Origin of the sequence: Curtobacterium pomorum, assembly GCF_044497295.1 — a bacterium.
Classification (GTDB): domain Bacteria; phylum Actinomycetota; class Actinomycetes; order Actinomycetales; family Microbacteriaceae; genus Curtobacterium.
Genome location: NZ_CP172409.1, coordinates 114,539 through 224,169, shown reverse-complemented (window position 1 = coordinate 224,169; position 109,631 = coordinate 114,539). Strand labels below are relative to the sequence as shown.

At 69.5% G+C, this 109,631-nt stretch carries 119 protein-coding genes and 4 tRNA genes (2 of these 123 running past the window's edge); 55 read left to right on the top strand and 68 right to left on the bottom strand.

Features of this window, described 5'->3' with window-relative positions:
- From ACGH48_RS01120 to fumC, 4 genes are all read right to left on the bottom strand, one after another.
- On the bottom strand, nt 1–522 hold the 5' portion of the coding sequence (locus tag ACGH48_RS01120; RefSeq protein WP_396289872.1) for a PIN domain-containing protein. It extends 849 nt beyond the left edge of the window; 522 of the gene's 1,371 nt are visible here — the first part of the coding sequence; its start codon is at nt 520–522; the stop codon falls past the left edge of the window.
- Between the two features lie 147 nt (nt 523–669).
- Nucleotides 670–1,347, bottom strand: coding sequence for a YoaK family protein (locus tag ACGH48_RS01115; protein ID WP_396289871.1), 678 nt, complete (start codon nt 1,345–1,347; stop codon nt 670–672).
- On the bottom strand, nt 1,344–2,600 hold the full coding sequence (locus ACGH48_RS01110) for a threonine/serine exporter ThrE family protein (protein WP_396289870.1): 1,257 nt from the start codon (nt 2,598–2,600) through the stop codon (nt 1,344–1,346). Before ACGH48_RS01110 ends, ACGH48_RS01115 begins: the two co-directional genes overlap by 4 nt.
- 1 nt (nt 2,601) lies before the next feature.
- Complete coding sequence (fumC, locus tag ACGH48_RS01105; protein ID WP_396289869.1) at nt 2,602–4,056, bottom strand: class II fumarate hydratase; 1,455 nt, start codon at nt 4,054–4,056, stop codon at nt 2,602–2,604.
- 266 nt (nt 4,057–4,322) lie between these two features.
- Here fumC and ACGH48_RS01100 point away from each other — a divergent pair, with 266 nt between their 5' ends.
- From ACGH48_RS01100 to ACGH48_RS01090, 3 genes are all read left to right on the top strand, one after another.
- Nucleotides 4,323–4,694 carry a UBP-type zinc finger domain-containing protein gene (locus ACGH48_RS01100; protein WP_396289868.1) on the top strand — a complete coding sequence of 124 codons (372 nt, stop codon included), beginning with the start codon at nt 4,323–4,325 and terminating at the stop codon, nt 4,692–4,694.
- Nucleotides 4,687–5,940 carry an NAD(P)/FAD-dependent oxidoreductase gene (locus ACGH48_RS01095; protein WP_396289867.1) on the top strand — a complete coding sequence of 418 codons (1,254 nt, stop codon included), beginning with the start codon at nt 4,687–4,689 and terminating at the stop codon, nt 5,938–5,940. Before ACGH48_RS01100 ends, ACGH48_RS01095 begins: the two co-directional genes overlap by 8 nt.
- A 162-nt stretch (nt 5,941–6,102) precedes the next feature.
- Entirely contained in the window at nt 6,103–9,174 is a 3,072-nt protein-coding gene (locus ACGH48_RS01090) for a helix-turn-helix transcriptional regulator (protein ID WP_396289866.1), read from the top strand.
- Nucleotides 9,175–9,242: 68 nt separating this feature from the next.
- On the opposite strand, the gene ACGH48_RS01085 is transcribed toward ACGH48_RS01090, so the two are convergent.
- From ACGH48_RS01085 to ACGH48_RS01050, 8 genes are all read right to left on the bottom strand, one after another.
- On the bottom strand, nt 9,243–10,268 hold the full coding sequence (locus ACGH48_RS01085; protein ID WP_396289865.1) for a cupin domain-containing protein: 1,026 nt from the start codon (nt 10,266–10,268) through the stop codon (nt 9,243–9,245).
- 102 nt (nt 10,269–10,370) lie between these two features.
- The gene (locus ACGH48_RS01080) at nt 10,371–10,703 is read right to left on the bottom strand and encodes a hypothetical protein (protein WP_071293469.1); all 333 of its coding nucleotides are present in this window, start codon (nt 10,701–10,703) and stop codon (nt 10,371–10,373) included.
- Nucleotides 10,700–11,083, bottom strand: a complete 384-nt coding sequence (locus tag ACGH48_RS01075; RefSeq protein ID WP_396289863.1) for a nuclear transport factor 2 family protein — start codon at nt 11,081–11,083, stop codon at nt 10,700–10,702. Before ACGH48_RS01075 ends, ACGH48_RS01080 begins: the two co-directional genes overlap by 4 nt.
- A gap of 514 nt (nt 11,084–11,597) precedes the next feature.
- Entirely contained in the window at nt 11,598–12,467 is an 870-nt protein-coding gene (locus ACGH48_RS01070) for an alpha/beta fold hydrolase (protein ID WP_396289862.1), read from the bottom strand.
- Nucleotides 12,464–13,633, bottom strand: a complete 1,170-nt coding sequence (locus ACGH48_RS01065) for a helix-turn-helix domain-containing protein (protein WP_396289861.1) — start codon at nt 13,631–13,633, stop codon at nt 12,464–12,466. Before ACGH48_RS01065 ends, ACGH48_RS01070 begins: the two co-directional genes overlap by 4 nt.
- Before the next feature lie 130 nt (nt 13,634–13,763).
- Nucleotides 13,764–14,303 carry a hypothetical protein gene (locus ACGH48_RS01060; protein ID WP_396289860.1) on the bottom strand — a complete coding sequence of 180 codons (540 nt, stop codon included), beginning with the start codon at nt 14,301–14,303 and terminating at the stop codon, nt 13,764–13,766.
- 76 nt (nt 14,304–14,379) lie between these two features.
- Nucleotides 14,380–14,769 (bottom strand): nuclear transport factor 2 family protein, encoded by a 390-nt coding sequence (locus ACGH48_RS01055; RefSeq protein WP_071293464.1) that lies wholly within the window; start codon nt 14,767–14,769, stop codon nt 14,380–14,382.
- 154 nt (nt 14,770–14,923) lie between these two features.
- Nucleotides 14,924–15,598 (bottom strand): acetate uptake transporter, encoded by a 675-nt coding sequence (locus ACGH48_RS01050; protein ID WP_396289859.1) that lies wholly within the window; start codon nt 15,596–15,598, stop codon nt 14,924–14,926.
- Between the two features lie 373 nt (nt 15,599–15,971).
- Between ACGH48_RS01050 and ACGH48_RS01045 the strand changes: the two genes are divergently transcribed.
- A complete protein-coding gene (locus ACGH48_RS01045) occupies nt 15,972–16,352 on the top strand; it encodes a nuclear transport factor 2 family protein (RefSeq protein ID WP_396289858.1) in 381 nt (126 codons plus the stop codon).
- A 99-nt stretch (nt 16,353–16,451) separates the two neighbouring features.
- On the opposite strand, the gene ACGH48_RS01040 is transcribed toward ACGH48_RS01045, so the two are convergent.
- The 3 genes from ACGH48_RS01040 to ACGH48_RS01030 form a co-directional block, all read right to left on the bottom strand.
- Nucleotides 16,452–17,639 carry an NAD-dependent formate dehydrogenase gene (locus tag ACGH48_RS01040; protein ID WP_396289857.1) on the bottom strand — a complete coding sequence of 396 codons (1,188 nt, stop codon included), beginning with the start codon at nt 17,637–17,639 and terminating at the stop codon, nt 16,452–16,454.
- 116 nt (nt 17,640–17,755) lie between these two features.
- Nucleotides 17,756–19,249 (bottom strand): LuxR C-terminal-related transcriptional regulator, encoded by a 1,494-nt coding sequence (locus ACGH48_RS01035; protein ID WP_396289856.1) that lies wholly within the window; start codon nt 19,247–19,249, stop codon nt 17,756–17,758.
- Nucleotides 19,250–19,448: 199 nt separating this feature from the next.
- Nucleotides 19,449–20,300, bottom strand: a complete 852-nt coding sequence (locus ACGH48_RS01030) for a helix-turn-helix transcriptional regulator (protein ID WP_396289855.1) — start codon at nt 20,298–20,300, stop codon at nt 19,449–19,451.
- Between the two features lie 543 nt (nt 20,301–20,843).
- Here ACGH48_RS01030 and ACGH48_RS01025 point away from each other — a divergent pair.
- From ACGH48_RS01025 to ACGH48_RS01000, 6 genes are all read left to right on the top strand, one after another.
- Nucleotides 20,844–21,404 (top strand): hypothetical protein, encoded by a 561-nt coding sequence (locus tag ACGH48_RS01025; protein WP_071293458.1) that lies wholly within the window; start codon nt 20,844–20,846, stop codon nt 21,402–21,404.
- A gap of 23 nt (nt 21,405–21,427) precedes the next feature.
- On the top strand, nt 21,428–21,583 hold the full coding sequence (locus ACGH48_RS01020; RefSeq protein WP_071293457.1) for a zinc transporter permease: 156 nt from the start codon (nt 21,428–21,430) through the stop codon (nt 21,581–21,583).
- 78 nt (nt 21,584–21,661) lie between these two features.
- The gene (locus ACGH48_RS01015) at nt 21,662–22,657 is read left to right on the top strand and encodes an NAD(P)H-quinone oxidoreductase (RefSeq protein ID WP_396289853.1); all 996 of its coding nucleotides are present in this window, start codon (nt 21,662–21,664) and stop codon (nt 22,655–22,657) included.
- Nucleotides 22,658–22,682: 25 nt separating this feature from the next.
- Entirely contained in the window at nt 22,683–24,341 is a 1,659-nt protein-coding gene (locus tag ACGH48_RS01010) for an MFS transporter (protein ID WP_396289852.1), read from the top strand.
- An 11-nt stretch (nt 24,342–24,352) separates the two neighbouring features.
- Entirely contained in the window at nt 24,353–24,802 is a 450-nt protein-coding gene (locus ACGH48_RS01005) for a lipocalin-like domain-containing protein (RefSeq protein ID WP_396289850.1), read from the top strand.
- Nucleotides 24,803–24,974: 172 nt separating this feature from the next.
- On the top strand, nt 24,975–26,084 hold the full coding sequence (locus ACGH48_RS01000) for a helix-turn-helix domain-containing protein (protein ID WP_396289849.1): 1,110 nt from the start codon (nt 24,975–24,977) through the stop codon (nt 26,082–26,084).
- Between the two features lie 89 nt (nt 26,085–26,173).
- Here ACGH48_RS01000 and ACGH48_RS00995 read toward each other — a convergent pair whose 3' ends face one another.
- Nucleotides 26,174–27,301 carry a hypothetical protein gene (locus tag ACGH48_RS00995; RefSeq protein ID WP_396289848.1) on the bottom strand — a complete coding sequence of 376 codons (1,128 nt, stop codon included), beginning with the start codon at nt 27,299–27,301 and terminating at the stop codon, nt 26,174–26,176.
- A gap of 144 nt (nt 27,302–27,445) precedes the next feature.
- Between ACGH48_RS00995 and ACGH48_RS00990 the strand changes: the two genes are divergently transcribed.
- Nucleotides 27,446–27,967 carry a YbhB/YbcL family Raf kinase inhibitor-like protein gene (locus ACGH48_RS00990; protein ID WP_396289846.1) on the top strand — a complete coding sequence of 174 codons (522 nt, stop codon included), beginning with the start codon at nt 27,446–27,448 and terminating at the stop codon, nt 27,965–27,967.
- A 72-nt stretch (nt 27,968–28,039) separates the two neighbouring features.
- Here the strand turns inward: ACGH48_RS00990 and ACGH48_RS00985 are convergent, their stop codons facing one another.
- Both ACGH48_RS00985 and ACGH48_RS00980 read right to left on the bottom strand, forming a co-directional pair.
- Entirely contained in the window at nt 28,040–28,645 is a 606-nt protein-coding gene (locus ACGH48_RS00985) for a flavin reductase family protein (RefSeq protein ID WP_396289845.1), read from the bottom strand.
- 127 nt (nt 28,646–28,772) lie between these two features.
- The gene (locus ACGH48_RS00980; RefSeq protein WP_396289843.1) at nt 28,773–29,393 is read right to left on the bottom strand and encodes an NAD(P)H-dependent oxidoreductase; all 621 of its coding nucleotides are present in this window, start codon (nt 29,391–29,393) and stop codon (nt 28,773–28,775) included.
- Nucleotides 29,394–29,604: 211 nt separating this feature from the next.
- On the opposite strand from ACGH48_RS00980, the gene ACGH48_RS00975 reads away from it, so the two are divergent.
- Nucleotides 29,605–29,811 carry a hypothetical protein gene (locus ACGH48_RS00975; RefSeq protein ID WP_396289842.1) on the top strand — a complete coding sequence of 69 codons (207 nt, stop codon included), beginning with the start codon at nt 29,605–29,607 and terminating at the stop codon, nt 29,809–29,811.
- Nucleotides 29,808–30,008, top strand: a complete 201-nt coding sequence (locus ACGH48_RS00970; RefSeq protein WP_396289841.1) for a hypothetical protein — start codon at nt 29,808–29,810, stop codon at nt 30,006–30,008. Before ACGH48_RS00975 ends, ACGH48_RS00970 begins: the two co-directional genes overlap by 4 nt.
- Here the strand turns inward: ACGH48_RS00970 and ACGH48_RS00965 are convergent.
- On the bottom strand, nt 30,005–30,895 hold the full coding sequence (locus ACGH48_RS00965) for a LysR family transcriptional regulator (protein ID WP_396289840.1): 891 nt from the start codon (nt 30,893–30,895) through the stop codon (nt 30,005–30,007). The genes ACGH48_RS00970 and ACGH48_RS00965 overlap by 4 nt on opposite strands.
- A gap of 90 nt (nt 30,896–30,985) precedes the next feature.
- Here ACGH48_RS00965 and ACGH48_RS00960 point away from each other — a divergent pair, with 90 nt between their 5' ends.
- The 4 genes from ACGH48_RS00960 (at nt 30,986) to ACGH48_RS00945 (ending at nt 34,606) form a co-directional block, all read left to right on the top strand.
- On the top strand, nt 30,986–32,173 hold the full coding sequence (locus tag ACGH48_RS00960) for an MFS transporter (RefSeq protein ID WP_396289839.1): 1,188 nt from the start codon (nt 30,986–30,988) through the stop codon (nt 32,171–32,173).
- A 61-nt stretch (nt 32,174–32,234) separates the two neighbouring features.
- Nucleotides 32,235–33,470, top strand: coding sequence for an MFS transporter (locus tag ACGH48_RS00955; protein WP_396289838.1), 1,236 nt, complete (start codon nt 32,235–32,237; stop codon nt 33,468–33,470).
- Between the two features lie 67 nt (nt 33,471–33,537).
- Entirely contained in the window at nt 33,538–33,939 is a 402-nt protein-coding gene (locus ACGH48_RS00950; protein WP_396289837.1) for an Lsr2 family protein, read from the top strand.
- A gap of 250 nt (nt 33,940–34,189) precedes the next feature.
- Nucleotides 34,190–34,606, top strand: coding sequence for a hypothetical protein (locus tag ACGH48_RS00945; RefSeq protein WP_396289836.1), 417 nt, complete (start codon nt 34,190–34,192; stop codon nt 34,604–34,606).
- Between the two features lie 290 nt (nt 34,607–34,896).
- On the opposite strand, the gene ACGH48_RS00940 is transcribed toward ACGH48_RS00945, so the two are convergent.
- Nucleotides 34,897–34,986 (bottom strand) — tRNA-Ser (locus ACGH48_RS00940).
- 143 nt (nt 34,987–35,129) lie between these two features.
- Here ACGH48_RS00940 and ACGH48_RS00935 point away from each other — a divergent pair.
- Together ACGH48_RS00935 and radA are read left to right on the top strand one after the other, a co-directional pair.
- Nucleotides 35,130–36,095 (top strand): SGNH/GDSL hydrolase family protein, encoded by a 966-nt coding sequence (locus ACGH48_RS00935; protein WP_185040703.1) that lies wholly within the window; start codon nt 35,130–35,132, stop codon nt 36,093–36,095.
- 10 nt (nt 36,096–36,105) lie between these two features.
- Complete coding sequence (gene radA, locus ACGH48_RS00930; protein WP_185021261.1) at nt 36,106–37,467, top strand: DNA repair protein RadA; 1,362 nt, start codon at nt 36,106–36,108, stop codon at nt 37,465–37,467.
- Between the two features lie 4 nt (nt 37,468–37,471).
- Here radA and ACGH48_RS00925 read toward each other — a convergent pair whose 3' ends face one another.
- A complete protein-coding gene (locus tag ACGH48_RS00925; protein WP_123311003.1) occupies nt 37,472–37,855 on the bottom strand; it encodes an SseB family protein in 384 nt (127 codons plus the stop codon).
- A 281-nt stretch (nt 37,856–38,136) separates the two neighbouring features.
- On the opposite strand from ACGH48_RS00925, the gene ACGH48_RS00920 reads away from it, so the two are divergent.
- Entirely contained in the window at nt 38,137–38,346 is a 210-nt protein-coding gene (locus ACGH48_RS00920; RefSeq protein ID WP_017887662.1) for a cold-shock protein, read from the top strand.
- A 104-nt stretch (nt 38,347–38,450) separates the two neighbouring features.
- Here ACGH48_RS00920 and ACGH48_RS00915 read toward each other — a convergent pair whose 3' ends face one another.
- The gene (locus tag ACGH48_RS00915) at nt 38,451–39,107 is read right to left on the bottom strand and encodes a hypothetical protein (RefSeq protein ID WP_396289835.1); all 657 of its coding nucleotides are present in this window, start codon (nt 39,105–39,107) and stop codon (nt 38,451–38,453) included.
- 64 nt (nt 39,108–39,171) lie between these two features.
- Nucleotides 39,172–39,714: an amino-acid N-acetyltransferase gene (locus tag ACGH48_RS00910; protein WP_181437672.1), complete on the bottom strand. Its 543-nt coding sequence runs from the start codon at nt 39,712–39,714 to the stop codon at nt 39,172–39,174.
- A gap of 122 nt (nt 39,715–39,836) precedes the next feature.
- Here ACGH48_RS00910 and ACGH48_RS00905 point away from each other — a divergent pair, with 122 nt between their 5' ends.
- The 5 genes from ACGH48_RS00905 to ACGH48_RS00885 all read left to right on the top strand — a co-directional run bounded on the left by ACGH48_RS00905 (nt 39,837) and on the right by ACGH48_RS00885 (nt 43,372).
- Nucleotides 39,837–40,289 carry an SRPBCC family protein gene (locus tag ACGH48_RS00905; protein ID WP_123311007.1) on the top strand — a complete coding sequence of 151 codons (453 nt, stop codon included), beginning with the start codon at nt 39,837–39,839 and terminating at the stop codon, nt 40,287–40,289.
- A 212-nt stretch (nt 40,290–40,501) separates the two neighbouring features.
- Nucleotides 40,502–40,945: a hypothetical protein gene (locus tag ACGH48_RS00900; protein WP_123311009.1), complete on the top strand. Its 444-nt coding sequence runs from the start codon at nt 40,502–40,504 to the stop codon at nt 40,943–40,945.
- On the top strand, nt 40,942–41,400 hold the full coding sequence (locus ACGH48_RS00895; RefSeq protein WP_396289834.1) for a hypothetical protein: 459 nt from the start codon (nt 40,942–40,944) through the stop codon (nt 41,398–41,400). Before ACGH48_RS00900 ends, ACGH48_RS00895 begins: the two co-directional genes overlap by 4 nt.
- The gene (locus ACGH48_RS00890) at nt 41,397–42,347 is read left to right on the top strand and encodes a hypothetical protein (RefSeq protein ID WP_396289833.1); all 951 of its coding nucleotides are present in this window, start codon (nt 41,397–41,399) and stop codon (nt 42,345–42,347) included. Before ACGH48_RS00895 ends, ACGH48_RS00890 begins: the two co-directional genes overlap by 4 nt.
- Nucleotides 42,344–43,372 carry a hypothetical protein gene (locus ACGH48_RS00885; protein ID WP_396289832.1) on the top strand — a complete coding sequence of 343 codons (1,029 nt, stop codon included), beginning with the start codon at nt 42,344–42,346 and terminating at the stop codon, nt 43,370–43,372. Before ACGH48_RS00890 ends, ACGH48_RS00885 begins: the two co-directional genes overlap by 4 nt.
- A gap of 255 nt (nt 43,373–43,627) precedes the next feature.
- On the opposite strand, the gene ACGH48_RS00880 is transcribed toward ACGH48_RS00885, so the two are convergent.
- The gene (locus ACGH48_RS00880) at nt 43,628–46,150 is read right to left on the bottom strand and encodes an ATP-dependent Clp protease ATP-binding subunit (protein ID WP_123311017.1); all 2,523 of its coding nucleotides are present in this window, start codon (nt 46,148–46,150) and stop codon (nt 43,628–43,630) included.
- Between the two features lie 155 nt (nt 46,151–46,305).
- Nucleotides 46,306–46,782 carry a Clp protease N-terminal domain-containing protein gene (locus ACGH48_RS00875; RefSeq protein WP_340197114.1) on the bottom strand — a complete coding sequence of 159 codons (477 nt, stop codon included), beginning with the start codon at nt 46,780–46,782 and terminating at the stop codon, nt 46,306–46,308.
- A 70-nt stretch (nt 46,783–46,852) separates the two neighbouring features.
- Here ACGH48_RS00875 and ACGH48_RS00870 point away from each other — a divergent pair, with 70 nt between their 5' ends.
- Complete coding sequence (locus ACGH48_RS00870; RefSeq protein WP_123311021.1) at nt 46,853–47,785, top strand: NAD(+)/NADH kinase; 933 nt, start codon at nt 46,853–46,855, stop codon at nt 47,783–47,785.
- Between the two features lie 149 nt (nt 47,786–47,934).
- On the opposite strand, the gene ACGH48_RS00865 is transcribed toward ACGH48_RS00870, so the two are convergent.
- From ACGH48_RS00865 to tilS, 14 genes are all read right to left on the bottom strand, one after another.
- On the bottom strand, nt 47,935–48,993 hold the full coding sequence (locus ACGH48_RS00865) for a sigma-70 family RNA polymerase sigma factor (protein ID WP_123311023.1): 1,059 nt from the start codon (nt 48,991–48,993) through the stop codon (nt 47,935–47,937).
- A 367-nt stretch (nt 48,994–49,360) separates the two neighbouring features.
- On the bottom strand, nt 49,361–49,492 hold the full coding sequence (locus tag ACGH48_RS00860) for a hypothetical protein (protein ID WP_258373406.1): 132 nt from the start codon (nt 49,490–49,492) through the stop codon (nt 49,361–49,363).
- A 132-nt stretch (nt 49,493–49,624) separates the two neighbouring features.
- Nucleotides 49,625–49,828, bottom strand: coding sequence for a hypothetical protein (locus tag ACGH48_RS00855; protein WP_111086942.1), 204 nt, complete (start codon nt 49,826–49,828; stop codon nt 49,625–49,627).
- A 44-nt stretch (nt 49,829–49,872) separates the two neighbouring features.
- Complete coding sequence (gene lysS, locus ACGH48_RS00850) at nt 49,873–51,399, bottom strand: lysine--tRNA ligase (RefSeq protein ID WP_123311025.1); 1,527 nt, start codon at nt 51,397–51,399, stop codon at nt 49,873–49,875.
- 71 nt (nt 51,400–51,470) lie between these two features.
- On the bottom strand, nt 51,471–52,163 hold the full coding sequence (locus ACGH48_RS00845) for a Rossmann-like and DUF2520 domain-containing protein (protein WP_222659121.1): 693 nt from the start codon (nt 52,161–52,163) through the stop codon (nt 51,471–51,473).
- Nucleotides 52,160–53,917, bottom strand: a complete 1,758-nt coding sequence (locus tag ACGH48_RS00840; protein WP_396289830.1) for a PH domain-containing protein — start codon at nt 53,915–53,917, stop codon at nt 52,160–52,162. The genes ACGH48_RS00845 and ACGH48_RS00840 overlap by 4 nt, the downstream gene beginning before the upstream one ends.
- A 9-nt stretch (nt 53,918–53,926) precedes the next feature.
- Complete coding sequence (locus ACGH48_RS00835; RefSeq protein WP_111086938.1) at nt 53,927–54,448, bottom strand: PH domain-containing protein; 522 nt, start codon at nt 54,446–54,448, stop codon at nt 53,927–53,929.
- Nucleotides 54,449–54,475: 27 nt separating this feature from the next.
- Nucleotides 54,476–54,964, bottom strand: a complete 489-nt coding sequence (locus ACGH48_RS00830; protein ID WP_123311031.1) for a DUF3180 domain-containing protein — start codon at nt 54,962–54,964, stop codon at nt 54,476–54,478.
- Nucleotides 54,961–55,536, bottom strand: a complete 576-nt coding sequence (folK, locus tag ACGH48_RS00825; protein WP_123311033.1) for a 2-amino-4-hydroxy-6-hydroxymethyldihydropteridine diphosphokinase — start codon at nt 55,534–55,536, stop codon at nt 54,961–54,963. The genes ACGH48_RS00830 and folK overlap by 4 nt, the downstream gene beginning before the upstream one ends.
- Nucleotides 55,533–55,922, bottom strand: coding sequence for a dihydroneopterin aldolase (gene folB, locus ACGH48_RS00820; protein ID WP_222659116.1), 390 nt, complete (start codon nt 55,920–55,922; stop codon nt 55,533–55,535). The genes folK and folB overlap by 4 nt, the downstream gene beginning before the upstream one ends.
- Nucleotides 55,919–56,785, bottom strand: coding sequence for a dihydropteroate synthase (gene folP / locus ACGH48_RS00815; RefSeq protein WP_396289829.1), 867 nt, complete (start codon nt 56,783–56,785; stop codon nt 55,919–55,921). Before folP ends, folB begins: the two co-directional genes overlap by 4 nt.
- A 9-nt stretch (nt 56,786–56,794) precedes the next feature.
- Nucleotides 56,795–58,783, bottom strand: coding sequence for an ATP-dependent zinc metalloprotease FtsH (ftsH, locus tag ACGH48_RS00810; protein ID WP_123311037.1), 1,989 nt, complete (start codon nt 58,781–58,783; stop codon nt 56,795–56,797).
- A 135-nt stretch (nt 58,784–58,918) separates the two neighbouring features.
- Nucleotides 58,919–59,470 carry a hypoxanthine phosphoribosyltransferase gene (hpt, locus tag ACGH48_RS00805; protein ID WP_111086933.1) on the bottom strand — a complete coding sequence of 184 codons (552 nt, stop codon included), beginning with the start codon at nt 59,468–59,470 and terminating at the stop codon, nt 58,919–58,921.
- A 9-nt stretch (nt 59,471–59,479) separates the two neighbouring features.
- On the bottom strand, nt 59,480–60,499 hold the full coding sequence (gene tilS / locus ACGH48_RS00800; RefSeq protein WP_396289828.1) for a tRNA lysidine(34) synthetase TilS: 1,020 nt from the start codon (nt 60,497–60,499) through the stop codon (nt 59,480–59,482).
- 64 nt (nt 60,500–60,563) lie between these two features.
- Between tilS and ACGH48_RS00795 the strand changes: the two genes are divergently transcribed.
- Nucleotides 60,564–61,055 (top strand): inorganic diphosphatase, encoded by a 492-nt coding sequence (locus ACGH48_RS00795; protein ID WP_111086931.1) that lies wholly within the window; start codon nt 60,564–60,566, stop codon nt 61,053–61,055.
- Between the two features lie 169 nt (nt 61,056–61,224).
- Here the strand turns inward: ACGH48_RS00795 and ACGH48_RS00790 are convergent, their stop codons facing one another.
- Together ACGH48_RS00790 and ACGH48_RS00785 are read right to left on the bottom strand one after the other, a co-directional pair.
- A complete protein-coding gene (locus ACGH48_RS00790) occupies nt 61,225–62,697 on the bottom strand; it encodes an NlpC/P60 family protein (RefSeq protein ID WP_396289827.1) in 1,473 nt (490 codons plus the stop codon).
- A 33-nt stretch (nt 62,698–62,730) separates the two neighbouring features.
- A complete protein-coding gene (locus tag ACGH48_RS00785) occupies nt 62,731–64,008 on the bottom strand; it encodes a peptidoglycan DD-metalloendopeptidase family protein (protein WP_396289826.1) in 1,278 nt (425 codons plus the stop codon).
- Between the two features lie 258 nt (nt 64,009–64,266).
- On the opposite strand from ACGH48_RS00785, the gene ACGH48_RS00780 reads away from it, so the two are divergent.
- The 3 genes from ACGH48_RS00780 to ACGH48_RS00770 all read left to right on the top strand — a co-directional run bounded on the left by ACGH48_RS00780 (nt 64,267) and on the right by ACGH48_RS00770 (nt 64,543).
- Nucleotides 64,267–64,339: transfer RNA gene (locus tag ACGH48_RS00780), tRNA-Glu, on the top strand.
- Between the two features lie 53 nt (nt 64,340–64,392).
- Nucleotides 64,393–64,469, top strand: a tRNA-Asp gene (locus ACGH48_RS00775).
- Between the two features lies 1 nt (nt 64,470).
- A tRNA-Phe gene (locus tag ACGH48_RS00770) sits at nt 64,471–64,543 on the top strand.
- Between the two features lie 68 nt (nt 64,544–64,611).
- On the opposite strand, the gene ACGH48_RS00765 is transcribed toward ACGH48_RS00770, so the two are convergent.
- Nucleotides 64,612–65,622: an aldo/keto reductase family protein gene (locus ACGH48_RS00765; protein WP_396289825.1), complete on the bottom strand. Its 1,011-nt coding sequence runs from the start codon at nt 65,620–65,622 to the stop codon at nt 64,612–64,614.
- Nucleotides 65,623–65,740: 118 nt separating this feature from the next.
- Here ACGH48_RS00765 and ACGH48_RS00760 point away from each other — a divergent pair, with 118 nt between their 5' ends.
- Nucleotides 65,741–66,487, top strand: a complete 747-nt coding sequence (locus ACGH48_RS00760) for a hypothetical protein (protein WP_396289824.1) — start codon at nt 65,741–65,743, stop codon at nt 66,485–66,487.
- Nucleotides 66,488–66,530: 43 nt separating this feature from the next.
- Nucleotides 66,531–67,523: an NAD-dependent epimerase/dehydratase family protein gene (locus ACGH48_RS00755; protein WP_396289823.1), complete on the top strand. Its 993-nt coding sequence runs from the start codon at nt 66,531–66,533 to the stop codon at nt 67,521–67,523.
- A gap of 85 nt (nt 67,524–67,608) precedes the next feature.
- Here the strand turns inward: ACGH48_RS00755 and rocD are convergent, their stop codons facing one another.
- Nucleotides 67,609–68,838, bottom strand: a complete 1,230-nt coding sequence (gene rocD, locus ACGH48_RS00750; RefSeq protein WP_396289822.1) for an ornithine--oxo-acid transaminase — start codon at nt 68,836–68,838, stop codon at nt 67,609–67,611.
- Nucleotides 68,838–69,740 (bottom strand): dimethylargininase, encoded by a 903-nt coding sequence (gene ddaH, locus ACGH48_RS00745; protein ID WP_123311049.1) that lies wholly within the window; start codon nt 69,738–69,740, stop codon nt 68,838–68,840. Before ddaH ends, rocD begins: the two co-directional genes overlap by 1 nt.
- Nucleotides 69,741–69,986: 246 nt before the next feature.
- Between ddaH and ACGH48_RS00740 the strand changes: the two genes are divergently transcribed.
- From ACGH48_RS00740 to ACGH48_RS00725, 4 genes are read left to right on the top strand one after another with little or no spacing between them, the layout of a single operon-like run.
- A complete protein-coding gene (locus ACGH48_RS00740; protein WP_111083794.1) occupies nt 69,987–70,424 on the top strand; it encodes an Lrp/AsnC family transcriptional regulator in 438 nt (145 codons plus the stop codon).
- Nucleotides 70,425–70,434: 10 nt separating this feature from the next.
- Nucleotides 70,435–70,809, top strand: coding sequence for a hypothetical protein (locus ACGH48_RS00735; protein WP_123311051.1), 375 nt, complete (start codon nt 70,435–70,437; stop codon nt 70,807–70,809).
- A 22-nt stretch (nt 70,810–70,831) separates the two neighbouring features.
- Nucleotides 70,832–71,665 (top strand): nitroreductase family protein, encoded by an 834-nt coding sequence (locus ACGH48_RS00730; RefSeq protein ID WP_396289821.1) that lies wholly within the window; start codon nt 70,832–70,834, stop codon nt 71,663–71,665.
- Nucleotides 71,662–72,435 carry a YqjF family protein gene (locus ACGH48_RS00725; RefSeq protein ID WP_396289819.1) on the top strand — a complete coding sequence of 258 codons (774 nt, stop codon included), beginning with the start codon at nt 71,662–71,664 and terminating at the stop codon, nt 72,433–72,435. Before ACGH48_RS00730 ends, ACGH48_RS00725 begins: the two co-directional genes overlap by 4 nt.
- Nucleotides 72,436–72,447: 12 nt before the next feature.
- Here the strand turns inward: ACGH48_RS00725 and ACGH48_RS00720 are convergent, their stop codons facing one another.
- On the bottom strand, nt 72,448–73,068 hold the full coding sequence (locus ACGH48_RS00720; RefSeq protein WP_396289818.1) for a hypothetical protein: 621 nt from the start codon (nt 73,066–73,068) through the stop codon (nt 72,448–72,450).
- A gap of 99 nt (nt 73,069–73,167) precedes the next feature.
- On the opposite strand from ACGH48_RS00720, the gene ACGH48_RS00715 reads away from it, so the two are divergent.
- The 4 genes from ACGH48_RS00715 to ACGH48_RS00700 are packed head-to-tail and all read left to right on the top strand — an operon-like array spanning nt 73,168 to nt 75,279.
- On the top strand, nt 73,168–74,163 hold the full coding sequence (locus ACGH48_RS00715; RefSeq protein ID WP_396289817.1) for an SDR family oxidoreductase: 996 nt from the start codon (nt 73,168–73,170) through the stop codon (nt 74,161–74,163).
- Entirely contained in the window at nt 74,160–74,495 is a 336-nt protein-coding gene (locus ACGH48_RS00710) for a hypothetical protein (RefSeq protein ID WP_396289816.1), read from the top strand. Before ACGH48_RS00715 ends, ACGH48_RS00710 begins: the two co-directional genes overlap by 4 nt.
- A gap of 33 nt (nt 74,496–74,528) precedes the next feature.
- Nucleotides 74,529–75,071, top strand: coding sequence for a dihydrofolate reductase family protein (locus ACGH48_RS00705; RefSeq protein ID WP_396289815.1), 543 nt, complete (start codon nt 74,529–74,531; stop codon nt 75,069–75,071).
- Between the two features lie 10 nt (nt 75,072–75,081).
- Entirely contained in the window at nt 75,082–75,279 is a 198-nt protein-coding gene (locus ACGH48_RS00700) for a hypothetical protein (RefSeq protein WP_123311065.1), read from the top strand.
- Nucleotides 75,280–75,294: 15 nt separating this feature from the next.
- On the opposite strand, the gene ACGH48_RS00695 is transcribed toward ACGH48_RS00700, so the two are convergent.
- Both ACGH48_RS00695 and ACGH48_RS00690 read right to left on the bottom strand, forming a co-directional pair.
- Entirely contained in the window at nt 75,295–78,867 is a 3,573-nt protein-coding gene (locus ACGH48_RS00695) for a bifunctional proline dehydrogenase/L-glutamate gamma-semialdehyde dehydrogenase (protein WP_396289814.1), read from the bottom strand.
- 79 nt (nt 78,868–78,946) lie between these two features.
- Nucleotides 78,947–79,207: a DUF4190 domain-containing protein gene (locus tag ACGH48_RS00690; protein WP_185021264.1), complete on the bottom strand. Its 261-nt coding sequence runs from the start codon at nt 79,205–79,207 to the stop codon at nt 78,947–78,949.
- A 152-nt stretch (nt 79,208–79,359) separates the two neighbouring features.
- Between ACGH48_RS00690 and ACGH48_RS00685 the strand changes: the two genes are divergently transcribed.
- A complete protein-coding gene (locus ACGH48_RS00685; protein ID WP_123311071.1) occupies nt 79,360–79,836 on the top strand; it encodes a MarR family winged helix-turn-helix transcriptional regulator in 477 nt (158 codons plus the stop codon).
- A gap of 199 nt (nt 79,837–80,035) precedes the next feature.
- On the opposite strand, the gene ACGH48_RS00680 is transcribed toward ACGH48_RS00685, so the two are convergent.
- Genes ACGH48_RS00680 through ACGH48_RS00670 form a run of 3 tightly spaced genes read right to left on the bottom strand, consistent with a single transcriptional unit; the run spans nt 80,036 to nt 81,941 of the window.
- Entirely contained in the window at nt 80,036–80,743 is a 708-nt protein-coding gene (locus ACGH48_RS00680; RefSeq protein ID WP_396289813.1) for an anti-sigma factor family protein, read from the bottom strand.
- Nucleotides 80,740–81,255, bottom strand: coding sequence for a sigma-70 family RNA polymerase sigma factor (locus ACGH48_RS00675; RefSeq protein ID WP_123311076.1), 516 nt, complete (start codon nt 81,253–81,255; stop codon nt 80,740–80,742). Before ACGH48_RS00675 ends, ACGH48_RS00680 begins: the two co-directional genes overlap by 4 nt.
- Nucleotides 81,252–81,941, bottom strand: a complete 690-nt coding sequence (locus ACGH48_RS00670) for a YceI family protein (RefSeq protein WP_396289812.1) — start codon at nt 81,939–81,941, stop codon at nt 81,252–81,254. The genes ACGH48_RS00675 and ACGH48_RS00670 overlap by 4 nt, the downstream gene beginning before the upstream one ends.
- A 119-nt stretch (nt 81,942–82,060) precedes the next feature.
- Between ACGH48_RS00670 and ACGH48_RS00665 the strand changes: the two genes are divergently transcribed.
- Complete coding sequence (locus tag ACGH48_RS00665) at nt 82,061–83,074, top strand: TerC family protein (RefSeq protein WP_396289811.1); 1,014 nt, start codon at nt 82,061–82,063, stop codon at nt 83,072–83,074.
- A 71-nt stretch (nt 83,075–83,145) separates the two neighbouring features.
- Nucleotides 83,146–84,003 (top strand): NAD-dependent epimerase/dehydratase family protein, encoded by an 858-nt coding sequence (locus ACGH48_RS00660; RefSeq protein ID WP_396289810.1) that lies wholly within the window; start codon nt 83,146–83,148, stop codon nt 84,001–84,003.
- Nucleotides 84,004–84,014: 11 nt separating this feature from the next.
- Here the strand turns inward: ACGH48_RS00660 and ACGH48_RS00655 are convergent, their stop codons facing one another.
- Nucleotides 84,015–84,977, bottom strand: a complete 963-nt coding sequence (locus tag ACGH48_RS00655; protein ID WP_396289808.1) for a DNA-3-methyladenine glycosylase family protein — start codon at nt 84,975–84,977, stop codon at nt 84,015–84,017.
- Between the two features lie 87 nt (nt 84,978–85,064).
- On the opposite strand from ACGH48_RS00655, the gene ACGH48_RS00650 reads away from it, so the two are divergent.
- The 5 genes from ACGH48_RS00650 to ACGH48_RS00630 all read left to right on the top strand — a co-directional run bounded on the left by ACGH48_RS00650 (nt 85,065) and on the right by ACGH48_RS00630 (nt 89,531).
- A complete protein-coding gene (locus ACGH48_RS00650) occupies nt 85,065–86,093 on the top strand; it encodes a 6-phosphofructokinase (RefSeq protein WP_340196689.1) in 1,029 nt (342 codons plus the stop codon).
- 146 nt (nt 86,094–86,239) lie between these two features.
- Nucleotides 86,240–87,217: an MDR family oxidoreductase gene (locus tag ACGH48_RS00645; RefSeq protein ID WP_396289807.1), complete on the top strand. Its 978-nt coding sequence runs from the start codon at nt 86,240–86,242 to the stop codon at nt 87,215–87,217.
- 85 nt (nt 87,218–87,302) lie between these two features.
- Nucleotides 87,303–87,971 (top strand): GntR family transcriptional regulator, encoded by a 669-nt coding sequence (locus tag ACGH48_RS00640; protein ID WP_396289806.1) that lies wholly within the window; start codon nt 87,303–87,305, stop codon nt 87,969–87,971.
- Nucleotides 87,972–87,988: 17 nt separating this feature from the next.
- On the top strand, nt 87,989–88,774 hold the full coding sequence (locus ACGH48_RS00635) for an ABC transporter ATP-binding protein (protein WP_396289805.1): 786 nt from the start codon (nt 87,989–87,991) through the stop codon (nt 88,772–88,774).
- A 166-nt stretch (nt 88,775–88,940) separates the two neighbouring features.
- Nucleotides 88,941–89,531, top strand: a complete 591-nt coding sequence (locus tag ACGH48_RS00630) for a hypothetical protein (protein ID WP_396289803.1) — start codon at nt 88,941–88,943, stop codon at nt 89,529–89,531.
- A 226-nt stretch (nt 89,532–89,757) separates the two neighbouring features.
- Here the strand turns inward: ACGH48_RS00630 and ACGH48_RS00625 are convergent, their stop codons facing one another.
- The 12 genes from ACGH48_RS00625 to hemE all read right to left on the bottom strand — a co-directional run bounded on the left by ACGH48_RS00625 (nt 89,758) and on the right by hemE (nt 99,897).
- Nucleotides 89,758–90,222 carry a DIP1984 family protein gene (locus tag ACGH48_RS00625; protein WP_123311092.1) on the bottom strand — a complete coding sequence of 155 codons (465 nt, stop codon included), beginning with the start codon at nt 90,220–90,222 and terminating at the stop codon, nt 89,758–89,760.
- An 8-nt stretch (nt 90,223–90,230) separates the two neighbouring features.
- The gene (gene hemL, locus ACGH48_RS00620) at nt 90,231–91,556 is read right to left on the bottom strand and encodes a glutamate-1-semialdehyde 2,1-aminomutase (RefSeq protein ID WP_123311094.1); all 1,326 of its coding nucleotides are present in this window, start codon (nt 91,554–91,556) and stop codon (nt 90,231–90,233) included.
- A complete protein-coding gene (gene hemB, locus ACGH48_RS00615; RefSeq protein WP_396289801.1) occupies nt 91,553–92,608 on the bottom strand; it encodes a porphobilinogen synthase in 1,056 nt (351 codons plus the stop codon). Before hemB ends, hemL begins: the two co-directional genes overlap by 4 nt.
- Complete coding sequence (locus ACGH48_RS00610) at nt 92,605–93,321, bottom strand: uroporphyrinogen-III synthase (RefSeq protein ID WP_340196716.1); 717 nt, start codon at nt 93,319–93,321, stop codon at nt 92,605–92,607. Before ACGH48_RS00610 ends, hemB begins: the two co-directional genes overlap by 4 nt.
- Before the next feature lie 35 nt (nt 93,322–93,356).
- A complete protein-coding gene (gene hemC, locus ACGH48_RS00605) occupies nt 93,357–94,316 on the bottom strand; it encodes a hydroxymethylbilane synthase (protein ID WP_222659088.1) in 960 nt (319 codons plus the stop codon).
- Nucleotides 94,313–95,548 carry a ferrochelatase gene (locus tag ACGH48_RS00600; protein WP_340196682.1) on the bottom strand — a complete coding sequence of 412 codons (1,236 nt, stop codon included), beginning with the start codon at nt 95,546–95,548 and terminating at the stop codon, nt 94,313–94,315. The genes hemC and ACGH48_RS00600 overlap by 4 nt, the downstream gene beginning before the upstream one ends.
- Nucleotides 95,545–96,288, bottom strand: a complete 744-nt coding sequence (gene hemQ / locus ACGH48_RS00595) for a hydrogen peroxide-dependent heme synthase (protein WP_340196681.1) — start codon at nt 96,286–96,288, stop codon at nt 95,545–95,547. The genes ACGH48_RS00600 and hemQ overlap by 4 nt, the downstream gene beginning before the upstream one ends.
- 68 nt (nt 96,289–96,356) lie before the next feature.
- Nucleotides 96,357–96,587 carry a DUF3618 domain-containing protein gene (locus ACGH48_RS00590; RefSeq protein WP_111083767.1) on the bottom strand — a complete coding sequence of 77 codons (231 nt, stop codon included), beginning with the start codon at nt 96,585–96,587 and terminating at the stop codon, nt 96,357–96,359.
- 32 nt (nt 96,588–96,619) lie between these two features.
- A complete protein-coding gene (locus ACGH48_RS00585; protein WP_396289798.1) occupies nt 96,620–97,075 on the bottom strand; it encodes a phage holin family protein in 456 nt (151 codons plus the stop codon).
- Nucleotides 97,072–97,326: a hypothetical protein gene (locus tag ACGH48_RS00580; protein ID WP_017887727.1), complete on the bottom strand. Its 255-nt coding sequence runs from the start codon at nt 97,324–97,326 to the stop codon at nt 97,072–97,074. The genes ACGH48_RS00585 and ACGH48_RS00580 overlap by 4 nt, the downstream gene beginning before the upstream one ends.
- Nucleotides 97,327–97,426: 100 nt before the next feature.
- A complete protein-coding gene (locus tag ACGH48_RS00575; RefSeq protein WP_396289797.1) occupies nt 97,427–98,767 on the bottom strand; it encodes a protoporphyrinogen/coproporphyrinogen oxidase in 1,341 nt (446 codons plus the stop codon).
- Nucleotides 98,764–99,897, bottom strand: coding sequence for a uroporphyrinogen decarboxylase (gene hemE, locus ACGH48_RS00570; RefSeq protein WP_396289796.1), 1,134 nt, complete (start codon nt 99,895–99,897; stop codon nt 98,764–98,766). Before hemE ends, ACGH48_RS00575 begins: the two co-directional genes overlap by 4 nt.
- A gap of 38 nt (nt 99,898–99,935) precedes the next feature.
- Between hemE and ACGH48_RS00565 the strand changes: the two genes are divergently transcribed.
- Nucleotides 99,936–101,258, top strand: a complete 1,323-nt coding sequence (locus ACGH48_RS00565) for a glutamyl-tRNA reductase (protein ID WP_123311109.1) — start codon at nt 99,936–99,938, stop codon at nt 101,256–101,258.
- Nucleotides 101,255–101,692 carry an NUDIX domain-containing protein gene (locus tag ACGH48_RS00560; protein WP_396291146.1) on the top strand — a complete coding sequence of 146 codons (438 nt, stop codon included), beginning with the start codon at nt 101,255–101,257 and terminating at the stop codon, nt 101,690–101,692. The genes ACGH48_RS00565 and ACGH48_RS00560 overlap by 4 nt, the downstream gene beginning before the upstream one ends.
- A gap of 3 nt (nt 101,693–101,695) precedes the next feature.
- On the opposite strand, the gene ACGH48_RS00555 is transcribed toward ACGH48_RS00560, so the two are convergent.
- Nucleotides 101,696–101,971 (bottom strand): hypothetical protein, encoded by a 276-nt coding sequence (locus ACGH48_RS00555; protein WP_396289795.1) that lies wholly within the window; start codon nt 101,969–101,971, stop codon nt 101,696–101,698.
- Between the two features lie 99 nt (nt 101,972–102,070).
- Here ACGH48_RS00555 and ACGH48_RS00550 point away from each other — a divergent pair, with 99 nt between their 5' ends.
- Nucleotides 102,071–102,754: a DUF4232 domain-containing protein gene (locus ACGH48_RS00550; protein ID WP_396289794.1), complete on the top strand. Its 684-nt coding sequence runs from the start codon at nt 102,071–102,073 to the stop codon at nt 102,752–102,754.
- Between the two features lie 33 nt (nt 102,755–102,787).
- Nucleotides 102,788–103,207: a GNAT family N-acetyltransferase gene (locus tag ACGH48_RS00545; protein ID WP_396289793.1), complete on the top strand. Its 420-nt coding sequence runs from the start codon at nt 102,788–102,790 to the stop codon at nt 103,205–103,207.
- A 42-nt stretch (nt 103,208–103,249) separates the two neighbouring features.
- Here the strand turns inward: ACGH48_RS00545 and ACGH48_RS00540 are convergent, their stop codons facing one another.
- Nucleotides 103,250–104,188 carry a serine hydrolase gene (locus tag ACGH48_RS00540; RefSeq protein ID WP_396289792.1) on the bottom strand — a complete coding sequence of 313 codons (939 nt, stop codon included), beginning with the start codon at nt 104,186–104,188 and terminating at the stop codon, nt 103,250–103,252.
- Complete coding sequence (locus ACGH48_RS00535) at nt 104,188–106,152, bottom strand: M13 family metallopeptidase (RefSeq protein WP_396289791.1); 1,965 nt, start codon at nt 106,150–106,152, stop codon at nt 104,188–104,190. The genes ACGH48_RS00540 and ACGH48_RS00535 overlap by 1 nt, the downstream gene beginning before the upstream one ends.
- Nucleotides 106,153–106,233: 81 nt before the next feature.
- Between ACGH48_RS00535 and ACGH48_RS00530 the strand changes: the two genes are divergently transcribed.
- The 3 genes from ACGH48_RS00530 (at nt 106,234) to ACGH48_RS00520 (ending at nt 108,988) form a co-directional block, all read left to right on the top strand.
- Complete coding sequence (locus ACGH48_RS00530) at nt 106,234–107,571, top strand: uracil-xanthine permease family protein (protein WP_123311121.1); 1,338 nt, start codon at nt 106,234–106,236, stop codon at nt 107,569–107,571.
- A gap of 180 nt (nt 107,572–107,751) precedes the next feature.
- Entirely contained in the window at nt 107,752–108,153 is a 402-nt protein-coding gene (locus ACGH48_RS00525; RefSeq protein WP_396289790.1) for a hypothetical protein, read from the top strand.
- A 22-nt stretch (nt 108,154–108,175) separates the two neighbouring features.
- Nucleotides 108,176–108,988: an isocitrate lyase/phosphoenolpyruvate mutase family protein gene (locus tag ACGH48_RS00520; protein WP_396289789.1), complete on the top strand. Its 813-nt coding sequence runs from the start codon at nt 108,176–108,178 to the stop codon at nt 108,986–108,988.
- Nucleotides 108,989–109,146: 158 nt separating this feature from the next.
- On the opposite strand, the gene ACGH48_RS00515 is transcribed toward ACGH48_RS00520, so the two are convergent.
- Nucleotides 109,147–109,404, bottom strand: a complete 258-nt coding sequence (locus ACGH48_RS00515; protein ID WP_396289788.1) for a BRCT domain-containing protein — start codon at nt 109,402–109,404, stop codon at nt 109,147–109,149.
- A 92-nt stretch (nt 109,405–109,496) separates the two neighbouring features.
- Nucleotides 109,497–109,631: the end of a hypothetical protein gene (locus tag ACGH48_RS00510; protein WP_396289787.1), read on the bottom strand. The gene runs 273 nt beyond the window's last position; only the last 135 of its 408 coding nucleotides appear in the window; its start codon lies off the right edge, out of view — the gene reads right to left on this strand; its stop codon occupies nt 109,497–109,499.

The window sequence follows — 109,631 nt, the reverse complement described above, 5'->3', positions numbered from 1 at the left end:
CTTCGCATACTTACTTGGAACCGAGATGTCGGCGAGACCCTCCACGAGCGTGAAGGTAGCTCCTTGGACGAGCAGTGGTTCGTGTTCGGCCAGGAGGTGCGGGTGTAAGCTTCCGCGCTCCCAGTAGGCCTTCCTGTCCTTGGAGAGCAGCACGACGTGCTCCCCCGGGTTCTCCCGCAACAGCTCGAGCACTGTGTACCAGTGCAGCGTGTCGCGGTATCCATTGCCGTTGTCGTCGAATGGGCGTTGGCGGTTGGCCGCTCGCCAGGCAAGTTCTTCGTGAGCCACCACAGGTGCAGGCCGAATAGTGAAGCCGGCGTCCGTGAGGACGCGATGGGCATCGTACGACGCTGCCCATCGATCGATCTGCTCATTGGCTGCTACGTACGCGGCATCGACTGCGTCGCTGATGCCTGCCGGCATCCGGTGGTAGCCCTGCCGCTTCGGGCGGATAGGTTTCGTCTCGGCGCGTTTTGCACGTACACGTGCGGTGAGCTCATCGGCGACGACGTGCGGAATCACGACGGTAAGCGGGAGTTTCGGAGTTGACGTCGTAGCCGGAACCACATCGCACTCGCCCTGGCACGGTTGGGCACGCTAGGAGACGGCGCTCATGTCGTTGCTGCAGGTCCCGCGAGTACAAGCACTCCGCAGGCGCCGTGAGTCGTCTTACCGCGTGGTCAAGGTCTTGGACTTTCGCGCCAGCAAGATCACCCCGGCAGATGCGAGCAGCGGCAGGCTCCAGGCCCAGGCCGCCAGCACGGTGGCGGCGAGTGCTCCGACGATGCAGCCGATGATGAAGCCGGCGAGAAGCGGCCACGCTCGTTGCACGGCGGCTCGTCCGGAGGGGGCTCCGGTGAGGACGTCAGCGACAGCCATCGCGAAGGAGGTGAGGTTTCCGGTCATCACCGCGGTGGATGGGGATGGGTGCCGGACAGTGTGGAGGTACACGTTCTGCACGGCCATAGCCGCGGTCGCGGTCAGGGCGACTGCGATCGCGACTGGTCCGTCTTGCCCGCCTTGTGTACCGCCGATGATCGAGATGAGCGTGGTTGCCGCGAGAAGTAACGCCTGTCCGCTGAGCAGCGTCGGGGCACCGCGCGGCACTCCGCGTTTTTGTACCCAGACGTGGGCGAGCAACGCGATGAGGAAGAACGTTGGCACGGCGAGGAGCGCTGCTGGCCGGACGGGGACGGGTGCGACGGAGTGCGCGGCGATGACGACGATGTTCCCGGTGACGTGCGCGGTGAAGATGCCGTGGAGCAGGAGCCAGCCGGTGACGTCGACCATGCCGGCGACGAACGCGAGTCCGAGGACGGTCCAGTCGAAACTCGTTCCGTTCTTCATGCGTTGACGACGGCTCGACGTCGAGCGAGCTCGAGGATGCGCATGGGGACAAGGAGTCCGACCATCATGCCGACGATGATCGCGCTGGCGGTCGTGGCATCGCTGGCGACTCCGAGGAGATGTGTGGTGTCAGCAGTCGCTGGTTCCTGCAGCAGCGTGAACAAGCCGTTGATGGTGCGGAAGATGTACACCCCGGGGACGAGGGCGACGACGCTGGCGAATCCGACTGCGGCGAACGGCAAGCCTCGTCGTCGGCTGATTGGTACGAGGATGATGCTGACGAGGATGCAGGCGACGAGCGCTCCGACGGCGATGCTCTGATGTCCCGGCCCCATGACTAGCCATCGGGCTGCGTGGGCGAGCATCCCGACGACGACTGGCCAGAGGAACAGTCGTGCCGGTGCGGAGAAGTACACGCAGAAGGATGCTGCTGCGATGCCGGCTGCGGGCACGTCAGCCCAGACGGGGACGGCGACGCTTGCTGGTTCGAGCGGCAAGGTGACACCGCAGAGCGCAAGTCCGACGCTGACGCCCACACCAATGCAGCCGAGTGTCGCGGCTGCGAAGACGAGTCGGGCGGTGCCGAGCGGGACGCGGAGGCGAGCGATGTCGATGAGGCCGTTGAGGATATGTGGCCCGGGGACGAGGATCATCGCGGGGCACACGGCGACGAGTCGGAGCGGGGTGCTGAGGTCGAGTTGCACGGCGATCCCGCCGACGAGCCCCGCGACGAGGGCAGCGACGAACGCTTGTGCAAGCGGGCCGACGTTGATGCGGCCGAGAAGCCGGCGGACGAGCCCGCCGAGTGCGCAGCTGACGGCAATGACGATGAGCCCTGGCAGCGTCTGAGCGCCGAAGATCACCGCAAGCGATGTGCCGCCGGTGATGCAGGCGACGATGAACAGCCACAGCGGCGCCGGCGGCAGGGCGGGTGCTTTGCTGAGGTGCTGGTTGAGGTTACTGACGCTGTGGCCGTCGCGGCGGTACGCGTTGACCGCGAGCAGCACCGCTTCGACGCGGCGCATGTTGATGGCAGCAGGAACCGCTGGGAGGAAGTGTTTCTGGCTTTTGGCGCGGACGGTGACCCCCGCCCAGGAGAGGTCGACCGTCGCCGCCGGGTCGGTCGGACGCAGCAACGACGTAGCGGTCTCGACGGTGTCCGCCGATTCCTGACCGTTGCTGTGCAGGATCGCTGCGGCCCGTGTCGCCGTCTCGGCGACGTCCACCGGGGCGGCGACGGTCGAACGCTTCATCTCACGCGCCTCCGATGCCGCTGCCGACCATGTCGAGGGGTCGGACGATCTTGTCGAACTGCTCCGCGGTGACCTTCCCCGACTTCAGTGCGGCGTCGCGGAGCGACGTGCCGTCAGCGATTGCGGCTTCGGCGATGTGGGCGGCGTTCTGGTAACCGATGACGGGGCTGAGCGCGGTGACGAGCATCACGCTGTCACCGACGTACTGCTCGATCTTCTTCCGGTTCAGGTCGGTCCCGTCGACGGAGAAGGTGCGGAACTTGTCGCAGCCGTCGGCGAGGATCCGGGCGGAGTGGAGGAAGTTGTTGATGATGACGGGACGCATCGCGTTCAGTTCGAAGTTGCCCTGTGAACCGGCGAATGCGACGGCGGTGTCATCACCGATGACCTGGATGGCGATCATCACCATCGCTTCGCACTGGGTGGGGTTCACCTTCCCCGGCATGATCGACGAGCCCGGTTCGTTTGCGGGGAGGATGAGCTCTGCGAACCCGGTGCGGGGGCCGGATGCGAGCCAGCGCATGTCGTTCGCGATCTTCATCAGCGCGACGGCGACACCGCGAAGGGCGGCGTGGGCCTGCACCATCGCGTCGAGGGAGCCCTGCGCGGTGAACTTGTTCGGCGCGGTGACGAACGGCTTCCCGGTGAGCTTCTGGATCTCGGCGGCGACGTCCTTTCCGAAGTTCGGCGGTGCGTTCAGCCCGGTTCCGACGGCGGTTCCGCCGACCGCGAGTTCGAGGAGCCCCTCACGGCTGAACTCAACAGCCTTCAACGCGTTGCGGAGCTGACCGGCCCAGCCGGACCATTCCTGCCCGACAGTCAGCGGGACGGCGTCCTCGAGGTGAGTGCGCCCAATCTTGACGACGTCCATCCACTCGGCAGCTTTGTGTTCGATGGAGTCGGCGACGGCGGTGACGGCCGGGATGAGGTGGTTATCGAGCTCGAGCAGCGCGGCGATGTGCATCGCGGTCGGGAACGTGTCGTTGCTCGACTGCCCCATGTTCACGTCGTCGTTCGGCCCGACGGGCTGCTGGGAGCCGAGCCCCCCGCCGAGCAGCTGGATGCTGCGGTTGGAGAGCACCTCGTTGATGTTCATGTTGCTCTGCGTCCCGGAGCCGGTCTGCCACACGAACAGCGGGAACTCGGCGTCGAGGTTGCCGGCGATCGTCTCGTCCGCGGCCTGCGTGATCGCCGCGGCCTTCCAGTCCGGCAGTCGGCCTGCGGACTGGTTGACCAGTGCGCAGGCCTTCTTCACGTACCCGTACGCCCGGTACACCTCGATGGGCATGTGGTCGTTGCCGATGGAGAAGTGCTGCAGTGAACGCTGCGTCTGCGCGCCCCAGTAGTGCTCCGCAGGCACGTCGACGTTGCCCATGCTGTCGAACTCGGTTCGACTCCCGGTGGCGTCGATTCCGATGGGAACTTGGGTGAGGGTGTGCGTGCTGTCCGTGGTCATCGTGTGTCCTCTTCTGCTCGACGGAAACTGCGGTCGGGGACCATCTCAACGACCGCCCCTTCAGGGGTCATAGCGTCGAATTACTTGGTCCAGCCCAACGCCGCGAGCCGCAGGATTCAGCGGCGAAGGCTCCGACGGTTCCCCCAAACAGTCGGAGCCTTCGCCCATCCCCACCCGAGTCAGTTGACGCAGGCGAGCGCGCCAGCCCACCGCGATCATCAAGTTGCTGTTGCAGCAACAGTGATCGTTCGAGGAAGGACCCCGGGATGCCCGAAGGAATCGACGAGCCAGGGACCATCAATCCCGACGTCCCGCCGTCCGGCAAGGGATGCGTGGAGTGCGACGAGTCAGATTCGTGGTGGCTGCATCTGCGCCGCTGTGCCTCGTGCGGGCATGTCGGATGCTGCGACGACTCCTTGAACAAGCACGCCACGAAGCATGCCGCGACGACCGGCCATCCGATCATTCAGACTTTCGAGCCCGGCGAGGACTGGGCATGGGACTACCGCACGAACACCTTCGTCGACATCCCTCCGCTCGCCGCTCCGACCAGCCATCCGTCACATCAATCGGTTCCCGGTCCAAGGTCGCGGGTGCCGTGGAACTGGCAGGAGCAGCTGGCGGCCACCGATGGCTGATCAGGTCGCCCTCGTCCAGGTGTACGGATCCTACGGATCCCGTGAGGCGTGGGAAGTCCGTGACTTCCTCAGCCGCAGTGTCGTCCACTTCGACTGGCATGAGCTCCGGTCGGACATGGATGCCCTACGTGCCACCGGCGAGCTGCTCTCCTCACCACGGCTCCCGGTGGTTGTGCTCCCGGACCACACGCGCCTCTACGCGCCGTCGTTGCAGCAGATCGCTGACCATCTCGGCTGGGTGAACGCACCCCGACTGCAACGGTATGACCTGTCGATCTTCGGCGCCGGACCCGCCGGGCTATCCGCCGCCGTCTACGCCGCGTCGGAGGGGCTCAGCGTGGTTCTCGTGGAACGGGAAGCCGTCGGCGGGCAAGCCGGCTCCAGCAGCCTCATCGAGAACTACCTCGGGTTCCCGGACGGCCTGCCCGGCGCGATGCTCGCGGAACGCGCCCGGCAGCAGGCAGCGAAGTTCGGTGCGGAGCTCCTCCTCATGCGCCGCGGCGTCCTCGGGGTGTTCACCGACGATGGCATCACCGCAACGCTCGAGGACGGCACCCGGATCAACGCGCACACGAACATCTGCGCCACCGGGATCGGCTGGCGACGGCTCAACGTTCCAGGCGAGGACGCGCTCCTCGGCTGCGGCGTTTACTACGGTGCTGGCACCAGTGAAGCCCCGAACTGTTTCGGTGAACGTGTCGTCATCATCGGCGGCGGCAACTCCGCCGGCCAAGCCGTCATAAACCTCGCCGGGTACGCATCGAACGTCACGATGCTGGTCCGCGGCCCGTCCCTCCCCGCAACGCTGTCCACCTACCTTGCCGACCGAGTACAAGCGCAACCGAACGTCACCATCCGCTACAACACGACCGTCACCGAGTTCCACGGTGACGACATCCTCGACGCCGTCACCGTAAACGACGGCGCCACGGAAACCACGCTGCCGGCGCAGCGGGCGTTCGTCTGCATCGGAGGGGAACCGGACACCGACTGGGCTGCGGACACCGTCCTGCAACGCGATGACGTCGGCTACCTCCGAACAGGACCCGACCTCATCGCCGAGCAGCTCCGTACGGTGTGGCCGTTAGACCGTGCTCCGTACCACTTGGAGACCAGCATCCCTGGCTCGTTCGCCGCGGGCGATGTCCGCCACCGGTCCGTGAAACGCGTCGCCACCGCGGTCGGTGAGGGTGCGATGGCGGTCACGTTCGCGCACCGGTTCCTGCAGGAGAAGTACGGCGCTTGAGCGCCGCAACGAACTTCGGACGACCGGAACCGAAAACGGTGCAGCGGCGAACCCGAAGAGAAGGAGAGACGCTCTTCCGGCATTCATCACGCACGTGATCTCGCTACAGCACCTTCGCGGACCACGCTTCCTCGCGGATAGTCGTCGCAGCTGACGACCGCCATGCAGCGAGGGGGACCCTCACTGGGTCCCCTCCAGGCCGGCCAAGCGTTGCGTTTCCCGGCCCGCTGGGCCTTACTATCCAATCCTGATGAGGAGACTGCGAGATCGAACCCGACCGATGTCGCCTTCGATGATCTGGAGGCGGCGCCCCGCGCCGCCCACTTCGCAGATTGCCTCCGTAGGTGCGGGACGGCGCTGACTATGTCGGGAACACAGCCGCTCTACACCCGAGCCGACTGGGCACCGCAGGAGCATAACGACCGTGCTCGCCTTGCTGGCGCTGGTGCGAAAGCGGCCTTCACCCCACTTCGTGGCCGTGAGGAAACCATGGCCGTTCTCACCGATGCATTTGAGGGGGCGTCGGTGTCGGGAACTCCTCGAATGGTGATCGTTCGAGCCTCGCCCGGGATGGGGAAGACACGGCTGCTCCGCGAGACCCTTTCCCACGCGGACCGCCTCGGCTGGCGGACCCTTACTGTCACCCCGGATGTCGACTCCGAACACTTGCCATTGGGCGCGCTCACTGACGCCGCGCTCACCGCACAGCCGCCGATGCTGAGACTGTCGGACCTCGCTCCCATCCTGAGCGGACGAGACCCGCAGTACTGGGTGACGCGGATGCTCGTCGACGCGTTGGACACCGCGGCTGCGGAACGGGGAGTCCTCGTCGCCGTCGACGATCTGCAATGGCTCGACGCGGGATCTTTGAGCGCGTTGGCTGCGTTGGTTCGCGGACTGACGGACCTACCGATCCTCTGGCTTCTCGCGTCACGTCCCGGTCTGACCCGACCGGAGCAGCGTCGGCTGGTCGATCTCGACGAGGTGGAGCAAGTTGTCGTCGATCTGGCGCCGCTATCCGACGATGCAGTGCAGCAGATCACGATGGATGTCGTCGGCCGTGCCGCCGGCCCGCAGCTTGAAGTTGCGTTGCAACGAACGGAACGCATCCCGCTGCTCATTGTCGAACTGCTCCGAGGACTCCGCGACGAGCAGATGTTGACCCGCCGGGGTCAGTACCTCGACCTTGCTGCCGACGTGGTTCCCGACCGGTACGGCAACAGTGCCCGAAGCCGTATCGGACGTCTGAACCCGACTGCGAAACGCGTCGCGCAAGCCGGCAGCTTGTTCGGTAGGCGGTTCGCTCTTCGGGCCGCGCTCGAAGTGCACCCGGTCCCTGCGGAGGAACTCGGCCCGGCAGTCGAGGAACTCATCCGCGACGAGATCGTCTCCGATGACGGAACGTACCTGTCGTTCACCCATGACACGCTTCGGGAGGCTGCGGAAGCGTCGTTCCCTGCATCTGTACTGAAACGGTCACTGCACGCCGCGGTACGTATCCGCCTGCAGGCGGGTGAACCGGTCTCGGCGGTTGCCTCTTCCGTCATCGAAGCCGCATCTCCCGGTGACCGCGACGCGATCGTCATGCTCCGAGAAGCCGCCGAGGAGCTCGCTCCGACCGACGCCTCCGGCGCTGCGACACTCGCCGCCCACGCGGTCGACCTGGCCGTCGAACCGTCACGATTCAAGGACGTCCTGCCGGCCCTCATCCCAATACTGTGGATGGGCGGCCACGGGAACCAGGCTCGAGGACTTGTCGAAGCGTTGGCGCCGACACTTCCGGTCGAGGAACGGGCGACGACCCTTCTCACGCTCGCCCGTCTCATGACCGAATCGTCATTCAGCGACGCGTTGACCGTTTGTGATCAAGCGCTTGCCCTTCCGGGGGTCAGTGACGGCGTCCGCGTGCAGCTGTACGCGCTACGAGCACTCAACAGCGCCAATGTCGGCGACTCCGAGCGCCTGCAGGACAGCATTGAGCAAGCGCGCGGCGTCGGCGATCCGGCCCGCGATTGGGCAGCGCTTGCCACGATCGACGCGTGTCAGTCGGTGGAGTTGGTCCACCGGATGCAGTTCGACGAAGCTGAACACCTCATCCGGACAGCGTTGACCGCAATTCGGCGTGGCGGTGAGGACACGAACCAGTGGCTCCCTGAGGGGCTGTGGTATTCGTTCGTCCTCGGCACTCGGGGGCGACCGGACCAGGCCCTGACGCTTGCTGATGAAGGGCTCGCTGACGCGCAACGAGCGCGGAACGCTCCGGCGATTGCCTACTGGATGATGGCTCGATCTCGGTTCCTGTTCGACCTCGGACGGTTGGAAGACGCGCGAGAACAAGCGGAAACGGTGCTGCGTCTGGCGGCGGAGCTCGGTCTTGGCGACTTCGCGAACGCCACCGCAGGGATAGTAGTGTTCCGCGCCGCCTTGCAGACAGGCGACAACGCATCGTTGAACGCGGTCCGTCCGGCGATGCAGCAAATGGCGGACAGCGCCGCATTGACCCGAGCCGGCCACTGGGCGCTGGCGATTAGCGCTATCGATGTCGATGAAGCGCAGCAAGCATTCGCTCTGTGCGGACCCGCCCTTGCGAGCCTGGACCTGCCGCTGGCGTCAATGAACACGCCGCCTGACTTCAATGACGACATCACCCTTGCAACGATCTGTGTGCTTTCTGGTCACCTCGCGGAAGCCCGGAAGGTTCTCCATGTGGCGTCCGAGCGGGCGCGGTTGAACCCGGATGATTTGTTCACAGCAGCGATCCGGGATGCTGTGGCCGGGATTGCTTTGCGCGACCCGGAGCCGTTGCGGAAGGCGGTGGAGCAACTGCGCTCCGTTCCCCGTCCGCTCGTGCTCGCGCGTGCGCTTGAGGTTCTTGAACGGGTCAGCCCATCGAGGGAGGAACGTGTCGCCGTCCTTGAGGAGGCGCTGCAGCTCCACGAGTCAGCCGGGGGTTTCCGAAGCGCGAACCGGATCCTGCTCCGACTCCGGGTGCTCGGTGTTCGACGCCGGCCACGGAACGAGTACGACAACAGCGGGCTCTCGTCACGGGAACGCCTCGTCGTCCAGCAGCTGACAAGCGGCGCGACGACAAAGCAGATCGCAGATGCGTTGCTGCTCTCCCCGCACACGGTGATCACCCACGTCCGGCATGCGTCTGCGAAGTACGGAGTTTCGTCGCGGAAGGGACTCGTCGCGGAGTTCCTTCGACGCACCAACGGGGAAGACGCCGGATAGGGGTTGGCATCTTCCCCGCTGGGGGTTCTCATCGCGCGGAGCGTGGCAACTGCCCCGCACGACGAGAGTCAGCTGGCCGGGTCGACCGGGTTCACTCGAGGGACGATGAGGGGGTCCTGCGCGGTGAACGGCAGGGAGGCGAACACGTCCGTGTCAAGCCCGAACGCTGCCTGCAGGACCTCCGGCGCCCAACCGCCGATTGCCGCGCGGTAGCCAATGTCCTGCGGCATGACGTTGTCGAAGAAGATGCAGAAGTGGATGTCGTCGTCGCCGATATCCTCGATGTGGTGCGGGTACGCCGATGGAACGATGTAGACGTCACCGGCTTCAAGTTCGTACGTGTCGACCGCACCACCGGGGTTCAAGATCGTCATCCGAGCCCGGCCCTTGTGCACGTAGCCCATCTCCGTGGTGACGGGGTGCCAGTGCGGCTCACGCATCCCATCGTCGGTGACGTCGAGGGAGTACATGCTGATGCCTTCGAGGATCGGCCAGAACTGCTTCCGTGCGGTTCGGGCACTGCCCGACGGGGAGTTCACCGGCGGCGTCATCGCGTCGACGTCGAACCGGTACTGGCTGGTCCGCAGGGCAGAGTGGGGAACCTCGGTCGGCTGCGTGCGGACGCTGATCTTCCCGGGGCGTGTCGCCGTGCGCAGCGGCGTGAACGTGTCCGCCGGCACGCTGTACGTGTTGCCGAGGACCGCGTCGCTGAAGGCGGTGAAGGAGTCGGCGATGCCGAACTCTTGCGGGTTCGCGTCGGTGAAACCGACGATGAATTCCGCGACAGTGGAACCGACGTTGTCGATGGAGTGCAGTGCCCCGCCGGGGACGAAGTACATCTGCCCGGCAGTGACGGTGAACGAATCGGTCTTGCTGCCGTTGACGAACAAGGTGACCAGGGCTTCGCCGGAGACGCAGTACGCGAGTTCGTTCGCGTCGACGTGCCAGTGCGGTTCCCGGACCGCCGAGGGGTTCAGCAGCAGCCGACGCAGGGACAGTTTCTGCCCGTTCAGCAGCGGCCAGTTCGTCGAGTCGAGGGACTGAATCGTCCCGCCTTCGTTTTCGAACTCTGGCTGCTGGTTCGTCAGCGACATGACGTGAACGGATGACACTGTGGCCCCTTTCTGGTGCGCCGTCGGCGCCGGTGTGGATTCGTTGCCGCCCACGATTCCGGGACCTGGCGCAGCTCACACGGGTCAGATGACTCGACTGCTTCGCGCCGGGGCGTTCCATTTGCGGAGGCCCCCGCTGAGGGCGTTCACCTGTGCGGCGTTCCCCCAGGGGTCGACGAGCACCGCGTCACCAGAGTCGTTGACGCTCTGGCACGTTTCCAACGCACCGGGGCCAGCAATGAGGACCACCCGCGGCCGGAGGTAGCGTCTGCACCGCAGGGTCACGATGATGAGTGGTCCGTCCACGTCGACACGGGCGACCTTCGCGGACAGCACCGAGCACCACCAAGCAAGCGCGCGGTGCAGATCAGCCACGCGGATTTCAGCGGCGGTGCGGGCGCGCGTTCGCGAGGTCATCCGTGGACCTGCTGCCAGTGGATGATGCGGTACCCATCGAGTTCGAACTTCGCGAACGAGTCAAGGCGGTTCACGTCCTCACCGGGCAGCTGCACGTGCAGGTGGTGTTGCACCAGGACGATCCGTTCGGCGAGGCCGACGGACTGAACGCGGAAGTGGACATGTTCGAACGCGTCGAGGAATTGCCGGACAATCGCGAGGACCGCGTCACAGCCGACGACGATGTCTGCGGATGCTGCCCGGTAGGTGACGTCGGGATGCAGGAAGTCCCGCATCTCTGCGATGGCCCCGTCGTTGAGCAGGTCAATGAAGTCGCGGACAAGGAGTTCGTTTTCGAGCGCGACGATGCCACTGCGGCTGGGGTGTGAATCGTCGAGCATGCTGACCTCCGGGTTGCTGGTGCTGCTTCACCTTCCGTCAGCGGCGTGCAGAGTCACACCAGTCGAATGACCCGGATCGGTTCCCCACCGAATTCGGGTCACCCGCGCCCTTCGGTTGACGGAAGTCTTCTCCGACGGGACGAGCTGGTCGTACGCATCCGACCACGCCCACCGCTTCCTACCGCCGGTGATGCGTAAATTCGCTGCGACTATGGCCATGCGCCACCGCATCTCCAGCAGCGGACGTGCAGACGCCGGGTGCGAAGCCAGTGTTGGCATGCCGACCGTCGCCGCTGTGAACAGGAGGTCCAGCAAGGAGACGGGGACCGACTGTGACGGGGTACGCGAGGAGCCGAAGCCCTGCAGTGTGCATTCAATGGTGGGCATGTGTCCCTTCCTGGGAGCGTGCGTGGGCATCCTGCCCATCGACCCTTTGAGAGCAGCGCTGCACCTCCCCTGTCACGGGGCATGTCACTCGCAGCCTGGGCTTCGTTAACGCTGCGGCCGTCGGTGGTCAGGAGCGGATGAGTTGCCGGCTGCCGACGCGTTGCAGGAACTGGTCGACGACGTTGTTGAACGCGGCAGGGTTCTCCAGGAACGGGAAATGCGACTGGGCGATGTCGCTGCCGAAGATGTGCACTTGCGCGTCCGGGATCCGGTCGGCGAGGAAGCGTTGCGAGTCGGCGGGGACATGGCTGCCGTCGCAGCCGATGACGAGGGTGGGCCGGTCGATGCGGGGCAGCACGTCGAGCCAGTTCTGCGCACCGTGGTCGAAGAGCAGGGTCGCGGACTGCGGTCCCGCGGTCTGTCGGATTTCGTCAGCGACGAACGCCCACACGGCGGGGTCGGGCTGTCCGCTGAACATGCCGCGGACGAACGCTTCGGTGATGTCGCCGGTTCGGTCTGAGTGGATGTCGTGAGCGAGTTGCACAAGCCCGTCGATGGGGAGGATCGCGCCGGAACTGGTTTGCTCCGCGTCCGACATCCACGGGACGGCGGCGACCGCTGCCGGCTGGTCGACGATGATGATCGAGCGGAGCCGGTCCGTGCCAAACAAGTCAATGTAGGACCAGATGACGGACGCGCCCATCGACCATCCGAGGACGTCGAATCGGTGCAGGGACAGATGGTCGGTAAGGTCGCGAAGGTCGGCGGCGAACCGGGCGATGCGGTAGCCGTGCTCGGGTTTGTCGGAGCGGCCGTGTCCACGGAAGTCCACGGTGATGACCCGGCGGTGCTCGGCAAGGTTGCGCTGGCCGTGGAACATCGCCCGTGTCTGCCCCCACCCGTGCAGGAGCAGGAGTGGGCTGCCGGCACCGCCGGTGTCGTCGTATTGCAGGCGGACGCCGTCGGAGGTGATGAAGCTGCCAGTTGAGGCGGTCACTGTTGCACCCTCTCTGCGTGGATCGGTTCGGACATCAGACGGGCAAGTTTCAGCGCGAGGTGGAGGGTGCTGCGGGTGACGCCGTCCTCGAGCGCTTCTTTGATGATCGGCGGCATGTTCTCGAGCCGGTAGTACAGGGTCGTGCGGTGCACGTGCAGCAGCTCGCAGGCGACGCGGACACTGGTGCCGGCGTCGAGGTACCGTTCGATGGTCTCGATCTGCTGCTCGTCTCCTTGCGTCCACAGGTAGTGGGCGGCGGGTGAGAACAGTGCGAGGTTGCTGATGTTGGCGTTGAGCTGCGTCAGCAGCAGCCAGGTGCCGAGCTCGCTGACGTCGGCGTGGCGCCCAAGCTTCGGAACACGGTCGAGGATGCTCGCCGCGGAACGTGCACGGTCCGCCGCCGGGGCGAGGTCGTCCTCGTTGGCTTGGACTCGGGCGGTGCCGATGGAGCGGATGGAGTGGCTGCCGCCGAGCCCTTCTGATGTGAGGGTGGCGAGGGTCCCATCGATGTCGGCGTTACCGGCGAACAGCATCCGGGTGTCCCGTTCCCCGAGGAACGCCAAGCTGCCGTGGCGGCGCCCGGTGACACGAGATGCGAAGGCGACCCGGTCGAGTTCGCTGACGGTGGTGTCGAACGTCACTGCGAACACGCTCGTTCGGTCGCCTCGGTACAGCCACCCTTCGTTGACAGCGCGAGTGAACGCGTCTCGTCGGACGTTGACGTCGTCGGCGAGGAGTTCCAGTTCGACGGCGGCGCGGGCACGTCGCACATCCTTGGTGCCGGCGGAGAGCTGGTCGCGGATGAGGACCACTGCAGCATCGATAGCCCGGAACTGCTCCGCGGTCAGCGGGGGCAGGTTGCCAGTGATGAGCCAGAGGATGGCGAGCGGCCCGGCTTCGTCGCGGATGGGAACGGCGAGGCGTTCCTGTCCGCCGAGGTGGGCTAGGTCAACGGTTGTCGGGTTCAGCAGGTTGTTGATGTTGATCGACTCGAGGTACGCGCGGATCTCTGGCGGCGTGGCTCGTTTCAGCAGGCTCGCCGCACGAATGTCATCGATTTCATCACCCTGTGCTGAGGCAGCGAGGGGCGTGAAATGGAGGTCGTTGATCACGACCGAGCGGGAGAGCTTGCCGACGAGTTCGTCGGCAACGTCTTGAAGGTTCATCGGTACCGACGCTAAGCAGTGGGCGGCGGCGGCGCGTGTCCAAACTATGCCCACCTTCGCGGCCGCCCTCACCCGGCGGGGTGTGCCATTGCGAATGGCTGAACGAGAGCGCCGTGCTCCGCTTCGGGCCCTACGAGGTTGTCGAGGTCGGCGTCTGCGAGATGAGCCGGCTGAGCTGGTGGAGTGCGACGATCGATGCCCGGTTCGCGCCAGTCCACATGACGAAGACGTACTCGTCAGACGGCCGGCGCAGGCGGACGAATCGAAGGGTGAGCGCTCCGACGGTGGGATGCTCGAATGCGATGACGCTCGTTGGCGGCACGGCCGGCGGCGTCCTAACCCAGTCGCCGACGAACCAGGAGCTGCGAGTCATGAGTTCACCGACGACATCAACGTAACGCCGGTCCGCCGGATGCGCCCGCACCTCCCCCCGGAGTGCTGCCACGGTGACGGCCGCATGGTGTTCCCAGCCGTCGACAGTGACGTGCAGGTCGGGGTCGAGAAACATGCTGCGGGCGAGGTTGCTGCCGACTGTCAGAGCTCCGGACAGGGCCTCAGCCAGGGGGTTCGCTGCGACGATGTCGAGGTAGCGGTCGATGACGATCGTCGCGTTCGGCAGGGAGCCAACCTGCTCGTCGAAGGCAGCGTCGCTCGTTCGGTCCCACGGCATATCCGCATCGTATGGGTGGCGGTCTCGAGGGTCGGATCGTGGAAGGGTCCCTATGAGGGTCCGTCTGTGCTGGTGTCTACGCGGCGTGCATCTGGCGCCATTCGGCGATGAGGTGGTCGCGCAGCTGGAACGATGCGAAGCCGGTCCGCCACCGGGGCATCCCACCACCGGTCGCGAGCTGAATCCCGAACTCGACGAGGACGTTCTCCTCGGATAGGCCGACAGCGCGCAGGACCACCTCGATCTGGTCGAAGGTCTGTCTCGTCTTCGCAATCGATGCCAGGACGAGGGCTCGTCCGCGCATGGACGGCCCGTCGGAGGCTCGGTAAATGATGCTCGGGTGCAGGAACTGCGCGAGCTGCTCGATGGAGCCGCGGTTGAAGTGGTCGACGAAGTCCCGCACGAGGAGCTCGTTCTCCAGCGCGACGATGCCGTTGCGGGGGCGGGACATGGGTTCGTTCAACATGGGTGGTCCTTCTTCACATGGACGGTTGGTCAACGATGCGTGCCGGGTAGTGAGGTGCACAGCAGTCGTATGACTCAGTTGCTGCAGTGCCAGGAGGGGCGGGGAGCCGGGCGGCGTCGGCGGTACTGGTCGGCGCCGCCCGGCTCCGAGTTGCTTAGGAGGCGCTGATCTCTCCAACGGGGATGACGTTGCGCCGCCACGTGGCGTTGGTGACCGATGCGAACGATCCGTACCAGGCGGTCAACGCTGTAGCGAAGCCGAGCCAGCCGCCGATGTGTCCGAGCCATGCCTCGCCGGTGAACGCGCCGAGGCCGAGGGCAACGAAGGTGAACGTGGCGATGATGAAGAGGACGGAGAGCATCACGTTGATGCGCAACGCCGCCACGACCATGTACGCGGTGAAGATGCCCCAGCAGATCATGAACAGGCCCACGCCAGCGCCGCCCGCTTCTCGGGCGAGGGCGGGGTTGGTCTGCGTCCACCAGTACGCCATCCAGAACGCTCCGTAGGACACGAACGCGATCGACCCGAACGTGTTGCCCTGCGCGAACTCCCACAGGCCTGCGAGGATCTGCGCGAGACCGCCGTAGAAGAGTCCGATACCGAGGACAGCCACGGCTGCGGCGGGGACGAGCCCGGCATTGGCGAAGCTGAGCAGGAACGTCGACAGGCCGAATGCGCCGAGGCCGAGTGCAGCCGGGTCAGCGAACGCCTTGACGACGGGGTGTCGGGGCGATGCGGTGGGGCGGGGGCGGGTGGGCGCGTCAGCGTCGATGAGGTGCGGGGAGACCGGCACCGTGGGTGCCTCCGAGTGCTGGAGCTGGGTCACGATTGGGCTTCTTCCGTGGGGTGGAGCGGGATAAGTCCGGCGGGCGTCGTCCGCGCGGGTGGTGTGGCCCCCGCCGTCCATGACCGCAGTCAGGAGGACGGGGCAGGCTCACGCCTGCCGCCAGGAAGATTGCCTGGTAGCCGGCGAACCGGTAGCAGCTGCGGGGCTGCTTCACTTGTCGAATTGACGGTAACTTCGGCTCGGAATTGCTCAAACGGGTCAATTGACCTGTTGAGTTTCGTCACGGTGAAACCCGCTCGATCCGTCCAGCACCGTTTCGACTTTTGACCCTTACCGGACGCGCGTACCACGCTCACACTGACCGGGTAGCACCCTCTCAGCCCACGCTTCGCTCGCACGGAGGTAGATTCTGATGCCCGATGATGAATTCGTTTCCACGGTCGCCGATGTCCTCGAAAACGAACTGCTCGTCCGAGCATTCATGAGCGCGTTCAACACGCGCAGCATCGACCAGATCGCTCCATTCCTGAGCGCGGACGTTGCGTATCAGCCGCGAACATGTGAATGCGTCCGAGGGCGTGATGCAGTGTTGGCGGTGTTCTCGGGCTTGTTCGAGAACATCACCGTGTTCGAGTTCCTGCCGGAGGTCGTTGCAGTGTCTGGGACGTCGGTGCTGGCGGAGCAGCGAGTGCGGGTGCAGTTCCCCGGCGAAGCAACCCATGAGCTGTTCGGGTTGGCGACGTTCACAGTCGGTGATGGCTTCGTCCGCTCCTGGCGGCAACTGCACGCCTAACCGGTCGAGTAGCGCCGCCTGAACGGGTCGGGCTCGGAGCGCGGCCACAACGAAGAAGGGGCCGACGGTGCAAACCGTCGGCCCCTTCTTGCGGTGGTGTCAGTGTCCGCTGCTGCCAGGGCTACTCGTCCCACCGGTGGTGTACGCCACCGCGCCGGCGCCGGCGAGCTTGCCGCCATCGACGATGAGGTACTCCTCACGGATCGGCGTCTGCGCGAACCACGCTTCGAGGATCTCCCGGGTGCCGGCGGCGTAGCGGGCCTGCGCGGAGAGGGAGGAACCGGACATGTGCGGAGTCATCCCGTCGTGCGGCATCGTCCGCCACGGGTGATCCGCAGCCGGCGGCTGCGGATACCAGACGTCACCGGCGTACCCGGCGAGCTGACCGGTCTCGAGCGCCCGGACAACGGAGTCGCGTTCCATGATTTCCGCGCGGGCGGTGTTCACGATGTACGAACCGCGCTTCATCTGCCCGATGAGCTCGTCGTTGAACATGTGGTACGTCTCCGGCTGCAGCGGCGCGTGGATGGAGAGGACATCGACGACCTTCAGCAGCGACGGAACGTCCTCGTGGTAGGTCAGGCCGAGCTCCTCCTCCACCTCCGCGGGCAGGCGACGCTTGTCGGAGTAGTGCAGATTCACGCCGAACGGCTTCAATCGGCGGAGGACCGCGAGACCGATGCGGCCCGCGGCGATGACGCCGCAGTTCATACCTTCCAGGTCGTAGGACCGTTCGACGGCGTCGGCGATGTTCCAGCCGCCGTTCTTCACCCAGTCGTGGGCGGGCAGATAGTTGCGGACCAGGGCGAGGATCTGCATCACGGCGTGCTCGGAGACGCTGATGCTGTTGCTGTAGGTCTCCTCCGCGACAGTGATGCCTCGGGCGATCGCAGCGTCGAGGTCGACGTGGTCGGAACCGATACCGGCGGTGATCGCGAGCTTCAGGTTCGGCGCCTTCGCGATCCGTTCCGCGGAGAGGTACGCCGGCCAGAACGGCTGCGAGATGACGATGTCGGCGGTGGGCAGCTCCCGTTCAAACTCGGAGTCCTCACCGTCCTTGTCGGAGGTGACGACGAGTTCGTGGCCGGCAGCTTCGAGGAACTTCCGCAGGCCCAGTTCACCGCTGACACTGCCAAGGAGTTCCCCGGGCGTGAAGTCGACCGCTGACGGCGACGGCAGCGACATTCCGCCCGGGTACTCCGTCAGGGTGGGGATGCTGTCGCGGGCGTAAACGGGCGGGTAACCCGTCACCGGGTCCGGATAGAGGACGCAAAGGACCTTTGCCATTGTGGATTCTCTCTCTGTCAGTCGTGAACTCTTACCCATTCATTCCATCGAACATTGCGATGCGTCGGATGAGTCAGATGACTTGGCATTGGAGAGGGAATACCAGGGCGGTTTCCTCACCGCAGACGCGCTGCCGTCAGCGCGTCGCGGAGACCCGCACGGGTAGTGACTCCGAGCTTGGGGAACGCGCGATAAAGGTGCCCGCTGACGGTTCTCGGCGAAAGGAACAGTTCCACCGCGATTTGCTTGTTCGTCATTCCCGATGCGGCGAGTGCGGCAACCCGGGCTTCCTGCTCCGTCAATGCCACATGCAGGGCCGCGTCGGCGGCGGCTGCCTGCGCGGCGGTGAGCTGCTGCTCCACGCGTCGCGCCCAATCGCGTGCGCCGGCGCGGGCGAAACGGTGCCGCGCCTGCTCGAGCGCGTCCAGCTGCGCTTCCACGTTTCCGCGGTCCGCCATCTCCGAAGCGAACGCGTACTGCAGCCGGGCGGCGTCGAAGTGCAACTTGTGCTGCTCCGCGGCGCGGACGGCGTTCCGTGCAAGCCATCCTGCTGGTCCGCCGCCGAGGCCGGCGAGCAGGGCAAGGTAGGCCACTTCGTGGAGTGCTGATGCGTGTGGATCCCACGCGTCGAGGAGTTCCCCGATGAGGTTCGTGGCGGGTTCTGCAGCCATCGTCGACGCTTCGACGATGTCGAGCGCGATCCGGGCGGCTGCGATGGAGCGCGGAGCGGCGCGCAGGCAGCCGAGGAGCCGTTCCTCATCGTCGAGGATGCGGTCCCAGTCACCGGCTCGTGCGGCGAGGAGCAGTCGGGCATGCTCGCCGGAAAGCTGAATGTCGGTGAACCCGTCGCGTGCGCCGAGCCGGACGAGGATGTCTGCTGCGACCGCGGCGGGACCGACGTCGCCGGTGACGGCGTCAGCGATGGTGACGATGGTCTGCGCTCGTGCGGCGTGCAGCGGAAGCCCGGCACGCTTCGCACGACGAAGGGTGTCGTCTGCGCGGACCCGGGCTTGGCCGAACGTCGCCCGGTCGAGGAGGTGCCGCGCATCGGCGAGCCCCACGGAGATGCTCATCAGGTCAGTTCGCTCATCCCAGAACCGTTGGCCGTTCCGCAACGCGGCGTTTCGTGGCCGGACCGCGTACGCGACCTCCGTTGCCAGGAGGTTCGTCATCCACGGTGCACCGAGCTGAGCGGTGGAAGCGGCGGCGTCGTCGAGTTCTTCTGCAGCAAGTGCACCGTGCTGGCAGTCGTGTTCCAGCAGCCGGATCATCCGGTCCGTCGCAGTGAACTCTGCTGGGTCGGCGCCGGCGAAGGTCGGCCGGAGCGCTGCCAATTCCCGGAGGGCACGGCCGGTGTCGCCGATGTGCACGGCGATCATCCATGCATGGTTCGGTGTGGCGGCTGGCTGCTGGTGGAGGCGACGCAGCAGCGGCGCTGCCAGCAGCGGGAACGTGTCGTCGGAGGGCACGGTGACAGCCGTTGAACGGCGGGCAGTGCCGAGGTCCGTGGTGGCGCGGATCTGGAACCGATCCAGACCCGGGTGCATGATCCAGTCGAATGCGGTTGTTTCGGGCTGAGGCCTGCCGAGGAGGGTGCTCTGCGCATCCATGATGGGTCCTCTCGAAGTCGTGACGAAGCTCTTCCGCGGCATCGGGTGCCGTTGACGTGGCAGCCCGGGGACGCTGGTGGAAGAGGACGGTGAAGCGTGTACTGGGACGCTAGATCGGAGCGTTCGGATTGGCAGCGCGCGTCCGTCGAAGGTCGGTTCGACAAAGGATGAGTGGCTCTGCCGGCAGGTCTTCGGCGGTTCAGCTTGCCGCGGCGAGGAGGTCCCGGTCCGCCGCGGTGCTGCGGTTGATACGCAGTTGCGTGAAGGCGTCTGCTGCCGCTGATCCCTCGTCCGCGTGCCAAACGGTGACCATGCATCCGCGGAGGTCGGGGAGGACGAAGTTGCGGATGCCGAACCGGATCACACCGAAGTCGCTGTCGGCTTCCACTTCGTAGTCGCCTGGGCAGAGGACTTCGTAGCGGTGCCAGATCCGGTCGAAGTCCCGGTCGGTGGCAAGCGTTGCGACGAGTTGGCGGAAACGGGGAGCGTCTTCGTCTGCGGTGTAGCGGAGTGTGGCGACAGCTGCCCTGGCGGTGTTTTCCCACTCGAGCAGCGCTGTCCGGTTCTCGGGCACGAACGTTGCTTGCACGACGTTCTTGCCGGCGGCGATGGTCCCTCCGGTCAAGGTCACCATCAGGTCGTTGGCGGCGATGATGTCGAGGTTGCTGTCGGTGAGGTACGCCGGTGTCGCCGACCACTGCTGCAGGATGCCTTCAAGTCGCTGGTACGTGTGCGCTTGCTCGCGGAACTCATCCGCGTGAGCGCCGAACGCTCCCTCGCCGCGGGCGAGACGTGCCATGTAGTCGGCAGCGTGGTGGTCGAGCCGCATCGCGCGTGCGAGCGCGTCGATCACTTGACGGGACGGAGTGCTGACACGGCCCTGTTCGAGGCGGACGTAGTACTCCGCGCTCATTCCGGCGAGACGGGCGACCTCGTCACGTCGGAGGCCAGGGACACGACGACTGGTGTCACGGTCCAGGCCGACGTCTTCGGGTTGACAGGTGGAGCGGCGGGCTCGGAGGAAGTCGCCGAGAGTTGTTCGGTAACGCATCAGGGATGCTCCTTCAGCTGCTCGTCGGCTCGCGGATTCGGGTCGCGGCGACGAGAGGGTTCGTGCGGAGATGACGGTCATCGGTTCCGTCGAGTGCGATGCGCGGTGAGCAGCGCGTCATGATCAGCGGTGCGACGTTGGTCGTCACGACGCGACTGGTTCGAGGGGCTGTCTCGTCGGTCAGCGACGACAACCACAGCCGAAAGCGGCTGCCGTTGCGGGGCCCGGTCGGTGCCGGACGGTGCGTCGTACCGCATGTCGTCCACTCCTTTTCCAACGATTGTCGGAACCGTACGGACGCTGCATCCCCTCACACATCCCCCAAGCCCGCCGCGCACATCACACAACTACGACGTTTTGGCCGTCCGGATCCGCGAACATCCGCGCGGGAACGCCGATCCAAGGGGACGGCGCGGTCCCGCCTGCGGGTGACGGCCTCACTGTCGAACGGACTTCCTCTCCCTGTCGAGGGTGCTTCGGCGGCGTCTGGCTTTGAATCGTCATCGCCGAACAACCGGCCCCCAACACGAAGGAAGAATCATCATGAGCGTTACCGTGAAGAGCGACCTGATCCTCTCCCACGCAGTGGTCACCGCCGACGTCACCGCCCCGTTCGAGAGCGTCGACATCGAGAAGTGGCTGAAGACCCTCCCGACGCACGAGTACCAGCGCTGTGCGCCCGGCGACCACAAGGCTGCCGGCTACACGGTCGACGACGACGGCACCCCGATGTCGATCAACATCGAGGTCATCGGCACCGGCCTGGTCATCCAGCAGTACCGCTTCGAGGTCGCCAGCAAGCACTACTGCAAGATGGTGTCGATCTCCGACGTCCTCTCCCCCGCCGGCTGGACCACCACGCAGGTCATCTGGGAGCTCGGCATCGAGCAGCTCGACGGCGACAAGCTCCGCTACGTCAACACCGTCACGTCGCACCCGACCGAGGACTTCCTGAAGTTCATCACCGACCAGGGCCAGACGTTCGAGCAGGCCGCCGCCGCCCGCCAGAAGGCTTCCGGTGAGCACTGCGAGCTCGAGACCCCGCACTACGCGCGCAGCATCGCCGCGCTCGCCATCGCCGACGCGGCCGCCGTCGCCGCCTGAACTGACCGAAACAGGAGGCACTCATGACGTCGGAAGCGCTCCACGCCGGCCACACGACCTTCGGTCACCAGCACGGCGAGGGATGCGGACACGACGCAGTCCAGCACGGCGACCACGTCGACTACCTCCACGGTGGGCATCGGCACGCCCTGCACGACAACCACTACGACGAGCACTGAGCTTCCGGTGGCGGAAGCGGGCGCCCCCCTGACCGTCCGCTTCCGTCACCGGTTTCTCATTTGAAAGGAACCCCAACGATGCCCAACGCGGTCCTGTTCGACCAGCCCGGCTCCCCGAACGTCCTCACGCTGCGTCCCGTCGCGAAGCTGACACCAGCAGCCGACGAAGTCCTCATCGACGTGCACGCCGCGGGCATCAACAACGCCGACCTCCTCCAGCGCCGCGGCCACTACCCCGTCCCGCCGGGAGCCCCACGCCCGCTCGGCCTCGAATGTGCCGGCATCATCACCGCAGTCGGCCGCGACGTCACCGGGTGGAACGTCGGCGACGAGGTCTGCGCACTGCTCGCTGGCGGCGGGTACGCCGACGAAGTCGCCGTCCCCGCCGGGCAGGTGATGCCGCTCCCTCGAGGACTGACCATGGTCGAAGCGGCCGCGTTCCCCGAAGTTGCCTGCACGGTCTACTCGAACCTCGCCATGATCGCCGGGGTGACCGAAGGCAAAAGCGTTCTGGTGCACGGTGCCGGCGGCGGCATCGGCTCGTTCGCGATCCAATGGGCTGCAGCCATCGGCGCCACCGTCATCACCACGGCCGGGTCCGACCTGAAAGCGAAAGCCGGCATCGACCTCGGTGCGGCAACCGCCATCAACTACCGCACCACCGACTTCGTCGACGCGGTCCTCGAGGTCACCCAAGGTGCCGGGGTGGACGCGATCCTCGACGTCGTCGGTGCCGAGTACCTGCAGCGGAACATCCGCTGCCTCGCCGACGACGGACACCTGATCATGATCGGCGGTTCGATGACGACCACGCCCATCGACCTGTGGGAGCTGCTCTCCCGCCGCGCCAGCATCTCCGCAACGCTGCTCCGCGCCCGACCGAAGGAGCAGAAAGCGAAGATTGTCGCCGGCGTCTCCCGGGATGCCCTCCCCCTCATCGAAGCGGGAAGTATTCGCGCCGTCATCGAAGCGGTCGTCCCGATGGCCGACGCTGCGACCGCGCACGAGCTCCTCGAATCCGGTCAGACCGTCGGGAAGGTCATCCTCGACAACACCTCCCGGACCGGCCGCTGACATCCCCGCCGGACAGGAGCAGCAGATGAAGCCGACACCCGCGCCACGCTCGACACCAAAGTCAGACGGCACCGCGGCCGTGTCAGCGCTCGCGCCGCTCGGAATCCCGATCTTCCGGGCACTGTGGATTGCGGCGCTGATCAGCAACATCGGCAGCTGGATGCAAACCGTCGGTGCGCAGTGGTTCATGGTCGAACACCACGCCCCACCGCTGCTGATCGCACTCGTGCAGACGGCGACGGCCGCACCCGTCCTGCTCCTCGGCATCCCCGCCGGCGTGCTCGGCGAGTTCCTCAACCGACGGACCCTGCTGATGTGGGTGCAGGGGTTTCAAGTCGCCATCAGCGGCACCCTCGTCGCGTTGACCGCCACCGGCGACATGACGCCGTACCTGCTGCTGTCGCTGACGTTGCTCCTCGGCGCAGCATCCGCCGTGCAACTCCCCGCCTACGGCGCGCTCGCGAACGAGATCGTCCCACGCGCGTACGTGCCCAACGCCGCATCGTTGAGCTCGATCTCGGTGAACCTTGCCCGCGCCATTGGCCCCGCAATCGCCGGACTTCTCATCTCCGGGCTCGGTGTCGCATTCGTGTTCGCGTTGAACGTGGTGTCGTTCGCCGTGTTCCTGATCATCCTGGTCTTCTGGCGGCAGTACCGGCCGGAACCGCACCTGTCGGAACCGTTCCTCGACGCCAGCCGCGCCGGCATGCGCTACGTCGCCAACGCACGAGTCGTCCGACGGATCTACGTCCGCCTCGGCCTGTTCGTCCTCCCCGGCAGCGCCCTCTACGCACTCCTGCCGCTCATCGCAACGGACCGGCTTCGACTCGGCTCCATCGGGTACGGGGTCCTCCTCGCCGGCCTCGGAGTCGGCTCCATCGCCGCTGCGTTCTACATCCCGAAGTTCCGAGACACTGTCGGCCCGAACCGTGCCGTCCTCATCTCGTCGGCACTCTTCGGCGCCGGAACGGTCGGCGTCGCCCTCTCCCCCACCATCTACCTGACCATCCCCATCCTCGCCGTCGTCGGCGCAGCGTGGATCGGCGCCATCGCCACCCTCAACGGCGCCGTGCAGTCCTTCCTCCCCGCATGGGTCCGAACCAGGGGACTCTCCATCTACCAGATGGTGCTCTTCGGAGCGACTGCCGTCGGAGCAGCACTCAGTGGCTCCATCGCCGGATGGCTCGGCGCGGTCCTCACCTGCCTCTTCGCCGGCATCGCCGTCCTCATTGTCGCCATCACACAACTCCTCTGGCCACTCCTCGTCACCGACGACATGCGTCGCAGCGCCGTCAAGCTGCCACTCGCCGACGACGTCGTCAACGCGGAAATCGGCGACACCACCGAGACGTTGGTGTCCGTCCGGTTCGACGTCGCCGATGCCGACCGAGACCGGTTCCTGGCGCAGATGGCCCTCGTCGAACTCAGCCGGCGGCGCACCGGAGCCAGATCCTGGGCGCTCTACGACGACCGGGAACACCCCGGCATCCTCGTCGAAGCGTTCCGCGTCGGCAGCTGGCAAGAGCACCTGAACCAGCACGCGGAACGTCTCACCGAATACGACGACGACGTCATCCGAACCGCCTGCGACATCGCCCAGTCATTCGAAGTCACCCACCTGCTGCGCACCCAAACGCCACGACCCGTGCGCCCACCCCGCCCCGGGCAGACCGCCCGCTCCTGAAAGGACCTCCCATGGCCATCACTGTCAACGACCTCATCGGCGCGTGGACCCTCGTCAGCGCCACCCAAACCTTCGACGACGGCGAACAAGTCGCCGAGTTCGGCCCCGACGCCAGCGGCTACATCATCTACACCGCCGACGGATCCGTCTCCGCCACCCTCGGTGACGCAGCCCGACCCCGCAGCGGCGCCACCGACCCGCAGCGAGCATCCGACAGCCAGCTCGCCGCCATGGCACACCGCTTCATCGCCTACGCCGGCCCGTTCACCCTCGACGAGGCCACCGGCACGATGACGCATCACATCGTCACCTCCCTCTTCACCGACTGGCAGGACGGTCAGCAGACCCGCCACGTCCGCATCGAAGACGGCCTTCTCCACGAAGCGGGCACGCCTCGCGTCGCCCCTGACGGCCGCCAGTTCAAGGTGGAACTGCTGTGGAAGCGGGTCGCCGCGGCCTGAACAACCAGTCACCCCGCCATCACCGCGATAGCCCACCGTTCCAGCGGAACGGTGGGCTGTTCGGCGTCCACACGTGACAGCTGACGCATGCCCAGGTAGGCAAAGAAGGGCCACGCAGTGCCGGTGTGCAGCGGCTTACCGTGAAGCCCAGCCCGACGCACGGAGGCACAACATGGACCCGCAAGCACTCGCCGATCAGCTCGCCCACGAACTCGCCAGGTCCGTCGCGGTCGCCACGATCGGCCGGGAGATCGTTGGCATCTCCTACGAGGCTGCCGACCACCCGACGCTCTTCAACGCAGCACGGCCCGCCCTCCCGGAATTGCTCCACGAGTGGGCAGGCAGCGGTTCGACTGGTCTGTCAGCAGGTCCTGACGGTTGGACTGAGCTCCCGCTGAGCGCGCACGGAATCCGCAGCGGGTTCGTCCTCCTCGCGGACAACGGCCGTGCGCTGCAATCACACGAACACACGCTCCTGGAACTCGCCGCAGCGGTGCTCGCCGCCGCCACTGGCATCACAGGAGAACAGGCCGACATCCGCGAAGTCGGCTTCCGCCTGCTGCTCAGCTACGACCCCGCGGAACGACGAGCCGCCCTACACCGGGCACGAGCTCGCAGATGGGTCACGGCAGCCGGTCCGATCGCCGTCCACGCGCTCCTCTTCGACGACCAATCCGGCACCCTCAGCCGCCAGCTCAGCCTCCAACAAATCTGCCGACGGCTCCCCGCCAACGTCGACGTCCTCCGCGAACGCGGCAACGTCGTCTTCCTCCTCTCCCGCAGCACACACGACGACATCGACCTCGACACGCTCGTTCGAACGGCTGCCACCGAAGCGGGGCTACCACTCGCCGGGATCGGATCTGCAACAGTTCATACCGAGGACGAGGACCTCGCACGAGCAGCGCACGCAGCAGAAAGCGCTGCGGAGATCAACGTCGCTGTCCCCGAGCTCGCCGGCAACACCCGCGCGGACCGCCTCGGCGGCTGGGCACTGCTCCATGCAGTGTCCGCCCAACGCGACCTCCTCTCCGTCGCCTCACCCGCCGCGGCAGCGCTCTGCGCCGCAGGAGAGGGACACCGCGAAACCGTCGAGACGTACCTCGACAACGCCGGCCAAGTTCGGGAGACCTGCGACCGGCTCCACATTCACCGCACCACGCTGTACTACCGCCTCGACAATCTCCCCCCGGTCGTCAAGGACGCTCTCGCCGATGGGATGCAACGCAGCACCCTCCACCTCGCGCTGAAACTCGACCGGCTGTGGGCGGCGTCCACGTAATCGCAGGAGGGGTGCGCGCCGCTGTCAGAAGGAGCGAGCTCTACTCGTCCGCCATCGCTCGCGGGGCCCTGCCGAACAGTACCTAGGGGCTAGAACCCGCCCCCTTGGGTGGGGTTGTAGCGCCGAAGGGCAGACTCGAACGTCTTTCCGCCCTGAGGCGGAGTCAGCATCCAATCGGTGAGCACGTCCAAGACACGAGCCGTGTGAGTAATGACCCGGGCATCGACATTGGGACTGCCACCGGTGTACGCGGCGAAAGCTGCTGCTGCGTCGTCGCCTGCCCGGATCTTCTCGCGAACGTCCTGCATCCCGAGGTGGACGAGCCCGTTCCGCAGACGCCGCTGGGCGAGAACCCACTGTGAGTCCGCTTCGTCCAGGAGTTCCGTGACTTTCGGAGGAACGCTATCCGGGGCGTCCGCCTGCAGGATCTTCAGCGCGGTCAAGGTCTGGAACAGCGCGACGAACCGGTGCTTCTTCGCCGCAGTGCGGCACCACGCACAACCGATTCGGTCCTCGCTGTGTGCCGCTGACATGAGCACGCTGTGCACCGTCATGAGTGCGGCCCCGAGCGCCGGCTGCAGCTGTCCCGCAAACAGGCGAGGAAGCGCCTTGCCGCTCTTCGTGTCCCACCATTCGAAGGCTGGCGGGACCGTCGGAGGATGCGCGGGAATCTCTGCTCCATCCAGCAACGTTGCGGCGACTTGCCCAATACCGAACGCCAGCTTCCGCACGACGGGGCCCGCTTCCCCGAGCGTCGCGGTCTGAGTAGGAGCAAGACCGGTCAGATAGTGCGCGCTGAGCAGCGATGTGTACGGCCGAGCGTCCACCGTGACCACTGACAGGTCGTCTCGGAGGAAATCGAAGAGCTTCCCGCGTCGGTCAGGCGGGTAGAACGCGCCGTGGTTGGCTGCGAGGAGATCCTCGAAGTGCGCGACAACGCCGTCCAGATTCCGCTTGGTGTCGGCGAAGAACTTCCCGCTCATCCGCGCAGCCTTCGCAGTCGCGGCGTCCCACCCCGGGTCGATGGTCCAACCGAGCGTCGTGTTGAAGTGCAGCTGAGCTTCGTAGGCGGCCATCGCCCCGTACTGCACCAACGCGATCTCGGCCGCGATGACGTCGCCGGCACGTCCGACCAGGGCAGTGGACACGTAATGGAGGTCGGCAAGCGCCATCTCGAGCGCGATGACCTCGACCGGTTCCAGTTCGCTCGACGCCACGGCAGGCCCCTCCGTTCAACGCTCCGCCCGGAGCGCAGTCGCAGCCTAACGACAGCGCGACCGCCGTTCAGCCTCGACGTTTGTCGTCCCAGCGCACGACATCCAGCGGATGTGCCGACGCGTCCGCGCGGCTTGGCTGATGGCATGACGAATGACCCGAATTGGAAGCTGCCCGACGTTCCCTCGTTCACGCTGGCAAGCCCCGACTTCACCAGTGGCAGCAAACTGCCCGACTGGGTTCGTGGTGCCGCTGCTGGCGGTGAAAACCGCTCCCCCGAGCTGACCTGGTCTGATGCCCCCGCCGGGACGAAGAGTTTCGTGCTGACCGTCTTCGACCCCGACGCACCGAGCGGTTCCGGATTCTGGCACTGGACGCTGACGAACATCCCCGGGACCGCGACGAGCATCGCCCGAGGCGCCGGCACCGACGACGCCCTCCTGCCCGCCGACGCGACCCGGCACCGCAACGAATACGGCACGGACGTGTTCCTCGGCATGGCGCCGCCTCCCGGTCACGGACCGCACCGGTACTTCTACACACTCAGCGCCCTCGACATCGACAAGCTCGACGTCCCCGCCGACGCGTCCCCCGCCATCGTCGGTCTCCGCCTCCGTCCGCACATCATCGGACGTGCGCAGATGGTCGGTATCCAGGAGACGGCCTGACCCTCAGCCGCAGACGACGAAGGAGGTGGGAATGCAGACAGCGTTCCCACCTCCTTCGTCGTTGCCGGTCCGCTACTGCGGTGGACGCCGCATCTGGAACCGTTCCTGCGCGGTGATGCGGAAGTAGTCAGCCGGACCACCTCCACGCAGGATCGGGTCCGCCGCCGCAGTGTCGTACACGCCATCGATGAGCAGCCGTTCGTCGATGTGGACGACGACGACCTCACCGAGCACCAACGACGAATCCACCGGTTCACCGTCAGCGCCCTGCAAGCGGATGATCTGCGACACCCGGCATTCGAAGGACACCGGGCTCGCCGCCACTCGAGGCGGCCCGATCATCCGCGACGGAGCGGTGGCAAGGCCCGCCAGCTCGAACTCGTCGACACCGTGCGGCGCCGCAACTGAGCTGGCGTTCATCGCCTCGGCGAGGGGCCGTGTGGCGAGGTTCCACGTGAACGCCCCCGTCGCGCGTGCGTTGCTGACGCTGTCCTTCTCACCGATACTCGCGAACCCGACAATCGGCGGCACGTAGTTGAAGGCGTTGAAGAAGCTATACGGCGCGAGGTTCCGGCGCCCTTGCTTGTCTTCGGTACCCACCCATCCGATGGGGCGCGGGCCGACGATGGCGTTGAACGGGTCGTGCGGAAGCCCGTGCCCCGCGGCGGGTTCGTACACGTAGAAACCAGGCTGGTCGCTGGACCTGTCAGACGGCATCGGACGACCAATCGAGGTAGGTGAATCTGCGGAAGCGGCGAACGCTCAGGGGCGCGGAAGCAGCGTCCAACGTACCGGGGCGCAGCTGTTACCTCGTGGCGTCGAACACGGTCCGCTCAACCGGTCGGAGTGAGCGGCCTTGTCGGCGAGCCGGATCACCTGCGGCGTCGTCCGCGGCCGTCAAGACGTACCGGTAGGTCTGCTGCAGTGATTCGAGTTCCACATCGCCCGCGTGCGGAGGTACCGGAAGTACGACTGGCGCTCGCCATAGCATGCCGAGGCGATGCGCCCACTGCTTCAGGAACAGGCTCTGCTCTTCCACTCGCCACCGTTGCAGCCTGCGCACCGCCGGTGACGAGCCGCTGTCCTCAACGACGGTGGTCACCCGCAGACCCGTCCCGGAGTACAACACGTCAGCCCCGGACGCCATGTACCAAGCGGGGTCGAACACCCGCTGCATCCACTGCTGCAGCAGCGGAGGTTCGTGGTGGTGCAACACCGGGAAGTGCACCACGATGTCGTCGGCGGCTGCGGCAAGAGCACGCTCCGCGGGCACGTTGATCGGATGCGACTGGTACCGGCTGTAGAGGTCGCGAACGGTCACGTCATCAATCGTCTCTGCGACGTCAACGAGCGCACGGTCGGGCTTCGACAACGGCAACGCCGGGTGTGCGACCAGGACCAAGGTTCGCCGAGACGGTTCGGACATGGCGAGCTCCTGACGTGAACGGGACGTGGCACCGGCACGATGTGTCGGCACTTCGACCGTGACATGCACGGCAGGTAGAACTGCCAGTCAGATGACCCGATTCGGCGAGCCCCGACGGGAGTCGATGCAAGCCCCAACATTCGACGGAAGACGCAGGGCCGGGCGCCTTCGATGCTTACTGCACACCATCCGACAATTCGAAGGAGCAAGCATGTTCACCACCGCATCCATCGGCGTGACGGGGATCCTCCTCGCCGTCATCCTCCTCATGGAAGTGACCGCAATCGTGTGCCTGGTCGTTGCGAGCCGTCGCAACCGTCGCAGCACACTGGACGCCTCGGAGCCGCGCCTGGTCCTCGTGTTCTCGCCCACCGGCGATGAGCAGCACGTACCGATGACGGCCGGGCAGGCGCAGTGATCAGCAGCGACGCGCTGAACCGTCGGCTTGCCCGCCGGCTGCACGCGCAGGACGAGCAGTGGTGGAAGCACGGGCTCCGTTCCCCGCGAGACCTGTCCATCCTCGCCGAGGTCCGCATGCTTCCCGCGGAGCCGACCTACGCGGACTTTTTCACCGCGTCAAACGGGTTCCCCTCGGTCTCAACCGAGCTCAACTAGTCGCCGCGGACTGCCGCGATCAGCTCTTCCACCGCACGGCCAGGTCGCGGCTGCTGCATCCACACCAGCACCTTCCGCAGCAAGATCGGTGGTATCAACGGCGACCGATACTGCGGCGGAACCGCAGCGAGTGTCTCCGCGGAACCGACCGTCAACGCCGCCCCGAGACCAGCTTTCGCCAACGCGATATGCAGCGCCGGGTCGCTTGTCGTATACGGGAACCGCAGGTCAGCGCGTTCCCGGCGTGCAGCGTCGTCGATCAGGGTTCGGACGCCGCTCTCTGGCGGATACGACACTGTGATCCGCTCCGCCACGTCGCGTAGACGCACCGGCTCGACGCTGCCAGCGGTCGGCGTCGTGTAGTCGACGATGACAAGCTCCTCCTCCAGGAACGGATGGGTGCCGAAGAAGTCCGGCAGCGCCCGCGGCGGTTCCGCAACGACGACCGCATCCAGTTCACCGGCCACCAACTGGTCCAGCAGTTTCCCGCTCGTCCCGTCGATCATGCGCAGTTCCAACAGTGGGTGGCGGCGGCGAAGCGTCGTCAGCGCAGCCGGCAGGACCGTCTCCTCCAAGCCGTCGATGACGCCGAGGTTGATCCGCCCGCTGAGCTGGCCGCCCCGTTCCGACGCTGCCATCTCGAACTCGTTCATCGCCGCCAGCGCCTTCCGTGCGGTTGGCAGCAAAGCCGCCCCGGTTGCGGTGAGCGTCACCCCACGGCTGCCGCGCTCGAACAGCGGACCAGCCACCTGCGTTTCCAGAGCCCGAACCTGCTGACTCACTGACGGCTGGCTCACTCCCATCCGGACGGCGGCGCGACTGAACGACCCCTCGTCGGCCACCGCCACGAAACACTCCAACGCCCGCATCTCCACAACGTTGAGCATAAGCGACGCCTATAGCAGGCAGAAGACGAAACGGTCTTCACCTATATCCCTGTCGGCGGCAACCTTGACCTGACCGACGAGGAGACACTCATGACATCGCAAGCCCTTTCCCACACGCGACGACGCACATCCGCTGCCGGCCAGCAGCACGGGCAAGCCGGCGTGCTGCGCATCGTTGGATTTCTGTCCTTCTTCGACCGGTTCGCCACCGCGCCGCTGCTCCTGCTCGCCAGTCGTGACCTGCACGTCGGAATGGGTGCAGCGGTGCAGCTGGTCACCGTGTACGCCCTCTTCTACGCCGTCGGGCAGCCGTTCTGGGGCGCACTCAGCGACAGGATCGGGCGCCGCCGCGTCTTGCTGGTCGCCCTCGGCGGGATGGTCGCCGGCAGCGCCGTCAGCGTCATCGCGCCGACGTTCTTCTGGCTGCTCATCGCGCGTGCCGCCACCGGGCTGTTCGTCGGCGCGTTGTTCCCCACTGTCCTCACCATCGTCGGCGACGTGTTCACCGGTCCAGCTCGCAGCCGGCAGATCTCCGACCTGCAGACGTTCACGGCGCTCGGCACCACGGCAGCAACGCTCCTCGCGGGCATCATTGGAGTCGCGGTCGGCTGGCGGGCGATCTTCGCGGTCGCCGGTGTCGCCGCGCTCGTGCTGTTCTTCCTCGCCCGGAGCGTCCGAGACGCGGCACGCAGCACCGTCGAACGGCGGCTCCGGGACAGCTTCGGACGGTGGCCGGTCGCCCTGTACGTCGTCGGCGTTCTCGAGGGGGCGGTGCTGCTCGGCATCCTCACCTACATCGTGCCCGCACTCGAACGGGACGGCGTCAGCGTGCAACTCGCGGGGCTCCTCGGCTCCGCCTACGGTGTCGGCATCATCGTCGGTGCTGCAACATCGAAACGTGTCGCACACCGGTGGGCGCGGTGGATCCCGATCGCCGTGGGGAGCATCACTCTCATCGTCGCCTACGCGGTGGCGGCCGGGTCGCAAACGCTCGTCGCGCTGACGGTCGCCGCGGTCTTGGTCGGACTGTCGAACTCGTTCCTTCACTCCACCCTGCAGGGCCTCGCCACCGAACTCACCCCCGCTTCGCGAGCGACGACCGTGTCCCTGTTCGTCTCCGCCGTGTTCGTCGGCAGTTCCCTCGCCACCGCCGTCACCGCCACCGAAACCGCGACCGGGTACGGCCCCGTGTTCCTGCAAGCAGCTATCGCCGGCGTCATCGTCGCAGCCTCATCAGTGCTCTTCGCAGTCCTCTGGGAACGACGAACCAGCCACTGAAGTCCGCTGCCGAGTAATTCGACGCTGTTCGGCACCGGCACCACTTTCGAAGGATTGCACCATGGCGACACACACCGAAACCGCTCCGACCAAGGCGAAGCAAGTACGGCTCCCCCGCACCGCCGCGGTCTGGGTGATGGCCGGCATCCTCTGGGCGTTCTTCGCAGCCGCAGCAGCCCCATCACCGCTGTTCCTCGTGTACCGCGCCGAATGGGACTTCCCCGTCTGGATGCTGACCCTCGCGTTCGCCATCTACGCCATCGCGTTGCTCGGAGCGCTGCTGTCCTTCGGACGGCTCTCCGACCACATCGGACGACGCCCCGTCCTCCTCGGAGCGCTGCTACTCGAATGCGTCGCGATGACGTTGTTCCTCACCGCCGGGAACATCGGCATCGTCATCCTCGCCCGCATCGTGCAAGGCATCGCCACCGGCGCAGCCACCGGCGCTCTGTCCGCCGCGATCACCGACTTCGCACCCCCGCACCGGAAGACGCTCGCCCCACTACTGAGCAGCGTCGCTCCGCTATCCGGTCTCGCCGTCGGCGCCATCTTCGCCGGCCTCGCCACCGAAGGCGGACACCCCATCGTCGTCGTCTTCATCGTCTTCGACATCCTCTTCCTCGTCAGCCTCGGCGCCGTCGCCCTCAGCCCCGAATCCGTGACACCCCGACCCGGAGCAGGACGAAGCCTCGTCCCCCGTGTGGCGATCCCAGCCGCAGCCCGCGCCGAGTTCATCCGCGAGATCCCTGTCTCCGCCGCGGTATGGATCGTCGGCGGGTTCTACCTCGCCGTCGTCGCCGAAGTACTCCGCGAAGTACTCGGTGTCACAAGCGGCGCCGTCGAAGGGTTCTACATCGCCGGCGTCTCCGGCTTCGGAGCACTTGCGTCGTTCTTCGCACGGAACCTCCCGGCCCGCGTCAACGCGGCCTACGGCTCGGTTCTCATCGCAGTCGGCATGCCAATCGTCCTTCTCGGGATGAACACCCGCTCCTTCGTCGTCATCGCCATCGGAACCCTCCTCGCCGGCGCGGGGTTCGGCATGGGGTACCTCGGCGGCGTCGGCATCCTCGCCCCGCTCGCGAAAGCCCACGAACGCGGCGAACTGTTCTCAGGCCTCTACGTCGTCAACTACCTCGCGTTCGGTATCCCCGCGATCATCGCCGGACTCTTCATCGACGCGTTCGGGCTGCTGCCCACCGTCAACGGGTACGGCATCTTCGTCGTCATCGCCGGGCTCGCCGGCGCCGCACTGCAACTCCCCCGGCTCTTCCGATACGGCCACCGCAGCGCCAGATAGTCACGCCGGACGCCAGCCACCAGTCGGGGAGAGCGACGAGCGGCACCCGGTGAAAACAGGGAACAACTTGCTGCTGTATGCCACGCTGGAAGGAATCCCCCACGATATGGAGCAGCACATGGCACAGAAAGTGACCGCCCACCTCGTCGACGACCTTTCCGGCGACGTCATCGAAGCCGGCAACGGACGCACTATTCAGTTCGGCTTCGACGGCAGCAACTACGAGATCGACCTTACCGACGACAACGCCGACAAGCTCCGTGAAGCGTTCTCCGACTACATTGCCGCAGCCCGCAAGGTCTCCGGTCGCAGCACCCGCACGGCGTCCGCGTCCCCGGCGGCGAAGGGGCGCAGCAACCCCGACGAGCTGGCGAAGATCCGCGAATGGGCTGCCGCGAACGGACACGAAGTGGCCGCCCGGGGCCGCATCAGCCAGCAGGTCCGCGACGCATACGCCGCGGCGAACTGACCGACGCCGCTACGCTTTCCCCGGGGCTTGCCACGAGAAGTACGAACTCATCCTCCACGAGCAGAAAGCCAACGGCACCCTTCGCCTCAGCTGCCCGGCGTCCGGGCCGTCCCCAACAGCGTCCTGCCCGCTCCGCGAGCTGCAGAAGAACGCCGTCCCCGTAGAAGAAGCGGACCGTGTTCGCATCTACGAGGAGAACATCACCGACCGGCAGAAGAACTACAAGGTCTGCTGCCAGAAGTCGGTATCCGTGAAGCCAACCACACACGTGCAACAGCGGCAGAAGCTCCGCTACGGCAGCCAGGAATGGTTCGACACATACCGGGCCGACCGGAACAGCAGCGAGTCCTCCAACGACCTGCTGCAAAAGGACCACAACCTCGAAAACACAATGAGCCGACCCATGCACGGCCTCGCCGCACAGCAGTTCGCGCTCGCCCTCTTCGCCGTCGCATCGAACATGCGACGCATCATCCAGTTCGAACACGACGAATACGAACTGGAACGACGAGCCGCCGCCGGCCGCGCACCCCAACCGCGGAAGCAGCCCGACGACTACCTCAAACGTGCCCGCGACCGCAACGGCGAAACCCGCTACATGCGGAACCCGCCGCCCCGGAAGCTCGTGCCCTGGGAACCATTAGAGCTACCGCCAGTGCCCGCGTAGCGGGCCGACCCGCACCGTCAACGCCGGCAGAACCAGACACGACCACCCGCACACCCCGACGCTCCGTCGCGCCTTCAAACAGCGGCCGAGCGCCCGGGGTGCTTCGGCGCGCTCGAAAACGGCTCGCAGAGACGCCGAGTCGAGCCCGCGCGTGCGCAGATCCTGCGGCGAGCGCCGAGACGCGGCCCACAGCGGCGTCCGAAAACCAGAACAGCCCCCAGCCGAAGCCGGGGGCTGTTCTGTTGGGCCAGACCTGCAAACGCTGGAGACCAGACTTGCAATTGACCCAGTGGCGGTACCGGTGGGATTTGAACCCACGGTGGAGTTGCCCCCACACATGTTTTCGAGACATGATCCTTCGGCCGCTCGGACACGGTACCGAGAAAGAGTTTACACGATCCGGGAGGCCCGTCACGCCACCCGACATCGGCCTGCCCTCCACAGGCGGTCGCCCCCAGGGCTCTTCCCCCACCCACAGGCCGCCCACGTCGTCGACTCGGCCTGCGGGCGTACCGTCCACGACATGAAGACCCGCACGCTCATCGCACTCCTGACGTCCGTCCTCGGTGGGGCCGGTGTCCTCGGCGCTGCTGCCGTCGGGGCCCGGGCCGGCGTCAAGGGCCAACGGGCGGCTGCGCAACGGGTGGTCGACATGTTGCCGATCCATGCGGACTGGTGGCACGAGCGACAGCAGCACGAGGGGCAGCTCCTGTACGTGGCGATCGGTGACTCGGCGGCGCAGGGCGTCGGCGCGACGGTCCCGTCGCGCGGGTACGTGGGCCTGTTGGCTCGGCGCATCCGGCATCGTTCCCACGAGTCGGTGCGGGTCGTGAACCTGAGCGTCTCGGGCTCGACGACGTGGGGTGCCAAGCGCGACCAGTTGCCGAAGCTCCGGCAGTACACGCCCGACATCTGCACGGTGTCGATCGGGGCGAACGACATCGCCGACTTCGATCCGGACAAGTTCGAACGCAACATCCGGGCGATCTACGGCGCGGTGCCGTCGCATGCCGTGGTTGCCGAGCTGCCGTGCATGTTCGTGCCGGACCGTGAGCGCAAGGTGGCGGTGGCGAACGAGATCGTGCACCGGGTGGCCGCCGAGTTCGGGCTCACGGTGGCGCCGCTGCACACCATCACGAAGCGGGTGGGGGTCCGCCGCACGTTCTTCAACAGCTACGGCGACCTGTTCCACCCGAACGACCGGGGGTACGAGGTCTGGGCGAGCGCGTTCGAGCCCGCGGTGGACGCCCGGGTCGACACCGTGGCGGCGATCCGGCACTACCTGTCCGCGCGCGAGGCGGAGAACCTCGGGCGCGAGGCCGGCGCCGTCGCGAACGCCCGAGCCGAGCAGGACACCGACGGCGCCGAGGCACTCGACCACGCCAACCGACCGAGTCCCGTCGAACGGATCCGCAACCGGATGACGGGTTCGATCGCCCTGCCCGACGAGCCGGTGCACCGCTCCGGTGATGTCGGCGGCACGGCCTAGCCTCGACGACATGGCGCGCCCGCAGTCCCTCTACCGATGCACCGAGTGCGGCTGGACCAGTGTCAAGTGGGTCGGCCGGTGCGGCGAGTGCCAGACCTGGGGCACGGTCGAGGACTCCTCGGCGGTCTCGGCGAGCACCCGGGGCACGGCGGCCGTCGCCGTCACCGGGGCCCGCGCGGCCCGCCCCATCACCGAAGCCCGCGGCACCACTGTGCAGCGGTGGCAGACCGGCATCGGCGAGTTCGACCGGGTGCTCGGCGGCGGGGTGGTGCCCGGTGCCGCGGTCCTGCTGTCCGGCGAACCCGGCGTCGGCAAGTCCACGCTCCTGCTCGAGGTCGCTTCACGGGCGGCCGCTTCCGGCAAGCGCGTCCTCTACGTCAGTGCCGAAGAGTCCGTCGACCAGGTCCGGCTCCGCGCCGAGCGCACCGGGGCGATGCACGACGACCTCTACCTGGCGAGCGAGGTCGACCTCGGCGTCATCATCGGCCAGATCGACCAGGTCAAGCCAGACCTGCTCATCGCCGACTCCGTCCAGACCATCTCGTCCAGCTCGATCGACGGCATCGCTGGCGGCACGTCGCAGGTGCGCGAGGTCGCCTCGACCCTGATCCGCATCGCGAAGGACCGCGCCCTCCCCGTCCTGATCGTCGGCCACGTCACGAAGGACGGCACGATCGCCGGGCCGCGCCTGCTCGAGCACCTGGTCGACGTCGTCTGCCACTTCGAGGGCGACCGGCAGACCGCGCTCCGCTTCGTCCGGGCGCTGAAGAACCGCTTCGGCCCCACGGACGAGGTCGGGTGCTTCGACATGGGCGGCGACGGCATCCACGAGGTCCCGGACCCCAGCGGCCTCTTCATGTCCAAGAACGCGACCCCGGTGTCCGGCACGTGCGTGACCGTGGCGCTGGAGGGGCGCCGGGCACTCCCGGTCGAGGTCCAGGCGCTCATCGTCCCGAGCTCGGCACCTCAGCCCCGCCGGGTCGTGAACGGCGTCGATGCGTCACGCGTGGCGATGCTGCTCGCGGTGCTCGAACGCCGAGCCGGTCTCAAGCTCTCCGACGCCGACGTCTACGTCTCCACGGTGGGCGGCATGAAGCTGACCGAGCCCGGCGCCGACCTGGCGATCGCCCTGGCGCTGGCGAGCGCGGCGCGGGACCGTCCGTACCCGCACACGCTCGCCGCCGTGGGCGAGATCAGCCTGGCGGGCGAGATCCGTCCGGCCACGGGGACCAAGCAGCGCGTGAACGAGGCGAGCCGACTCGGCTTCACGACGGTCCTCGGCGCCGACTCCGGGCATCTGCGCGAAGCACTCCGCGTGGCGTTCTCCATGACGCAGTCCGCCCGCGAGCGCGAACTCGACCGCGCGTTCTGATCGCCTAAGCGCGCAATGCGGCCAACAGGTCCTCGGGCGTCGCCTGCATGGTGTTCGGCCCGGCGATGTCGAAGAACACGCCCTCGAGCATGTCGAGGTGGGCGCTCAGGAACTCCTCGAGCCGAGGCCCGTCGTAGACCATGACCTGTCGGATCTTCTCGTCCGGCACCATCGCCGTGTAGGCGTCAGCCGACGAGAACAGCAGCAGGATGCGCTTCTCGGAGCCTTCGCGCCCGAACACCCGCACCTGCATGTCCTTCTTGCCGGTCACGAGCCGGGGGACGATCACGATGTCGTTGCGCAGCGCGAACGCCACCGCAGCGACGTCCTGCTTCGCGAGGGCTTCCTCGAGCTGTTCGCTCCGGAAGCGCTGTTCCTTGTCTGCCATCTGATCAATTCCACCAGATTTTCGTCGTTCAGTGACGCACGGGTAGCCAGTCGGCTCTGAGCACGCTAGCCTGATGGAACCGCTTCGGCGGCGCTCAACGTTCGGGCGAGGTGGTTTGCCCCTCAACTCGGACTACCAGGGTCACTGGCCATCAGGCCTGACCCCGAACCCGTCCCGCCGGCACCTGCCCGCGTGGCGCATCACCCCCGTCGACGTACGTCGGGGCTCCGCAGGTGCGATCGCACCATGGCGGAACGCAAGAAAGCTAAGGAAACGCCATCATGGCATCTACCGGTACCGTCAAGTGGTTCAACAACGAAAAGGGCTTCGGCTTCATCGCCCCGGACGACGGAAGCGCTGACGTCTTCGCGCACTTCTCCGCGATCGCCGGCAACGGCTACAAGTCGCTGGAGGAGAACCAGAAGGTGGAGTTCGACATCACCGAGGGCCGCAAGGGCCCGCAGGCGGAGAACATCACCGTCCTCGGCTGATCACATCAGCTTCGAACGGCCCCGTCGTCCTCTGGACGGCGGGGCCGTTTGCTGTTCCCAGCGACGCCCGCGCCCCGAGACCGCCAGCCCGCGCGGCGCCAGAGCTACTGCAGGATGAACTGCACCGAGGTCTTCGACTTCAGGTTCCCGACCGCGACCTGCAGGTGGTAGCTGGCCCCGTCGGCCGAGACCGCCGGGCGGGACGCATCGCACGTCGTGGTGGACGACCGGGTCCGGTCCCAGGCGATCGCGGGCGTGGTCAGGGTCTGGCCGGACTTGATCGTGACGTCCTGGTTCGTGCCGCCGGTCTGGCAGTCCTTCGACGACCAGTACTGCTCCTCGCCCGAGCTGATGGTCAGCACCTGCTGCGCTGACCCGAGGTCGAGGTGGCACGAGTTGGTGCCGGTGTTCTTGATCGACATCGCGATCTTCGGGTCCTCGGTGGGGCCGTAGGCCTCCTTGTCGAGCACGGGTGTCAGGACGACCTGGTCCTTGCTGCACGTCGACCCGTCGGGAGCGGCAGCGGCAGCGGTGGAGGCCGGTGCCGACGCCGAGCGGGACGGGTCAGCGGACGACGCACCACCGGCCGAGGCGGACGGCGAGGACGTCGGTGCTGCCGTCGGGGTCGACGCGCTCCCCCGTCCGACGACGATGAGCACGACCACCACGACGATGATCACGAGCGCTCCGAGCACGGCTGCACGACGGCGCCAGTACACGACCGGCTTCTCGGGCCCGACGGGGTGACGCAACGACGACATGCGCACAGGGTAGACAACCCCGGATGCCCGGTGCGGGACCCCCGCCGGGTGCCGCGAGAAAGCGTCAGAGGATCTTCAGCATGCGGGTGTTGCCGAGGGTGTTCGGCTTGACCCGGGCGAGGTCGAGGAACTCCGCGACCCCTTCGTCCGACGACCGCACGAGCTCGGCGTAGACGGCGGGTTCGACGACCTGCTCGCCGATCTCGAGGTACCCGTGCTTCGCGAAGAAGTCGACCTCGAACGTCAGGCAGAAGATCCGTGCGACGCCGAGTTCCCGGGCGTCGTGCTCGAGCGCCTCGAGCATCCGGTGTCCGACGCGCTTGTGGATCCAGTCGGCGTCGAGGGCGAGCGTGCGGACCTCGGCGATGTCGTCCCAGAAGACGGCGAGGGCGCCGCAGCCGATCGGTACCCCGTCGGGTCCTTCGGCGATCCGGAACTGCTGGATCGAGCCGTAGAGCGCGACGTTCTCCTTGCCGAGCAGGATGCGCCGGTCGACGTAGGGGGCGATGAGTCGCTGGATGTGCGGGACGTCGGAGGCGAGTGCCGGTCGCACGAGGATCCCGTGCTCGTCACGGACGTCGAACGCGTGCTTCCCGTGCTCTGTCATCTCGACAACCCTAGACCGCGCCGGAGCGCAACCGAACGCCGCGCCCGGACGAGCGGCAGCGGACCTTCCCGGGGGACACCCCGCTGGACGGTGCACAGGCTGAGCCGCCTACCGTCCACACCATGCCCCAGATCATCGAAACCGTCGACGTCAACGTCCCCGTCTCCGCAGCGTACGGTCAGTGGACCCGCTTCGAGGAGTTCCCGCACTTCCTCGACGAGGTCGAGAAGATCGTCCAGGTCGACGACAAGACCACCGACTGGACCGTGAAGGTCGCCGGCCAGGAGCGCGAGTTCCGTGCCGTCATCACCGAGCAGCACCCCGACGAGCGGGTGGCCTGGACCGTCAAGGACGGCGAGACCGACCACGCCGGTGTCGTCACCTTCCACAAGCTGTCCGACAACGAGACGCGCGTCACCGCGCAGATCGACTGGGAGCCGTCCGGCTTCCTCGAGAAGCTCGGCGCAGCGGTCGGCGTCGGTGGCCACGCCATCAAGAAGGACCTGCAGAACTACAAGGAGCGCGTCGAGTCCGCTCCGACCGACACGGGCTGGCGCGGCGACGTGCAGGCGTGATCACGGCCTGAGACGTCCGCAGGCGGACAGACGGGAGGCCCGGTGCCAGCTGGCACCGGGCCTCCCGTTTCGTCCGTGCACCGGTTTCGTTCGGCATCCCCCCACGACATGCCGACCTGCCGGTCCGGCGCGAGCCTGGCAGAGTGGTCACACTGGCCGTCGCGCTGGTCCAGTTTTATCATGTCTGAGACAGATGTACAGGGCGGGGAGACATGATCGAGTACAACGACGACGATGCACACCGGCGAGAACTCTCCCGGAAGCTGCAGTTGCTGATGGACGTCGTCGAGGCGAATGCCGGGCAGCGACCGTCCTACAAGGAGATCGCGGCCGAGATCGAGGCACAGGGTGCGTCGATGAGCCGGCCGCGGTGGGGCTACATGCTCGGGGGCAACGGCCCGGCCGTCCGTGACCAGCGCCTGCTCGCAGCACTCGCCGGCTACTTCGGCGTCCCGGCGGAGTACCTGACCGACGCGGCGGGCAACACCGACGTGCCCGAGCGGGTGCAGGCGCAGCTCGAACTCGTCCTCGAGCTCCGCAAACGCGAGGTCGTGGCCTTCGCGACCCGACGCCTCGGCGAGTTCGCCTCGGCCGACGAGATCCGGGACTTCACCGAGCACCTCCGGCGGCTCGACGAGTCGGGGTCCGCGCCGTGACCGGCGTGCGCGAGCGGTTCGGCGCCCGGCGCCGGCAGGCCGTCGCCCGGCGGAGCGTGCGGCGGCTCGGGCTCCCCCGGCGGCTGACGCTGCCCGCCCTCCTCGCCCGCGCCGAGTCGACCCTCGGCAAGCCGATCCGGCTGCGGACGGCCAACCTGCCCGGTGACCTCTCCGCACGGTTCATCCAGCGCGCCGACCACGCACTCCTCGAGACCCGTCCCGACCTGTCCGAGCGCTCCCGCGTGGCTTGCGTGCTCCACGAACTCGCCCACGTGTTCCTGGCGGACCCGGGCTGCGACCACCAGGCCTACACCGGGCTACTCACCGGCCGGACGGCGTTCACACGGTCGCTGGACACCCCGCACGAGCAGGCGGTCGAACTCGTCGCCGACGAGCTCGCGCTCCGGATCGGGCTGCTCGACCCGGACGACCGCGAGCCCGGGATCTTCCGGTGACGCTGCACGTCTGGGGGTCGATCCCGGTGTGGGTCATCCTGACGGTGCTCGTCGTCCGGCTGCTGCTGGTGCGGACCCAGTCGGCGAGCGTCACCTGGCTCATGGCGTGCTGCGGCTTCGTCGCCGTCGGCCTGACGATCAACCAACCGGACGTCACCACGTTCCTCGCGGGCGTCACGCACGTGCCCAACATCGCAGACCTGGTCGGACGGTGCCTCATGGTGTGCGGCATGTTCGCGCTCGCGCAGTCGGTGGAGGCCGCTGCGCGTTCCGCGAAGCTGCTGCGCGCGAGCCGGATCATCGCCTGCGTGGTCGTGCTCCTCGCGCTCGTCGTGCTCTTCACGCTGGTCGACGCGCCGACCCCGACGGCACAGTTCATGACCGTCTACGGCGACCAACTGCCGACCGCGCTGTACTCCGCGGTCGAGATGACGTACATCGCGGTCGTCATCGCCCGTTCCGCCACCGCCGTCCTGCGCGGGTTCCGGAGCGGTGACGGCCTCGGCCGGATGTACTGGCTGTTCGTCGTCGGGGCCGTCGGGCTGGTCCTGCTCGCCGTCATCGCGATCGCGCTCGACGCCGTCCACGTCGCCGGTGTCGACGGCGCGGTCCGGGCGCTGTCCACCGTGTACGCCCCGGTGTTCCTGCTGTCCATGGCGCTGCTCGCCGTCGGTGCCGCCGGGGGCGTGCTGCCGGACGCGGCACGCGAGTTCCGCGACTGGCGGGAGACCCGGCACCGGTTCCGCAGCTTGGAGCCTGAGCTCCGGCGGCTCGAGGCGGCCTCGGGGCACACCGGGCTCTACTTCACGATCGCCTGGCAGCGTCGCCAGTGGCGCAGTCGGTTGCACCGACTGGCCGTCGAGATCGAGGACCGCGCACGCGAGGCCGGGCAGGACGTCCCGGCTGCGGCGACCCTCACCACCGCACGACTCAGGGAGCTCTCATGACAGCCGGACGCACGACCGCACTCGGAACCGCACTCGGAACGGCAGTCGGCACCGTCGGGACGCTCGGACTGGGCGCTTTCGTCGCCCGACGACTGCTCTTCCCCGCCCCCTACACGGCGACCGCCACCGTGCGGAGCAGCACCGGGACGGAGGTCGAACTCGTCGCGACGCGCGACACCCGCCTGCCGGGGACGTACGACCTGCAGCGCGACGACGCCCGCGTCCAGGTCGGTGCCCTCGTCGCCGCGAGCACCGAGACCGAGCCCAGCGGGGACACCATCCGCCGCCGCGTCACCGGCACCGTGGCGACCGGTGACTGGGCCTGGGACGCCCTGCGGTACGACGGGCCGGCCGACGTCCCCGGCGCCGAGCCCGAGGCCGCCACGACCCACGTCGTCCACGTGCACGGCCAGTCCCTCGGGCCGCGGCAGGTCCTCCGCGGCGTCGGTGTCTGGCGCGGCCTCGGCGCGACGTCCGAGGTCCTCGACACCACGGACCTGCCGCTCCGGTCGCTCGACCCGGGGGCAGCAGACCGCATCGTCGCCGCGGTCCGCGCCGCCCGCGCCCGAGGCGCCCGCCGCGTGGTGCTGCAGGGGTGGTCCGCCGGCGCCCTCGCCTGCTCGGTCGCCGCCGGCCGGGTCGACGTCGATGGGATCGTGGCCGTCTCGCCGCTGCTCGACGTCGCGTCGGCACTCCGCGGAGCGGTCCGTGGGGCACGCCTGCCCGCCTTCGTCGGCACCGTCGCTGCGCGCATCGCGACGACCCCGGTGCTGTCCCGCCTGGCGGGAGCGTCGGCACCGGTCACGACCACGGCCTGGCAGGACGCGACGACGCCGACGCTCGTGGTCCACTCCGAGGCCGATGCACTGGTCGCAGCGGACGACGTGGCCGCGATCACCGCACGCCCGCACGCCACCGCCGTCGCCTTCCGCACGGCACCGCACACGCTCGAGTGGAACGAGGACCAGGAGCGCTGGGAGGACGCGGTCCGCCGCTTCGTCGAGACGTTGCCCGCCATCGCGTAGCGGACGTGCAACGGCCCCGGTCTGCGAACAGACCGGGGCCGGCAGCGACTCGATCCGTTGGGGGGAACCGATCGAGTGCGACGCGCGAGGAGTTGGGGGGAACGTCTCGCGCGCTGGTTCCACCGTACCCCCGGACGGGGGTCCGTGGACGCGGGACGCGCGCATCGGCGATCCGGGATCTGGACCGACCCGATGACGGACGGGAGGCCCGGTGCCAGCTGGCACCGGGCCTCCCGTCGTGCAGACCGTCAGGTCCTAGGACTCGATCTCGCCCTGGGGCGCGTCCGCTGCGGTCTCGACCGCGGCTGCGCCGGCGAGGACCTCTTCGCGGCCCGGCTGACGCCCGGTCTCGAAGTGGAACGCACCGTCGACGAAGTCGACCTTCACGTGGTCACCGGCGTTGAGCTCACCCTGCAGGATGTGCTCGGACAGCTGGTCCTCGACCTCGTGCTGCATCGCGCGACGGAGCGGGCGTGCACCGAGGGACGGGTCGAACCCGACCTTGATGAGCTGCTCCTTGGCGGGGAGCGTGAGCTCCACCGTCATGTCGCGGTCGAGCAGACGGTCGGCGAGGCGCTTCACGAACAGGTCCACGATCTGCAGCAGTTCGGACTGCGACAGCTGCGGGAACACGATCGTGTCGTCGACACGGTTCAGGAACTCGGGCTTGAAGTGCTTCTTCAGCTCCTCGTTGACCTTGCCGCGCATGCGGTCGTAGCCGACGGCCGAGTCACCCTCGACCTGGAAGCCCACCGGGCCACCAGCGATGCCCTGCGAACCGAGGTTCGTGGTCATGATGATGACGGTGTTCTTGAAGTCGACCACGCGGCCCTGACCGTCGGTGAGACGGCCCTCCTCGAGCACCTGCAGCAGCGAGTTGAAGATGTCCGGGTGGGCCTTCTCGATCTCGTCGAACAGGACCACGGAGAACGGCTTGCGGCGCACCTTCTCGGTGAGCTGGCCGCCCTCCTCGAACCCGACGAACCCGGGAGGGGCACCGAACAGACGCGAGACGGTGTGCTTCTCACCGAACTCCGACATGTCGAGGGAGATCAGTGCGCCCTCGTCGTCGAACAGGAACTCGGCGAGCGCCTTGGCGAGCTCGGTCTTGCCGACACCCGTGGGCCCGGCGAAGATGAACGAGCCCGAGGGGCGGTTCGGGTCCTTGAGGCCGGCACGGGTGCGGCGGATCGTCTTGGACAGGGCCGAGATGGCCTCTTCCTGACCGATGACCCGCTGGTGCAGCGCCTTCTCCATGAAGACGAGACGCGAGGTCTCCTCCTCGGTGAGCTTGAACACCGGGATGCCCGTGGCCTGCGCCAGGACCTCGGCGATGATGCCCTCGTCGACGGTGCCGGACGCGGCGACGTCGCCGGCACGCCACTGCTTCTCGAGGCGGAGACGCTCACCCAGGAGCTTCTTCTCCTCGTCGCGCAGCGAGGCGGCCTTCTCGAAGTCCTGCTCCTCGATGGCGGCTTCCTTCTGCCCGCGGACCGTCGAGATCTTCTCGTCGAACTCGCGGAGCTCCGGCGGCGCCGACAGGATCGACAGCCGCAGGCGTGCGCCGGCCTCGTCGATCAGGTCGATGGCCTTGTCCGGCAGGAAGCGGTCCTGCACGTAGCGGTCCGCCAGGTTGGCGGCCGAGACGATCGCACCGTCGGTGATGGACACCTTGTGGAACGCCTCGTACTTGTCGCGCAGGCCCTTGAGGATGTTGATCGTGTGCGGCAGCGACGGCTCGTTGACCTGCACCGACTGGAAGCGACGCTCGAGTGCGGCGTCCTTCTCGAAGTGCTTGCGGTACTCGTCGAGCGTGGTGGCACCGATCGTCTGGAGCTCACCGCGGGCGAGGAGGGGCTTGAGGATCGAGGCGGCGTCGATCGCGCCCTCGGCAGCGCCGGCACCGACGAGCGTGTGGATCTCGTCGATGAAGACGATGATGTCGCCGCGGGTGCGGATCTCCTTCGTGACCTTCTTGAGGCGCTCCTCGAAGTCACCGCGGTAGCGGGACCCGGCGATGAGCGACCCGAGGTCGAGCGAGTAGAGCTGCTTGTCCTTGAGCGTCTCGGGCACGTCGCCCTTGACGATCGCCTGGGCGAGGCCCTCGACGACCGCGGTCTTGCCGACGCCGGGCTCACCGATCAGGACGGGGTTGTTCTTGGAGCGGCGGGAGAGGATCTGCATGACCCGCTCCATCTCCTTCTCGCGCCCGATGACGGGGTCGAGCTTGCCGTCACGAGCGGCCTGGGTGAGGTTCCGACCGAACTGGTCGAGGACCTGCGAACCCTGCTGCTGGCCGTTCTGCTGCTGCTCGCCGCCGACGGCGACCGCTTCCTTGCCCTGGTAGCCGGACAGGAGCTGGATGACCTGCTGGCGGACCCGGTTCAGGTCCGCGCCGAGCTTCACGAGGACCTGGGCTGCGACGCCCTCGCCCTCGCGGATCAGGCCGAGCAGGATGTGCTCGGTGCCGATGTAGTTGTGGCCGAGCTGCAGCGCCTCGCGCAGGGACAGCTCGAGCACCTTCTTGGCACGCGGCGTGAACGGGATGTGCCCGGTCGGCTGCTGCTGGCCCTGGCCGATGATGTCCTGGACCTGCTCGCGGACGGCGTCGAGCGAGATGCCGAGCGACTCCAGCGCCTTGGCGGCAACGCCCTCGCCCTCGTGGATCAGGCCGAGGAGGATGTGCTCGGTGCCGATGTAGTTGTGGTTGAGCATCTTCGCTTCTTCTTGAGCGAGGACGACAACCCGACGGGCTCGGTCGGTGAATCTCTCGAACATGTGCTCTCCCTTGGCCCTTTCTGACGGAGCCGACAGCTGGTCCGGTCTCGTCTGAGTCCGGTCACGTACTCCGAGAGTAACCAGCGCTCCCCGTGGGGGCTGCCCCTGTTCGCCGTGGGCGTGACCTCACTGCGCGATGTGCGCAGTGAGCGAACTCAGGCGCGACGCGCTGCTCGGCGCAGGGCACGCCGGAAGCGGCGCGGCTCGACGCCCAGGGCGTCGAGGACGTCGTGCGCCGACCCCATGAAGGGGTCGTCGACCCCGTCGAGGACGGCGAGCAGGACGTGCACCGGGCGGACGCGCTCGGCGGGGCCGGCGAGGACGGCGGCCCGGGCGAGGACCCGTGCCGCCGCCGGCGTGCAGGCGACCCGGTCGTGCTCGTCGGGGCACGACGCCCGCGCACCGACGAAGACGCTGATCTCGGCGCGGACCGCCTCGGGGCTCACCCCGTGTGCGTCGAGGGCCGGGCGGAAGCGGGGCATCCCGCTGCAGAGCGTGACGGCGGCGAGCAGGAGGTGCTCCGCGTCGACGAAGCCGAAGCCCGTCTCGTGGGACTCGAGGTCGGCGAGCAGCACGATCTCGCGGCCCTGGCGGACGGTGGGCAGGGCGACGGACAGCTGAGCGATCTGCATGTATTCAGAATATCGCATGCAATGACAATTGCACACCCCTCGGTTCAGCACCGCTCGGTACCATCCGGTCATGGATCAGCCCGTCGTCGGCCTCGTCGTCCACCCGACCAAGAACGTGCAGGAGTCCGTCACGACCCTGCAGCGCTGGAACGCGTCCGGGCTCGGCGAACTCGTCGCCCGCCGCGCCGACGCACAGCGCATCGGTGGGGGCATCACCGCAGTCGAGGACGACGACTTCACCGAACGGGTCGACCTCGTCGTCGCCCTCGGCGGTGACGGCACCATGCTCGGCGCGATGCGACTCGTGGCGAAGCGTCCGGTGCCGGTGCTCGGCGTGAACTACGGCAACGTCGGGTTCCTGGTGGAGATCGAGCCGCCGGAGCTCGAAGCCGCGCTCGACCGACTGTCCGCCGGCGAGTACCAGCTCGAGCCGCACCACGCACTCGAGGCCCGCCTGTCCTGGAGCGGCGCGCGCACCGACTACCTGGCCTTCAACGACCTCACCATCGTGCGGCGCCCCGGTTCCGGCCAGGTGTCGGCCGACCTCAGCGTCGGCGGCCTCGGCTACGGGTACTACCGCGCCGACGCCATCGTCGCCGCGACCCCGGCGGGCTCCACCGCGTACAACTACGCCGCGGGCGGCCCGGTGCTCTCCCCCGCACTGTCCGGCTCCGTCGTGACCCCGGTCGCTCCGATGGCGGGGATCGACCGCGCCGTGGTGCTCGCCGCCCGCGAGCGCTACCGGTTCGACATCGCCGAGGGCACCAGGAGCGCTGCACTCGAGGTCGACGGGCTCGTCGTCGGCGAGGTCGCCACCGGGGCGCAGATCGACGTCCGGCTCCGCAAGGACGCCGGCAGCGTCGTCCGGCTCGACGCCGAGCGGCACGGACGCACCGGCCGGGTGAAGCTCAGCCTGCTCGACCTGCCGGTGCGGCCCGACCAGCTCATCGAACTGATCCCGAGCGACCTGCGGCAGAAGCTCGGGCGCGAACTCGACCAGTAGCGGTCCCGGCACCGTCCCACCCCCGGAACGGCGAATGGCCCGCTCGAGCAGTGCTCGAGCGGGCCTTCCCATCACCCCACCGGATCGCCTTCCCACAGAACGACCCGGGTTCCCCTGCCGACGCGGACGCCGGCCGAAGCCTGCTGACCTCAGTCGGTCAGGTACAGCTGCATGTCCTGCGAGACCGCCTTGGCGAACAGGCGCAGCTTGGCGCGCGACTCCACCCGGCTGACGGCCTGGCGGGTCGTGTGCACGATCTTCGAGATCTCGTCGAGCGTCATCGGCTTGTCGTCGTCGAGGCCGTAGCGCATGCGGATCACGTTGGCCTCTTCGCTCGGCAGCTCGGCGACGATCGAGCGGATGTCGCGGTGCAGGAGCGTGGTCTCGGTGAGCTCGTTCGGGGACGCAGCGTCCTCGTCCTCGATGAAGTCGCCGAGCTCGCTGTCGTCCGAGTCACCGACGACCGTGTGGATCGACACCGGCTCGTGCGAGCGGCCCTTGAGGTCGACGAGCTCCTCGACGGTCATGCTCAGCTCGGCGGCAACCTCGTCGGGCATCGGCGCACGGCCGAGGTCCACGGTCAGGTCGCGCTCGGTGCGGGAGATCTTGTTGATCAGCTCGACGGTGTGGACCGGGATGCGGATCGTGCGGGCCTTGTCGGCGAGACCACGCGAGATCGCCTGGCGGATCCACCAGGTGGCGTAGGTCGAGAACTTGTAGCCCTGCGTGAAGTCGAACTTCTCGACCGCGCGGACGAGACCGAGGTTGCCCTCCTGGATGACGTCCATGAACGGCAGGCCACGCTGCGAGTAGCGCTTGGCGATGCTCACGACCAGGCGGAGGTTCGAGGTGATCATGCGCTCCTTGGCGCGCTCACCGTCGCGGACGAGCCAGCGCAGTTCGCGCTGCAGGGTCTTCGCGAGGCCCTTCTCGGTCGCGAGCTTCTCCTCGGCGAAGAGGCCGACCTCGATGCGGCGGGCGATCTGCGCTTCTTCCTCGGCGGTGAGGAGCGAGAGGCGGCCGATGTGGCGCAGGTAGTCGCCGACCTGGTCGACCGAAGCACCGCGGACGCCGGCGAGCTGCTCGTCGGCCTCGACCTCGGTGTCGAGGGAGGTGGTCGTGGACTCGGCGCCCTGGGTCTTGGATGCCGCTGCCTTCTTCGTGGTGGCGCGGCGGGTGGTGCTCGGTGCAGCCGTTGCGATCGTCATGGTGTTGCTCCCTGCGTTCGGCGGTGATGGCTTCGTGCGGTGGTGCTGGGGGGTCGTGCTTGGGGGTGTTGATGAGTAAAGCGGTCCGGAGGTGTACCCCACAAACCGATCGGAATGATTCTCAGGCTTCTCCGTGATTCGCGGTCGAAACCGTCCCCCGTGGGGTACAGCACTGCCGTCAGTGTGGTCCCCCGAACTGCGGCGGATCAAGGGTGTGACGTGATGTTTCCGGCGTTGCAAGGGTGTTTCTCACGCGTTTCCGAATCTGTACCCCGCCGTACCGCGCCTTCTGGACATGCAAAAGGGGTACGTCCGCCCGGATCAGTGCGATCCGGTGGTCGTACCCCGAAAACCGAAGGGGTGGGGGTCACCAGGAGGGTTCGAGCCACCCGTCCCGGCGCTTGGACGCCTCGAGGTCGGCGTCTCGGTCGAACTCGTCGTACTCGCTCTCGATGTCGCCGACGAGGCTGCGACCCGTGAAGGGGTGTGTGGTTGCCATGCGGACGATGCTCACCCGGGCGCGCGACGGCGAGGTGAACGGTGCGTGACCGATCGAGGGCGCACAGGAGTCCAGGCTGGTGACCAGGGCGGGGTCAGCAGCCTGCAGGGGTGCGGCGGCGTGGCGGCGCAGCTACTCGGCGGATGCCGGTGCCGGCGCGGGGACGCCGTGCTCACGCTCGAAGCGGGCGCGCTCCTCGGCCTCGACCTTGGCGTAGGCGGCACGCTCGGTGCGGTCGGCCCGCATGATGGCGCGCATCACGAACCAGAAGATGAGGCCGACGACGATGGTCGGCGTCAGGGCGAAGATGATCCCGGTCACGACTCCATGCGGCACCGGAGCATCGTACCCCGCCCCGGCGCCGCCGAACTGTGGGCGGGCTACTTCACCAGGGGGAACAGGATCGTCTCGCGGATGCCGAGGCCGGTGATCGCCATCAGCAGGCGGTCGACGCCCATGCCCATGCCGCCGGACGGCGGCATCGCGTGCTCGAGGGCCCGCAGGAACTCCTCGTCGACGCGCATCGCCTCGGGGTCGCCGCCGGCCGCGAGCTTCGCCTGCTCGACGAAGCGCTCCCGCTGGACGACGGGGTCGACGAGCTCGGAGTAGGCGGTCGCGAGCTCGAAGCCGCGGACGTACAGGTCCCACTTCTCGACGATGCCGGGACGGGTGCGGTGCTCGCGGGTGAGCGGCGAGGTGTCGACCGGGAAGTTCATCACGAACGTCGGGCGGTCGAGCGAGTCGATGACGAAGTGCTCCCAGAGCTCCTCGACGTACTTGCCGTGCGTGGCGTGCGCGACCTCGACACCCTCGGCCGCCGCGAGCTCCTGCAGCTCGGACAGCGGGGTCTCGGGGGTGATCTCGCGCCCGGCGGCCTCGGACAGCGAGCCGTACATGTCGATGCGGGGCCACTCGCCGCCGAGGTCGTAGGTGCTGCCGTCGGGCAGGGTGACCTCGAGCGAGCCGCCGGTGACCGCCCGCGCAGCGCTCTGCACGAGCTCCTGGGTCAGGTCGGCCATCTGCTCGTAGTTGCCGTAGGCCTGGTACGCCTCGACCATGGCGAACTCGGGCGAGTGCGACGAGTCGGCGCCCTCGTTGCGGAAGTTCCGGTTGATCTCGAACACCCGGTCGATGCCGCCGACGACGGCACGCTTCAGGAAGAGCTCCGGCGCGATGCGCAGGAAGAGCTCGGTGTCGAACGCGTTCGAGTGCGTCACGAACGGTCGGGCCGAGGCGCCGCCGTGCTGCGTCTGCAGCATCGGCGTCTCGACCTCGAGGTACTCGTGCGCCGTGAACGTCTGGCGGAGCGAGGACATCACGGCGGCGCGGGCGCGGACGGTGGCGCGCGCTTCGTCGCGGACGATGAGGTCGAGGTAGCGCTGACGGACCCGCGTCTCCTCGTTGAGTTCGTTGTGCAGGTTCGGCAGCGGCAGGATCGCCTTCGCCGCGATGGCCCACTCGTCGACCATGATCGACAGCTCACCGCGGCGCGAGGAGATCACGCGGCCGTGCACGAACACGTGGTCGCCGAGGTCGACGAACTCCTTCCAGCGCGCGAGGGACTCGTCACCGACCTCGGCCAGGGACACCATCGCCTGGATGCGGGACCCGTCGCCGGACTGCAGCGACGCGAAGCAGAGCTTGCCGGTGTTGCGCGAGAACACGATGCGGCCGGCGATGCCGACGACGTCCTGCGTCTCCTCACCCGTCTCGAGGTGCGCGTACTGCTCGCGGACCGCCGGGATCGTCGTCGTGATCGGGAGCTCGGCGGGGTACGCCTCGATGCCGGACTCGAGCAGCTTCGCGCGCTTGTCGAGCCGGACCTGTCGCTGCTCGCTGGTCTCCTGCTCGGCCAGTGCGGCGGCGTCGGCGATCGCGGTGTCGGTGGTGGCGGTCTCGTCGGTCATGCGGGTGCGGCTCCGATGGTCGTGGGGGTCGGGGGAAATGCTACCCGCGCCGCGCTCCCGCCCCGGACTCGCTACAGCGTCGACTGCCCGTCGGCCGCCGTCAGCGCGTTGTCCACGGCGGAGCGGACGAGCGCACCGAGCACCCGGCCGGGGTGGTCCACGCCGATGCCGGACAGCGTTCCCGCAGACTGGTCCACGATCGCGGTCGAGAAGCTCACGGCGGCGCGGACGGCATCGGCGTACGCGGGCCGGTCCCCCTCGGCGACGACGAACGGCTCGGCGCCCATCTCGACCACCAGGGCCTGCGCGATGGGCAGCACCGGCGAGGGTGCGGTCACCGCGCAGTAGGCGTCACGCAGCCGCGACAGGTCGACACTCGTGCCGGTGAACGCCATCGCCGGGTGGATGGCGAGCGGGATCGCACCCGCCGCCATCGCGGGGGCGAGGATGCCGACACCGTGGTCCGGGCTGGTGTGCACGACGAGCTGGCCGGGCTGCCAGATGCCGGCGTCCGCCAGACCCTGCACCAGCGAGGCCAGCTGGTCGTCCGGCACGGCGAGGAGCACGAGTTCGCTCCGCTCGACCAGGTCCGGCGTCGCGAGCACGGGAGCGCCCGGCAGCATGGCCTCGGCACGGTCGCGCCCCTCGGCGGACACTGCGGTGACGCCGACGACCGCGTGCTCCGCGTTCGCCAGTGCGGCTCCGAGCACGGGTCCGACCCGTCCGGCGCCGACGACGCCGACGCCCAGGCGCCCGGCCCTCACCGCACGGCTCCGGACGGCGGGACGTCGCTCCACCCCGGGCCGGGAGGCACGGTGCCGGGCCGGTGGTCGGCGTCCGGTCCGGCAGGGGCACTGGTCTCGGGCCACGGCACGTCCGCAGCGTCCGTGACGGACGCGGGACGGGCCTCCCGTTCGCGCCACCGGTGGGACGTGTCGACCGCAGCGGCCTCGACGGCTCGGTGGGTGGTCTCCGACCACAGGCGCTGCGCGTCCCGCGCGTCGAGCGCACCGACGCGGGCCGAGACCGGCCCGGCGACGGTGTGCACGTGGACGGCGGCGAGACGCAGGGCACGCTCGAGCGGGCCCTGTTCGACCTTGACGCTCTGCACCCGGGGCAGCGGCACGATGACGAGCGACCGCCAGACGGCGCCGAGCCGCAGCAGCACGGCGCCCTGCACGAACCGGTACCCGTTGCGTCGGAACGCGAACGGTCGGAGCCAGGCACCGCGGCGTGGGGAGTGCACGAAGCCACCCTGGTCACCACTCGTGGTCAGGCTGTCGTCGACGACGCTGACGGCCTCGGCGGAGCCTTCCCGCAGGGCCTCCTGGGACGCCTCGGGGCCGGCGACGACCGTGCCGACCAGGCCGGGCAGGATGATGTCGAGGACCTCGCGGACGTCGGCCGCGGTGCCCACGGGCAGCACGATCGCGGACGCCTGCTGGTTGCTCGACGCACCGTTGCCGGCGTTCGTCGCGCGGTTGATCCGGACGTCCCACCAGCCGAACGGGCGCCAGAGCAGCGGCTGCGCGACACTGACGGCGTGGATGCGGCCGGGGGGCAGCGTCTCGTTCGAGGTCGAGACGAGCCCGAACCCGATCCGGATGCCGTCACGGGTCTCGGCGATCGTGTACTGCAACGACCGCGAGAACTTGCGGACGTAGTAGCTCCCCGCACCGATCACCGCGGGGAACAGCCCGAACAGGATCCCGTACTCGCCGGTGAGCGCGACGCTGACGATCATCGCGGCCACGGCCAGCAGGATGAAGACGGTGGTGCCGGAGAGCAGCATCGACGCGATGAGGCGTCCGGGCTTGACCTTGACGATCCGGGTCGCGTGCACGGCGGCGGGGTCGAGTTCCGGCGAGAACATCTCGTCGACGCGGTCCTGCAGCACGCCGTTCGACGCACGCGCCGGACCGCTGCCGCGGTCGTCGTCCTTCGCGCCGGACGCGAGCACGAGGATGCGCGACCGCAGGTCGTCGGCGGCCCGCACCCCCAGGTACGCGAGCTGGACGTTGGCGTCGTTGCCGGCCTGCGCGATCTCGAGCTTCGCGGTGCCGAACACCCGCGGGATGAGCGGCCGCGAGATGTTGATGCCCTGGATCCGGTCGAGTCGGGCCTTGCGGTGGTTCCGGAACAGCACGCCGGAACGGACCTCGACGATCTCGCCGGTGACCCGGAACTCGTGCATCCGCCAGGACAGGTAGAACAGCCCGATCAGCACGAGCAGGAACACCGCGACGCCGAGCAGCACCCAGCCGACGACGCCGTGCTCGTACACGTAGCGGACCGGGTCGCCGTCCTGCTGCTCGCCGCCGGGGATGAAGAACTCGACGAGCTGGTCGCGCAGGCTGTTCAGCACGTAGCCGAGGATGACGATCAGGAAGATCCCGCCCTTCAGCAGCGGGGTCAGCGGGTGCAGGCGGTGCCACTCGCCGTCGGTCAGGGGCGCGGCCGCAGCGGCGTTCCCGCGTGTGGGCGGGGTGGGCGGCGGCGGGCCGGGTCGGAAGGTCACCGCGACCCCCTACAGCCCGGCGCGGCGGGACTCGGCGAGTTCGACGAGCCGGTCGCGCAGCTCGTCGGCGTCGGTGGCCGGGATGCCGGGGATGCGGACGTTCGTGGCGGCGGCAGCGGTGACGAACTTCAGCTCGCTCATGCCGAGTGCGCGGTCGAGCGGACCCCTGGCCACGTCGACGAGCTGCATCCGGCCGTACGGCACGGCCGTGAACCGCTGCCACATCAGTCCGCGGCGGACCACCAGGTCGTCGTCGCGCAGGGCGTAGCCGATCGCGCGGACACGGCGGGGCGTGAGGGCCGCGGTGACCAGCGTGATGACGAGCACCACGATGCCGATGAGCAACCAGACCGTGCCGGCGCCCGAGCCGAAACCGTCGTTCACGATCCCGATCAGGACCAGGCCGGCGGTCACCACGAGCCCGATCACCAGCGTCGTGATGAGTTCCGTCCACACGAGCTTGGCGGACACCCTGGTCCAGTCGATGCCGGTCAGGCCGAGCCCCGGCTCGTCGAGTCGTTCACGCGCCATCGCGGGCCTCCAGGGGGTGTGCTCGGGTCAGTTCGCCGTCGTGCCGTTGCGGGGGTCGCCCGGCTCGTCGTCGTCACCAGGAGGTGCGATGCACATGCGCTCTGCCACGAGTGCGCAGACCGTCAGCACGATCCCGCCCCCGACGGCGACCACGTTCGGCAGGGTCGAGCCTAGCGAAGGCGTCACCGAGCGGGTCAGGAGGTACACGACCAGCCCGATCGCGAAGCCGCCGAACAGGGCGCCGCAGATGCTCGAGGCCTTCGCGAGGACCACGACGCGGGTGGCGTAGAGCGGGTCGACCGGGCGCTGCCGCCCGGCGCCGTCGCGGGCGTGCCGGCGGACGGGACGCGCCATGAGCACGACGGCGACCCCGATGAACGCGAGCGTGATGCCGAGCGGTACGGCGAGCAGCAGCGTCGGCGACTGGCGCGACGCCAGCACCGCGTCGAACGCGAAGCCCGCCACCGCGGTCACGACGGCGATGCTGAACAGGGTGGAGAGACGGGTCGGCTTCACGCGCTGGTCACGTTCCCTTCCGTGGAGGTCGCGGGGACCGCGGTCGTCCGGGAGGCCCGGCGCACGTCCGCGAACAGGCGCGGCTCGTCGACGCGCTCGGTGTCGTCCCCCACGGCGGCGAGCAGGTCGGCCACCGGGCCGACGCCGGGCAGGACGGCCGCGGGGTCGGCGTCGAGCCACGGTGCGAGCACGAAGGCCCGCTCGGCGGCGCGGGGGTGCGGCACGGTGAGCGTGGCGGTGTCGATGCGCAGGTCGTCGACGGCGACGACGTCGAGGTCGAGGGTCCGGTCGCCCCAGCGGACGTCACGGGTCCGGCCGTGCTCGTCCTCGATGCCGTGCAGGGCGTCGAGGAACGCCTGCGGCTCGAGGTCGGTGTCGACGACGACGACGGCGTTGCGGTACCGCGGCTTGGTGTCGTCGCGGCCGTCCAGCGTGACGGCGACGGACTCGACCTCGTGGCTCGAGGCCACCGGGTGCACGCCGGGCAGCGCAGCGACCGCGCGGGCCGCGGCGCGGAGGGTGCTCCCCCGGTCGCCGAGGTTGGCGCCGAGCGCGACGACGACGCGGCTCACGCTGCTCCCTCGTCCGGCACGGTCGCCCCGCGGGCACGGCGGATGGTGATCGAGACGTCGGTGAACGGCACGGTGATCGGCGCCTGCGGCTTGTGCACGGTGACCTCGGTCGCCAGGGCCGCACGGTGGGTCAGCACAGCGGCCGCGATGCGTTCGGCGAGGGTCTCGATGAGGTCCACCGGGTCGCGCTCGATCTCGGCGACGACCTGCTCGGCGAGCACGCCGTAGTGCACGGTGGCGTCGAGGTCGTCGCTGCCCGAAGCGGCGCGGGCGTCGAGTTCCACGGCGACGTCGACGACGAAGTCCTGACCGTCGGCGCGTTCGTGGTCGAAGACCCCGTGGTGGCCGCGCGCGCGGACCCCGACGAGGCGGATGGTGTCGTTCACGAGCGAGCTGCCCTCCAGGCGTCCCAGACGTCGAGCACGGCACGGGTCGGTGCCGGGTCGTGCACGCGCACCCCCCACGCGCCGCGTTCGGCGGCGAGCAGGCTGATGGCGGCGGTGGCGAGGTCGCGGTCCTTCGGCGGGGCGCCCTCGGGGCTGCCGACGCCGTCCAGGAACCGCTTGCGTGATGCGGCGACGAGCACGGGCAGGCCGATCGAGGCGAACCGCTCGTACCCGGCCAGGATCTCCCAGTTCTGCACGCCCTGCTTGGCGAAGCCGAGGCCCGGGTCGATGACGACCTGTTCCTGGCGCACCCCGAGGACGATGAGCTCGGCGACCCGCATCTCGACCTCGCGCCGGACCTCGTCGACGGCGTGCACGTACTCGGCGTTCCGGTACATCCGGTCGCTGTGGCCGCGCCAGTGCATGACCACGAAGCCGGCCCCGGTCGACGCGACCACGCGGGCCATGTCCGGATCGGCCAGACCGCCGGACACGTCGTTGACGATCGCGGCTCCGAGTTCGACGGCACGCTCGGCGGTCGAGGCGTTCATCGTGTCGACGCTCACCGAGATGCCCTCGGCGACGAGCTGCCGCACGACCGGCAGGACGCGCTCCTGTTCGACCGGCACCGGCACGCGCTCGGAGCCCGGCCGCGTGGACTCCCCGCCGACGTCGATGATGTCGGCACCCGCGGCGACGAGGTCACGCGCGTGCTGCACGGCGGCGTCGTAGGCCTGGTGCAGCCCGCCGTCGCTGAAGGAGTCCGGCGTCACGTTGAGGATGCCCAACACCCGCGTGCGGTCCGGTGTCGGACCGCCGCGGGTGTCGAGCCGACGAGCACGTCTCGTCGGCAGGTCGGTCATGCCGGCCCCCTACGCCGGGGCGATACCCGGGTTGCCGAAGGGGCGACGACGGGGCTTCGAGGTCGACTCGCTGTCCGACTGGTCCGCTGCGGTGGCGGCGGCCTGCCCGGGCACGTCGATCGCGGGCAGGTTGCTCACCGGACGCTTGTCGCTGGAGAGCCACTGCGGGCGCTCCGGCAGCTTGCGGACGTCCTTGAAGATCTCCACGAGCTCCGGGGCGTCGAGCGTCTCCTTCTCGAGGAGCTCGCCGGCCAGGCGGTCGAGGATGTCGCGGTTGTCGTTGAGCACCTGGTAGGCCTCGTTGTGCGCGGCCTCGAGCAGCGCACGGGTCTCGGCGTCGACGGTCTGGGCGATGTTCTCCGAGTAGTCGCGACCGGTCCCGCCGCTCATGTCGCGGCCGACGAACGGCTCGCTCGACCCGGACCCGAGCTTGACGGACCCGACGGCCTGGCTCATGCCGTACTCGGTGACCATCTTGCGCGCGGTGCCGGTGGCCTTCTCGATGTCGTTCGAGGCGCCGGTGGTGGGGTCGTGGAACACGATCTCCTCGGCGACGCGACCACCCATGGCGTAGGTGAGCTGGTCGAGCAGCTCGTTGCGGGTGACCGAGTACTTGTCCTCGAGCGGGAGCACCATCGTGTAGCCGAGGGCACGGCCGCGCGGCAGGATCGTGATCTTCGTGACCGGGTCGGTGTGCCGCATCGCCGCAGCCGCCAGGGCGTGGCCGCCCTCGTGGTACGCGGTGATCAGGCGCTCCTGGTCGGACATGATCCGGGTCCGGCGCTGCGGGCCCGCCATCACGCGGTCGACGGCCTCGTCCAGCGCGCGGTTGTCGATGAGCTGCGCGTTCGACCGGGCGGTCAGCAGCGCGGCCTCGTTCAGGACGTTCGCCAGGTCGGCACCGGTGAAGCCCGGCGTCTTGCGGGCGAGCAGCTCGAGGTCGACGCTCGCGGCGAGCGGCTTGCCCTTCGCGTGCACCTCGAGGATCTGCTTGCGGCCGGCCATGCCCGGAGCGTCGACACCGATCTGACGGTCGAAGCGGCCCGGACGCAGGAGCGCGGGGTCGAGCACGTCGGGACGGTTCGTCGCGGCGATGAGGATGACGTTCGTCTTGCCGTCGAAGCCGTCCATCTCGACGAGCAGCTGGTTGAGCGTCTGCTCGCGCTCGTCGTTGCCGCCGCCGATGCCGGCACCGCGGTGGCGTCCGACGGCGTCGATCTCGTCGATGAAGACGATGGCCGGCGAGTTCGCCTTGGCCTGCTCGAAGAGGTCACGGACACGGCTCGCACCGACACCGACGAACATCTCGACGAAGTCCGAACCGGAGATCGAGTAGAACGGCACGCCTGCCTCGCCGGCGACGGCGCGGGCGAGCAGGGTCTTGCCGGTCCCGGGAGGGCCGTACAGCAGCACGCCCTTCGGGATCTTGGCGCCGACGGCCTGGAACTTCGCCGGCTCCTTCAGGAACTCCTTGATCTCGTGGAGTTCCTCGATCGCCTCGTCGGAGCCCGCGACGTCGGCGAACGACACCTGCGGGTTCTCCTTGTTGTTGATCTTGGCCTTCGACTTGCCGAACTGCATGACCTTCGAGCCGCCGCCCTGGGCGCTCGAGAGCAGGAACCAGAACAGGGCACCGATGATCAGGAAGGGGAGCAGGACACCGAGGAGCGACAGGAACCAGTTGCCCTGCTGCACACGGTCGTCGTAGCCCTTCGGCAGGTTGGCGTCGTTGACGGCCTGGATGACCTCTTCGCCGCGGGGCGTGGAGTAGTAGAACTGCTCCTGCTTGTCGCCGTCACGGAGCGTCAGGTCGACCCGCTGCTCGGTGGAGTTGACGATCGCGGACGAGACCTTGCTGTCGGCGAGCTGCTCGAGGCCCTTCTGGGTGCTGACCTCGGTCGTGCTGCCCTGGCTGATGACACTCCAGCCGATGAAGATGCCCGCCAGCGCGATCAGCACGTAGAGGTACGGGCCGCGGAAGATGCGCTTGAAGTTCATGTGATCCGGGCGCGAGTGCCCGACACCTTTCTCTGCCGAAGTTGCGTGCAGGTCAGCATACGGCCGCGATTCTGTGGCGAGAATGGGTGTCCTCTGCGGGCGAACTCGACCCGAGGCACGTGCCCCCTGGACGGGTTACGAGTACACGTGGGGCGCCAGGACGCCCACGCCGCGCAGGTTGCGGTAGCGCTCGTCGTAGTCCAGGCCGTAGCCGACCACGAACTCGTCCGGGATGTCGAAGCCCACGTACTTCACATCGACCTCGACCTTGGCGGCCTCGGGCTTGCGCAGCAGGGCGACGATCTCGACGCTCGCGGCACCACGGGACTGCAGGTTCTGCTTGAGCCACGACAGCGTCAGACCGGAGTCGATGATGTCCTCGACGATGAGGACGTCGCGGCCGTGCAGGTCGGTGTCGAGGTCCTTGAGGATCCGCACCACACCGGACGACTTCGTGCCGGAGCCGTACGACGACACCGCCATCCAGTCCATGCGCGCCTGCATCTTCAGGTGGCGTGAGAAGTCCGCCATCACCATGACGGCACCCTTCAGGACACCGACGAGCAGGGGGTCGCGACCCGCGTAGTCGGCGTCGACGACCGCCGCGAGTTCGGCGAGCTTGTCGTCGATCTGCTCGGGGGTGAAGAGGACTTCGGACAGGTCTGCCTGGACGTCGGAGAGTTCCACCGGTCCAGCCTAACCGGCACTGAACGACAGGCGGTCACCGGATCGCGACGCCCGGACGCCCGGCAGGTCGATCGGTCCCTGTCCACTCCAGTCGGTGACGAGCCGGCAGACCTCGAGCGTCTGCACCCGTGACAGCGTCACCCCGAACTCGCTCTCGACCGCCAGGCGCACGAGCCGCTGCCGGAGCGCGGGCGGGTTCGCCGCGAGTGCCCGCACCGACAGCGAGATGCCGGCCTCGGTGTGCTCGGCGATGTCCTCCGCGATCTCCTCGGCGAAGTGGTCGAGTGCCGCCGAGTCCTCTCGGAGCTGGTCGGCCGTCCGCGCCAGCGCTTCTGGTACCCCGGCACCGAGCTCGCGCTCGAGCACCGGCATGAGCGCGTTCCGCACGCGCACCCGGGCGAATGTGCCGTCGTCGTTCTGCGGGTCGTGCCACGGCGCCAGCCCGGCTGCGGCACAGGCCTGCCGCGTCGTGTGCCGGCGCACCGCGAGCAGCGGGCGCCCGTACGCCGGCCCCGGCTCCCGCCGCGCGAGCGGCAGCATGCCCGACAGGCTGTCCGGCCCGCTGCCGCGCAGCAGGCCCAGGAGCACCGTCTCGGCCTGGTCGTCCAGGGTGTGCCCCAGCAGCACGAGACGCGACCCGGTGGCGGACGCGACGTCCGCGATCGACGCGTGACGGGCCTCCCGGGCGGCTCCCTCCGGACCACCGTCGGAGCCGACCGTGACCCTGCGGACCGTCACCGGGTCGAGTCCCAGCTCGGATGCCTGCCGGGAGGCGCGGCTCGCGACCGCCTCGGAGCCCGCCTGGAGCGCGTGGTCGACGACCACTGCCCCGGCTCGGAGCCCCTGCTTGCCCGCCTCGAACGCGGTGGCCGCGGCGAGCGCGAGCGAGTCCGGTCCGCCGCTCAGCGCGACCAGGACGAGGTCGCCCGCGGCGACGACCCCGTCGTCGAGCGCGGTGGCGAGCAGGTTGCGGACCGCCAGGCGGGTCTCGGCGACGGCAGGGTCCAGCCGGGGACGCGGAGAGTTCACCCGGTAACGTTAGCCGCGCTCTCGGGACCACCGACAGCCCCACCGACACACCAGGAGTGCAGACATGGCCGCGTACGACGTCGTCGTCGAGATCCCCAAGGGCAGCCGCAACAAGTACGAGGTGGACCACGAGACCGGTCGCGTCTACCTCGACCGCGTGCTGTTCACGTCGTTCGTCTACCCGACCGACTACGGCTTCTTCGAGAAGACCCTGGCCGACGACGGCGACCCCGTGGACGCGCTGCTGCTCCTCGAGTTCCCGACGTTCCCCGGCGTGGGCGTCAAGGTGCGCCCGGTCGGCGTCTTCAAGATGAGCGACGAGGCCGGCAAGGACGAGAAGGTCCTCGTGGTCCCCGCGAAGGACCCGCGCTGGACGCACATCCAGGACATCTCGGACGTCGACGAGCAGACGAAGGCCGAGATCGCGCACTTCTTCGAGCGCTACAAGGACCTCGAGCCGAACAAGTGGGTCAAGGCCGAGGGCTGGGGCGACGCCGCCGAGGCCGAGGCCATCGTGCAGGCCGGCCAGGCCGCGTACGTGCCCGCTGGTCACTGACGCTCCGCACGCGAACGGCGCCCGCTCTCCATCGGAGGGCGGGCGCCGTTCTGTCGGGCGGGGTCGGGGGGGTACCTGGTGGGATCGGGCGTACCTGGCCCGTTGATCCGGGCAGGTATGCCCGATCTCGCTTGCTACCGCGGCCGTTCTGGGAACGACCGGGCGCGGGCTAGAGGGAGCCGCTCGGGCGGGCGACGTAGGGCAGGAGCTGGCTCGGCGTCCAGACCGCCCGCTCGACCACGCCGACACCCGGTCGGGCCGCTTCGACCATCATCCCGTTGCCGGTGTAGATCGAGTCGTGGTAACCGCCTGACGCGGTTCCGTTCGACGAGTAGAAGAGGATGTCGCCGGGCTGGCGCTGCGAGAGCGGCACGAGGCGGCCGATCGATCCGAAGTAGTTGTACTGCCAGACGACGTTGTGCCCACCGGTCGCGATGCCCTGCGAGCTGTACGCCATCATGACGAGGCCGGAGCAGTCCCAGGTGTTCGGGCCGGCGCCGCCGAGGACGTAGGGCTTGCCGAGCTGCCCGCGGGCGTAGGAGATCGCACCGGCGGCCTTCGAGGGGCTGCTCGGGGCCGGCGCCGGGGTGGTGGGTGCGGGGGTGCTCGGCTTCGAGGGGGTGGGCGTGCTCGGCTTGGCGGGCGCGGGCGCGGGTGCGGGTGCGGGTGCGGCCGGCGTGCTCGGCTTCGACGGGGTGCTCGGACGCGACGGGGTGGTCGTGCCGCCGCCGGTACTCGGGCTCGTACCGGAGCCGGTGCTCGGGTTCGTGCCGCTGTTGGTGCCGCCGCCGTTGTTGTTGTTGTTGGTGGTGGTGCTGCCGCTGCCGCTGCTGTTGTTGGTGCTGCTGCTGCCGCCGCCGCTCGTCTGGGCCGCCAGGGCGGTCTCCGCCGCCTTGGCCTGCTGCGCACTCCAGTAGGCGCTCTCCGTCGCGACACTCGTGCCCTTGAGGTACGCGAGCTGGCGGAGGACCTCGTCCTGCTGGTCCTGCTGCTTCTGCACCCGGGCCTGGGCGTCGGCCGAGACGTCGTTGGCGGTGGCGAAGGCGGTCTTCGTCGCCTCGGTCGCCTTGCTCAGCGCCGTCGTGGCGACGGCCTGCTGGTCGGCGAGAGAGTCCACCGTCTTCTGGTCGGAGCGGGCCTGCGCGAGGATCGTCGCCGATCGCTCGGACAGGTGCGACATCGTGCCGACGCGGTAGAGCAGGTCCCCGGAGTCGGACGCGTCCGTGAGCATCGTCGTCGACAGGTCGCCGCCGCCCGTGCGGGACAGCTCGACCACGAGCGCGGCCACCTGACCAGCGGAGTCGTCCGCCTTGTCCTTCGCGCGCTTCGACTGCGCGGACAGGTCGGCGAGGGTGTCCTTCGCCTCCTGCTGCTGCGATGCGGCGAGGGCGTACGCCTGCCCGGCCTGCTGCTCGACGATGCCTGCGCGGTCCGCGGCGTCCTGCAGTGCGGTCAGCCGGTCGCTCAGCTCGTCCACCGTCTGCTGCGCGTCGGCGGCATCCGACTTCGCGGCCTTGACGTCGTCCCAGGACGGTGCCGACAGCGCGGCCTGGGCGGGTCCCGCGACGACGACCGACAGCCCGATGCCGAGCACGGCGACGGTGGCGATCCCGCAGGAGAACGAGCGAGCGGACAGGATCATGGCGGGGTCAACGCATCCCGGCTGCGCTGATGCTCATACCGAGATCCCCCGCGCTGCCATGAAGGGGACCGGGTCGACGGCAGCACCGTTGACCCGGGTCTCGAAGTGGAGGTGGCACCCGGTCGACCAGCCGGTCGAACCGATCTTGGCGATCTGCTGCCCAGCGGAGACGTGCTGGCCGTTCGCGACCATGATCCCGCCGTCGACGATGTGCCCGTAGGCCGTCGAGATGCCGCCGCCGTTGTCCAGGATGACCTCGTTGCCGTACCCGCCGCCGTTGCCCGCGAAGGTCACGGTGCCGTCGTGGGCGGCGTAGATCGGGGCGTAGCAGGCGGGAGCGAGGTCGACCCCGGCGTGCAGTGCCGTGTAGTGCGTGTACGGGTCGACACGGATGCCGTAGCCGCTCGTCTGGAAGCCGCCGGCCGGGCGGACCCACCCGGCCGAGTTGGCCGTCCCGCCGCCGGTGCCGCCCTGGCTCGTCGCCGCGGCCTTCGCGGCTGCCTTGGCCGCAGCCGCGGCGATGCGGGCCTGTCGTGCCTTCTCGGCGGCGACGCCCTTGCGGTAGTCGGCCTCGACCCCGCGCTGCTTCGTGGTGAGGGCGGTCAGCTGGGCCTCGAGCCGCGACTCGTTGTCGTTCTGGGCGTCGACGGCGGTCTGTGCCGCGTCGGCAGCACCCTGGGCCTGCTGCATCTTCGACTGGGCCGCGTCGGCGAGGTCGCCCAGGGCCGCCTTGGCCTTGTCCGCCTTGTCGGCCTGCGCCTGGGCGGTGCCGCGGTCCTGCGACGCCTGCGAGTAGATGCCGTCGGCCTGCTCGCTGAGCTTCGACATGGCGCCGAGCTCGTAGAGCAGGTCACCGGAGTCCGAGGGGTGCGTGAGGATGTCGGTCGTCACGTCGTTGGCGCTGGCCCGACCGAGCTGCGCGGCGAGCTGGCCGGCCTGCTCCTCGGACTGTGCGGCGGTCTGTTCGGCGTCGTCCGCCTGGGACTGGAGCGTCTTCTGCTCGAGCGTTGCCTCGTCGTACTTGTTCTGTGCGGCCTGGTAGGCCTCGCCGGCGGCCTGTGCGGCCTTCTGCTTGGCAGCGGCCTCGGACTCCAGGGTCGAGATGAGCGACTTGATCTCGGTGACCTTCGCCTGCTGGGCACTCGTCGAGGACTTGGCCTTCTGCACCTCGGACCAACTCGGGTAGCTCGCGGCGCTGGCCGACGTCGCCGGGGTGAGGACCGCGAGGGTGCTGCCGGCGAGCGCGACGGCGACCGCGGCGGCGACGAGGCGGCTGCGGTTGCGGAGGGAGAGCGAAGGTGAGGTCGACATGTATCTCGATTTCGTAACAGCGCGGCAAGGCTCACGCACGTAACACTGTTAACAGACGCAACAGTAACAACAGGTGTCGCAGCCCCGCAGCCCCTCGGACGAGGGGCGCGGAGCCGACGACGATGCTCGCACCGCAACCTCGACACCCGGTGCCGGACGGGCGCGACACGCCGGGAGTTCCGCGGGAACGGGGCCCGATTTGCGAACCCCCCGGGGCATCCGTATGCTTGTCCATCGGTAGCGCGAAGCACCACTTGCGGCCCTATCGTTTAGTGGCCTAGGACACCGCCCTTTCACGGCGGCAGCACGGGTTCGAATCCCGTTGGGGTCACTCTCCGAGTGAGCGAGCAAGTAGTACTGAGCAACACCACAGCAATTCAACATGGCCCTGTAGCGCAGCTGGTTAGCGTGCCGCCCTGTCACGGCGGAGGTCGCGGGTTCAAGTCCCGTCAGGGTCGCCACGGCTGGATAGCTCAGTTGGTAGAGCGTTCGACTGAAAATCGAAAGGTCCACGGATCGATGCCGTGTCCAGCCACCGGTGAAGGCCCCCTGCTTCGGCAGGGGGCCTTTTCCGTTGTCTGAGCCGTCTGACTTGGGGCGGCGCTAGGCCTCGCGGGTCTTCGGGCTGCTGTCGTTCGTCTTCGCCGGGTCGCGTTCGACCACGGAACCGAGGGCATCGTCGATCCGACTGAGCAGCTCCGCCGGGATCGTGACGCCGGCAGCACCCGCGTTGTCGTGCACCTGCTCCGGACGCGACGCCCCGATGATCGCACTCGCGACGTTCTCGTTCTGCAGCACCCAGGCGACGGCGAGCTGCGCCATCGACAGGTCGAGCTCCTTCGCGATCGGCTCGAGCTCCTGCACCGAGGACAGCACCTCGTCGCGCATGAACCGCTTGATCATGTCCGCGCCGCCCTTGTCGTCGGTGGCGCGTGAGCCCTCGGGCAGCGGCTGACCCGGCTTGTACTTGCCGGTCAGGACCCCCTGGGCGATCGGGGACCAGACGATCTGCGAGATGCCGAGCTCCTTCGAGGTCGGCACCACCTCTTCCTCGATGACGCGCCACAGCGCCGAGTACTGCGGCTGGTTCGAGATGAGCTGGAACCCGAGGTCCTTCGCCAGGGCGGCGCCGGCACGCAGCTGGTCCGCGGTCCACTCGCTCACGCCGACGTACAGGACCTTGCCCTGGCGCACGATGTCGGCGAACGCCTGCATCGTCTCCTCGAGTGGGGTCTCGTGGTCGAAGCGGTGCGCCTGGTACAGGTCGACGTAGTCGGTCTGCAGGCGGCCGAGCGAGCCGTCGATCGACTCGAGGATGTGCTTGCGGGACAGCCCGGTGTCGTTGTGACCCTTGGGCCCGGTCGGCCCGAACACCTTCGTGGCGATCTCGAGCGACTGGCGCCGCTCCCCCTTGAGCGCTTCGCCGAGGACGGTCTCCGCGCCGGTGTTGGCGTAGACGTCGGCGGTGTCGAACGTCGAGATGCCGACCTCGAGGGCGGCCTTGACGCAGGCGATCGCCGCGTCGTTCTCGACCTGGGATGCGTGGGTGAGCCAGTTGCCGTAGGTGATCTCGGAGACCTTGAGGCCCGAGTTGCCGAGGTAGCGGTACTCCATGTGCGTGTCACTCCTGTCGTGGCCGCGTCGATGCGGCTCGACCCGTGACGGTAGTCCGACGTCGTCGCCGCGTTCTCGGCAACGCGGCGCGGCGCTGTACGCTGATGTTTCAGGAGCGGTGGGGGAAGACGAAACCCCGGCGATGTGGCTTGAGCCAGTGATCGTTCCGGGGTCTTCGCCGACAACGGTAGCAGGCAGGGGCGAGATGCAGGAAGACGAGCTTGAACGGCTGATCACCCCTGAGCGGCTCCGCTCGTACACCGAGCAGACAGGGTCCGCGACCAGTGCGTTGCGGCTGTACGAGTGGAACATGCGAGCCGCGGCCTCGGTCTTGGAGATCACCGGCGCCGTGGAGGTGTTCGCGCGCAACGCGCTCGACCGCGAACTCCGCGCCTGGGCGGCGGCTCGCACCGGGGCGCCCTGGTTCGACATCGCCCCGTTGGACGTTCGCGGACGTACTGACCTTGCGAAGGCACGGGCGCGCGCGAGTCGTGACGGACGTCGCGACGAAGTCCACGGAAGGGTGATCGCGGAACTCAGCTTCGGGTTCTGGCGCTACCTCGTCGAGTCGCGGTACCTGACCGCGCTGTGGACGCCTGCGCTCCACGGGGCCTTCCCCAACGGACCCGCAGACTCATTGACCCGTCAACGCGAGGTCCGGCGTCGACTGCAGCAGCTGCACTTCGTCCGCAACCGGGCTGCGCACCACGAGCCCATCCACGCGCGAGACCTGCAGCGGGACCACGATTACGCGGTCGAGCTGCTCGGCTGGATCAGCCCGCACGCGGCGAGCTGGGCTGCAGAGACCACCTCGCTGCACGTCGTGCTCCGCGCCCGCCCCGACGTGGGGGTGCAGGATCGGTAGGAGTGCGGCACGGAGAGGTGCCGCCGGAAGCGAGGGAGCATCCATGACCGGAGCGAGCGTGTTGTTCATCGGCGGGAGCGGCGTGATCAGCGCCTCCTGCGTGCGGGAGGCGACGGAACAGGGCCACGACGTCACGGTCCTGAACCGTGGGACCACCGGGGGCAGGCCGATCCCGGAGGGTGTGACGCGCCTCCAGGCCGATGTGTCGGACCGCAGCGCCCTGGCGGACGCACTCGGCGACCGCCACTTCGACGTCGTCGTGAACTGGATCGCCTTCACGCCGGACCAGGTGCAGGCCGACGTCGACTTCTTCGCCGGGCGGACGCGGCAGTACGTGTTCATCAGCTCGGCCTCGGCGTACCAGACGCCGGCGACGCACCTGCCGATCACGGAGTCGACGCCGCTGAAGAACCCGTACTGGCAGTACTCGCGGGACAAGATCGCGTGCGAGGAACTCCTGATGGCGGCGTACCGGGAACAGGACTTCCCGGTGACGATCGTGCGGCCGTCGCACACCTACGACGAGACGAAGCTGCCCCTGACCGGTGGGTGGACCGCCGTGGCGCGGATGCGAGCCGGCAAGCCGATCATCATCACCGGGGACGGCAGCTCGCTCTGGACGCTGACGCACAGCCGTGACTTCGCGGTCGGGTTCACGGGGCTCCTCGACCGTGCCGAGGCGATCGGTGAGGCGTTCACGATCACGAGCGACGAGGCACCGACGTGGAACGCCATCGCGCACGAGATCGCGGCAGCGGCGGGCGTCGACGACCTGCGGATCGTGCACGTGCCGGCGGATGCGATCAACGCGGTGGATCCGGAGTGGGGTGCGGCGCTGCTCGGCGACAAGGCGAACAGCTCGGTGTTCGACAACAGCAAGGTCCGGTCGCTCGTGCCGTGGTATCGGCCGCGGACGCCCTACCGGCAGGGGGTCCGCGAGGTCATCGCCTGGTACGAGGCGCACCCCGAGGAGCAGGTCGTCGACGAGCGGCTCGACACCCTGATGGACGAGCTAGCGGCGCGCTGGGCTGTGTGACGGGCCGGAACCAGGTTCCGGACACAGCACCACGGAAGAGCGCGGTGTCGTGTCCGGAACCTGGTTCCGCGGACGGACCGAACGGTCAAGCGCGCGCAGCCAGGACGTCCGCCAGCGTCCCGATCGCTGTGCGCAGCTCGTCGTCGGTGACGACCAGGGGCGGGGCGAAGCGGATCGTCGACCCGTGGGTGTCCTTCACGAGGAGCCCGCGGTCGGCCAGGTCCTTGGAGATCTCCTTGCCGGTGCCGAGCGCGGGGTCGATGTCGATCCCGGCCCAGAGTCCGGCGACGCGGTGCGCAACGACCCCGGAACCGAGCAGGTCGTCGAGCAGTCCGCGCAGCAACGGTTCGCCGTCGAGGGCGCGCTGCTGGAACGTGCCCTCGCCGAGCATCGCGACGACCTCGGCCCCGACGGCAGCGGCGAGCGGGTTGCCGCCGAAGGTCGAACCGTGCTCACCGGGACGCAGCACCCCGAGGACGGACGCCGAGCCGACGACCGCGGACACCGGGACGATCCCGCCGCCGAGCGCCTTGCCGAGCGTGATGAGGTCGGGTCGGACCCCGACGCGCTGCACGGCGAGGGTGTGACCGGTGCGGCCGAGACCGGACTGGATCTCGTCGGCGACGAACAGCGCACCGAACTCGTCGCAGACCTGCCGGACCTCAGGGAGGTACGACGCCGGCGGGATGACCACGCCGCCCTCGCCCTGGATCGGCTCGAGCAGGACGGCGACGACGGTCTCGTCCATGGCCGCACGCAGAGCCTCGGCATCGCCGTACGGCACGGTGCGGAAGCCGGGCGTGAACGGCCCGAAGTCGTCGTGGGCGGAGGGGTCGTCGGAGAACGAGATGATCGTGGTGGTGCGCCCGTGGAAGTTGCCGGACGCCACGATGATGGTCGCGCGGTCCGCGGGGACACCCTTCACCCGGTAACCCCAGGCGCGGGACACCTTGATCGCGGACTCGACGGCCTCGGCACCGGTGTTCATCGGCAGGACCATCTCGGTCTCCGTCAACGCCGCCAGTGCCGTGGCGAACGGCCCGAGCTGGTCGTTCACGAACGCCCGGCTCGTCAGCGTGACCCGGTCGAGCTGCGCCCGTGCGGCGTCCAGCAGCCGGGGGTTGCCGTGGCCGAAGTTCACCGCCGAGTACGCGGCGAGACCGTCCAGGTACTGCTTGCCGTCGACGTCGGTGACGGTCGCTCCGGCACCCGACGCGATGACGACGGGCAGCGGGCTGTAGTTGTGTGCGAGGGCGCGGTCCTCGACGGCGAGCGCCGCCGCGGTGTTGACCCCGAGCGACGCTGCCGCCGCCATCAGCTGACCCCGAGCGAACGCGCGACCGAGGTGCCGGTGCCGACCGGGTGCAGGTCGAGCGTGCAGCACTTCACGCCGCCACCGCCGAGCAGGAGCTCGGACAGGTCGACGCCGATCGGGTTGTAGCCCTTCTCCTTCAGCTGCTCGGCGAACCGAACAGCCCGGGCGGCGATCACGACGTTGTACCCGTCGGAGTAGGAGTTCAGGCCGAGGATCGCGGCGTCCTCTTCCGTGGCGATGATCGCGTCCGGGAAGCGCTCGCGCAGGATCGCCAGCGAGGGCTCGTCGAAGGCGCTCTCGAGGTACGCGATGTTGCTGGTGCCGTCAGCGGCGGGCTCGGGGTCGAGCACGGCGATGGCGGTGTCGAGGTGGTAGAAGCTCGGGTTGATGAGCTTGAGGGTGACGACCTCGCGGCCGTAGATCGTCGCGAGCTCGTCGTGCGAGGTGCTGTCCGACCGGAAGCCCGTGCCGGCGTAGATCGTGTTGCCGATGAGCAGGAAGTCGCCCTCGCCCTCGTTGGTCTGCTCCGGCTCGGCGACGGTCAGGCCGGCCTGACGGAACCAGTCCATGTACGCCGGGCCCTCGGGCTGGCGCTCGGGGTACTGGAACTTCGCGCCGTACGCGATGCCGTCGAGGACGAACCCGCCGTTGGCCGCGTAGACCATGTCCGGCAGGCCGTCGATGGGGTCGATGTACGAGATGTCGAAGCCGAGCTGCTCGTACACGTCGACGAGCGTCTGCCACTGGGCGACGGCCTTCGACGTGTCGGTCGGCTCCTCCGGGTGCATCCACGGGTTGATCCGGTAGCTCACCGTGTAGAAGTCCGGCTTGCACATCAGGATCGTCCGCTTGGTGGCGGTGCGGGCCGGTGCATCGGTGGTCGAGGGTGCGGTGTTCGACATCAGTCCTCCTGAGAAGGGACCGGGGCCCGAGCCTGCCAGGAACCGAAACGGAACGAAGGAGAGGTGCTCCGGCGAGATGCAGGCTCACTCGCCGTAGCGGACCAGGTCGACGCCACGACGATCCTGACACAGACCGTCCGGCAAGTGCAGCACCGGCGGCAAAGCGCCGTGGCACCCGTTCGGGTGACGCACGTTTCGTGCGTCCGACCTGCCGACCTCGCAAGAAGTCCGCGTACGATGGGTGCAATGGATTCGCTCGACCACCGCATCCTGGATCAACTCCGGGACAACGCCCGCGCCGGCTACGGCGACATCGGGTCGGTGGTCGGACTCTCGGCATCGGCCGTCAAGCGCCGTGTCGACCGGCTCGTCGGCGACGGTGTCATCCAGGGCTTCACGATCAAGGTCGACCCCGCCGTCGAGGACCGCGGGACCGAGGCCTGGGTCGAGCTGTACTGCCGCGGCACCGTCTCCCCCGACGAACTCCGGGCCCTGCTCGACACCGTGCCGGAGGTCATCGACGCCGGCACGGTCACGGGGAGCGCCGACGCCGTCGTGCACATGCGCTCGAAGGACCTGTCCGCGCTGGAAGAAGCGCTCGACAAGGTCCGCCTCGCACCGCAGGTGGACCACACGCGGTCCGCGATCGTGCTCTCCAAGCTGGTCAGTCGCGACACCGCGTAACGTCCGGCAGATGGCACGGAACACGACCGGGAGGCGCGGATCACCGCCCACGGGATCGCGCCCGGCCCGACGGCTGGTCACCGCTGCGAGCGTCGCCTACGTCGCGAACTGCCTCTGGGGCACCGCGGTCGCCGTCCGGCTGATCCGGACCAAGAAGCTCCGCGTCGTGCACCACGGACTGTTCGTCGTGACCGCGACACTCACCGGGGCCGCCGCGACGACCCCCCTGTGGACCCGTGACCGTTCGGCGCTGTTCCTGCTGCCCGCACTCGTCCCCCTCGCACTCGCGCCACGCACGAACCCGCGCTCCGGAGCACACTGGAAGACCGCGGTGGCCGCCGCGCCGTCCTACCTGGGGGCGCTGCTGGTGCGGCGTCGACCGTGACGACGAGACACGAGGGGAAGCAGTGGAGCTCTTCGAGGCCATCCGACGCCGCCGGACCACGAACGGGGCGTTCCTGCCCGATCCGGTGTCCGAGGAACACCAACGGCTCCTCATGGAGCTCGCCGGCCGGGCCCCGTCGCAGCTGAACAGCCAGCCGTGGCGCTTCGTCCTGGTCGAGGAGCGCGACACGATCGACCGCGTCGCCGCGATCAGCGGCAGCTCGATGACCCGCACCATGGCCGAGGGGACGTTCTTCGAGCGGTACAAGCCGTACTTCCGGTTCTCGCAGGCCGAGATGGACGAGCGGCGCGACGGCATGCTGTTCGACAAGCTGCCCGGGCCGCTCCGGCCGTTCACGAAGCAGGTGTTCACGAAGCGCGGGCAGCTGCTCATGAACACGCTCCGGGTACCGCAGAGCCTCGGTGAGGAGAACCGGAAGCTCGTCGCCGGGTCGCCGCTGCTGATCGGCGTGATGCTCGACCGCCACGAGTACCGGAAGGAGGAGCTGTCCGGCTTCTACTCGGTGTTCAGCATGGGCGCGGCGATGGAGAACATCTGGCTCGCGACGACCGAGCTCGGCCTGGGGATCCAGTTCGTGTCCTTCCCGATGGAGACCCCTGGCGCCTGGGCGGAGATCGAGGGGTTGCTCCGTGTGCCCGAGTCGCTCGAGCTGATGGCCGTCTACCGGATCGGGTACCTGCCACCGGAACGACGACGTCCGGCCATCGACTGGACGTCGAGCGAGCGGAAGCGACCCTCGCAGTACGTGTTCCGCGACACATGCGACACCCCGCAGCAGGGGTGGGACGACGCGTCCGTCGCACCCCACATCGAACCGGAGGCGACCACATCGTGACCGACACCCGACCCACCCAGAGCACCCCGGGCCTCCAGGCCGTCGCCCCCGGCCTGCCGGGCCGCCCCTGGATCTCGCAGGACTGGCTCGACGTCGTCTTCGTGCACTGGCGCGTCGACTTATCAGCGGTGGCCCCGCTGCTGCCGGCCGGCACCCGGCCCGACACGATGGCGCTCGACGGGACCGACGACGGGGTGACCACCTGGGTGGGCCTCATCGCGTTCCGGTTCGAGGACACCCGGTTCCCGCCCCTCGGGGCGCTCGGGCGGACCGGCTCGATCGGCGACTTCGTCGAGGTGAACGTCCGCGTCTACACGGTCGACGAACAGGGCCAGCACGGCGTCGTGTTCCTGTCGCTCGACGCCGGCAAGCTCCTGCCGACGCTCGGCGCACGCGTGGCCACCGGGCTGCCCTACTGGTGGGCGGACGCCAAGTCACGGAGCGGCGACGGCCGCGTCGGGTACGCGATGCGGCGGCACGGGACCCACCTGCGGTCCCTGGTCGACGTGCGGGTCGGCGACGAGCTCGCCGAGCCGAGTGCGCTCGAGACGTTCCTCACCGCGCGGTGGGGCATGCACGTGCACCGGGCCGGGCGGACACGGTTCTGGCCGAACGAGCACGACGCGTGGCCGTTGCACCGGGCCTCGGTGGTGTCGCTGCGGGACGACCTGGTCGGCGCCGCCGGGCTGCCCTTCGGGCTGACCGAGCTGGAGCCGGACTCGGTGCTCTACTCGCCGGGGGTCACGACGCGGTTCGGTCGGGGACGCTGAGGCCGCCGGGCATCAGTCGTGGGGTGACCTACGCGCGACGACGAACTGGTGCACGGCCACAACGGCGCTGATCACCCCGAAGGCCGCACCGAACGTCCAGAAGGTGCTCCGGGAGTCGGGGAGATCAGGGAGCGTCAGGCCGAGGACCGCCAGGACGACGCAGCACACGGCGACCGCGAGTGCTGTCCACGCGACGACGAGGTGATCGATCCGCGGCACGGAGCGAGCGAAGCGGAACGCCGTCGGAACGCCGGCGACCGCACCGAACAGGGCGCCGAAGGGGAACCCGACGGTCAGGGTGGTGACCGAGACGATGCCGACGCTCCCGACCGCCACGACCACGCGGGTGACGTGGCACCGCCACGAGGCGTCGCGGCTCTGCTCGTCGTACGCGTGCCGACCCGTCACGAACAGGGCAACGGCACCGGCGGTCGTCACCACCGCGGCGGACACCCCGACGACGAGCGCCAACGCACCACCGAAGGCGATGCCGAGCGCGACGTGTGCGGCAGCGAGGAGCAGGACGAGCACCGGGTACGTCCAGACCTCGAGCGGCCGGGTCGGTGTGTTCAGGACCCAGCCGGGCGGTGCCTCCTCGGCGGTGCCGTCGGTCTCGGGGTCGCGAGCGTCCACGTGGCCAGCATGGCCGGTCGGTGCCGGCCTGGTCCAGGGCCGTCGCTTCGGGGGACACCGGCTGAGTGGTGCACGGCCGACCGCAGGTACAAGGGAGCCATGACTCGAGTGGCAGTGGTGACCGGTGGATCCGCAGGACTGGGACGGGCGACCGTCCGGGAGCTCGCCGCGCGGGGGTGGGACGTCGCCGTCCTCGCCCGCGGGCAGGAGGGCGTCGACGCCGCGGTCGCCGAGGTCGAGGCCACCGGACGCCGTGGACTGGCGCTGGTCGCCGACGTGTCCGACCGTGCGGCGGTCGAGGCGGCGGCGGACCGCGTCGAGCAGGAACTCGGGCCGATCGACCTGTGGGTGAACGGCGTGATGGTCGGAGTGTTCGGCAAGTTCCTGGACACCGCGCCAGAGGACTTCGAACGGGCCCTCAACGTCACCTACCTCGGCTTCGTCAACGGCACCCGCGCCGCGCTCTCGCGGATGGTGCCCCGCGGTCAGGGGCACGTCGTCCAGGTCGGATCCGCGCTCGGCTTCCGCGGCATCCCGCTGCAGGCCGCGTACTGCGGCGCGAAGCACGCGATCGTCGGGTTCACCGAGTCCGTCGTCTCCGAGCTGCTCGAACAGGGCAGCAAGGTGAAGGTCTCGCGGGTGGACATGCCCGCGCTGAACACGATCCAGTTCGGGTGGGTGAAGTCGAAGCTGCCGCACCACCCGCAGCCGGTCGCCCCGATCTACCAGCCCGAGGTCGGCGCCCGCGCGATCGCTGCCGTCGCCGAGCGCCCTCGCCGTCGCACCTGGGTCGGTGAGTCGACGGTCTACACGATCCTCGGCAACCGGATCAGCGGACGCTTCGCCGACTGGTACGCCGCCAAGACGCTCGTCTCCGGGCAGCAGGCGCCGGACAAGGACGGCCTCGAGCTGCAGGACAACCTGTACGAGCCGGTGCCGGGCGACCACGGTGCGCACGGCGTGTTCGACGAGTCGGCACACGCCTGGTCGCCGCAGACCTGGTGGGTGGAGCACCGGCGGATGGGCAACGGGATCATCGGGGCGGCGATCGGTGCAGTCGGAGCCGTCGCACTCGTGGCAGGACGACGACGATGACGCGCCGTGCACGAGCGGGGGCGTCGCCGGTCGAGCTGGGCCGAGCGGTCCTCGGGCTCTGGCATCTGAGCCGCTCGTTCCGGCGACGCGACCAGGCCGTGCTGCACGGCGTGCTCGGCGTCCGGCAGCTCGCGCAGGCCGCACTCGTCGCACGCGCCGGCACCGGGAACGCGCACACGCTCAGCGCCCTCGTCGACGCGGCACACGGCGCGACGATGGTCCCGCTCGCCCTCGACCCGCAGCGCCGCCGGTTCGCCCTGCAGCAGGTGTGGATCGCCGCGGCACTCACCGTCGCCGAGGTGGCCGTCGTCGGACGTGGCGGTCGCCGCTGACGCCTGTCAGAGGTGCTCGGTAGCGTCCGGGACATGAGCACCACCTACTCCGTCGCGTCCTCGATGGACGGCTTCGTGGCCGCACCCGACGACGACCTCGACTGGCTGCTGCAGTTCGGCTTCGAGCCGTTCCAGGAGCACCACGACCGGTTCTTCGCGGGCATCGGCGCGATCGTCATGGGCTCGACCACGTACGAGTGGTTGCTCGAGCACGACGACACGTGGGCGTACCCGGACCTGGCGACGTGGGTGTTCACCACGCGCGACCTGCCGGTGCCGGACGGCGCCGAGGTGCACTTCGTCTCGGGCGAGGTCGCGGACCACCAGGCCGACCTCGAACGGGCAGCCGGCGAGCGCGACGTCTGGGTCGTCGGCGGTGGACTGCTCGCTGCCCAGTACCAGCAGGCCGGGCTGCTCGACGAGCTCCGCGTCACCGTGATGCCGGTGGCGCTCGGTGCCGGCGCACCACTCCTGCCGGTCGCCGCGCCGACCCCGGTGTTCGAGCTGGTCGGGACGACGCCCTTCACCGGCGGCGCCGTGGAACTGCACTACCGGTCCGCAGCCACCACGGCGTAGCGTCCGCGGCATGAGCGACAACGAGCAGACCGAGCCCGTCATGGACGGCGCAACCGAGGCCACGAACCACGAGAAGCTGCACGGCCTGATCGAACAGGTCGACCACGACCACCACGGCGAGGGTGCCGGGGCGATGGCCGACCACCTGCGCGACCGGATGGACGAGACCGGCGTCGAGGACGAAGAGGCCGGCGACGTCGAGGACTGACCCGAGCCGGGGACGTCAGACGCGCAGGTCGGCGAAGTCCGCGTCGACGTCGCCGAACCGGTGGGCGGTGATCGAGACCGACTGCTCACGGATGAACGGGAGCATCTCGATCAACCCGGCCTCGACCACCGGGGCGTCGTGGATCGCGACGTCGATGCTCGCCCCGAGGGCTTCCTCGAGTGCCAGGGCGTCGCCGCCGATCAGCCGGATGCGCGCCCCGGGACCACCGAACGCCGTGTGCACGGGCCGGACCTGGTCCTGCGCGAGCATGTCCCCGAGCGCGTCGACGGGCTCATCGTCCTCACCACTCGTCCAGTTCGCCTGGAACACGGCACCGGACGATGCCCGGGCGTGGAAGTCCTGGTCGGACTCGACTAGGTGGTCGACGACGTCCAGCGGCGACCGGCTCGAGGCGAACAGCTGGGTGAGCGGGCCGGGCAACGGACGGGCGGTGCTGAGCAGGACGTGGGCGCGGGCAGCCGTGGCGGCGACGAGTGCGCGGACGAGGTCACCCGCCGAGGCGTCCTCCGACTGCCGCACGATGACGGACTGCGGTCGGTGACGCAGGACGTTCCGCTGCACCACGAGCCCCGACAGGTCGTGCGAGCCGCCGTAGAGCTCTTCGCGCGCCCGGACGTCGCTCAGCGCACCGGCGCGCACCTGGTCGAACTCCTCGAACGACAGTCCGCTGCGCGCGGCCTCGATGACCGCGGTCACGCGTGGCGGCAGCCCGTGCAGCTGGATGCTCTTGTGCACGGTGCGCGGGACCGGCTCCCACCGCCCGAGCGTCGCGACGTACATCGGACCGCCCGCCTTCGTGCCGGTGCCCACCGACGACCGCTTCCAGCCGCCGAACGGCTGCCGGCCGACGACCGCGCCGGTGATGCCGCGGTTCACGAACAGGTTGCCGGCGCGCACGCTGGCGAGCCAGTCCGCGACTTCGTCGGCGTCGAGCGAGTGGATGCCCGCCGTCAGGCCGTAGTCGGTGCCGTTCTGGATCGCGATGGCCTGCTCGAGCGTCTCGGCGCGCATGATGCCGAGCACCGGACCGAAGTACTCGGTCTGGTGGAAGTCGCTGCCCGGGCGGACGCCGTCGCGGATGCCGGGCGACCAGAGCCGCCCGGAGTCGTCGAGGGCCGTCGGCTGCACGAGCCAGGACTCCCCCGGCCCGAGCTCGGTCAGGCCCTGGCGCAGCTTGCCCTCGGGCTCGGCGATCACCGGGCCGACCTGCGCGGTGGGGTCGTCGGGCCAGGCGACGCGGAGCGTGCGCGTGGCGTCGACGAGCTGCCGACGGAAGCGCTCGCTCTCGCCGACCGTGCCGACCAGGACCACCAGGGACGCCGCCGAGCACTTCTGGCCGGCGTGCCCGAAGGCGGACTGCACGATGTCCTGCACCGCGAGGTCGATGTCGGCGCTCGGTGTGACGACGATCGCGTTCTTGCCGCTCGTCTCGGCGCTGAGCGGCAGTCCTGCGCGCCACCAACGGAACGACCGCGCGGTGTCGGCCGAACCGGTCAGGATGATGCGGTCGACGGCGGGGTGCCCGACGAGGTCTCGGCCGAGTTCGTCCTCGGCCAGGTCGACGAGCTGCAGCAAGGAGTGCGGCACACCGGCGTCCCAGAGCACGTCGGCCAGCAGCGCACCGCTCCGCTTCGCCTCGGGTGCCGGCTTGAGGACGACACCGCTGCCCGCGGCGAGCGCCGCCAGCACCCCGCCGGCGGGGATCGCGACGGGGAAGTTCCACGGCGGCACGACGACGGTCAGGCGCGGCGGGACGTAGCGGGCGCCTTCGATGTCGCCGAGGCGACGGGCTCGTTCGGCGTAGTAGTGGGCGGCATCCACGGCCTCGGTGACCTCGGTGTCGGCCTCGGAGAACGTCTTGCCGGTCTCCGCCGCCATCACCTCGATCAGGTCGGCGCGGCGGGTCTCGAGTTCGTGCCCGATCAGGTCGAGGAGCTCGGCGCGGTCGGAGGGGTCCTGCCGCCCCCAGTTCACGCCGGCCTGGGCGGTGCGGGCCATGATCCGTTCGAGCTTGGAGCGGTCGGCGACCTTGGCCCCGCGGATCGTCTGCGCGCCGAGCTGGGAGCGTGGCACCCGCCGGAGGACGTCGAGCGCCCACGCGCGGTTGGCGGGGACGGAGGGATCGGTGTCCGGGGCGTTCCGGAACGCGTCGCGCAGCACGGGTTGGCCGAGCGCCCGGTGGCGGTCCTGGGTGCGGTGCGTCGCTGGTACCGACTCGTCGAGGGCCGCGACCGAGGCCAGGTACCGGCCGTGTTCACGGTCGAACACGCTGGCGTCGTGGTCGATGTCGGACGCTGCGGCGATGAAGTTCTCGGGGCTCGCGCTCTCCTGCAGCCGTCGGGCCAGGTACGCGATGGCGGAGTCGAACTCCTCCGGCTGCACCACGGGTGTGTAGAGCAGGATCTGGCCGACGTCGGCGCGGACGGCGTCGGCGTGCGTGGACGCCATGCCGAGCAGCATCTCGACGTCGATCGCGTCGGTCACCCCGCGGCGCTGGGCGAGCACCCATGCGGTCGCCAGGTCGAACAGGTTGTGCCCGGCGACACCGATCCGGACGGCGTCGGTGCGCTCCGGGGTCAGCGCGGCGTCGAGCATGCGCAGGTAGGCGCTGTCGGTCTCGCGCTTGCTGCCCCAGGTGGCGAGCGGCCAGTCGTGCACGATCGCGTCGACGTGCTCCATCGCCAGGTTCGCGCCCTTGACGAGCCGCACCTTGATCGGAGCGCCGCCCCGGGCCCGGCGCTCCTGCGCCCAGGCCGTCAGGGACTCGAGCGCTCCCGCGGCGTCGGGCAGGTAGGCCTGCAGCACGATGCCGGCCTGCAGCCCCGCGAACTCGTCGCGGTCGAGCAGGGTCCGGAACACCGCGAGGGTGACGTCGAGGTCGCGGTACTCCTCCATGTCCAGGTTGATGAACTTCGCCTGGCCGCCGGACGCCAGCGGGGCTGCCGCCGACCGGTACAGCGGCACGAGTCGGTCGACGACCCGCTCGACCGTCTGGTCGAACGCCCACATCGACATCTGGGGCACGACCGAGCTGACCTTGATCGACACGTAGTCGACGTCGTCGCGGGCGAGCAGGTCCATCGTCCCCTGCAGCCGGCGGTCGCTCTCGGCGCTGCCGAGCACGGCTTCACCGAGCAGGTTCACGTTGAGTCGGGTGCCCGGTCCGCCGACCTTCGCGAGCGCCGGACCGAGCTTCGCCGTGCTCGCATCGATGACCAGGTGACCCGTCATCCGGCGCAGGATCCGGCGAGCGGTCGGGATGACCGCCCACGGCGCCATCGTCGCGAACCCACCGCCGAGCGTCACCGCACCGCGCAGGTACCAGGCGAGGAAGTCGGGGACGTCGCGGCTGACCTGCTCGAGGTTGCGGGCGGCGACCCGGGGGTCCTCGGGGCGGATGACCTTGTCGACGAAGCTGCGCGTGAAGTCGAGGCCACGCTCGTCCCGCAGGGCTTCGGCGAGGCGAGCGGCACCGGCATCCGGCTTCGCCCCGGCGGACGCCGCCAGCCACCGGCGGACCAGCGCAACGGCATCGTCGGTGCAGTCCTGGAGGCGGGCGCTCGGCATGCTCCGATCGTATGCCGCACCTCCGACCTCACCTTGGAGCGCGCCGCACGTCGGCCAGGAGTCATCCGGACGGATGAAGTCAGCCGAAGACCCGGATCAGTTCCGGCAGCATGAGCAGCACCGGCAACACCGAGAAGACGGAGATGACCGCGCCCGCGACGATTCCCGTGATCGCGAGACCGCGTCCGGCCTCACCCGTCCGCCGCAGCTGCGGCAGCGCGATGAGCCCCACGACGACCCCGCCGATGGGGACCGCGAAACCCAGCACCAGCGCGATGATCGCCAGGGTGTTCGTCGGGCGGATGGGTGCCGTCGGCGGCGGCGCGGAGGGGTTCGTCATGCGGGTTCCTGTCTCGTCGGGCCGAGCGCTGCACGGCCCGGTCATCGTACGGGCGGGCCGGATCGGTCCGCAGCGCCCCGTTCGGGTCATCCGGACGGACGAAACCCGCGGCGACGGGGTCGGTCGGCCCCCACCGTGGATACGCTGAAGGAATGTCGACGCAGGGCAAGGACGGCCACGACTGGGCGACGTGGGACGCCTACCACGACGTCTGGCGACGCCTCGACCGAGCGCTCGACCAGGCCGTCCAGGCGGGTGCCGGCATCTCCATCCCCGAGTTCGAGATCCTGATCGGCCTGCACCGGGAGCCGGACCACCGGCTGCGCGTCCGCGACATCGCCGCCGGCATCGGCTGGGAGAAGTCGCGCGTCAGCCACCAGGTCACGCGCATGGTCTCCCGTGGCCTGGTCAGCCGCGCCGACTGCCCGACCGACGGCCGCGGCAGCTGGGTGGAGATGACCCCCGACGGCCGTCGCGCGGTCCTCGCCGGCATCCGTGCGCACACCGGTGCGCTGGAAGACCTGTTCTGGAGGCCCGTGGGGACCGACGCGGACACGCTCCGGTCCGTCAGTGCGCGCGTCCAGGACGCGATCGGCCCCGACGTGTCGGACGACGCCGTCTCCGGCTGACTGTCCGCGCGCGTCCGCCGAGGACTCCCCCGGGCGCTTCCGCCGAGGTTCCACGACTCGCCGCCCGTGGAGCGCCGAGGTTCCACGAACCGCCGTGAGTCGCGCCCAGATGCCGAGATTTCGGAACCTCGGGGCCGAAGGCGGGAAGGCGGGAGGGCGGGAGGGCGGAGGGCGGAGGGCGCGGGACGGACGGGCTCGGTCAGAGGTCGACGACGGCGAGGGCGCCCTGTTCGCCGCGGAGCCGCACCTGCACGCTCGCGATGTCGTCGCGCGGGATGTCCGTCGACGCCGACAGCCCCTTCGCGTCCTCGCCGGCGGCCGTCCACGAGCCGACGATCTGCGTGGAGCCGTCGGACCGCACCACGACCAGGTCGTACATGACCGAGCCGTCCGCCGCCCACTCCTTGCCGCCGTACGAGCAGCCCCAGTCGAAGCGGGTGCCCCACTGTTCGCCGCTGACGGCCAGGTCGACGTCGAGTCCTTGGGCGCCGGTCATGTCGTACCGGTCCGCGGTCGCCGATGCCGAGACGTCGCGTCCGGCCTGCGCCGTGCCGCGGTCCCCTGCCGTGCCGACGGCGAGCCCGCCGAGCACGGCGGCGACCACCGCGAGCCCCGCGGTGGCGGCGACCCAGACCCGGCGACGGCGGCGGCGGTGTCGAACGCGGTGCGCGACGGAGGCGAGGGTGCTCTCGGAACCGGTGTCGGGCCTCCCGTCCGGTTCCGCGATCTCGATCGCCTGGTCGGCCGGCAGCTTGGCGAGCAGACCGGGCAGGCCGACCAGCTCGGCGACGGCGGCCGTGCAACGGTCGCACGTCTCCAGGTGCCGCTCGTACTCGAGCCGCTCGTCCGGGGACAGGGACCCGAGCACGTACGCCGCATCCCATTCTGCGTAGCGGTCGTCGCTCATCGGGTCACTCCTCGTTCCTGCAGCGCGAGCCGCAGGGCTCGCAGCCCGTAGTGCAACCGCGACTTCGCGGTGCCCTCGGGGATGTCGTGTCGTCGTGCGATCTCCGGCACCGTGTGGCCGAGCCAGTAGGCGTCCACCACCACGCGACGGTGGTCCGGCGAGAGCGACGCGAGGGCGTCGGCCACGACGATGCGGTCGAGGACGGCGTCGGTGCGGTCCGACTCCGCGCGGTCGACCGGGTGTTCCGTCCCGAGCTCTCGGCGGTTCCGGGCGGACCGGGCATCATCGACGACGAGGTTGCGCGCCACGGTGAACAACCAGGCGCGTGCACTGTCCGGCGCGCGTTCCAGCACCGCCGGCCGCTGCCAGGCGCGGACCATGGTCTCCTGCACGACGTCCTCGACCGCCGAGCCGTCCCGCGTCAGGTGCCGGACGTACCGGGTGAGCGCGTCACCGTGCTCGCGGTACAGCGTCGCGAGCAGCTCGTCGGCGGAACGGCTCGTCACGGTCACTTCTGCAGGTCGAGGGAGAACTCGACGGAGCCCTTCCCGTCCACGGTGACGAAGCCGAGCGAGGGGGCCTTCACGCCGTAGTCGGCGAACGTGATCGGCACCGAACCGGCGACCTGCACGGTTCCGCCCTCGCCGACGGCGACCTGCGCGTCGGCGGTGACGGCCTTCGTGACGCCGTGCAGGTCCATCGTGCCGGTCAGGGCGACGTCCTGCTTGCTGCCGTCGAGCGCCTTCGAGACATCGACGGGCTTCGTGAGGGTGAACGTCGCCGTGGGGAACCGGTCCGTCTCGAGGGCGGTGTCCCGGAAGTAGGCGTCGCGCGCGGATTCGGGGGTGGAGATCTTCGCGACCTGGACCGTGACGGTCGCCTTCGCGAGGGAGCCGCCGTCGACCTCGGCGGTGCCCTCGACGTCCTTCGTGCGTCCGACCACGTTCACATCATTCCCCTGCAGGACCTCGTGCACCCGGTAGCCGGCGTACGAACCACTCTGGCTGGTCCAGGTGCCGTCGGCGTCCGCCGCGTCCAGGCTGGCGGACGACGTCGCCTGCAACGAGGGGGCCGCAGCGGCCTGCCCGTTGACGGTGTTCGCGTAGATGGACGGGCCGGCGATGACGGCGGCGGCCGCGATGACCACGACGCCGGTGGAGATGCCGATGATGACCTTGGTGCGTGTGCGGAGTCCCATACCCCGTCAACGAGGTTGCCCGGTGGATCGTTCACCGGCAGGAACGATCCGGCTCACGGATGCGTTCGGATCTGTCAGGCTGTTCATCCACCGTCCCACCTGCAGCCAGGAAGGCCGCAATGCCCGAACTCCCCGTCGTGTTCGAAGTCGGCTCGCTGATCGCCATCGTCGCGATCCTGCTCGCCGACCTGCTCATCGTCGCGCGCCGCCCGCACGTGCCGACCCTGCGGGAGTCAGCGACGTGGGTGGGCGTCTACGTGGGGCTGGCGCTGGTCTTCGCGGTCCTGATGCTCGTGTTCGCCGGCGGCGACTCGGCTGGCGAGTTCCTGGCGGGCTGGCTCACCGAGTACAGCCTGAGCATCGACAACCTGTTCGTCTTCGTCATCATCATGGCGCGGTTCTCGGTGCCGAAGAAGATCCAGCAAGAGGTGCTGATGCTCGGCATCATCATCGCGCTCGTGCTGCGTGGCATCTTCATCCTCGTCGGCGCCCAGCTCATCGAGAACTTCTCGTGGATCTTCTACATCTTCGGCGCCTGGCTGATCTGGACCGCGATCCAGCAGCTCCGCGGTGAAGACGACGGCGACGACCAGAAGGACAGCTTCATCGTCCGGCTGCTCCGCCGACGGGTCCGCCTCACCGACACGTTCGACGGCATGAAGTTCCGCACCACGCACGACGGCGTCCGGCACTTCACGCCGCTGCTCATCGTGCTGATCGCCATCGGCACCACCGACCTGCTGTTCGCGCTCGACTCGATCCCGGCGATCTTCGGCATCACCGAGAGCCCGTTCATCGTGTTCACCGCGAACGTCTTCGCCCTGATGGGCCTGCGGCAGCTGTACTTCCTGCTCGGCGGCCTGCTCGAGCGACTCGTCTACCTGAAGTACGGCATCGCGGTGATCCTCGCGTTCATCGGCGTGAAGCTCGTCCTGCACGCGCTGCACGACAACGAGCTGCCCTTCCTGAACGGTGGCGAGCACATCGAGTGGGCGCCGGAGATCAACACCTGGGTCTCCCTGATCGTGATCATCGCTGCGATGGCGCTGTCGACCCTGGCCAGCGTGGTGCGGATGCGTCACGACGGCGTGGAGACGAAGGACGACGAACCCGCGCGCACGACCTCGGACTGACGGAAGGTGCGCTGAGCGACAGCAGGCCGGGCGCTGGAGCGTCCACCAGGTGCCCGTGCCAAGGTCGACGGGTGCACAACAACGACACCGTCGTGATCGCCGGCTGCGGCGACCTCGGAACCGAGGCCGGCCTGCGGTTCGCCGAACAGGGACACCACGTGGTCGGCCTCCGCCGCCGCGCCGAACTGGTCCCGGCGCCGATCACCGGCCGGAGCGTCGACCTGCGACACGAGGCCCCCGAGATCCCCGCCGACACGAGCGTCGTCGTCGTGGCCTTCGCCGCCGGCAGCCGCGAGGTCGACGAGTACCGCGCCACCTACGTCGACGGCCTGCGGAACGTGCTCGAGGGCATCGACGCCTCGGATGCCGACCCACGACTGCTCGTGGTGTCGTCGACCGCGGTGTACGACGTCGACGACGGCAGCGTGGTCACCGAGGACACCCCGGCGCACGGTGGGACCCCGACCGCTCAGGTGCTGGTCGAGGCCGAGGCGCTGCTGCGCGAACGCGCTCCCGGAGCCGTGCTCGTCCGCCTGTCCGGGGTCTACGGGCCGGGCCGTGAGCGTCTGATCGACCAGGTCCGCTCCGGTTCCGCCCGCCTGGCCCCCGGTGCCTCGCCGCACACGAACCGGATCCACCGCGACGACGCCGCCGCGGCGCTCGTGCACCTGGCAGCCGTGCCGGACCCGGCGCCGACCTACCTGGGCACCGACGACGAACCGAGCCGGCTGGACGACGTGCTGCGGTTCCTGGCCGGCGAACTCGGCGTTCCCGAGCCCGCCACCGGCGACGGCGGTGCCCGGCAGTCCGGCGGTGACAAGCGTTTGTCGAACGCGCTGCTGCAGTCCACCGGCTGGACTCCGCAGTACCCGACGTTCCGCGAGGGCTACCGCGCCGTGCTGGCCGGCGAGGGCACCCGCCACCCCTGACGCCCCCGCGCTCAGTGCCCGCGGTGGTCCTGGATCGTGAGCCGCGGACCGAACGCCGGCTTCCGGAACCCCGAGCCGCCGATCAGCCGAACGACCCGCTCCCGGTGCCCCCGCCACGGCTCGAGCAGCTCGAGCATCCCGTCGTCGTCGACCGGTCCCCCGGTCAGCGCCCACCCGACCAGCGCGGGGACGTGGAAGTCTCCGACGCTCGGCGAGTCCGGGTCGCCGTGGGAGCGCTGCGCGGTCTCGGCAGCCGTCCACTTCCCGATGCCCGGGATCGACTGCAGCCGCGCGGACACGACCGATCCGCCGCGGCCGAGCGTCAGCGTCCGCTCGAGCGCCGGGGCCACACGCACCGCGCGCATCACCGTCGCCGACCGTCCGGGCTCGATGCCGGCCTTGTGCCACTCCCAACTCGGGATCCGCGCCCACTCGTCGGCCGTCGGCGGCACGATGAGACCGTCGGGTGCCGGCCCGGGTGCCGCGGTGCCGTACCGGCGGAGCAGGTACCGCCACGCTCCCCACGCCTGCCGCGAGGTCACCTTCTGCTCCATGATCGCCGGCACGAGCATCGCGACGACGGTGTTCGTGCGGAGCAGCCGGAGTCCGGGCTGCTTGTGCCGGGCGGCTGCGAGGAACGCGTGCCCGGAGACGTCGAACCCGTCCCAGTCGTCGCCGCGACCGAGCAGCTCCGGTGCGTGCTCGACCGCCCACGCCGCACCGTCGCCCCACGCCGAGACCGCGATGGTGCCGCCGGCCTGCCGGATCGCCACGGAAGCCGGGCCGGTGGGCGTCCGCAGCGCGAGCCACACGACCGACCCGACCACCTTGTAGGCGGGGTCGCCGGAGCCGCGCTGCAGGGGCCGCAGGGTCGACGTGACGTCCACCGGGCCTCCCGGTCGGTACACCGTGTCGACGCGAGACGCATCGACGGACGCACCGGCGGACGACGAGGCGGAGTCGAGCAGGGTCACACCGGGATGGTAATGCGCAACCACCGTCAGTCATGATGGTCGCAGTCCCCACGACCCCCACCCGCACCACCCGACGACGGAGTTCCCATGCGCATCGGCATCCTCACCTCCGGAGGCGACTGCCCCGGCCTGAACGCGGTCATCCGCGCGATCGTCCTCAAGGGCATCGCGATCCACGGCCACGAGTTCGTCGGGTTCCGGGACGGCTGGCGCGGCGTCGTCGACGGCGACATCGTCCCGCTCGGCCGCAAGGACATCCAGGGCATCGCCAAGCAGGGCGGCACGATCCTCGGCACCAGCCGCACGAACCCCTTCGAAGGACCGAACGGTGGGGTCGAGAACATCGAGCGCATGCTCGAGCGCCACGGCATCGACGCCATCGTCGCGATCGGCGGCGAGGGCACGCTCGCGGCGGCGAAGCGCCTCACCGACGCGGGCCTGAAGATCGTCGGCGTGCCGAAGACGGTCGACAACGACCTGGGCGCCACCGACTACACCTTCGGGTTCGACACCGCCGTCGCGATCGCGACCGAGGCGATGGACCGCCTGCGCACCACGGGCGAGTCGCACTCCCGCTGCATGGTCGCCGAGGTCATGGGCCGGCACGTCGGCTGGATCGCCCTGCACTCCGGCATGGCCGCGGGCGCGCACGCGATCCTCATCCCGGAGCAGAAGACGAGCATGGAGCAGATCGCGAAGTGGGTGCGCGCCGCCTACGACCGCGGGCGTGCACCGCTCGTCGTGGTGGCCGAGGGCTTCGTCCCCGACCACGAGGACAACGCGCACACCGAGCGCGGGCTCGACGCCTTCGGCCGTCCGCGGCTCGGTGGCATCGGCGAGCGCCTCGCGCCGCTCATCGAGGAGATGACGGGCATCGAGACGCGCGCCACGACGCTCGGGCACATCCAGCGCGGCGGCACGCCGACCGCGTACGACCGGGTGCTGTCGACGCGGCTCGGTCTGGCGGCCATCGACTCGGTGGTCGAGGAGCGTTGGGGCCGGATGGTCGCGCTGCGCGGCACCGAGATCGAGCACGTCTCGTTCGAGGAGGCGCTCGGCGAGCTCAAGACCGTGCCGCAGGCCCGGTTCGACGAGGCCGCCATCATGTTCGGGTAGCGCGGGGGCGTTTCGGGCGTACCTGGTCGTTTGCGGGCGTACCTGGTCGTTTTTTTCGACTCGGTACGCCCGGTTCCGCCAGGGATCGCTCGCGTTCTGGGAAAGAACGGACCGCTGGCCGGGAGGCCCGGGGTAGCGTCCGGCGCATGACCCGCGCCGTAGTCGTGTCCAGTTCCGCCCCGCCCGCCGTCGCCGACGTCGACCTGCCCGATCCGGCCGAGGGCGAAGCCCTCATCGACGTCACGTACTCGAGCGTCAACTACAAGGACGGCCTCGCGCTCGCCCGGAACCCGGGCGTCGCCCGGGTCGACCCGCTCGTGCCGGGCATCGACGTCGTCGGGACCGTGTCCGCTCTCGGTCCGGGGGTGCACGACGTGGCGATCGGCGACCGCATCGTGCTGAACGGCGCCGGACTCGGCGAGACCCGGCACGGTGGCTGGGCCCAGCACGCGGTGGTGCCGTCCGGTTCCCTCGTGGTGCTGCCGGACACGATCGAGGACTCGTTCGCGGCGGCGATCGGCACGGCGGGGTTCACGGCGATGCTCAGCGTCCTCGCGCTCGAACGGTTCGTCGCGCCCGATGCCGGGCCGGTGCTCGTGACCGGCGCGTCCGGCGGCGTGGGGACGGTGGCGATCGCCCTGCTCGCCGCCCGGGGCCACCGGGTGACCGCGTCGACCGGTCGGAGCGCCAACGAGGCCTCGCTCCGACGACTCGGCGCGACGGAGGTCGTGGACAGGAGTGCGCTGTCCGAGCCCGGCAAGCCGATGCAGCGTGCGACGTGGGCCGGCGCCGTGGACAGCGTCGGCGGGGCCACCCTGGCGAACGTGCTGGCCGGCACCCGGTGGGGCGGTGCCGTCACGGCGTGCGGGCTCGCCCAGGACTCCGCGCTGCCCACGACGGTGCTGCCGTTCATCCTGCGGGCGGTGTCGCTGCTCGGCATCAACTCGGTGGACGCCCCGCTGGAGCTCCGGCGTCGAGCGTGGGAGCGCTTGGCGACCGACCTCGACCCCGCGCTGCTGGCGGGCGTGACCCGGACGATCACACCGGAGCAGGCCATCGCGGTCGGCGCGGACGTGGTCGCCGGGCGCGTGCACGGTCGGACGGTGGTCGACCTCCGGCGCTGAAATACTCCTGTACCACAATTTTACAAGCGCTTGCAAATTGACACGTTAGGATTCCAGTACCGAGTCCGATGCACGAGGAGATGACATGCCGGTCCCGAAGTCCACGGTCGAGAACTCACCCCGCAAGCTGCTCCGCGACGTCGTGTACGAGAAGATGCTGGCAGCCCTCCGCGACGGCACGCTCCAGCACGGCGAACGCCTGAACGACGACGAGCTGGTCCAGTGGCTCGGAGTCAGTCGCACCCCCATCCGCGAGGCGATCGCGAAGCTCGTCGACATCGGCCTCGTCGAGATGGAGGCGAACCGGTACACCCGCGTCGCCACCCCCACGTTCGACGACTGGGTGACCGCGACCCGTGCCACGGCCGGGTTCTTCGAGCTCAGCCTGCGCTGGGGCATCCCCGAGTACGACGACGCGGACGTCGCGGCGATGCAGAAGCTGCTCGACCGTGCCGACGGACTCCGCAAGGTCCGCGACCTCGGCTTCAGCGGCGCCGTGACCGACATCATCGAGTTCGCCATCGCCCACTCCGGCAACCCCCTCGTGCAGGTCGCCGCCGAAGGTGCGCTCGAGCGCGTCCGCTTCACGCTCAACCCCACCCCGGCGTTCGAGCAGTACGGTTCCGAGGCGTTCTTCTCGATCCTCGGCGAGGCACTCGACGAGCGCGACGGCGAGACGGCCGCCGAGGCCGGACGTGCGCTGACGCGGAACTTCGAGCAGCACATCGAGTCGGTCCGCTCCGCACGCAGCTGACGGGCCAGGATGGACGGGTGACCGACGTCCTGATCAACGCCACCGGTGTCCGCGTGACCCGGTCCGGGCGCGACCTGCTGCACGACGTCGACCTGACGGTCCGGCGCGGTGAGCACTGGGCGCTCCTCGGGCCGAACGGCGCCGGCAAGTCCACGCTGCTCGCGGTCCTCGGCGCGACGGGCCACCCCACCGCCGGCACGGTCGAGGTGCTCGGCCGACGCCTGGGACGGGTCGACGTCCGGGAGCTCCGCGAGCACATCGGGCACGTCGATCCCCGGCACCGGATGCTCTCGCCGCTCACCGTGCTCGAGACCGTGCTGACCGGGCTGACCGGCACGACCGACCTCATGGTGCGGTGGGAGCCCACGGCGGCCGAGGTCGAGGCGGCCGAGCAGCACGTCGCCGACGTCGGCCTCGCCGCACGGCGCGACGCCCGCTGGCCCGTGCTGTCCCAGGGTGAGCGGGGCCGCACCCTCATCGCGCGCGCACTGATGTCGGAGCCGCAGTTGCTGCTGCTCGACGAGCCGGCGACCGGCCTCGACGTCGCAGCGCGCGAGCACCTGCTCGAGACCGTCGACGCACTGCGGCACCGGCACCCCGAGCTCGGCAGCGTCATGGTCACGCACCACCTCGAGGACCTGCCGGCGTCGACCTCGCACGCGATGCTGCTCCGCGACGGCGCCGTGGTCGCGCGGGGCACCGCGGACGAGGTCATCACGTCGTCGGCGGTGTCGCACGCCTTCGACTTCCCGCTCGCGATCCTCCGGTCCGAGGGGCGCTGGGCAGCACGGCGTTCCGCCTGACGGCGTTCCGCCTGACGGCGCGGAGCCGGCGCGGGGGACGGACAGCCGCGCTGCGCCGCTCCTGCCCGTGCTTGAATGGTCGCTCAGGTGTCTGCGGCCCGTGTCGGGGAGGGACCCGACGCCGGACGACGGTGTCAGGCCGCGCACCGCAACGAGGGGGAACACCATGACGACCACGCCGCCGCCCTACCCGGGGTCCGAACCGCAGCCGAACAGCGGCCAGCAGCCCGGCCAGCAGCAACCCGGCCAGCAGCCCTGGGCGCAGCAGCAGCCCGGCCAGCAGCCGTACGCGCAGCCCGCGGCCGCCGGGGCGCCCTACGCGCCGCCGCCCAAGCAGTCCCGCGGCAAGCGCGTCCTCATCTCACTGCTCGGCGTCGTCGTCGCCGTGGTCGTCGCGATCCTGGTCCGCCAGGCGCTGACCGCCGCGTTCAGTGACTCGACAGAGGAGAAGGTCTCGAAGGCCGTCGTGCAGATCCGCGAGCAGAGCAACCTGCCGAAGCAGGTCGACTCCGTGACGACGTGGACCGGTGTCGAGGCCGAGGGCAACGCCATCCACTACGACTACACGGTGTCGTCCAGCGTCGACCCGGCCTCGATCACCGAGAGCGCCATCCGCGATTCGGTCGGCCCGACGCTCTGCTCGAACAGCGACACCAAGGAACTCCTCGACGAGGACGTCGACATGCGGTACACCTACGCGTTCGACGGCTCCTCGAAGACACTCGACACGACGTTCACCAAGTCCGACTGCTCCTGAGTCGTCGAGGGTGGGGGCGGTGCTGTCCCCTGTCCCGCCCTCGACGGTCCGGTCGGTACGCGGTTGTGCGTGGTGCGGTGTGCACCGTACCTGGTGCGCCGTACTGGGCTGCGATGTGCACGGCTCTCGCCATGGCGCTGCCCACTGCGCCGACAGGGACCGGGTTGCCCGCCGGTCATCGGGTCCGTACCCGCCCCGGTCCGTCTACCGACGCACCGCCCGCTGCTCAGTCGACCAGGGTGACCTCCCAGTTGGTGCGCTGGACGACGGCGTCGAGCTCCCGGATCTCCTTCGCCAGTGCGTCGGCCCGCGACCGGAGTTCGGCCGTCGGCAGCGCGGCGAACGTCCGCAGTTCGCTGCGGAGCTGGCGGTAGCCGCCGGTGGCGCCGGCCGTCGCGTCCGCCGCCCCGGTGACGAGCGCGTGCCGCAGCCGCAGGGCATCGCGGCGCGCGAGCAGCGCGGTCACGGTCTGCCCGGACGCGACGGTGGTGCTGGCGTTCGTCGCGTTGATGCGGGCGAGCAGGACCTCGAGTGCGTCGATCGACCGCTCCGCCTCGGCGAGGAGCTCGCGGGCGTCCTCGTCGGGTTCTTCGCCCTCTTGGTAGCGGGCGTTCGCGGCGATGCGGCCGCGCAGCTGTTCGATGCGCTTCTGCAGGTCGGCGCGCTCGATGAGGGCCTCGGCGAGTTGCATGTGGCCAGTCAACCAGCCGCCGCGGCCTTCGCCGCTGCGGGGAGTGCGTCGAGGATGCGTCCGACGGCCCGCTCGTCGTGGGCGGCCGTGACGAACCACGCCTCGAACACGCTCGGCGGCAGGGTCACCCCGGCGTCGAGCATCGCGTGGAAGAACGGCGCGTACCGGAACACGTCCTGCGCCCGCACGTCGTCGTAGTTCCGCGGCGCGGTGTCGGTGAAGGCGAACGAGAACAGGTTGCCGGCGCGCTGCACGGTGTGGGCGACGCCCTCCGCCGACAGGGCGTCCGACGTCGCCGCGGAGATGACCGAGGCCGTGCGGTTCAACGACTCGTACACGGACGGCGTCGCGGCGCGGAGCGTGGCGATGCCGGCGGCGACCGCGAGCGGGTTGCCGGACAGGGTGCCGGCTTGGTACACGGGGCCGAGCGGGGCGAGGAAGTCCATCACCTCGCGGCGACCACCGAGCGCGGCCAGGGGCATGCCACCGCCGATGACCTTGCCGAACGTGATCAGGTCGGGCTTCCACCCGGCACCGTCGGGGACGACCTTCGAGGCCTCGAGGCCCCACCATCCGGCGGACCCGACGCGGAACCCGGTCAGGACCTCGTCGACGATGAGCAGCGCCCCGTGCGACTGCGTGATCTGCGCGAGCGCCCGGTTGAAGCCGCGTTCGGGGGCGAGCACGCCCATGTTCGCCGCGGCCGACTCGACGATCACGGCGGCGATGCGCTCGGAGTGCTCGTCGAAGGCACGGCGGACCGCGTCGAGGTCGTTGTAGGGCAGCACGAGCGTCTGCGCGGCGGTCTCGGCCGTGATGCCCGCGCTGCCCGGCATCGCCAGGGTGGCGACGCCCGAGCCGGCCTCGGCCAGCAGGGAGTCGGAGTGCCCGTGGTAGTGCCCGGCGAACTTCACGAGCAGGTCGCGGCCGGTGTAGCCACGGGCCAACCGGATCGCCGTCATCGTGGCCTCGGTGCCGGTGGACACCATGCGGAGCTTCTCGATGGGGCCGTCGCCGTCGACCGACACCCGCTGCTTCACGAGCTCGGCCAGCTCGGTCTCGCCCGGGGTCGAGGCGCCGAACGACAGCCCGCGCGCGGCGGCCTGCTGCACGGCCTCGACGGTACCCGGGTGCGCGTGGCCCAGGATCGCCGGCCCCCAGGACGCGACGAGGTCGACGTACTCACGACCCTCGGCGTCGGTGACGTAGGCGCCCTTCGCCGACACCAGGAAGCGCGGGGTGCCACCGACCGAACCGTAGGCACGGACGGGCGAGTTCACGCCGCCGGGGATCGCGTTCTTCGCGCGGCCGAACAGCTGGTCGTTCGTGGTCATTCGGGGGCCTTCCCGGTCGAGGCGATGCCGGCGACTGCGGCGGTGGTACCGGAGGTCCGGAGGTCGGCCTCCTGGTTGAGCTTCCGCGCGATGTCGACGGCGAAGTAGGTCAGGATCGCGTCGGCGCCGGCCCGCTTGATGCCGACGAGCGACTCCATCGCTGCGGCGTCGCGGTCGATCCAGCCGTTCTGCGCGGCTGCCGTGATCATCGCGTACTCGCCGGAGATCTGGTAGGCCCACACCGGTACGGGCGAGGTGGCGGCCGTCTCGGCGAGCACGTCGAGGTAGCTCATCGCGGGCTTCACCATCACGACGTCGGCGCCCTCGTCGACGTCGAGCGCGACCTCCCGCAGGCCCTGACGACCGTTGGCGGCGTCGATCTGGTACGTCCGTCGGTCGCCGACGAGCGACGACGACACGGCCTCGCGGAAGGGGCCGTAGAAGGCGGAGGCGTACTTGGCCGCGTACGCCAACAGTGCGGTGCCGGTGTGGCCGGCGACGTCGAGCGCGTCGCGGGCGGCGGCGATCTGGCCGTCCATCATCCCGCTCAGGCACACCAGTTCGGCACCGGCCTCGGCCTGCGCGACCGCCATGTCGCGGTAGCGCAGCAGGGTCGCGTCGTTGTCGACGGAGCCGTCGGTCGCCAGGACGCCGCAGTGCCCGTGGTCGGTGAACTCGTCGAGGCACAGGTCGGACTGGACGACCAGGTCGTCACCGACCTCTTCCTTGGCCACGCGGATGGCGACGTTGAGGATGCCGTCGGGGTCCGTCGCGCCGGACCCGGTCGCGTCCTTCGTGGTGGGCACACCGAACAGGTTCACGCCGCCGATGCCCTGGCCCGCGGCCTCGACGAGTGCTCGCCGGAACGAGTCGAGCGAGTGCTGCTGGACGCCCGGCATGCTCGAGATGTCGACGGCGTCGGTCGCGCCCTCGCGGATGAACATCGGCAGCACGAGCTCGGCTGGGTGCAGCCGGGTCTCGGCGACGAGCCGTCGCATCGCGGGGGTGGCGCGGAGTCGACGGGGGCGGACCTGGGGGAAACGGCCGGTCACGGGTGGCCTTCCTGTTCGGGGACGGTGGGGTTCAGGGCTTCGACGACGGCGTCGAGCAGTGCTTCTGCGGACCGGGTGGGTCCGACGACGTGGACCGGCAGTCCGGCCGCGCGCGCGTCGGCGGCGGTTCCGGGGCCGATGCAGGCCACGAGGGTGCGGGGGTCGAGCGGGGTCATCCGGCGGGCGATCTCGCGGGCGACGCTGCCGCTCGTCACGAGCACCGCGTCGGGCACCGCGTCGAGGGTGATCGGCTCGTCGCCGGTCCCCACGGTACGGTACGCGACCACGTCGTCCACGTCGATGCCGCGGGCCCGCAGCCCGTCGACGAGCGTGGGCGCAGCGATCTCGGAGCGGGGGAAGAGCACGGTGCCGTCGGTGTCCGGCAGGGCCGCGACGAGCCCGGCGGCCGAGGCCTGGTCCGGCACGAGGTCGACGACCCAGCCCGCAGCACGCGCGGCACGGGCGGTCGGCTCCCCGACCGTCGCCACCCGCACCCCGGACGGGAGGCCCGTCATGCGTTCCGCGAGCACCGTGACGGCCGTCGCACTGGTCACCACGACCCACGCGTACCCGGCCACGCGCGCGACCGCACGGTCGAGCGGAGCGACATCGAGCGGTGGCTCGGTCGTGATGAGGGGGACGACCCGCGGATCGAGCCCGCGCTGCCGGGCCGACGCCGCGACACGCTCGCCCCACGCGCCACCCCGGGGGATGACGACGACGGGAGCGGGCGTGTCCGTGGCGGGCTCTACTTCACCGAGTCGGCGAGGTCCGCCAGGTCGCCGGCACCGTTCTCGAGCAGCTCGGCGGCAACGCGGCCACCGACCTCGAGCGCCTCGGCCAGACGGTCCTGCGCGGATCCCTCGAGCACGGCCGCGTGCGACGCCGTGCGGTACTCGCTGCCGTCGGGGCTGTAGACGGTGGCGGAGACGAGGAGGAGCTCGGCGTCCACGACCGCGGTCGCACCGATCGGGGCGGAGCAGCCGGCCTCGAGCTTCGCCAGGACCTCGCGCTCGGCCGTCACCGTCAGGCGGGTCGGGGCGTGCTCGATCTTCCGCAGTGCGGCGAGCAGGTTCGTGTCGGCTTCGTCGGCACGGGTCTCGATCGCCAGCGCACCCTGACCCGGAGCACTCGGCCAGAAGCCGAGGTCGAGCAGTTCGGTGGCGGCCGACAGTCGGTCGATGCGGCCGAGCCCGGCTGCCGCGAGCACGACGGCGTCGAGGTCGTCGTCCACGCGACCCAGGCGGGTGTCAATGTTGCCGCGGATGTCGATGACGTCCAGGTCGGGGCGCTTGGCCTTGAGCTGTGCGACACGACGCGGGGAGCCCGTGCCGACCTTCGCGCCCTCGGGCAGGCTCTCGACCGTGGCGCCGTTGCGGGCGACCAGGACGTCACGGGCGTCCGCGCGCTTCGGCACGGCGGCGATCGTCAGGCCCGGGTACGGCGCCGTCGGCAGGTCCTTGAGCGAGTGCACGAGGACGTCGACCTCGCCGGCGACCAGGGCCTCGCGCAGGGCGCTGGCGAAGACGCCGGTGCCCCCGAGCGACGCGAGCGAGGCGCGGTTCGTGTCGCCCTCGCTCGTGACGGTGACGAGCTCGACCGGCCGGCCGGCCGCCGCTGCCAGGCGGTCGGCGACGTCCTGCGACTGCGCGACCGCGAGCCGACTGGCGCGGGTGCCGAGCCGGATCGGGGTCGGTCCGTCGGTCACGGGGCGACGCCGGCGGCGGCGGGCTTGAAGCCGGCGCGGACGTTCTCGCAGCAGCCCGGGCGGCAGACGTCGTACCAGGGACCGATGTCGGTCAGGTGCGGACGCTCGCTGGTCGGGGTGCCGTTGACGCGCTCGAGGACCAGGTCGACCAGGCCGGACACGTAGGCCGGGTCGATGCCGGGGGTCTGCGTGCGGAGCGACCAGAAGCCGAGTTCTCCGGCGGTCTCGGTGGCTTCCTCGTCGAGGTCCCACATGACCTCCATGTGGTCGCTGACGAAGCCGAGCGGGACGATCAGCACGGCCCGCGTCGAGCCGCCCTTGAGGTCCTCGTTCATGTAGTCGTTGATGTCGGGCTCGAGCCACGGCTGCGTCGGGGGGCCGGAGCGCGACTGGTAGACGAGCTTCCACGCCGGCTTCGACGTGCCCTGCAGGTGTGCGTGCTCGGGCTGCTCGAGCAGCTCCGCCCACGCCTGGTCGAGGACGACCTGCGCCACGGCGAGGTGCTGCGCCTCGTAGGCACCGTGCTCGTCGAAGCCGCGGTAGTCCGGGCCGGACTTCGCGGCGTCGGTCGACGGGATCGAGTGGGTCGAGAACAGCACGTGCAGCTCGGTCGCGACGTCGAGCCCGTCGTTCTCGGCGATGGCCCGGGCCATGCCGTCACGGACACCGTCGACGAAGGGCCGGACGAAGCCGGGGTGGTCGAAGAACTGCCGGATCTTGTCGATCTCGATGGTGCCGAGCAGTCCGGTCTCGTCCAGGACGCGCGCGTAGTCCTCGCGGTACTGGCGGCAGCTGGAGAACGACGAGTAGGCGCTCGTCGCGATGGCGATGAGCTTGTTGTAGCCCTTGTCGGCTGCCTCGGTGAAGGCGCCTTCCAGGTAGGGCTCCCAGTTGCGGTTGCCCCAGAGCACGGGCATGTCGATGCCGCGCGACGCCAGCTCGGCCTCGAGCGCGGCCTTCAGCGCGCGGTTCTGCGCGTTGATCGGGCTCACGCCGCCGAAGTGCCGGTAGTGGTGGGCGACCTCTTCGAGCCGCTCGTCCGGGATGCCCCGGCCGCGGGTGACGTTGCGCAGGAACGGGATGACGTCGTCCTGGCCCTCGGGCCCACCGAAGCCGGCGAGCAGGATCGCGTCGTAGGCGGTCGGGACCTCGACGTGCTCCGGTCCGGACGCCGCCGCGGGGGTGGCGGCGAGGACGGGCTGGCCGTTCGTGATCATGCTGGTGTCGGTCATGACAGCACCTCCGGGAGTTCGGCGGTCGTCACGCGACGACCCGTGAAGAAGGGGACCTCTTCGCGCACGTGCAGGCGTGCCTCGGTGGCCCGCAGGTCGCGCATCAGGTCGACGAGGTCGACGAGCTCGGGACTCTCGAGCGGCAGGATCCACTCGTAGTCGCTCAGGGCGAAGGTCGCGATGGTGTTCGTGAGGACGCGGCGGTACTTCGCGCCGGCGATCCCGTGGTCGCGGAGCATCTTCGAGCGCTCGTCCTCGGGCAGCAGGTACCACTCGAAGGAGCGGACGAACGGGTACACCGTGATCCACGCCTCGGGGTCCTTGCCACGCAGGAAGGCGGGGGTGTGCCGCTTGTTGAACTCGGCCTCGCGGTGCATCGCCATGACGTGCCAGACCGGCTCGGCGTCCTGGAAGAGCCCGGTGCGACGGATCTCGCGCAGCACCGCCTGGATGGCCTGCGCGTCGTCGCCGTGCAGCCAGATCATGACGTCGGCGTCGGCGCGGAACCCGGAGACGTCGTAGAAGCCCCGGGTCGTCACGCCACGCTCGGCGGCGGACGCGATCACGGCGTCCAGCTCGGCCACGGCGTCGTCACCGACGCGGTGGACGGGCCCGAGCGGACGGCGGAAGACGGCCCAGAGCGCGTAGGCCGTCATCAGGTTGGGATCGATCCCGGTCGCGGGGTCGGTCTCGTGCGGGGAATGCGCGGGCGCGGTGTTCGTGGGCGCGTCGGAACTCATGGATCCTTTGTCCTATCGGTTGCCAGGGTCGTGGCCGCCCCGCACCCGGTGGACCGCGCTCGGGCGGTCTACCGCCGTCGGAGCACCATCACGACGATACCCCCGACCACCGCTACTCCGGCTGCGAGCCCGGCCAGGTACGGGACCGGCTTCTCGTCGATCCCGCGCTTGACCTTCGACGCCGCGATGCCGATCTGCTTCGGGACGTTGAGCTTGTCCTCGATCGCGTCGAGGGTGTCGAAGAGCTGGGCGCGGGTCGCGGCGACGCGGTCTGCGAGATCGTCGTGCGGATCGGTCACGGTTCCTCCGTCGGTGGTGCGGCTGTCGGGGCTCAGAACCGGCCGCCGACGTCCGGCTTGCGGCTGCCGTGGCTGGGCGGAGTGGGCTTCTTGCCCATCCCCTTCACCGCGTTGATGTCGTTCTTGACGCTGTCGATCGTGCGCTTCGGCGTGATCGGCAGGCCCTTCTTGAGGCGCTTCCACCCGATCCACCCGAGGATGGCGGCGATGATCAGCATCACCACGGCGATCACGATCGCTGCGAGCCAGGCCGGCATCACGGTCGCCAGGCCCATCACGGCGGCGGTCAGGAAGACGCCGATCGCGTAGAGCACGATGACGAGCGCACCGACCAGCAGCCCCGCGGCCAGTCCGAAGATCTTGGCCTTGGTGAGCATCTCGGCCTTGAGCAGGTCGATCTCGCCCTTGACCAGGCCCTTGACGAGCTTCGGGACGTCGCCCACCAGACCGAACAGCGAACGCGACTTGCGGTCGCGGGTGTCGGTCATGAGGTGGTGGTGTCCTTCTTCTGACCGACCTTGCGGACGGCCTTCTTCGTCGTCTCACCGATGAACTCGGCGACGTCCGGGGTCTTGTCGGCGATGAAGTCCTCAGCGACGTGCACGCCCTTCTGGACGCCGTTGCTGTTCCAGACCTTGCCGCTGACGGTCTTGATCTGCTCGTACCGCGCCCGTCCGGCTCGCGATCCCAGGACGTACCCGAGTGCGGCGCCGGCGACGAACAGGAGCTTTCCGCGCATGTGCGATTCCTCCGTTGGTTCAGTGTGCGGTGGTCATGCGCCGAACGGAATACGTCCGACGGTCTCACCAACAGTAGCCCCCGGGTGGTCTGGGGTCCGCTCAGGAACCCAGGATCTGTCCAGCGGCGGTCCGAGCGGCCCCGATGATGCCGGCCAGCCCTCGTCCGGTGGCCACCTCGCCGACGCCGACGACACCCGCCGCGAGACCGGCGGCGGTCAGGTCCGGGCCGTGCCAGCGGACGCGTGCGGCGCCCGCGACGTGCGTCGCCGTCAGGGGGACACCGAGCAGCGTGGCCGCGTCGTGCAGCGCCCGGGTCCCGACCGGTCCGTCCGGGTCGACCGGGAGGCTCGTGGCCGCGTCGTCGGGTCCCGTCGCGCCGTGCACGCTGGTCGCGTCGGCCGGCATCGCGTAGCTGAGGCGCAGCACGTGGCGCCCGGCGGCCGCCTCGGCGAGCCAGGGCCACTTCACCGTCGCGTGGGTCAGGGCCTTCGCCGCCACGGCGCGGGCATCGGGGTGCACGAGCATCCCGGTCCCGCGTGGAGCCGCGTCGAGCTCGGGTTGGTCGACGACGAGCGTGACGAGCTCGATGCCGGTGCGGTCCGGCGCCGCGGTGCGCTCGGGGTCGGGCACCGACGACAGGGTGTGCTGCGCGGGCAGGCGCTCGACCGTGCCGTCCGCGGAGACGACCTCGACCGCGTGTGCCTCGATCCGCGTCGCCCGGGTGTGCAGCCGGACGTCGACGCCGTAGGTCTCCGTGTCGGCGACGAGTTCGTCCACGAGCCGGACGATCCCGCCGCGGATCCCCTGCACCGGGGTGCCGGCGGCAGCGCGGGCCCGGAGCGCCAGGACCGCGCGGGCGAGCGAGCCCTCGCGGAGCAGCGCCGCGCGGAGACCGGGAGCCACCCGCTCCGGGTCGAGCTGGTCGGGGTGGGTTGAGTGCACCCCGCCGGCGATCGGGACGACCAGGTCGTCGAGGACCCGCTCCCCCATGCGCCGCCGGACGAGCTCGCCCAGGGACTCCGCCTTGGCGCCGACCGGTCCGGGCAGCAGCGAGTCCATCTGCGCGCGGAGCCCGCCCTTCTGCCCGACGACGGCGAGGACGTCGGCAGCCATCGGGGTGCTCGGGATGCCGAGGAGCCCGGTCGCGGGGATGGGCGACGTCCGACCGTCGCGGGTCATCAGCCAGGCGCCGCGCGGGTCCGGGGCGACGACGTCGTTGCCGAGGCCGAGTTCGATCGCCAGGCGGCCGACGGCGTCGGTGCGGGTCGCGAACGAGTCCGCCGCCATGTCGAGGTCGAGACCGCCGACCGTGTGCCGGCGGATCATGCCGCCCAGCACCCCGGACGACTCGATCAGGACGACGTCCGCGCCGCCCTTCGCCAGGTCGCGGGCGGTGACGAGTCCGGCGATCCCGCCGCCGACCACGACGACGTCGGTCACGCTGCGGCTCCGGCTGTCCCGTCGGTGCCGTCCGTGCCGTCGCCCAGGGAGTGCACGAGCTCGACGACACGGGTCAGCACCGTCGGGTCGGTCTCCGGGGGCACCCCGTGGCCGAGGTTCACGACGTGGGCGCGGGCGGCGCCACCGCGGCGGACGACCTCGCGCACGTGGGCCTCGAGGACCTCCCACGGGGCCGAGAGCATCGCCGGGTCGATGTTGCCCTGCACGCTCACGCCGGTACCGACCCGGCGCACGGCCTCGTCGAGCGGGAGCCGCCAGTCGACCCCGACCGCGTCGACGCCGACCGTGTCCGTACCCAGCGTGGTCATGTCGGCCAGGACCTCGCCGCTGCCGACGCCGAAGTGGATGCGCGGCACACCCAGGTCGGTCACGTGGGAGAGCGCCTGCGCCGAGTGCGGTGCGACGGACCGGACGTAGTCGGCGCGCGACAGGGAGCCGACCCACGAGTCGAAGAGCTGCGCGGCCGAGGCCCCGGCGAGCACCTGGGCCCGCAGGAACGCCCCCGACACCTCCGCCGCCCAGGCCAGCAGCCGCGACCAGGTCTCCGGCTCGGCGTGCATGAGGGTGCGGGCGCGGATGTGGTCCTTGGAGGGACCGCCCTCGACCAGGTACGCGGCGAGCGTGAAGGGCGCACCGGCGAACCCGATCAGCGGGGTGTCCCCGAGCTGCTCGACGGTGCGGGCGACCGCCTGCCGGATGGGTTCGAGGGCGGCCGGGTCGAGCGGCTCCAGCGCGTCGACGTCCGCCGCGGTGCGGATCGGGGACCCGAGCACGGGGCCGCGTCCGGGGACGATCTCGACGTCCACGCCCGCGAGCTTGATCGGGACGACGATGTCGCTGAAGAAGATGCCGGCGTCGACTCCGTGCCGGCGGACGGGCTGCAGCGTGATCTCCGACGCCAGCTCGGGGTCGAGGCATGCGTCGAGCATGGCCGTGCCCACCCGGAGCTCGCGGTACTCGGGCAACGACCGGCCGGCCTGCCGCATGAACCACACCGGCAGGGTCTCCGGACGGTCACCCCGCAGGGCCCGCACCAGGCGGGAACCACTCGTCCGCCCTGCTGCCAGGGGGTGGGAGTCGGGGAGGGATGTGGTCGTCGCTTCGGTCACCGGATGATTGTCCCATCGAGCGCGTTACCATTGGCTACGTGCTCATCTGTCTCACGGCGTCGCATCGCAACGCCAGCTTCGACCTCTTGGAGCGACTGAGCATCGCTGCCCCGGCCGCAGCAGGCCACCTCGTGACGGATTCCGACGTCCTGGACGGTGCAGTGGTGCTGGCCACGTGCAACCGTTTCGAGGCGTACCTCGACATCGCCGGCGACGACCGCGACTCAGCCGTCGCCGCCACCGTGCAGGCCGTGGCGGCCGCGAGCGACCTGGACGCCACCGAACTGCGCGATTCGGTCAGCGTGCTCGGCGGCAAGGACGTCGTGCAGCACCTGTTCGCCGTGTCGAGCGGGCTCGAGTCCGTCGTCGTCGGTGAGACCGAGATCTCCGGCCAGGTCCGCCGCTCGCTCGAGGACGCCCGGAGCAACGGCACCACCACCTCGGACCTCGAGCGGCTGTTCCAGGAAGCCGCCCACACCTCGCGCGGCGTGAAGACCCGCACCCGGATCGGTGCCGCCGGTCGGTCGCTCGTCCGCCTCGGCCTGCAGCTCGCCTCGTCGCGCGTCACCGACTGGGCGCACACCCGGGTGCTCCTGATCGGCACCGGCAGCTACGCGGCCACCACCATCGCGGCCCTGCGCGATCGCGGCGCCGTGCACATCCAGGTGTTCTCGCCCTCGGGCCGCGCCGCCTGGTTCGCCGCGAAGCACGACCTCGTCGCCGCCCGCGACCTGCGTCACGCGATCGGTACCAGCGACGTCGTGATCACCTGCACGTCGAGCGAGGTGCCGGTCGTCGCGCCGGCCGACCTCGACGACGGCATCCGCCGCATCGTCATCGACCTCGGACTCCCCCGCAACGTCGACCCGGCCGCCGCCGGTGTGGACGGCGTCGAGCTGCTCGACCTCGAGACCATCAGCCTGCACGCCCCGATCTCCGAGCTGAACGCCGAGTCCGAGGCCCGCGCGATGGTCGACGACGCCGTTTCCCGCTTCCGGGCGCAGGCGCTCGAGCAGTCGACCACCCCGGCCCTCGTCGCCTTCCGCAAGCACGTGTTCGACATCCTCGACGACGAGATCGACCGCGCCAAGCGCCGCGGCGACGCCGACGGCGAGTCCGCCGAGCACACCGAGCGGGCGCTCCGGCACCTGGTCGGCGTCCTGCTGCACCGCCCCTCCGTCCGGGCCCGTGAGCTCGGCCGCGCCGGTCGTGGCGAGGAGTTCGTCGGGGCCATCGACGCCCTGTTCGGCGTGCGGCCCGAGCCCGAGGCGGAGCTGCCGGCGCCCGTCGTCCCGCTCGCGGACCGCACCGCCCTGGACCCGACCGTCTCGGAGCGCGACGACCAGGCGGACGCGAGCTGAGCCTCCAGACAGGCTCGCAACCACCCACGCTGCGTGTCAGTGCGCTCCTGCTGATCCGTGACCGGCGTGTGCTGATGGTGCGCGCGCGATCGCGCGACGTGCTCTACCTGCCCGGCGGCAAGGCCGAGCCGCACGAGACCGACGTCGACGCCGTCATCCGTGAAGCCCACGAGGAGACCGGGTTGCGGGTCACCGCCGACGACGTCGACCCGTTCGGCGTCGTCCTCGAACCCGCCCACGGGCAGGCGCCCGGCACCATGGTCGCGATGACCCTGTTCCTGGTCCGACCGGGAGGCCCGTTGGACGCCGCCACGCCCGTCGCCTCGGCAGAGGTCGACGAGGTCGAGTGGGTCACCTCGGCGGACGCCGGTCGCTGCCCGCCGGCGGGCGTGGAGACGCTCCGCCGCCTGGTGGCGGCGGAGCGCATCGACTAGTCGTCAGGCCTGGTCCTTGTCGACGTAGTGGCCGGTCTCGCCGTCCTGCGTCGGTTCGGCCTCGCCGGGGATGTCCGACTCGACGTACTCACCGTCGGGGCCACTCGAATCCGGACGGGCCTCGCCCGGGATGTCGCTCGCGACGAACTCGCCGACCGGCTCCGTCGTCGCGACGTGCTCCTCGCCGGGGATGTCGCTGTCCGTGAAGGCGCCTGCGCGGGTCTCGACCCCGTCCGCGCGACCCTCGTCGCCACGTGCCTGTTCGTGCTTGCCCGTCATGTCCGACCTCCGCTGCTCGGGTTCCTGCCTCCGGAGTGTGCTCGCGGTCCCTGGATGCCGACCGAACCTCGAACTCCCGGTGGTGGTTGCCTGTGCACCATGCAACGCAGCAGCCGATCGAAGTTCCTGCTCGCCGTCACCGGGCTCGTCGCAGTCGGGGCGCTGGCGGGTTGTGCCTCCGGCGGGGAACCCTCCGCCACCGAGACCGTCACGGCGCCCGCGCCGTCGCCGTCCGCTTCCTCGTCCTCGTCGGCGTCGTCGTCCTCCGCGACACCGTCGTCCGGCGCCTCGGCGTCAGCCGGTACCGGGTCGGACGGCTCGGGCTCCGGCTCTGCGGCCAGCAGCAGGTGCGCTGCGTCGTCGCTCGCCGCCAGCATCGAGCCGGGCAGCGGAGGAGCAGCCGGCAGCGTCATCGTGCACCTCGCACTGCGGAACACCGGCTCGACGACCTGCACGCTGCAGGGCTGGCCGGGCGTCTCGTTCGTCGGCGGCGGCAACGGCACCCAGATCGGTGCCGCGGCGACACAGGAGAAGAGCTCTCCGCACCCGACCGTGACCCTGGCCGCCGGGCAGACCGCCGTGGCACCGCTCAAGATCGTCCAGGCCGGGAACTACTCGACGGCGGACTGCTCGCCGAAGACCCCGGACGGCTTCCGCGTGTACCCGCCCGGATCGAAGCAGTCGCTGTTCGTGAAGAACGCCGACTACCAGGCGTGCGCGTCCGCCGATGCGTCGCTGCTGTCGGTGCAGGCGCTGGTGCCCGAGGGGCAGGCGACGTCGTAGCGGACGCATCGGCGGGTCGGGCACCATGGAGCCGTGACGTTCACGATCAGGGACGAACGACCCGGTACGGCGGAGCTCGTGGCGCTGTACGACGCCGTCGGGTGGACCGCTTACACCCGTGATCCCGAGGCCCTCCGCGCAGCGGTCGCGGGGTCGCACACCGTGGTGACCGCCCGTGATGACGACGGGCAGCTGCTCGGTCTGCTGCGGACGATCTCGGACGGCCAGACCATCGTGTGCGTCCAAGACGTGCTCGTTGTGCCGTCGGCGCATCGTTCCGGCGTCGGCGGCGCACTGCTCGACGCGGTCCTGCATCGGTACTCCCACGTGCGGCAGACCGTCCTGCTGACCGACGCCGAACCGGGCCAGCGTGCGTTCTACGAGTCGCGCGGGTTCGTCGAGGTGCACGACGTCGAGCCGCAGCCGCTGCGGTCGTTCGTCCTGCTCCGCTGAGCGGAACGACACCGGACCGACGCTGGACTGCGCCCGCCGAGGTCAGCGGCGGGCGGGAGCGTGCACGGCCTCGAGCACCTCGGTACCCATGGTGCGGAGTGCCTCGATGACCGCGAGACGCCGCTGCAACGAGGCGTCGTCGAACGTCACCGTCACGGCGTAGCTGACCGACGAGCCCGGACCGCGGAGGATCCCCGCCTCGGCGCGGACGCCCGTGCTCGACCCGGTGACCGCGACGACCTGCAACCCGTGGTCGAGCGCACGGTGTGCCAGGGGATCGAGGCCGAACGAGCCGGCGACCAGGTTCAGGTCGCTCGCCAGTGACAGCCACCCGAGCACCCGGTTCGAGACCGCTTCGTCCACGACCTCGCCGAGCGCCAGCCCGCGCATCACCCACGCGAGCTCGCCCGTCGGGGCGACGGAGGCGTCCGGGGCGTCGTCGGGGCCACGACGGTCGCGCACCCGGTCGATCAGCGCGGTCCGCTCGATGCCGAGCGACTCCGCACGCTCACGGACGGAGTCGATGCCGACCGTCGACAGCAGCGCGTTCATCGCCCACGTGTCACCGGTGGCGCCGACCAGGGTCGCCAGGTCGGGCACCTGCATCGTCGGCTCCTGCAGGAACTGCCACAGGCCGGCACCGGTCGCGGTGTCCCGCGCCATGCGCTGCAGACGGTCACCGTGCAGACGGCCGTCCTCGAGCTGCGCCGCGACCTCGATCAGCAGCAGCACGCGCCCGAGGCTCGCGACGGGCTGCACCAGGGTGTCGTCGACCGCGAGCAGGGCCTTGCCCGACGACGTGTCGATCACCGAGGCGCTGACCCCGGCGCCGTCGACGGCGAGCGCACCGAGGGCCTCGACCGTGGCGCCGAAGCGGTCGTCCGTCCGACCGCTGTGCCGGCCGCGGGCCCGACCGCCACCACCTGAGCGGTCCCCCGGCCGCCGACGGCGTGACGACCGAGCCGCGTCCGGCTCCACCATCACCAGATCGCGACGCGCTCGGCGGGGTCGAGGTACATCGCGTCCTGCTCGGTCACGCCGAACGTGTCGTACCAGACGTCGATGTTGCGGACGACCTGGTTGCAGCGGAACTCGTTCGGCGAGTGCGGGTCGATCTGCAGCAGACGTGCCGCCTCTTCCGGACGGATCGCCATCTGCCACGCCTGCGCCCAGCTCAGGAAGAACCGTTCGGCACCGGTCAGGCCGTCGACGACCGGGGGCTCCTGGCCGTCGAGCGACAGCAGGTACGCCTTCCACGCGATCGACAGGCCACCGAGGTCGCCGATGTTCTCGCCGATCGTCAGGGCGCCGTTGACGTGCCCGTCCGGGACCTCGGTCGGGACGAGTGCGTCGTACTGCGCGATGAGGGCCTTCGTGCGCTCCTCGAACGCCGTGCGGTCGGCCTCGGTCCACCAGTTCTCGAGCTTGCCGTCGCCGTCGTACTGCGACCCCTGGTCGTCGAAGCCGTGTCCGATCTCGTGACCGATGACGGCCCCGATCGCGCCGTAGTTGGCGGCGGCGTCGCGGTCGGCGTCGAAGAACGGGAACTGCAGGATCGCCGCGGGGAACACGATCTCGTTGAAGCCTGGGTTGTAGTACGCGTTGATCGTCTGCGGCGTCATGAACCACTCGTCGCGGTCGATCGGCTTGCCGATCTTGCCGAGCTCGCGGTCGACCTGGAACGAGGCGACGGCGCGGACGTTCGCCACCAGGTCGTCGGCCGTCACGGGCAGCGCCGAGTAGTCGCGCCACTTGACCGGGTACCCGATCTTCGGCGTGAACTTGTCGAGCTTGTCGAGGGCACGTGCTCGGGTCTCGTCGGTCATCCAGTCCAGCGCCGTGATGCTCTGCCGGTACGCCTCGACCAGGTTGGCGACGAGGTCGTCCATCTTCGCCTTCGAGGACTCGTCGAAGTGCTCCTGCACGTAGATCCGCCCGACGGCCTCACCCATCGCGCCCTCGACCAGGGAGACGCCGCGCTTCCAACGCTCGCGCTGCTTCGGCGCCCCGGTGAGGGCGGTGCCGTAGAACGAGAAGTTCGTGGCCGAGAACGCGCTCGTCAGGTACGCGGCCGAGCCGCGGATGACCTGCCAGCGCAGCCAGTCCTTCCAGACCTCGAGCGGCTGGTCGCGCAGGAGCTCGGCCAGGCCCGTGATGAACGACGGCTCGCGCACGACGACGGTCTCGAACGCACCGGCCGGCGCGTCGATGGCCTGCCACCACGTCTGCAGGTCGATGCCCTCGGCGAGCGCCGCGACCTCCGCCCAGGGCAGCTTGTTGTAGGTCTTCTGGCTGTCGCGCGTGGTGACGTTGTCCCAGTGCTTCGACGCCAGGGCGGTCTCGAGCGCGATGACGTGCTCGGTGCGGTCGCCGCCGTCCTCGAACCCGGCGAGCGGGAACATCGCCGCGACGAACTCGCGGTACTTCGTGCGGATGTCGGCAAAGCGCTCTTCGCGGTAGTAGGACTCGTCGGGCAGCCCGAGACCGGACTGCTCGAGGAACACGACGTAGGACTCGGGGTCGCCCGGGTCGTTGTCGACGAAGAGCTGCAGGAAGCTCGGCAGACCGAGGCGCTCGAAGCGTCCGACGGTGGCGATGAGCTCGGGCACGGACTCGATGGCCGTGATCTCGGCGAGCAGCGGCTCGATCGGCGCCGTGGCGAGCTCCTCGAGTCGGGCTTCGTCGGTGAAGGAGGAGAAGAGGTCACCGACCTTGCGTTCCTCGGTGCCGGGTGCGGCCTGCTGCGAGCGCTCGATGATCTCGCGGACGGCGAGTTCGGCGGCCTCGGCCAGCACCGTGAAGGAGCCGTAGCGGGCCTTGTCGTCGGGGATCGGCGTCTCGGCGATCCAGGTGCCGTTCACGTGGCGGTACAGGTCGTCCTGGGGGCGCACCGCTGGGTCGAGTTCGTCAGTGTGGATGCCGGAGGCACGTGCGACGTCGGTCATGCGGTCCACGATAGCCACCGACGCCATGCAGCAGGTCGGTGTGCGTCGTCACCTGTGGACGGCTGCCGGTACGGTCATCGCATGGGACTTCCGTGGAAGCTGCACGGCGACGGCAAGACCGTCTCCGCGACGACGATCGTGGCACCGGACGAACGACTCACCTGGGGCCGGACGATCGGTCTCGGCGTGCAGCACGTCGTCGCGATGTTCGGTGCCACCTTCCTGGTGCCGCTGCTGACGGGCTTCCCGCCGTCCACGACCCTGCTGTTCAGCGGCATCGGCACGATCCTGTTCCTGCTCATCACCGGAAACCGGCTGCCGAGCTACCTCGGATCGTCGTTCGCGTTCATCGCGCCGATCGGCGCGGCGACGAAGATCGGCGGCATCCCCCTCGCACTCTCCGGCATCATCGTCGTCGGTGCGCTGCTCGCGATCGTCGGGCTCGTCGTGCACCTGGCCGGCGCCGGCTGGATCGACCGGCTGATGCCCCCGGTGGTGTCCGGTGCGATCGTGGCCCTGATCGGGTTCAACCTGGCGCCCGCGGCGAAGGACAACTTCACGGCGGCCCCGGTCGTCGCGGTCATCACCCTCGCGGCGATCATCCTGGTCACCGTCCTGTTCAAGGGGCTGATCGGTCGTCTGTCGATCGTCATCGGTGTGCTCGTCGGCTACGTGGCGGCGCTCATCGGCGGCCAGGTCGACTACTCGAAGGTCGGCGAGGCCGCCTGGATCGGCCTGCCGACGTTCACCGCTCCCGCGTTCGACCCGTCGCAGCTCGCGATCTACCTGGCGTTCGTGCCGGTCGTCCTGGCGCTCGTCGCCGAGAACGTCGGCCACGTGAAGGGCGTCGGGCAGCTCACCGGCCGCGACCTCACGCCCCTCACCGGCCGGGCGCTCTTCGCCGACGGCGTCTCCACCGTGCTGGCCGGAGTCGGCGGCGGCTCGGCCACCACCACCTACGGCGAGAACATCGGTGTCATGGCCGCGACCCGCGTCTTCTCCACCGCCGCGTACTGGGTCGCCGCGATCGCCGCCGTCCTGCTCGGCCTCTCCCCGAAGATCGGTGCGGTCATCTCCTCGGTCCCCGCCGGCGTGCTCGGCGGTGCGACCACCGCCCTGTACGGCCTGATCGGCGTCATCGGCATCCGCATCTGGGTCGAGAACCGTGTCGACTTCTCGAAGCCGAAGAACCAGCTGACCGCCGGCATCGCGCTCATCATCGGCATCGCGGACTTCACGTTCGCGTTCGGGCAGGCGAGCTTCGGCGGCATCATCCTCGGCACGATCGCCGCGATCGTCGTCTACCACCTGATGGACCTGATCGGGCGGGCGCGCGGCACCGACGAGGCGACGCCCGCTGCCTCGGAGGATGCGCACGCCGCCACCGGCGGCGTCCCCGCCGAGCCGCGCGCCGACTGACGCAGGACGGCGGCTGGACGAGATCCGTCGCCTGAGCACGTGGGACCACCGGACGGGAGGCCCGTGGCGGACACGGCCACGGGCCTCCCGTCCGTCATGACGCACGTCGACGACGTGGGCCTGCCTTGGCGCCCACGCCCAGTCATGCGGTCACGACCGCGACGGGGCTAGCGTCGGACCGTGACCGACTTCGTCCGCTACCAGAGCGCGGTGCCCAACCGACGTGGTCGTTTCCCCGGGATCTTCGCGCTGACCAACGGTCTGCGCGCGGCCGGAGCCCTCTCCGACACCGACGACCGCTGGCTGGTCGCCGCGAACCAGCGAGCAGAGGGGCTGTACCTGGACCCCTCGACCGTGGAGACGCGGCTCTTCGACGAGGCACGCAATCCAGGAGCCCGATCCTGGTTCCGGACGAGTGCCACGGCCCTGCTCACGATGAGCGCGGACTACCTCGACCTGCTCGACCGGTACGGAGTCGCGTGGGTGGAGCTGCGGACCAACAGCCCCGGACGGATCGCCTACCAAGACGACGTGCAGATCGTGGCAGTGCCGCTGACCCACCCGTCGGACTGGCCGTTCTGAGCCGGTGTGCTGAGATTGCACGATGAGCACGCACCTCGAGCGCACGCGCACCTTCACCGCGATGCACGTCCTCGGCGCACCGGTCGTCCTGCCCAACGTGTGGGATGTCGCGTCCGCACGCATCGTCCTCTCGGCCGGAGCGCGTGCGATCGCGACGACGAGCGCCGGCGTCGCCTGGTCACGCGGCCACCGGGACGGCAACGATCTGACCCGGGACAGCGCGCTGGACGCCGTGCGGCCGATCGCGGCGGCAGTCGACGTCCCGTTCACCGCCGACATCGAGCGTGGGTACGGCGAGACACCGGGCGACGTCGTCTCGACCGTGTCCGCGTTCCTCGAGCTCGGCGTCTCCGGCGTGAACATCGAGGACTCCCGCCGTCCGGTGGCGGAACAGGAGGACCGCATCCGCGCAGCCCGCCAGGCTGCGGATGACGCCGGCATCCCACTCTTCGTCAACGCTCGGATCGACACCCACCTGCTGGGCACGCCCGGCAGTGACGCCTGGGCGGAGGAGACGCTCACCCGTGCGACCGCCTACGCCAGGGCCGGCGCCAGTGGCGTCTTCGTGCTCGGAGCGCTGTCGGCCGCCACGATCTCGATGCTCGTGGACGCGATCGAGCTGCCCCTCAACGTCGCGTTCGGGCCCGGGACCCTGTCGATCGGTGACCTCGCACGGGCGGGGGCGAGCCGGGTCAGCGCGGGATCGGCCATCGCCGAAGCTGCGTACAGCGTCGCCGGCGACTGGGCTGCACAGATGTTCGGTGCGCCGGGTGCTGTGGTCTCGGCACCGCCGACGCTCGGCTGGGCCGCGATCAACGAGGTCGTCCGCGACTGAACCCGCGAAACGCGGGACCACCGGACTGGAGGCCCGTGGCGGCGCCGCCACGGGCCTCCGGTCCGTCACGACGTCAGCCGAGGACGGGAACTGGGTTCTGATCACCCAGACCGGGAACTTGCTCGATCCCATCTCCCGGGAATGCGCCGGAGCTCGGGCTACGCGACGGCGACGATCTCGAGGAACGTCTGCTCCGTGACGATCTCGATGGTCTGGCCCGTGGCGGCGAGGTCCTTCGCTCGTTGGACCTTCCCGCTGAGAGAGGTTCCGGGGCGCAGCGTCGCGGGGTCGAAGCCGCCCATCACGACCAACGTGGTCTTCTTGGTCACGTTGCCCGAGACGACCGCTCCGAACGAAGCGACGAGCGTCTGCGCCTCGGTGCGGGTGTAACTGTCGAGGTCGCCAGAGAAGCACACCACCTCTCCGAACAGGCGGTGCGCCGGGTCAGGCGACTGGAGTGTCCGGTCATCGCTCGAGTGTCGCCGACAGTCGAGCGAGTGCAGAGTGATCAGCGTCGGCTGCGCAACGGGATGTGGCCCCACCAGCCCAGGCCAGCGGAGTCGAAATCGAGGATGTCGAGGTAAGCGCCAAGTGGTTCGCCGATGTTGAAGTCCGCGACCTCCTGTCCGAACTCCTCTGGAGT

Coding starts and splice junctions, on each gene's coding strand:
- ACGH48_RS00965 (WP_396289840.1), bottom strand. CDS start 30,895: ATGCTCAACGTTGTGGAGATGCGGGCGTTGGAGTGTTTCGTGGCGGTG.
- ACGH48_RS00860 (WP_258373406.1), bottom strand. CDS start 49,492: ATGGCAACCACACACCCCTTCACGGGTCGCAGCCTCGTCGGCGACATC.
- ACGH48_RS00885 (WP_396289832.1), top strand. CDS start 42,344: ATGACAGCCGGACGCACGACCGCACTCGGAACCGCACTCGGAACGGCA.
- ACGH48_RS01085 (WP_396289865.1), bottom strand. CDS start 10,268: ATGTCGCTGACGAACCAGCAGCCAGAGTTCGAAAACGAAGGCGGGACG.
- hemL (WP_123311094.1), bottom strand. CDS start 91,556: ATGACCACGAACGACCAGCTGTTCGGCCGCGCGAAGAACGCGATCCCC.
- ACGH48_RS00920 (WP_017887662.1), top strand. CDS start 38,137: ATGGCATCTACCGGTACCGTCAAGTGGTTCAACAACGAAAAGGGCTTC.
- ACGH48_RS00905 (WP_123311007.1), top strand. CDS start 39,837: ATGCCCCAGATCATCGAAACCGTCGACGTCAACGTCCCCGTCTCCGCA.
- ACGH48_RS00710 (WP_396289816.1), top strand. CDS start 74,160: ATGACGCGCCGTGCACGAGCGGGGGCGTCGCCGGTCGAGCTGGGCCGA.
- ACGH48_RS01020 (WP_071293457.1), top strand. CDS start 21,428: ATGACGTCGGAAGCGCTCCACGCCGGCCACACGACCTTCGGTCACCAG.
- rocD (WP_396289822.1), bottom strand. CDS start 68,838: ATGGCGGCGGCAGCGTCGCTCGGGGTCAACACCGCGGCGGCGCTCGCC.
- ACGH48_RS00715 (WP_396289817.1), top strand. CDS start 73,168: ATGACTCGAGTGGCAGTGGTGACCGGTGGATCCGCAGGACTGGGACGG.
- ACGH48_RS01005 (WP_396289850.1), top strand. CDS start 24,353: ATGGCCATCACTGTCAACGACCTCATCGGCGCGTGGACCCTCGTCAGC.
- ACGH48_RS00925 (WP_123311003.1), bottom strand. CDS start 37,855: ATGGCAGACAAGGAACAGCGCTTCCGGAGCGAACAGCTCGAGGAAGCC.
- ACGH48_RS00975 (WP_396289842.1), top strand. CDS start 29,605: ATGTTCACCACCGCATCCATCGGCGTGACGGGGATCCTCCTCGCCGTC.
- ACGH48_RS00680 (WP_396289813.1), bottom strand. CDS start 80,743: ATGAGCGACGACCGCTACGCAGAATGGGATGCGGCGTACGTGCTCGGG.
- ACGH48_RS00790 (WP_396289827.1), bottom strand. CDS start 62,697: ATGATCCTGTCCGCTCGCTCGTTCTCCTGCGGGATCGCCACCGTCGCC.
- ACGH48_RS01055 (WP_071293464.1), bottom strand. CDS start 14,769: ATGTTGAACGAACCCATGTCCCGCCCCCGCAACGGCATCGTCGCGCTG.
- ACGH48_RS00765 (WP_396289825.1), bottom strand. CDS start 65,622: ATGGAGTACCGCTACCTCGGCAACTCGGGCCTCAAGGTCTCCGAGATC.
- ACGH48_RS00755 (WP_396289823.1), top strand. CDS start 66,531: ATGACCGGAGCGAGCGTGTTGTTCATCGGCGGGAGCGGCGTGATCAGC.
- ACGH48_RS01075 (WP_396289863.1), bottom strand. CDS start 11,083: ATGCTCGACGATTCACACCCCAGCCGCAGTGGCATCGTCGCGCTCGAA.
- ACGH48_RS00700 (WP_123311065.1), top strand. CDS start 75,082: ATGAGCGACAACGAGCAGACCGAGCCCGTCATGGACGGCGCAACCGAG.
- ACGH48_RS01090 (WP_396289866.1), top strand. CDS start 6,103: ATGCAGCGAGGGGGACCCTCACTGGGTCCCCTCCAGGCCGGCCAAGCG.
- ACGH48_RS00980 (WP_396289843.1), bottom strand. CDS start 29,393: ATGTCCGAACCGTCTCGGCGAACCTTGGTCCTGGTCGCACACCCGGCG.
- ACGH48_RS00910 (WP_181437672.1), bottom strand. CDS start 39,714: ATGACAGAGCACGGGAAGCACGCGTTCGACGTCCGTGACGAGCACGGG.
- ACGH48_RS00960 (WP_396289839.1), top strand. CDS start 30,986: ATGACATCGCAAGCCCTTTCCCACACGCGACGACGCACATCCGCTGCC.
- ftsH (WP_123311037.1), bottom strand. CDS start 58,783: ATGAACTTCAAGCGCATCTTCCGCGGCCCGTACCTCTACGTGCTGATC.
- ACGH48_RS00705 (WP_396289815.1), top strand. CDS start 74,529: ATGAGCACCACCTACTCCGTCGCGTCCTCGATGGACGGCTTCGTGGCC.
- ACGH48_RS01040 (WP_396289857.1), bottom strand. CDS start 17,639: ATGGCAAAGGTCCTTTGCGTCCTCTATCCGGACCCGGTGACGGGTTAC.
- ACGH48_RS00990 (WP_396289846.1), top strand. CDS start 27,446: ATGACGAATGACCCGAATTGGAAGCTGCCCGACGTTCCCTCGTTCACG.
- ACGH48_RS00690 (WP_185021264.1), bottom strand. CDS start 79,207: ATGACGAACCCCTCCGCGCCGCCGCCGACGGCACCCATCCGCCCGACG.
- ACGH48_RS00915 (WP_396289835.1), bottom strand. CDS start 39,107: ATGTCGTCGTTGCGTCACCCCGTCGGGCCCGAGAAGCCGGTCGTGTAC.
- ACGH48_RS00865 (WP_123311023.1), bottom strand. CDS start 48,993: ATGACGATCGCAACGGCTGCACCGAGCACCACCCGCCGCGCCACCACG.
- ACGH48_RS01060 (WP_396289860.1), bottom strand. CDS start 14,303: ATGCCGTGGGACCGAACGAGCGACGCTGCCTTCGACGAGCAGGTTGGC.
- ACGH48_RS00795 (WP_111086931.1), top strand. CDS start 60,564: ATGGCCGCGTACGACGTCGTCGTCGAGATCCCCAAGGGCAGCCGCAAC.
- ACGH48_RS00640 (WP_396289806.1), top strand. CDS start 87,303: ATGCCGGTCCCGAAGTCCACGGTCGAGAACTCACCCCGCAAGCTGCTC.
- ACGH48_RS00580 (WP_017887727.1), bottom strand. CDS start 97,326: ATGCGCGGAAAGCTCCTGTTCGTCGCCGGCGCCGCACTCGGGTACGTC.
- ACGH48_RS00625 (WP_123311092.1), bottom strand. CDS start 90,222: ATGCAACTCGCCGAGGCCCTCATCGAGCGCGCCGACCTGCAGAAGCGC.
- ACGH48_RS00670 (WP_396289812.1), bottom strand. CDS start 81,941: ATGGGACTCCGCACACGCACCAAGGTCATCATCGGCATCTCCACCGGC.
- ACGH48_RS01110 (WP_396289870.1), bottom strand. CDS start 2,600: ATGAAGCGTTCGACCGTCGCCGCCCCGGTGGACGTCGCCGAGACGGCG.
- ACGH48_RS01100 (WP_396289868.1), top strand. CDS start 4,323: ATGCCCGAAGGAATCGACGAGCCAGGGACCATCAATCCCGACGTCCCG.
- ACGH48_RS00600 (WP_340196682.1), bottom strand. CDS start 95,548: ATGACCGACACCAGCATGATCACGAACGGCCAGCCCGTCCTCGCCGCC.
- radA (WP_185021261.1), top strand. CDS start 36,106: ATGGCGCGCCCGCAGTCCCTCTACCGATGCACCGAGTGCGGCTGGACC.
- lysS (WP_123311025.1), bottom strand. CDS start 51,399: ATGACCGACGAGACCGCCACCACCGACACCGCGATCGCCGACGCCGCC.
- ACGH48_RS00880 (WP_123311017.1), bottom strand. CDS start 46,150: ATGTTCGAGAGATTCACCGACCGAGCCCGTCGGGTTGTCGTCCTCGCT.
- ACGH48_RS00735 (WP_123311051.1), top strand. CDS start 70,435: ATGGCACGGAACACGACCGGGAGGCGCGGATCACCGCCCACGGGATCG.
- ACGH48_RS00650 (WP_340196689.1), top strand. CDS start 85,065: ATGCGCATCGGCATCCTCACCTCCGGAGGCGACTGCCCCGGCCTGAAC.
- ACGH48_RS00835 (WP_111086938.1), bottom strand. CDS start 54,448: ATGGCGCGTGAACGACTCGACGAGCCGGGGCTCGGCCTGACCGGCATC.
- ACGH48_RS00645 (WP_396289807.1), top strand. CDS start 86,240: ATGACCCGCGCCGTAGTCGTGTCCAGTTCCGCCCCGCCCGCCGTCGCC.
- ACGH48_RS00900 (WP_123311009.1), top strand. CDS start 40,502: ATGATCGAGTACAACGACGACGATGCACACCGGCGAGAACTCTCCCGG.
- ACGH48_RS01000 (WP_396289849.1), top strand. CDS start 24,975: ATGGACCCGCAAGCACTCGCCGATCAGCTCGCCCACGAACTCGCCAGG.
- hemQ (WP_340196681.1), bottom strand. CDS start 96,288: ATGAGTTCCGACGCGCCCACGAACACCGCGCCCGCGCATTCCCCGCAC.
- ACGH48_RS01035 (WP_396289856.1), bottom strand. CDS start 19,249: ATGGATGCGCAGAGCACCCTCCTCGGCAGGCCTCAGCCCGAAACAACC.
- ddaH (WP_123311049.1), bottom strand. CDS start 69,740: ATGTCGAACACCGCACCCTCGACCACCGATGCACCGGCCCGCACCGCC.
- ACGH48_RS00785 (WP_396289826.1), bottom strand. CDS start 64,008: ATGTCGACCTCACCTTCGCTCTCCCTCCGCAACCGCAGCCGCCTCGTC.
- ACGH48_RS00555 (WP_396289795.1), bottom strand. CDS start 101,971: ATGACGGGCAAGCACGAACAGGCACGTGGCGACGAGGGTCGCGCGGAC.
- ACGH48_RS00535 (WP_396289791.1), bottom strand. CDS start 106,152: ATGACCGACGTCGCACGTGCCTCCGGCATCCACACTGACGAACTCGAC.
- ACGH48_RS01030 (WP_396289855.1), bottom strand. CDS start 20,300: ATGCGTTACCGAACAACTCTCGGCGACTTCCTCCGAGCCCGCCGCTCC.
- ACGH48_RS00585 (WP_396289798.1), bottom strand. CDS start 97,075: ATGACCGACACCCGCGACCGCAAGTCGCGTTCGCTGTTCGGTCTGGTG.
- ACGH48_RS01095 (WP_396289867.1), top strand. CDS start 4,687: ATGGCTGATCAGGTCGCCCTCGTCCAGGTGTACGGATCCTACGGATCC.
- ACGH48_RS00740 (WP_111083794.1), top strand. CDS start 69,987: ATGGATTCGCTCGACCACCGCATCCTGGATCAACTCCGGGACAACGCC.
- ACGH48_RS00520 (WP_396289789.1), top strand. CDS start 108,176: ATGAGCACGCACCTCGAGCGCACGCGCACCTTCACCGCGATGCACGTC.
- ACGH48_RS00550 (WP_396289794.1), top strand. CDS start 102,071: ATGCAACGCAGCAGCCGATCGAAGTTCCTGCTCGCCGTCACCGGGCTC.
- ACGH48_RS00540 (WP_396289792.1), bottom strand. CDS start 104,188: ATGGTGGAGCCGGACGCGGCTCGGTCGTCACGCCGTCGGCGGCCGGGG.
- ACGH48_RS01010 (WP_396289852.1), top strand. CDS start 22,683: ATGAAGCCGACACCCGCGCCACGCTCGACACCAAAGTCAGACGGCACC.
- ACGH48_RS01015 (WP_396289853.1), top strand. CDS start 21,662: ATGCCCAACGCGGTCCTGTTCGACCAGCCCGGCTCCCCGAACGTCCTC.
- ACGH48_RS00870 (WP_123311021.1), top strand. CDS start 46,853: ATGGATCAGCCCGTCGTCGGCCTCGTCGTCCACCCGACCAAGAACGTG.
- ACGH48_RS01080 (WP_071293469.1), bottom strand. CDS start 10,703: ATGACCTCGCGAACGCGCGCCCGCACCGCCGCTGAAATCCGCGTGGCT.
- ACGH48_RS01025 (WP_071293458.1), top strand. CDS start 20,844: ATGAGCGTTACCGTGAAGAGCGACCTGATCCTCTCCCACGCAGTGGTC.
- ACGH48_RS00875 (WP_340197114.1), bottom strand. CDS start 46,782: ATGCAGATCGCTCAGCTGTCCGTCGCCCTGCCCACCGTCCGCCAGGGC.
- ACGH48_RS01115 (WP_396289871.1), bottom strand. CDS start 1,347: ATGAAGAACGGAACGAGTTTCGACTGGACCGTCCTCGGACTCGCGTTC.
- folP (WP_396289829.1), bottom strand. CDS start 56,785: ATGACCGACCTGCCGACGAGACGTGCTCGTCGGCTCGACACCCGCGGC.
- ACGH48_RS01045 (WP_396289858.1), top strand. CDS start 15,972: ATGCCCGATGATGAATTCGTTTCCACGGTCGCCGATGTCCTCGAAAAC.
- ACGH48_RS00935 (WP_185040703.1), top strand. CDS start 35,130: ATGAAGACCCGCACGCTCATCGCACTCCTGACGTCCGTCCTCGGTGGG.
- fumC (WP_396289869.1), bottom strand. CDS start 4,056: ATGACCACGGACAGCACGCACACCCTCACCCAAGTTCCCATCGGAATC.
- ACGH48_RS00630 (WP_396289803.1), top strand. CDS start 88,941: ATGACGACCACGCCGCCGCCCTACCCGGGGTCCGAACCGCAGCCGAAC.
- ACGH48_RS00530 (WP_123311121.1), top strand. CDS start 106,234: ATGGGACTTCCGTGGAAGCTGCACGGCGACGGCAAGACCGTCTCCGCG.
- ACGH48_RS00665 (WP_396289811.1), top strand. CDS start 82,061: ATGCCCGAACTCCCCGTCGTGTTCGAAGTCGGCTCGCTGATCGCCATC.
- ACGH48_RS00695 (WP_396289814.1), bottom strand. CDS start 78,867: ATGCCGAGCGCCCGCCTCCAGGACTGCACCGACGATGCCGTTGCGCTG.
- ACGH48_RS00955 (WP_396289838.1), top strand. CDS start 32,235: ATGGCGACACACACCGAAACCGCTCCGACCAAGGCGAAGCAAGTACGG.
- ACGH48_RS01065 (WP_396289861.1), bottom strand. CDS start 13,633: ATGAACCTTCAAGACGTTGCCGACGAACTCGTCGGCAAGCTCTCCCGC.
- ACGH48_RS00685 (WP_123311071.1), top strand. CDS start 79,360: ATGTCGACGCAGGGCAAGGACGGCCACGACTGGGCGACGTGGGACGCC.